Raw genomic sequence first — 115,343 nt, 5'->3', positions numbered from 1 at the left:
TACGATTTTATCTTACTTGATCTGGGATTGCCGGATAAAGACGGATTATTAGTGTTGGAAGAAGCGAAGCAAACTTGTCCCGAAGCATCATATATCATTTTAACCGCGCGTGGTAAGCTGGAAGACAGGATCAAAGGACTGGACCTTGGCGCAGATGATTATCTGCCTAAACCATTTTCCCTGCTGGAATTACAATCCCGCATGCAGGCTATAAGCAGGAGAAAATCCGGTCTGAAGAACAATATCGTGCCATTGGGCGAGTTTACAGTCAATCTGAATAACAGGACTGTCTTATATGGAAGTATAGATATTGAACTGTCAAAAAAAGAATTTGATCTGTTGGGATATATGCTGCTGAATAAGAACCGCCCGCTTACACGTATGCAGCTTAGTGAACATATCTGGGGAAGCTTTTCAGATGATGATTATGATTCTAACTACATCGATGTACATATAAAGAACATCCGGAAAAAAATGACGGAATATGCACCGGTAGATTGGTTGCAGACTATCAGGGGAGTTGGGTACAAAATAAAAATCTGATACAACTGTGAAGCTTCTGACCAAACTTACACTCACAACAACCTTCTCGAAGGTCGCAATAGTGCTGCTTTTCGTTGTATTGCTGCCATTCCTGATAGACAGGGTAGCTTTCCAGAGTACTAACAAACTGTTAAAACAACAGGCAGAGAAAGTAATAGATAATATCCGGAAGAATGGGATCGACTATTATTTGCAGGGCGATTCTTCTTATGGAAGTTATACACTGCTAAAAGAAGAATATATTTCCCTTGAAAGAAAAAAGAACATCTACACCGCAGATACTATACAAACAAGCCAAAGGATCATTGAAGGCGATACTGTAACATATCGCGTCTTAAATCAGGCTTTTCAATTCAATAACCAGCTGTATGAACTGGAAGTAGGCAGGACAATAGCCTCTATCAGCCAGTATAACAGCCCGCTGCAAAAGATCGCTTTATATGTGTTAGGTATACTGATCATTCTGACCCTACTGATCGATCTTTCCTTTACACGTATCCTGCTTCGCCCATTAAAGACAATTATACAAACTAAAATATTAAACCCCGTTTTCCCTTTCAAAGAATCTCCACCGCCTGTTAATACAACAACAGTAGATTTCCGTTACCTTGACAAGTCCCTCATTGCCTTGATGGACCGGATCAAAGAAGATTTTGACAGAGAGAGAGAATTTACTTCCAACGCTTCTCATGAGCTGATGACGCCTATTGGTATCCTGCAAACCAAGATGGAGAATCTGATGTTATTGAATGATCTTGATGAGATGGTACAGGAAAAGATCATTGAAATGATGAAGACACTGAACCGGTTGAAGAAGATAGTCCATTCTCTTTTATTGATATCAAGAATAGAGAATGATCAATACACCAGGCAGGACAACGTTCAACCGGAAAGAATGATCAGGGATATCATTACAGAACTTGAACATCGGCTGGAAGATAAGAATATCAGGGTGTCAGTTTCTGTAGATACGCAGGCTATATTGAAGCAGATGAATCATGACCTGTTGTTTCAATTGTTCTATAACCTTATCAACAATGCCATCCGTTACAATAAACAGGATGGCAGTATTAGTATAAGTGATAAGGTAACTACCGAAGGATCGTACGCTATCTCAATAACAGATACAGGGATAGGCATTCCTCTCGGAGATATTGACAGGATATTTGATCGCTTCAGGAAAAAGAATAGTCATGAAGCAGAGAGCTATGGCCTTGGACTGGCAATCGTAAAGTGCATCGCTGAATACCATGCTATGAGGCTGGAAGTAGATTCGACTGTTGGAGAAGGCACGACAATGACCGTTATCTTTGTAAGGAATCTGATGACTTTGCAATAACTTTATACCCATGACAGAATACGATAATTTTAAAGAACATATTCTCAAACGCATCTCATTCACCGACGATGAGCTGAATGTATTCTGTGACAGTTTTAAATCTATTAGGGTTAAAAAAAGACAGTACATCATACAACCCAATTTTGTAGCAACCCATAGATATTATGTAGTACAGGGCAGTTTCAGAGCTTATGTAATAGGCGATGAAGGGGAGGAGCATACCATACAGTTTGCAGTAGACGATTGGTGGATCTCTGACTATAACAGTTATATCTATCAGCAGCCGGCTTCCATGTTTGTAATGGCATTGGAAGATAGTATTGTATTACAGATAGATTATGAAGCAGAGCAGCGCCTCAAAAAAAGCCGGCATAATTTCGAAACATTCTTCAGGATACTTGCAGAAAATACTGCAGCATATATGGCCCGCCGGGTTATCACCAATCTTACCCAATCTGCTGAACAACGTTATGAAGGTTTCCTGGAACGATATCCTCACATCGTCAGTAAAGTACCTCAATATGCGCTGGCTTCCTTCCTGGGCATGACCACAGAATACTTATCCAAACTCCGCAATAAAAGAAGCTCCCGGAAAAGTTAATTTAGTTCAACATTTTTACCTGAACCAGTTCGCCCTTATTTCCTGGAATAGTTCATTGGAAAGGGTGTCCATCTGTACCAATTTTGTGTTGTCAGAATTGACGATACAATTTAAAGTAATTACGATGGCATCTCTTACAAGAACTCAGATCTTTATTATGGCCGCAACAGCGGGAATATGTGTGGCGAATGTATATTACAGCCAGCCCATCCTGAACGCTATTGCGCTCTCTTTTCATATCGACGCCGGAAAGGCCGGTATTATTTCTGTTTTATCACAGGTAGGTTATGGAATTGGCTTGTTCTTCCTTACTCCCATCGGCGATATGGTTGAGCGTAAAAAGCTGGTCCTCTATCTTCAGATCGGGCTGATCTTCTCTCTTCTGCTGGTAGAGTTTGCATCCAACCTCTGGATACTTTATGCAGGCAGTCTGTTTATAGGTATCTTCTCAGTCGTAGCACAGGTTATTTTACCTATGGCAGCAAGCCTGGTGAAAGAGAACAGGGGAAAGATAGTTGGACAGATATTTACGGGTATTTTAGCCGGTATCCTGCTGGCCAGGGTTTTCAGTGGTTATATTACTAACTGGCTGGGCTGGCAATATGTATACCTGATCTCTGTCGGCCTGGTGCTATTTACAGCTATCTTGATGCAGGCAGATTTCCCCTCCGCAACAGAGCGTTTTAATGCTACTTATGCCGGATTACTGAAATCGACGATTGCTCAGTTGGGCAGATTTCCATTACTACGGAGGACTGCATTAACGGGAATGCTCGCTTTTGGCGCTTTAAGCGCATTCTGGGTAACATTGACCTTCTACCTGAGCGGTGAGCCATTTTACTATTCGCCTTCCGTTATAGGGCTGTTTGGCCTGCTTGCAACTGCGGGTGCATTAATAGCCCCGTTTTTCGGAAAACAGGCAGATAAAGGAACTCCGTCCAGGTCTTTATTATTTTCAACAGGATTGACCCTGTTCAGCATCTTACTCCTGAAATTATTTCCCGGTTCACTTACCGTTATCTGGGTGACGGTTATCCTGCTGGATATTGGTGTACAGGCCAGCCAGGTAACTAATATCGCGATCATTTACTCACTGGACCATAAGGCTAACAGCCGTATCAATACTGTCTATATGACCAGTTATTTTATTGGCGGGGCATTAGGGGCATATGTGGCTATACAATGCTGGAATATAGGAGGATGGGGATGGGCTACTTCATTTATGGTGTTGCTGAGTATTTTATCTGTTGTGAACGTGCTGACCACTGAGTATAAAAGTAACTCCTCCCGGCGGGATTCGAACCCACATGCCCTTGCAGGCAGAGAATAAATTCTCTTTGTATACCATTCCATCACAAGGAGGAGCTCTCTTAAAAAGAGAATTGTGTTAAAAAAGTCCTCCGGGGAACCGGAGGACTTTCTTTAACACAACTAAAAAACAATCAAACGTCCGAATAGATCAATCGGGTTTTTTCCCATCTAAAAAGGTATTAATCGTATTGATTTCTGCCTGGTTATTCTGACCATCGGAAATAGTGTAGTTAGAATAGAAGTTCTCTGCAGAACCTGCGCCGTTATCCAGGTTGATGTTACGGCGTATGTAAGCAGGAACATTTTCTATTTCTGTGTTGTTATCTATACCTTTTACGTTAAAGCTGATGCTGCGCAGTTTAGCCACACGCTCAGCCTGTTTACGTTTCTGTTCTTCCAATTGTTCCTCAAATGCCTGTAACTGGATATCTGAGGGGTTTTCCGGGTTGGGCTCCTCTTCCCTGAATACCATTTTCATTTCCGGGGTATCTGCAGAAGCAGGAGTGTTATTACCCGGTTCTATGTAAATGTATGCAGGACCTGCAGGGTAACCGCCGGCTGAAGGATTAGGCTGTATCACGTTCACATTACCGTATCCGGGAACAGGTTGCGGAGCAGCAGCTACCGGCTCAATATTGAGCGTATAGTTCTGCCTTTCCGGCTGTTGCGGAGCAGGAGCGGTATATGTAGTAGCAGGCTGGGTAACCACAGGCTCTACCAGACGCGGCGCCATCAGGTCGGCTGGTTCAACGAATAACTGTTGCTGATTATTCATCTTTTTTTCATCACCATCCTGGCCCAGATGCATCACGATCTTAGGCTGTTCCTGGGAAGGATCCTGTGGAGTCATTTTTACCTGCTGGATAGGTTTCTGTTCAAAACCTGTAGCAATGATGGTAACACCCAGCTTGCGGTCCAGCGTTGCATCATAGCCCACACCAAGGATCACGTCGCAATCCTCGCCTGCCTGGCTCTGTACGTATGCCTGTATAGTATCCATTTCATCCAGGGTGTGTTCAAACTCACCTTCGGAAGATGAAATGTTGATCAGTATCCATTTAGCACCACGGATATCGTTATCATTCAGCAGCGGAGAGGTCAGCGCTTCTTCGATAGCTTTCTGTGCACGGTTTTCACCTTCAGCAGTAGCAGCACCGAGAATAGCCACACCACCGTTACGCATAACAGTGCAAACGTCGGCAAAGTCAACGTTGATCTGACCGGTTGAGTTGATCACATCAGTTATACATTTGGCGGCGGTTGCCAGTACGTTATCTGCTTTTTCAAAAGCTGCCTTGAATTTCAGATCACCGAATTTCTGGCGTAGTTTGTCGTTAGAGATGATCAGCAGTGTATCAACATAGTCTTTCAACCTGTTCACACCTTCGTCTGCCTGCGCCATCCTTTTTTTCCCTTCGTATGAGAAGGGGGTAGTAACAATACCCACCGTAAGAATACCCAGCTCCTTACAGATACGGGCAATAATAGGCGCACCACCGGTACCGGTACCACCACCCATGCCTGCCGTAATGAAGGCCATCTTGGTATTCACCTCTAAGATCTTTTTGATTTCTTCAAAGGACTCTTCCGTCGCCTGTTCACCGATACGGGGATTGGCGCCTGCACCCAGACCCTGTGTTAAGTGTGGTCCCAACTGTATTTTATTGGGCACGGGGCTGTTTGCAATAGCCTGCGCATCGGTATTGCAGATGATAAAATTCACACCCTCAATGCGCTGGTTGAACATGTGGTTCACCGCATTGCTCCCACCACCACCAATGCCTATCACCTTGATGATGGAAGATTTTTCTTTGGGAAGATCAAAATGTATCATGACTCTATCTCTTTTATGGGTTAGTTAGTATAATTAATAATTCCCACAATTCTTTCTGATGTTATTAATTATCCGCCTATTAATTATTTGATTTTTAAATCGTTTGTGGCTGCAACAATTGCGCCATATACCGATAATACCCTGTTAAAGTTTCGCATCCTCTTCTTCCGTGAACATGTCTATGATCTTTGTCTTCATTCTGTCCAGGAATGTTTTCAGCGAAGCATTCCGTTCTCTTACTTTTCTTTCCTGTATCTGTTCAACAGTCGGTTCATCGTCTGCCCATGCTTCTTCCTCTTCTTCAGCAGCGGCTTTTGCAGCCTGCTCTTTAGCGAAGTAGCTGGTGTTTATTTTAACGTAATTCTCTTCCAGGGCCCTGCGGTCATTCTCATAGTCGTTATAACCTTTGAGTATCAGACCTACGCAGGTTGCGTACATTGGTTTTGTCAGCTCATCTATATGACCGCTTGCCAGGTGCTCGTTCGGATAACCGATACGTGCACTTACACCGGTAGTATATTCTGTTAACTGTATCAGGTGTTTCAGCTGGGAACCACCACCGGTCAGGATAATACCGCCATTCAGCATTTTATTGTCCATTCCGATCTGTTTCAGATGGTACACCACGAAGTCCATGATCTCACTCATACGTGCCTGTATGATATGGGCCAGGTTCTTTACAGAGATCTCTTTAGGGCTTTGTCCACGCAGGCCGGGAATAGTGATGTAAGCGTTGTTTTTCGCTTCATCAGCCAGCGCGTAACCAAACTGCACTTTCATCTGCTCTGCCTGTGTTTTCAATACACCCAGGCCGTTCTTGATATCGTTGGTGATGTTCTCACCACCGTAAGGAATAACGGCTGTGTGTTTCAGTATGCCTTCATAGAATACAGCCAGGTCTGTAGTACCACCGCCGATGTCTACTATTGCCACACCTGCTTCAAAGTCCATATCGCACATAACAGCAGCTGCGGAGGCCAGTGGCTGAAGTACCAGGTCATGGATCTTCAGTCCTGATTTTTCAACGCTGCGGTTGATGTTACGGATGGCGTTCTTGTCGCCGGTAATGATGTGGAAGTTAGCGCCCACCTTTACACCTGACATACCGATAGGGTAGGTGATGTTCTGGAGGCTATCCACAATATACTGCTGAGGGATCACGTCAATGATCTGGTCGCTGGCGGGGATCACTGTTTTATACTGGTCATTGATCAGCTGATCAATGTCTTTCTGCGAAATTTCTGCGTCAGTATCGCTGCGAACGATATCTCCGCGTGTTTGCAGGCTCTTGATGTGATGGCCGGCAATACCTACATATACTTCGTTGATCTCGAGGTTCGGATTAGAAGCGTAGCAGTTTTCCAATGCCTGGCGGATAGCCTTGATGGTCTGGTCAATATTCAGCACCATACCGTGCTGAACACCAAAAGATGGGGCTTTTCCGAATCCCAGGATTTCCAGTTTCCCGTATTCATTCTTTCTTCCTGCGATGGCAGCAATCTTTGTAGTTCCAATATCGAGACCTACAATGATGGGAGCTTCCTGATTCATGGCGTTCTATTAGTTTTTTTTGTTGTGTTTACAGATTTCTTCACCGGTTTATACACTGCCTTCGGTTCCTTTTTTCCTGATGCCGTCGAGCCTTTCTGTACTTTCGGTTTTGCTGGTGCAGGCCTGGATGTTACCACTCTGGCAGGCACCTTAATCATTGATGTTGTTTCAGCTTGCGTTACTTCATTGTGGTGTATCAGGAATCCTGATGAAGAATCCGCTGCTCCGGCTGTACGGGCGCTATCCGCACTTGCCAGTTTTTTAGACAGTTCTTCTCCGTTCCTCCTTGTACATACTACCTCATTTTCATAAGCAACATTAATCCTCGAGTAATTGTTCCAACCCACTTTATTCAATCCCTCTTTATAAAACGCCAGCAGCTTGCTGAACTTCTTTTCCACATCCGTACCATCGCCAAAGGCAATGACATGATCGCCCAGTTTCGGGATGATCTCAAACTCGTGATTGGGAGTGATGATCACCTGCTCTACCTGCGCAGCCCAGAACGGATCTGACAGGATGTAATTACCAATATCCATGATGCCGCGGGCCAGTATGCTGTCTTCCTTTTGAAGTTTTTCAGCGTCTGTAGGGAAGTCCGTAAAAACCGGCACCCTTGCGGCATACCTGGAGGATACCGGGATCCGGTCACCGTCCTTGTCCAGGTAGAAGCTGGCTCCGGTAAGCGTAAATATTCTTGCTACCGGTTCCCGCTGCGTAACCTTTATGTTCAGTTGTCGCTGGTTGTCAATAAATATATCAGCATTCTTCACCCAGGGATCGCGGGATACGATCTCTTCCAGGCGGCCGATGTTAATATCTTTGACAGTCATGCCAACAGGATTTAATTCCTTGTTTTTTGTGACCAGCGCCCTGATATCTTTTTTCTCAATAAAGAAGCTTGTTTCATCACCTGTCAGTGTCACAACAATGCCCTTGCATTTGCCTGCATTCTTATCCTGCACGGCTGCTACAAGCAAAACCACGAACGCGGTTAACACCGCTGTCCATAACAGCGCAGTGCCGATCCGTTTAAATACTTTGCGTGTCCTGGTTTGCATTTGGGTTTGTTTGTTAACTGAACTAAATCTTAAGTATCCTTCTTCACTTCTTCATTTTCTATGAAACCTTTACCATTCAATATCTCCTGTATCGGCTCCCTGAACAGGTCTATGTCGCCAGCGCCGGCTGTAATGAACAGTGTGGCGCTATTGGCTTTTATCCAGGCAAGCACGTCTTCTTTTTGTATCACCTGCACAGGTTTGCTGATCTTTTTCGCTATCATCTCACTATGCACTCCTTCTATGGGCAATTCCCTGGCCGGGTAGATAGGAAGCAGCAACACTTCATCTGCGAGCGAAAGACTTTCTGCAAAACCGTCTGCAAAATCTCTTGTACGTGTATACAGGTGCGGCTGGAACAGGACAACACATTTCTTATCGGGAAACAGTGCCCTGGCGCTGCTGATGAGGGCGCGCAGCTCTTCGGGATGGTGCGCGTAATCATCAATGTATACCTGGTAGTTGTTCCTTATAAGATATTCAAACCTGCGCCTGATACCTTTAAAGTCTGCCACCGCCGCTTTGATCTTTTCATCGCTGATACCCAGCAGGTGAGCCACGGTGATGGCTGCTACTGTGTTCTCGATATTGTGAGTGCCACCAACAGGAAGATATACATCTGTCAGCTTCCAGTCCTGCTGCACCACATCAAAACGGTAACCGCCTTCTGACGGCTGTATGTTGGTTGCATATGCGTCTGCCTTGTTATCGTTGAGATGATACCATACCTGGTTATCACCTTTCAGATCTTTAGCGCGCTGTAAACCCAGCTTTCCCACCAGCGTACCGTTGGGCTTAATATTGCGGGTATACTGTATAAATGCTTCCTGTACTTCTGCTTCGGTACCGTAAATATCCAGGTGATCTGCATCCATTGCCGTAAGTACGGCAATATCCGGGTACAGTTTCAGGAAAGAACGGTCATATTCATCGGCTTCTATTACAGCAACATTATTGCTGCTGCTCCAGAAGTTACGGTTATAGTTGGCGCTGATGCCTCCCAGGAAAGCGTTACAGCCGTAGCCGCTATGCCTGAGCAGGTGAGCTGTCAGCGTAGATACCGTTGTTTTACCATGAGTGCCGCCTACAGTAATGGCAAACAGTTCTTTGGTGATCTCCCGGAGTACATCGCTGCGTTTTACTACTTCATAACCATTTTCCCTGAGCCACTTCAGTTCTGAATGAGTAGCAGGAATGGCTGGTGTGTAAACTACCAGCTGGGCTTTGGTATCTATCAGCTGTACATCGTCTGTGTAATGGATCTGCATGCCTTCTTCCACCAGCTGGCGGGTAAGCACTGTTTCAGTACGGTCATAACCGCTTACATGCACACCTTTTTCATTGAAAAAGCGTGCAATGGCGCTCATGCCAATACCTCCGATGCCCACGAAGTATACGCGTTGTATGTTCTTCAGATCCATGTATTCCAGTTTCTTATGTGGGATTACCCTTTTACTCTTTACCCTATTAATGACAGTACATGCCTGGCAATAACCATATCAGCATTTATATTCCCCAGTTTTCCAATATTCTGTTCCAGTTGTTCCAGCAGTGCTTTATTCTGTACCAGGCTGAATAATGTTGTTCCGAGTTGTGCTGCTGCTGCATCATTACTGATCATGAGCGCTGCTTTTTTGTCTACCAGGCTTTTTGCATTGAAGGTCTGATGATCTTCTGCTGCAAAAGGATAGGGGACAAATATCACCGGTTTCTTTACTACACATAATTCAGCGATGGCCAGTGCTCCTGCACGGGATATCACAACGTCTGCAGTTTTATAGGCGAAGTCCATCAGGTTGATGAATTCAAACACTTTTACGTGAGACGCATAAGCGGCTGCGGCTGCCCTGGCTGTTTCGTAATAAGGCTTACCTGTCTGCCAGATCAGCTGTATGTCCTTTTCTGCAAAGGTGGATAACAGCGGATGTAAGGCTTCATTGATGGCCTTGGCGCCCAGGCTGCCACCTACGGCAAACACAGTGGTTTTACCGGCCTGCAGTCCGAAATGTTTTGCTGCTTCATCCCGTGTTACAGCAGACTGGGTAATGCTTCCTCTTACAGGATTACCTGTAAATACCAGTTTGTCTGCAGGGAAGAATTTCTCCATTCCTTCATATGCCACACAGATCTTCTTTGCTTTTTTGCCTAAGAACATATTGGCTTTGCCAGCAAAGGAGTTCTGTTCCTGTATCAATGTTGGAATGCCCAGTGCCTGCGCTCTCCGCAGGATGGGGAAGCTGGCATAACCGCCTACGCCCACTACCGCATTGGGCTGAAAGCGTTTAAGGATACGGTTTGCCTCTCCCAGGCTTTTAATTATTTTGAATGGCAGTAACAGGTTCTTCAACATGTTACTACGGTTAAACCCGGCTATTTCAAGCCCTTCAATAGCGTAGCCCGCCTGCGGCACTTTCTCCATCTCCATTTTCCCTTTGGCGCCTACAAAAAGTATCTCTGTTTCCGGGTCTGACTTCTTCAACGCATTGGCAATGGCAATAGCCGGGAAGATATGTCCTCCGGTACCGCCGCCTGCTATGATAATTCTGCGTTGCATTCTGTTTGTTTTTTAATGTTTGTTATGCCGGTTGCATATTGTTCTCTTCCATCGCCCTGGCTATGCGCTCCTGTTCCAGTCTTTTCCCTTCCAGGTCTTCCACGTTACGCGATACGCTCAGTATGATCCCGATGGCCAGGCTGGTGAATATGACGGAAGATCCTCCCATACTTACCAGCGGTAGCGTAACACCCGTCACCGGAAAGAGACCAACGTTTACCGCCATGTTTGTAAGTGCCTGTATTACAAGCGTGACACTCAGACCTACTGCCAGGAAAGCGCCGAATGCGTACGGGCATTTCCTGAAGATGCGTATGCTTCTTAGCAGAAGCAGCATATAGGCCATTAGTATCAAAAAGGCGCCAAAGATACCATACTCCTCGATAATTGTAGCATATATATAGTCACTATATGCATGAGGAAGGAAATTTCTTTGTGTACTGTTGCCAGGACCCTTGCCCAGTACGCCTCCGCCGGCTATCGCAATATTTGCCTGTTGTACCTGGTAAGGTATTTCTGAGTGCTCATTACTGGTAAAACTTTCTATCCTGTTTATCCAGGTCTGTGTACGCATCTCATAACCGGTCAGTTTTGCAATAGCGAACATCAATACAACGATCAGTGCAACACCTCCTACCATTCCGGCCAGGAACCTGACAGGTACCCTGCCTATAAAGCACAATAGCATGCAGCTGGCGCCCAGCAGCAATGCAGTAGACATATTGGCCGGCATGATCAGCATACAGATGATACCAACAGGAATAATGATAGGCAGAAAACCTTTCTTAAAATCTGTGATCACCTGCTGGCGCTTTGACAACTGCCTGCTTACATACATGAAGATGGCCAGTTTTGCCACATCCGATGTCTGAAAGGTTAGATTAATAACCGGCAGCCGGATCCAGCGGCTGGCGTCATTGATATTATGTCCGAACGCCAGTGTATATATCAGCAGGGGAATAGAGATGATGAACCCTATCTGCGCCGCACGTGAGTAAATAGTATAATTCACCCTGTGTGCGAAGTAGATGATCAGCAACCCCATGCCCAATACGCTTAACTGTTTGAATAGATAGTACTCCGTATGACCTCCCTGCTCACGATAGGCCAGAGAACCTGTAGCGCTGTAAACAGCGAGCAGGCTCACAAGTGACAGGAAGATAACTATCGTCCAGATCACTTTGTCTCCTTTTGTCCTATGAAGAAAACCATCCATGTTCTTGATTTGGGCCTGATGTCATACAGACATCAGACTGGTTACAGTTCCTTGACTGCCTCCTTGAACTGCTTGCCTCTGTCCTCGTAGTTCTTGAACAGATCGAAGCTTGCACAGGCAGGCGAGAGCAACACCACATCACCTTTTGCTGCATGCTTGAAAGCTGCCTGTACGGCGTCTTTCATGTTGCTGGTGTCTACCATTGCAGGAGTATGATCAGCCAGTGCTTCCCTGATAGGAGCATTGTCAACACCCAGGCAGATGATAGCCTTTACTTTTTCTTTTACGAGGTCCTGGATAGCACTGTAGTCATTGCCTTTGTCTACACCACCCATGATAAGCACCACAGGGTTTTCCATACTTTCCAGTGCAAACCACAGTGAGTTTACGTTGGTTGCTTTACTATCATTGATAAAATCCACTCCACGCACGGTAGCTACATACTCCATGCGGTGCTCCAGGCTCTTGAAAGAGGTGAGGCTTTCGCGTATCTTCTCTTTCCTGATGTCCATGGTGCGTCCTGCAATACCCGCTGCCATTGAATTATACAAGTTATGTTTGCCTTTCAGCGCAAGATCATACATTGATACGATCATTGGCTCATCATTCACCTGGATGTTCACCTGTTCGTTTGCCATAAATCCTCCTTGCTTTAATGGTTCCATGATAGTAAAGGGTATTGTTGTTGAATAAATAGTTTGCTTCTTTAAATAGTTGCTGATCTCCGGATCATCTTTACAATAGATAAAGTAATCCTCCGGTCCCTGGTTCATCGCTATACGGAATTTTGACGCCACATAGTTCTCCATTTTGTAATCATAACGGTCCAGGTGATCTGGTGTTATGTTCAGCAGAATAGCTACGTTAGGCTTGAATTCCTTTATATCGTCCAGCTGAAAGCTGCTCACTTCCACAATGTAATAGTCAGCCGGTGCGGTAGCTACCTGCCTGGCGTAACTAAGGCCTATATTACCTACCATGGCGGCTTTCAATCCGGCTGTTTCAAAAATATTGAACGTCAGCGCCGTAGTGGTGCTCTTACCATTACTGCCGGTAATAGCGATCACTTTTTTATCGCGGCTGAAGCGCCAGGCAAGTTCTATTTCAGAAATAACAGGCACCTGTTTTTCACGCACTTTCTTCATCAGTTCACTCTTCTCAGGTATGCCCGGGCTTTTTATTATTTCATCAGCGTTCAGTATCACGTCCCAGGAATGCTGTCCTTCTTCAAAAGGAATGTGATTGACAGCCAGTTCCTGTTTGTAGATATCTTTGATAGCGCCTCCATCAGATACGAATACGTCATACCCCTGTTGCTTACCCAGGAGGGCAGCACCAATTCCGCTTTCGCCGGCACCCAGTATGACCATCTTTTTGCTCATTCCTATCTGATTTTTAAAGTTGCTATTGATACTGCTGCACACATGATAGTAACGATCCAGAACCGCACAGCTATTTTACTTTCATGGTATCCCAGTTTCTGATAATGGTGGTGAAGGGGAGACATTCTGAAAATGCGCCTTCCTTCTCCATATTTCTTCTTGGTGTATTTGAAGTAAGATACCTGCAGCACTACGCTGAGGTTCTCTACCAGGAATACGCCACAGAAGATAGGTATCAGCAGTTCCTTACGCACAATGATGGCAAGGGAAGCAATAATACCGCCCAATGCAAGGCTGCCTGTATCACCCATGAACACCTGTGCAGGATAGGCATTGTACCAGAGGAATCCGACACATGCACCTACAAAGGCGGCAATGAAGATGGACAGTTCGCCCAGATTAGGGATGTACATGATGTTCAGGTACTCCGCAAACTGAATGTTACCGGATACATAGGCAAAGATGCCCAGGCACATACCGATGACCGCAGATACGCCTGTTGCCAGTCCGTCGAGGCCGTCCGTCAGGTTGGCGCCGTTAGACACTGCTGTGATGATAACGATCACGATGAGGATGTACAGGATGAATGTGTACTTCTCAGCGCCTGTTCCCATCCAGGAAATGAGTTTGGCGTAGTTGAACTCATGGTTCTTAACGAAGGGGATAGTGGTGATAGGCGTCTTTACGTCTACAAAACGATGCCCGTCTTTTGTAACCCTTTCTTTATGATTTACCTCCCTTTCATAGGAAGCCAGCTTTGTGCCGCTGATGATCTCGCGGGAGATCACTACGTTATCATTAAAGTACAGTGTGCTGCCTATGATAATGCCAAGACCAACCTGCCCCAGCACTTTGAATTTGCCGGCAAGGCCTTCCTTGTTCTTCTTGAATACTTTGATATAATCGTCCAGGAAACCGATCAGTCCAAGCCATACTGTACACAGGAGCATCAGCCAGATGTAGACTGTTTTAACCTGTGCAAAGAGCAGGGTGGGAATAAGGATGGCGGAGAGGATGATAAGACCTCCCATGGTAGGAGTACCTTTCTTCGTGTTTTCGCCGGCCAGGCCCAGGTCCCGGATAGTTTCACCGATCTGTTTGCGCTGGAGGTATTTCACAATACGCTTACCCAACAACAGGGAGATCACCAGGGACAATAGCAGCGCCATTGTTACACGGAAGGTGATAAACTGGAACATTCCGCTTCCGCTGAAGTTCTGAGTTTTTAGATAGTTGAATAAGTAATATAGCATATCGTTAGTTAGTCTCTGTTAGTTCTACGGGGTTTCAATCCGCAGGTGCATTGTTAGTTGTTTCAGTATTCCAGGTTATTTTTCAAGCATCTCAAATGTCTCACGCAATATTTGTTTGTCGTCAAAGGGGTGTTTTACACCTTTGATATCCTGGTATTTCTCGTGTCCTTTGCCTGCCACCAGGATGATATCTTCCCCGTTTGCCAGGCTGCAGGCTGTTTTGATGGCTTCCTTCCTGTCAAGGATGCTCAGCACTTTCTTTTTCAGATGAACCGGTACACCGGCTTCCATCTGGCGGATGATCTCTGCCGGGTCTTCCGAACGGGGATTATCCGATGTGAGGATCACCTTATCACTGTGTTCTGCGGCCACTTCTGCCATAACAGGACGTTTTGCCGTGTCGCGGTCACCGCCGCATCCTACTACAGTGATCACCTGTTCATTGCCTTTACGCAGCTTTTTGATGGTAGCCAGTACGTTGAGCAGGGCGTCCGGCGTGTGGGCATAATCCACTATACCGATAATACGCTGCTGCGCAGAGGTGATATAATCGAACCTGCCTTCTGCGCCGGAAAGATTGCTTAAGGCCTGTAACACCTCATCTTTGTTCTGTCCCAGCATGATGGCCGCACCATATACTGCCAGAAGGTTGTAGGCGTTGAACTCGCCTATAAGACGGAAGTGTACTTCTTTCTCGTTCACCAGCATGATCAGGCCTGTAAGGTTGTTTTCAAGGATCTTACCCTTGAAATCTGCCACGGTACGCAGGCTGTAGGTGGTCTTCTTTGCTCTGGTGTTCTGCAGCATCACGTTGCCTCTTTTGTCGTCCAGGTTGGACAGGGCAAACGCGTTGTTGGGCAGTCCGTCAAAGAAGGCTTTTTTCACCCTGATATATTCGTCGAACGTTTTATGATAATCCAGGTGATCATGTGTGATGTTGCTGAAGATGCCTCCCATAAAACGCAGGCCGGCTATACGTTGCTGATGTATAGCGTGAGAGCTTACTTCCATGAACACATATTCACATCCTTCCTCTACCATTTCTGCCAGGAGCGCATTCAGCTGAATGGCATCCGGGGTGGTGTGGGTAGCGGGAATGATCTTGTCGCCTATCTGGTTCTGCACGGTGGACAGCAATCCACAGTGAAAACGCAGTGTGCTGAAAAGGCGGAACAGGAGAGTAGCGATGGTAGTTTTACCATTGGTACCTGTTACGCCTACCAGTTTCAGTTTCTGGGAAGGGTTGTCATAGTAGTTGCCTGCTATGATGCCTGCCGCAGCGGCGCTGTTACTGACCTGTATATAGCTGACGTTATCTGCCAGTGTTTGTGGCAGATCTTCGCAAATGACGGCTGCAGCTCCTTGTGCAAGAGCTTTGTCTATGAACAGGTGACCGTCCGCATGTACGCCTTTGATGGCAATAAAGGCATCTCCTTTGCCTATGGCGCGGGAGTCAATGCTCAGCTGGTTCACGGAGGTATCTGTGCTTCCGTGTACAGCCTGGATGCTCACGTTGTATAGTATGTCGCGCAGCGTCTTCATTTATTGTTTTAGCTCAGTTCTATTACTATTGTCTGGTTTCTTTCCAGCTGAGCGCCGCCTGGTATTGACTGGTTTGTCACCTTGCCCGCCCCTCTGATTATCACACGCAATCCCGCATTCTCAAGCAGATACAGCGCATCTTTCAATCCCATGCCCGTTACGTTGGGTACACTGCCTTTTGTTTGCTGTACCGGTGAAAAAGCGATCTTTTTATCGTCCACTTTTGCACTCACCCAACTGTTGTTGTTCACATTGCCCTGCATGGGAAGGTTCAATGTGGTCAGTATTTCTTTCCATTCGCGACCCTGTCCGGTCTTAAACGCCAGCAGCGTATCAATTGCCAGGGTGGCGCGCATGGGTTTCTGTTTCTCGAGAGCGATGGCGTACAGCTTGTCTGCAACCTCGCGGAACACCGGTCCTGCTACTGCGCCGCCATAGAATTTTACAGCATGTGGTTTATTCTTGATCACCACTACGCAGGTATACTGAGGATCGTTTGCCGGAAAATACCCTGCAAATGAAGACTGGTAGATCTTATCTGCATAACCCCGGCTGCCATTGGCTACCAGGGCGGTACCGGTTTTACCGGCAAATTTGTAGTACGGTGACCAGAGCGCTTTGGCCGTACCGTTGGTGACTACACCTTCCAGCATCAGTTTTACCTGTTTAAGGGTGCTTTGTGTACAGATACTGTCCAGTACTACTTCCGGTTCAAATTCTTTTACCGGCTGACCGTAATCCATGATGGCGTTTACCAGGTAAGGTTTCATCATGGTGCCGTTGTTGGCCACTGCATTGTATAACATACAGGTCTGCAACGGGCTTATCAGCACTTCGTAACCGAAAGCCATCCAGGGCAGGCTGGTATTGCTCCAGGTCCTGGACTTGGTGTTCTTTATCACCGGTTTGCCCTCACCAACAAGGTCTATCCCGGTGGGCTTATCCAGTCTCAGTTTTCTCAGGTGAGCCACAAAATCGTTGGGCCGTTTTGAGTAAGACTGGTAAGCCAGTTTAGCCATTCCCACATTAGAACTCAGTTCAAAGGCGTGTTTTACGGTCACGTTTGTCTGTCCCGGATGTGGTTCAGAATCGAATACTGTTCTGCGTCCTATCTGCCAGCGTCCTTCATTCAGGTTTACCTGGTCGTTCATGGTATAATATTTATCATCCAGAACGGAAATGACGGTAGCCAGTTTGAAGGTGGAGCCTGGTTCGGCTACCTGCAGGGCGTAGTTCATGTCTTCAAAGTAGCTGCCATCGGGCTGTCTGCCCAGGTTGGCGATCGCTTTTATTTTGCCGGTCTTTACTTCCATAAGGATGCAGGTGCCATGTTCTGCTTCGTTGCTGACCATCATATTCATGAGGGCTGTTTCAACGATGTCCTGCATATTTACATCCAGTGTAGTGATGATATCGCGGCCGTTTTCAGGTTCAATATCATATCCTTCCACCGGAACGAAGGTGCCTCCGGCAATACGGCGCATCAGTCTTTTACCGGTAACGCCTTTTAAATATTCGTCGTAAGTTCTTTCAAGCCCTACGTTCTGTGCATTCTGCCTTGATAATCCTATTGTACGGTTAGCCAATAGTTTGAAAGGATTGATGCGTTTGTTCTTGGTCTCAGCTATCAGCCCGCCTTTGTTTTTTCCCAGTCTGAACATGGGGAAGGTACGGAGCTGCTGGTATTGCGTAAACAGTATATCCCTTTTAAGGAGGAAATACCTGTCTTTGCTTTTGTATCCTTCACGCAGTATCTGTTTATATTCAGCTGCTGTATGATCTCCAAACAGGCGGGAAAGACAAATGGATAATGAATCAACATTATCCTTAAAGATTTTCCCATTCTTATCGCGCAGCCCATCTGCGGCGAAATCCATCCTTATATCAAAATAAGGGATGGATGTGGAAAGCATTCTGCCTTCCTCTGAGTAAATGGTGCCCCTGTCAGCGTCCAGGTTTACGTAGCGGGTATGCAGGCTGTCTGCCATGCTGCGCCAGTAGTTACCTTCCACGTTCTGTACGGTAAACACTTTTACCAGTATTGCCACACCAAACAGCACCATGCCAATAAAGCACAGATACACACGCCACAATATGTCTTTCTTTACTTCCACTGTTTGTATGTATGGTAGTAGTGGCTTTTATTCACTACTGTGTGATCATTCCTTTTTCTCCAGTTCTATTTTCTGAGGGGGAGTGTTCAGCGGTTTCAGTCCCAGGGGATTAACAGCTTTACTCACTTCACTCATCTTGCTGCGGAACATCAGTTCACTCTTCACATTGAGGTATTCCCATTTCAGTTCCTTGATCTCGCGGCCCAGTTTGTTGATGCGCCGTATCTTCTTTTCTGCCAGATGACTGTTGGCAATATATATCAGTGCAAGAACGGAGAGGAACAGGATGAAGGGCATATTCTGCGTAATGGCCCTGTAGTTAATGCGCAGGCGCCATTCCTTCTTATGTTCCGGTACTTCCGGTGTTTCTTCTGCTGGTATGTATTCTTCTTCCGGCAACACGTTCATATTGTTCTTTATGCTACTACGCCAACGTGCCTGTTGTAAAACACGCACATTGGCATAGAGAATTCATAATCAATCTTATATTTTTTCGGCTACCCGCAGTTTTGCACTTCGGGACCTTGTATTGCGTTTCAGCTCTTCGGGGCTGGCAGTGACCGGTTTCTTCGTAACCAGTTTAAAGATCTTCGGAGGTGTTTCAAAAGAGAAAACATCTTCCTGTACTTCAAACTGTCCTGTCTTCATGAAATTCTTCACCAGTCTGTCTTCCAGTGAGTGGAATGTAATGATTGCCAGTTTACCGCCGGGTTTCAGCACTTCGGCCGACTGACTTAAAAGATCTTTCAGGGCGCCCAGTTCATCATTCACAGCTATTCGCAGCGCCTGGAACACCTGTGCCAGATATTTCTGCGGATTGCCTTTTACTATTGGCTGAATTACAGATTTAAATTCATTGATGGTCCGCATAGGTCTTGCCTTACGTTGCTGCACGATTGTCTTTGCCAGTGTGCGGGCGTTGGTCACCTCGCCGTAATTCTGGAAAAGCAGGTGCAGTTCCTGTTCTGTGGCAGATTGAAGGAGCTGTGCCGCAGTTTGCGTGCTGCGCTGGTCCATTCTCATGTCCAGATCACCGTCAAACCGGGTGCTGAACCCTCTTTCTGCTGTATCAAACTGCCAGGAGGAAACCCCGAGGTCAGCCAGTATACCGTCTACCGGGACCGACTTGTACAGTTTGAGGAAACGCTGCATATGCCGGAAGTTCTGTTGAACGAAAGTGACCCTGGGGTCATCTATCCGGTTCTTGTAAGCGTCCTCGTCCTGGTCAAATACGATCAGCCGTCCGTTTTCATCCAGCTGTTCCAGTATAGCCCTGGAATGACCGCCGCCGCCAAAAGTGGCATCCACATATACACCATCGGGGCGTATCTGAAGGTTTGTGATCACTTCCTGCAGTAATACGGGCAGATGATATTGTGAAGCTTCTTCCATACCAACCGTTAAATCATAATGTTATTATCTCCGCCTCCCATTACTTGTTGGGCCAGGTCACTAAATGCTCCTGGTGAGAAATTTTCAAAGAACTCCTGGTATTTACCTTTATCCCAGATCTCTATTTTATTAGAGGCCGCCGCCAGCACAATGTCTTTTTCGAGCGATGCGTACGACATCAGGTTTTTTGGTACTAATAGCCTCCCTGCACTGTCCAGCTCCAGAATTGTAGCGCCGTTTAGAAAATAGCGGCGAAATTCTCTAACTTTCGGATCAAAATCGTTCAGTTTACTGATGCGCTCAAAAATGGGCTGCCATTCATTCATGGGATACAAGGTCAGACACTTTTCAAACCCCCGGTTCAGGACAAACTGGTCCCCGGCGCCTTCTGCCAGCTGCTTTTTAAAGCCAGCGGGTAGTAGAAAGCGTCCCTTTGCATCCAGCGTTGCCTCATATTCACCTAGAAAACCTGTCATACTTGGGGGCGAAAGTCCTTGAATTCCATTTTCTAACACAAAATAACACTTTTTCCCACTCTCTAACGAAAAAATGAAATATAAATTTTTTCCACAGTAATTATTTGCCTATAATATTGAGTTGTGTTCACTTTAATGTGAAATTGATGTGGATATCAATTTGTGAAATGTTAATAACGTGTTTATAACTGTTATTTGCTTGTTTATAAGGAGAATGTCAGGGATCAAATCCACTTTTTAAGCGCGTTTAGCCCATGTTAAGTCTACGTTTACTGTATGTTTCAAGTATGTTTAGTGCATACTTTAAGTATCATTAGTCCCTCTTTTATATAATAACAAGCGCACATTTCAACATAAAAAGTATCAGTTATTCCCCCTTCTCCCTGTTTTGTGGTAAAATGTGGTAGAAAACCCGGCTTGTGGTAAAAAGTGGAGAACCCCTTCTTTTGCAAAATTTTAACAGCTTCAATTCCAACCCTATCTTACATTTACATTTAATTCTTAACTTTGCCCTCTTTATGCGGAAAATTCTTATATACATCAGTCTTTTTGTAGGAGTAACTGCTTCAGTATCATGTAATATGGAACTGCGCAGGATCGAAAAAAGCAAGGACTACGAGGCGAAACTGGCTTATGCAGACAAGCTTTATGAAAGGAAGAAATACGTTTCTGCCCAGAGTCTGTATGAATCTTTATTCCAGATTTACAAAGGGACTGAGAAATATGAGCACATCCAGTATAATTACTGCTATTGCGCATATAAAATGAAGGATTACGTTCAGGCCGGTTACTATTTCAAGAACTACCTGGACAATTTCCCCAACAGCCCAAGGGCAGTGGAAATGGATTATATGCAGGCCTACTGCTATTATAAACAGTCTCCCAAGGTACAGCTTGACCAGACCAATACCCAGAAGGCCATTGCTGCCATGCAGACCTTTATTAACAACTATCCCACCTCCGATAAAGTGGCTGAAGCAAACCTTGTGATCGAACTGTGCCGCCGCAAACTGGAGAAAAAGGAATATAACAACGCCGAACTGTACTATAACCTGGGATATTACAAGGCCGCCGCCATCTCTTTCAAAAGCCTGATGCGCAATTATCCGGATTCTGACCTTAGCGACGGATACAAGTATATGGCTATCAAGGCTTATTACCAATATGCCAAGAACAGCATCTGGGAAAGACAGAAAGAACGCTATGACGAAGTGGTAACAGAATACCTGGATTTCGCAGATCACTACCCTTCCAGCAAATTGAAGGGAGATGCCGAAAAATATTATACCTTAGCGCAGAACAATATCAAAACGATCGATAGCTATAGCAAGCCAGAACGTAGCGTCAGGAAAAAAATTGAAAAAGCTGAGAAAAAAGCCGAAAAAGCTGGAAAAACAGCTGAACCTGAAGTAAAAAACAATTAATAAACCACAATAATTCCCTGGAGAATGAGCAAAATAAAAAGAGGTTTAACCAGCAGCATCAATCCGATGGTAGAAACAAAAAATACCACCGAGATCAAGGGCAAAACTGGTAACCTGTATGAATCTATTGCAGTGATCGCGAAACGCGCCAACCAGATCAACATATCTGTGAAGGAAGAACTGCACTCCAAGCTGGAAGAATTTGCCAGCCACACAGACAACCTGGAGGAAGTGCATGAGAATAAAGAGCAGATAGAGATCTCCCGTTTCTACGAAAGGATGGCTAACCCGGCTATCCAGGCTACACAGGAATTTCTGGAGGACAAGATCTACTTCAGAAGAAATGACGATGACTTGTATAGTTAAGTAGTTTGACTGAAAAATATCTAACTTCATGGCGGCAGAATGAACTTCTGCCGCTATTTTTTTTATATGCTTCAAGGAAAAAAGATATTACTGGGAGTATCCGGCAGCATTGCTGCCTATAAGGCGGCTACCATTGTACGCCTGCTGGTAAAAGAAGGGGCTGAAGTGAAAGTGGTAATGACGCCGGCAGCCTGTGACTTTATCGCCCCGCTAACCCTTGCCACCCTCTCCAAACATGAGGTGCCTGTAACCATCAGCGATAACCAGAGCTGGAATAACCACGTTATGCTGGGCCGCTGGGCAGATGTGATGCTGATAGCCCCCGCTTCCGCCAACACCCTGGCCAAAATGGCCAATGGCTTCTGTGATAACCTGCTGATGGCCACTTACTTATCTGCTACCTGCCCGGTACTGTTCGCCCCGGCCATGGATGAAGATATGTGGCACCATCCGGCTACCCGCAATAATATTAGTAAACTGCTGAGCTTTGGCCACCAGCAGATCCCGGTAGAAAAAGGAGAGTTGGCCAGCGGACTATTCGGTGAAGGACGCATGGCCGAGCCCGAAAATATTATCCGCTACCTCCATGAACATTTTAATGCCAATAAACCGTTGAAAGGGAAAAAAGCCCTGGTAACAGCCGGTCCTACACAAGAACCACTGGATCCCGTACGTTTTATCAGCAACCACTCCAGCGGAAAGATGGGCATTGCTATTGCAGACGCCCTGGCCAACGCAGGCGCAGAAGTAACACTGGTACTGGGCCCTACCCACCTGTCTGCCACCGCACAGGGAGTAAATACCCTGCGCGTAGTAACAGCTGCAGATATGTTCAATAGCGCTGAAGCTCATTTCAATACAGCAGATATTGTGGTAATGGCTGCCGCTGTGGCCGACTACCGTCCCAGAAACGTTGTTGACAAAAAGATCAAAAAAGGAGAAGGAGAAGAGATGGTGCTGGAACTGGAAAAAACAAAGGATATCCTGCGTACGCTGGGAAGTAAACGTCCCGAAGGACAGGTACTTGTAGGCTTCTCTCTCGAAACAAACAACGAGAAAGAGTATGCACTCAAAAAACTCCATGAAAAGAACCTGGACCTGATAGTGATGAACTCCCTCAATGATACCGGCGCCGGCTTTAACTATGATACCAATAAGGTAACATTGTTCGGCCGGAATGGAGATGTGAAAGAATTGCCCCTGAAGTCAAAAACAGAAGTGGCAAAGGATATTATTGCGGCAATTACCGGTATTGTTCACAGTCGTGAAACTCTGATTGTATAACCATATCTCCCATAACTACATACACTATGGCAAAGAGCTTATTCCCTTCTTATGTAAGACCCGGTATTCTCCGCCCTGGATTGCTGTTACTGGCATTATTGAGCCTGCATACCCTGCAGGCGCAGGAACTGCGTGTGAATGTAACTGTGAACAGTAACCAGGTAAGCGGTACAAATAAAAAGATCTTCACCACCCTGCAGAATTCCATCAAGGAATTCCTGAACGGCCGCCGCTGGTCCGCAGATGTGTACGCACCAGCTGAACGTATTGAGTGTAACATGCTGCTGAACCTGACCGGCGATGTGGGGGATAATGTATATAAAGCCACACTTACCATACAGGCCACAAGACCTGTATACAACGCAGGTTATATGAGCAGCCTGCTCAACATGCAGGATAATAATCTTGTGTTCAGGTATGTGGAGTTCCAGCCCCTGGAGTTCAGTGATAACAGGGTAGTAGGAAATGATCCGCTATCATCCAACCTGACAGCAGTACTGGCTTATTATGCTTATATCATTCTTGGACTGGACGCTGATTCCTTTGCCCCCCGCGGAGGAGATCCCTTTTTCAAAAAGGCACTGAATATTGTAAGCAATGCGCCGGATGGCAAGGACATTACCGGGTGGAAGCCGTTTGAAGGGAACAGGAACCGTTACTGGCTGCAGGATAACCTGCTGAATGTAAAGTTCAGCCGTTTTCATGATGTTATGTACCAGTACCACCGCCAGGGAATGGATGTCATGTATGATGATATGACAAAAGGAAGAGGAGCTATCATGAACTGCCTGAACATGTTATACGCAGTGTACCAGGATATTCCCAACTCTATGCTGATGTCAGTATTCTTTACATCCAAATCAGAAGAGCTGCAGAAGATCTTTTCCAAATCGCCGCCACAGGAAAAATCACGTGCTGTGCAGCTGCTGGCACAAATGGATGTGACCAATGCTTCAAAATACCAGCAGATGAAATAGCTTTGCATTTTCCAAGAAGAATGATCTTATGTATAGAATAATAACAGTTTGCCTGTTACTGATCCTGGCAGCATGTGGACAAGCAGATAGAGTGCCTGAAGGAGTTTTCCCACCGGAGAAAATGCGTGATATATTGCTGGACATGAATATGGCAGATGCCTATAGTTCCGAAATAGGAGAGGGCGCCATGCCCGTAAGTGATTCCCTGCGCAAGGAACGTGTGAAGGTGTATTACCGACAGATACTTGATCTGCATAAAGTTTCCGTAAAAGAGTTCAGGAAAAGCTATGCTTTCTACGAAGCTCATCCTGACAGGTTCAAAAAGGTGTATGATATGATGATGGAAGTGGTAACGGCAGACCGTACTTCGTTTGACCTGGAAACCCGCAGGAACGAATATAGAAATGACCCCCGCTCGCTTTTGCCGTTTGGTAAGAATACGGTAATTTCAGGCGGTAGTGATACAATTATTCCATTCGTTAAGAGAAAACCAGTCCACAGGTAATTAATAGCGCTGCGGACTATAAAACAACACCAAAACATGAATAAAGTTGTAGCAAATGCCGATGAGGCATTGCATGACGTCCATGATGGCGCAACATTGATGCTGGGCGGATTCGGATTGTGCGGTATCCCCGAAAACTGCATTGATGCACTGGTCCGCAAAGGCGTTCAGCAGCTGACCTGTATTTCCAACAATGCCGGCGTAGATGATTTTGGCCTTGGCCTGCTGTTAAAGACAAGGCAGATCAGGAAGATGATGTCTTCCTATGTTGGTGAAAATGCAGAATTTGAACGGCAGCTGCTTTCAGGAGAACTGGAAGTAGAACTGATCCCACAGGGAACACTGGCCACCCGTATACAAATGGCGGGTATGGGCATCCCTGCTTTTTTTACTCCCGCAGGTTACGGTACAGAGATTGCCGAAGGAAAGGAATCACGGGAATTCAATGGTAAACAATACCTGATGGAACTGGCGCTGCATGCAGATTTCTCTATTGTCAAAGCCTGGAAAGGCGATACAATGGGCAACCTGGTATTCCGTAAAACCACCCGCAACTTCAGTACTTCTATGGCTAAAGCCGGGACTATCACCATTGCTGAAGTAGAGCACCTGGTACAACCAGGAGAACTGGACCCCGACAATATACACGTTCCCGGCATTTATGTGCACCGCATATTCCAGGGTAGCGATTATGAAAAACGTATTGAGCGGAGAACCGTAAAAATGGGCTGATCAGCCAATCTGCAACTCCAAACCTGAATTATTATGTCTTTAGATAAATATGGTATAGCTAAAAGAATAGCGCAGGAACTGCGCGATGGCATGTATGTAAACCTGGGCATAGGTATTCCTACACTGGTAGCCAACTTCATTCCCCCGGGTATCTCTATTATGTTACAATCAGAAAATGGTATCCTTGGTATGGGACCTTATCCCGAAGCAGAAGAAATAGATGCAGACCTGATCAATGCAGGTAAGGAAACTGTCACTATTTTACCCGGTGGTTGCTTCTTTGATTCTGCCGAAAGCTTTGGTATGATCAGGGCCGGTAAGGTAGATCTTACTGTACTGGGAGCTATGGAAGTATCTGACAGGGGAGATATAGCCAACTGGAAAATACCCGGTAAAATGGTAAAAGGAATGGGAGGCGCTATGGACCTGGTAGCTGCTGCAAAGAATATTATCGTAGCCATGATGCATACCAATCCAAAAGGAGAAAGCAAATTATTACCGCAATGTACGCTGCCTCTTACCGGCGTATCCTGTGTGAAAAAAATTGTGACGGAACTGGCTGTGCTGGATGTTACTCCCGATGGTTTCCGTTTGCTGGAAAGAGCACCGGGAATTAGCGTTGAAGAGATTAAAGCTAAAACAGCAGGACGTTTAATTGCAGAAGGGAATATTCCTGAAATGAAGCTGTAAAAAAACGTGCAGAACACCCGGAAAACAGTGTTCTGCACGCTGTTAAGTGTGTTTAAGACCCTAATACGTATTCTCTCTCACATTTGCAATAGCAATAAGTGGTTATTGTATTTTAAAACAAAATCGACATCTTTGCCATACAAATACTGATAAGGTTATCCTTACAGAAAGGGGAGAAAAAATAGCATTCAAAATAAAATTTTACGAGCCAAAATCGAGAGTAAATCTTCAGCAGAAAATCCTACTTGTATAATGTAACAGTGTACAATGTAATTGATTGTCAGTGGAAATTTAAACATGAGAATTCTATGCACATGATAGAGGTAGGTAGCCACGTTCCTGCCCGGTTATCAATGTCTGGACATAATTGAATATGGAGGATTATTGAATCATATATGATGAATATATTATTTATATAATGCTTTTTGTTCCTTGGGTCCTATTTATCCTTAACTGTTATTCAGCACACATCATAAAAACAGGCGTTCATTCCTGCTATGCAGGGAAGCACCCCTGTCCTATGTTAAGAAAGCGGTTATCCTGGTCATGTGCCGGGATGACCGCTACCCATTTTAGGGATGACTTAAATCATTTTTACCCCATTAATTTTCCGTAACTTAACAGTCCTGTTCATTGTAAAAGTAAGAGTTCGAAGTGCAAGCGGGTTATTTATGCTATAATGGAAAGATTACTTCGGCATGTGAGCCTGTTTTTACAGCCGATAACCGATCATTTCGCTATGGAGATGGGTGTTTTGAGACTATGCGCGTATACCAGGGTAAGGTATTGCTGGATGATCTCCATTTTGAACGTTTAATGGCCAGCCTGCATCTCCTGCATTTTGAAGTTCCTAACAATTTCACGAAAACATATTTCACCAGGCTCATTACTGACCTTTGCGCTAGAAACAACCATGACAGCCTGGCAAGAGTGCGCCTTACCTTTTTCCGGGCAGACGGAGGATTGTATGAACCTGCTAATAACCACGCCAACTTCATTATTCAAAGCTGGGACCTAAGTAAACAGAGCCTGGAACTGAATGAGAAAGGACTGGTACTGGACATTTTTCCTGATGCCAGAAAGGTAAGTGATAAATTCTCTTCCATTAAATCCAATAATTGCCTGCCATATATCATGGCAGCCATGTATGCCCGCCAGCACCGTATCAATGAAACAATATTGCTCAATCCCAGCGGGCGCGTGGCTGATACTACCATTGCCAATCTGTTCATTGTAAGTAAAGGAAAACTGTTCACACCACCACTAACTGAAGGATGCGTATGTGGCGTAATGCGCAAACACCTGTTACGGCTGGATCTGCCTTTTCAGGCAAGTGAAAAGCCAATAACAGTGAACGACCTGGAGAATGCAGATGAGATCTTCCTGACCAATGCCATTACCGGTATCCGCTGGGTAGGCTCGTTCCGCGAAAGCAGTTATGGAAATGCTACTGCTGTGATCCTGCATGAAATATTACATGAAGGATTCTGAAGAAAATTCCAGGAATGATAATGATCTGATAAATAGTCATGTTTAGTTACAGTGTATAAATAGTTACTGAGAACGCGCAGCAGTGATACATTTTTAGTGAAATTATTTTTGATTTTTCCGGTTTATCTTGTGCTGAGATTGTTTATTCATTTACGAGAATTGCAAAATTACCAATCATATGCCCGCAACTGTAAATCTGTGCTGGCTCCGACGTGATCTGCGTTTGCTCGATCAGGCAGCTTTGTATCACGCACTCAGGTCAGCCAACCCCGTAGTCCCTGTGTTTGTCTTTGATGTTAATATCCTGAAAGATCTTGATGATAAGCATGACCGGAGGGTCACTTTCATTCATGATACCCTGCAGTCATTGCAGGAACAGCTGTCAAAGTTTGGCAGCACACTGGATGTTTATTACGGAACGCCGGAAGATGCGTTCAGACACTGGACAGAACAGTATGATGTTCACGAAGTCTTTGCCAACATTGATTATGAGCCGCATGCCCGGGACAGGGACAATGCTGTTGGCTCCTTGCTGAAAAAGAAGAATATCACGCTCCATCTGTATAAAGACCAGGTGATCTTCGACAGGGATGAAATACTGAAAGATAACGGTGAGCCATATACGGTTTATACACCGTACAGCAAAAAATGGAAAACACTGCTGACTGATTTTCATCTCCGCTCTTATCCCACAGAGAAGTACTTTCGAAATCTTCACCGGCAGAAACATAAACCTTTACCTTCCCTGCGTGCAATAGGATTTGCCGCAGGTGAAAGGAATTTCCCGTCTGCCAGGATAAAGGACAGCCTTATAGAAAATTATGATAAAACACGTGATTTTCCCGCCAGACAAGGCACCACACATGTAGGACTGCATTTGCGCTTTGGCACTCTCAGTGTACGCGAACTGGCAGAAAGGGCAGGCAGGTTAAATCAGACATTCCTGAATGAGCTTATCTGGCGGGATTTTTTCCAGATGATACTGTGGCATTTCCCTCATGTTGTACAGCACTCTTTCAGACCTGAGTATGATAAGATAAAGTGGAGGAACAATGAAGAAGAATTTAAGAGATGGTGTGAGGGAAATACCGGCTATCCCATAGTAGATGCAGGTATGCGTGAACTGAATGAAACAGGGTTTATGCATAACCGTATACGGATGATCACAGCCAGCTTTTTAACAAAGCATCTGCTGATAGACTGGAGATGGGGAGAAGCTTATTTTGCCTCCAGACTGCTGGACTATGACCTTGCCGCAAACAATGGCAACTGGCAATGGGCCGCAGGTTGCGGTTGTGATGCAGCTCCTTATTTCAGGGTATTCAATCCTGCTTTACAGACAGAAAAATTTGATGCTTCACTGGAGTATGTACGTAAGTGGGTGCCGGAGTTTGAAGAGTTAAGCTACAGACCCATGGTTATACATGAAGCTGCCCGCAAAAGGGCATTGGAAGTCTATAAGAGAGCACTCGGAAGAGTAGAGGTATAAGAGAAAAAGAGGGGTACATCCCCCCTTTTTTTTATGTATTTTTATACAGCAGCTTTCATCAGCCTGTCTACCGCAGCTCTTCCTGCTTCCCCTAATCCAAGGCTGAAATCATTTACATACAGATCAATATGCTGACGCATTACAGATTCATCCATTTCCTGCGCGTGTTCTGTTACATAAGAAGAAAGCGCAGGGTAATGTTTGTATGAATATTGCAGACTGTCATGTACCAGTTTATCTACTGCCTGTTTCACTTCATCAGGAACGTCTTTACGGATAAAGATGCCTCCCAGCGGAATTGGGCTGCCTGTAGTGCTTTCCCAGTATTCGCCAAGATCTATGATCTTCACCAGGCCTTTCTGCTGATAGGTGAACCTGTTCTCATGAATGATCACTCCTGCATCGACACGTCCGTCCAGTACCGCATTTTCGATATCTGAAAAGATCATGACCTCTTTTTGTTTTACTTCAGGAAATGCGATAGAGAAGAGCAGGTTGGCAGTAGTATTTTCGCCGGGAATAGCAATCTTACAGTCCTTTAGTTTATCCTGCGGAATGTCTTTCTTAGCTATTAATAATGGTCCGCAGCCCCTTCCAAGCGCACTTCCGCTGTTGAGCAGCTCATACTGGTCCTGTACTTTCCTGTACACACCGAAACTCAGTTTGGTAATAGCCAGTTTTCCCTGCATAGCCCATTTGTTCAATGTTTCAACGTCTTCCAGCTGGGTCTTGAATGTTAAACCGTTTGTGTTGATCTTGCCGTTCACCATGGCATCGAAAATAAACGTGTCGTTGGGACATGGTGAGAATCCTAATGTTAGTTCCATTGGTCAAAATATTTAATCAATACATCATTCAGTGATTGGATAGCGAGAGGTATTTTCCATTTGCTCTTATCTCTTACTTCCACAAAGTTGGAGATGCTGCGTAGCTGGAAGAAAGGTATTTTCTCCATCAGGCAGGCATAATGAAATGCGGCGCCTTCCATACTCTCCACTTCGGGAGCGTATTTATTGAGCAGCAGTTGCCGGGTAGGTTCACTGCCGCTTACAGTGTTGATGGTTACCCCCCCTGCTTTGGGAAGTTCCGGCAGGGCAGGAAGTCCTTCAAATGGGTTTACCAGTGATCTGTTGGAAAAAGGTGGCTGATCAGGTTGCCATAACTGTATGTCAAACAGGTCTTTATAAGCTACGCCATCCTCTACGCCCAGGTCTCCCAGTTGTTCTTTGTCTATGATAACAACTTTTCCCATTTCCCAGGAATGGTCAAAACAACCGGCAATGCCTGCCTGTATAGCCAGGTCCGGTTTATTTACTGCGAATTGACGGCCAAGCTGGTAGGCCGTATGCATCATGCCAATGCCGCCAATAAGTGTGGTTACCTGACAATCCTGGTGTCTTTTAGTGGACAAATAGTCCAAAAATGGCTGGATTTCAAAGGTAGTGGCTGCCGTAACCAATATTTTCATGAAGCAAAGGTAGGGGATTTCACTTATTGTCCCGGCTTGGCCACAGGGCCAAATCACTCCCGCATAAAGCTCTCTATTCTGATTTCAATCGACTATAATCGAATTATCGTATTTTTGCAGAAATTTAAAGCTGAATAATGATTTATTTAACGCGAGTGGAGAACTTCAATGCGGCGCATAAGTTATCCAATCCCGCCTGGAGTAAGGAGAAGAATGAGGAAGTGTTTGGCAAGTGTGCGAACGAGAACTGGCATGGCCACAACTACGAACTGCATGTAACCATAAAAGGAAATCCTGATCCCGAAACAGGATTTGTATTCAATGCCAAAACACTGGGTGTCCTTATCAAGGAGGAAGTAGTAGAAAAGATAGACCACAGGAACCTCAATATGGACGTAGATTTCATGGCAGGTAAATTCACTTCTGCCGAAAACCTGGCCATCGGTATCTGGGAGCAATTATCCCCACACCTTCCTGCAGAAGTTGAACTGCACTGCATAAAACTGTACGAAACACCCCGTATCTATGTAGAATACTACGGCGGTAAATAATAATCAGGGACGATTGGTTGACTTTAGTAAATATAGCAATGGCTTATAATAAGATTGAAACGTATGATGATAAGGTCACTTCTGAACTTATCAACAATTACCGGAGCAGTATAGAATTATTAGGAGAGGATGCTCAGCGGGAAGGATTGCTGAAAACACCCGAACGTGTAGCCAAAGCTATGCAGTACCTCACAGAGGGATACCAGATGGACGCTAAAAAGATACTGGAAGCCGCCAGGTTTACAGAAGCGTACAGCGAAATGGTAATAGTAAAAGACATTGAGCTTTATTCCCTGTGCGAACACCATATGCTGCCCTTCTTCGGAAAAGCACATATAGCATATATCCCAAATGGATATATTACCGGGCTGAGCAAGCTGGCGCGCGTGGTAGACGTATACGCCCGCAGGCTCCAGGTACAGGAGCGTATGACGCACCAGATACTGGACGCTATCCAGGAAACACTGCAACCTCTGGGGGTTGCTGTGGTAATAGAGGCCCAACACCTCTGTATGATGATGCGCGGGGTGCAGAAACAGAACTCCACTACCACCACATCTGCTTTTTCAGGGCAGTTTGAGGATGGTACCACCAGGGGAGAGTTCATGAGGCTGATCAGTATGTAATATTCCCTTTTTATATAGTAAATGGGCCGGATCCACAGATCCGGCCCGTTTTATTTTGGAGGATAGCGTCTCCTGGTGCCCTACTTTATTTTGATATATCATGAAGAGTATGAATATTTGCAATCCAATCGAGAAGATATACGTATAAACATTAATACAAGTGTATGAAACACGCTTACGTTTTTCCAGGTCAGGGATCTCAGTTCCCGGGTATGGGCAAAAATCTGTACGATACCAATCCAAAAGCAAAGGAATTATTTGAGAAAGCCAATGAGATACTGGGCTTTCGTATATCAGACATCCTGTTCACCGGTTCCGAAGAAGACCTGAAACAGACTAAAGTTACGCAGCCGGCAGTGTTCCTGCACAGTGTAATAGCTTTCCTGTGTGCTGAACAGCCTGCAACGCCGGATATGGTAGCCGGTCACTCTCTCGGAGAGTTTTCCGCGCTGGTAGCCAACGGTACGCTGACATTCGAAGATGCACTGCGACTGGTGTTTATCCGTGCTACGGCCATGCAGAAAGCCTGCGAGCTGCAGCCTTCCACAATGGCGGCAGTACTTGCACTGGATGATGCTAAGGTAGAAGAGATCTGTGCTGCCGTAAGTGCAGAAACAGGAGAAGTGGTGGTACCGGCCAACTATAACTGTCCCGGTCAGCTGGTAATATCCGGTTCTGTTAAAGGCATTGATATTGCCTGTGAAAGAATGAAGGCAGCAGGCGCTAAGAGAGCCCTGGTATTGCCTGTGGGAGGTGCTTTTCACTCTCCGCTCATGGCTCCTGCCCGCGAAGAGCTGAAAGCCGCTATCGAGAAAACAACTTTCAGCCAGCCGTCCTGCCCTGTTTATCAGAACGTTGTGGCAAAAGCAGTAAGCAATCCTGCTGAGATCAGGCAGAACCTTATAGATCAGCTTACCGGTGCTGTAAGATGGACACAGTCTGTACAGGCAATGGTAGCAGATGGCGCTACTACCTTTACAGAGGCTGGCCCCGGCAAGGTATTGCAGGGATTAGTGGTAAAGATCCAGAAAGATGCCGTGGTGAACGGCATCAGCTAAAATACAGAAGGGCTGCCAGGAGATCTTTTCCGGCAGCCCTTTTATCTGAAATATTGCAGAGTATATCAGAAATCGATCGTGGCATTCCACCACTCAGGGTCAAATTCAGCTCCGTATTTTTTATAGAAGTTGATGGCAGGCTCATTCCAGCCTAATACCTGCCAGGTCATACCGGCATACTGCTGTTTCTTACCTTCAGCGATCAGGCTTTGGAATAATTGCTGGCCTATACCTTTTCCTCTCCAGCTTTCCGTTACCACCAGGTCTTCCAGGTATAACCGGCTGCCCTTCCAGGTAGAATAACGGATATAATAGAGTGCAAACCCGATGATAGTTTCCCTGCCATTTTCAGTATGGACCGCTGCAAATGCCTTCCAGACCGGGGCCGGACCAAATCCTGCCTGCTCAAAATGTTCCTGGGTAACAGTCACCGCATTGGGAGCCTTTTCATATTCTGCCAGTTCCCTGATAAGCTCCATTAACCGGGGACAATCTTCCTTTCGTACGTCCCTTATAGTAATATTTTCCATGATCCCGTTGATTATTTCTGCGTACCTGCCCTACAGGTGCATTATTTTTGGTATTTTGGTGAAGATAGTAAACAAAAATAAGAAGATACATGAAGGATATCCTGCTCAACTATGCGGCCTATAACGTCTGGGCAAACGCCAGGATAGCGGAAGTGTTAAGGAAACTACCGGAAGAAAAGCTGGATGCGCCCACAGGATGCAGCTTTGGTAGCCTGCGCAATACGGTTTACCATATGTGGGGGGCAGAAAGCCTGTGGTATCAGCGTTTACACCTGGTGGAAAATGCGGTTTCGCCTGTTATGGGATTTGAAGGTACCTTTGAGGAGGCCAGCCGCCACTGGCAGGAACAGTCAGCTAAATTGCTGGAATGGGTTAAACAGGTTACCCCTGTAAGATTGCAGCATGTGGTGGCTTATTATAACACGCGGAAACAATATGGCAAGTTGGCCGTTATAGAGATATTAATGCAGGTCTTTAATCACGCCACATATCATCGCGGTCAGCTGGTAACAATGTTGCGGCAGGCAGGCGTCAGCAAAATTCCCGGTACTGATTACAGCGAGTTTATAAGCAATAAGAAAATATAGCATCACGAATGAGTGCACCATCTTTTTACGCAAATGTACCTCAGCATCTGGTAGCAGTAGACTGTATCATTTTTGGTTTTGAAAACAGTAAACTGAAGTTGCTGATCATGCAACGAAAAGTTGATCCCATGCAGGGTGAATGGTCGCTCATGGGCGGCTTCCTCCAGAAAGACGAGAGCGTAGACGCCGCGGCAGCCCGCGTACTTAAACAGACTACCGGTCTGGAGAACATCTACATGGATCAGCTGGCCTGTTATGGGGAAGTAAGCCGTGATACCGGCGCCAGGGTAATATCCATGGCATATTATGCGTTGATAAGGATAGGAGAGCATGAACATGTGCCTACCCAGCTTTACAGCGCCCACTGGCTGGAACTGCACCAGATCCCCGAACTGATCTTCGACCACCGGCAGATGATCGCGGATGCACTTAAGAAGCTGAGAGACAATGCACATTTCCACCCTATAGGCTTTGAACTGCTCCCCGAGAAGTTCACCCTGTCGCAGCTGCGAAGCCTGTACGAAGAGATCTTCCAGCATGAACTGGACAAACGTAACTTCAGGAAGAAGATACTGTCTATGAACATATTAGAAAAACTGGATGAGAAGGATAAGACAACTTCCAAGAAAGGCGCTCATTTATACAGGTTTGATAAACAGAAATATGAAGAATTAAAAACACGTGGACTGGTATTTGAGATATAACAGTATCTTGTGATATAAAGCAGGAACAATATGAAAAAACCGGTAGCTGACAGTGATCCCAGGCCGGCCAAAATGTGTTACAGCCACATAGGAGGTAAACTTGGGCAATTACTGGCCGAAGCATTTCTGGAAAAAGGGTGGATCGCAAAAGAAAGCCCTGACAGTAAACATTTTTATATTACACCTGCCGGAGAAAAAGAACTGACAAGAATGGGAATAGACCTTACTCAGATCAAATGAAGACTTATTATTTTCCGCTCATCGCAAGATGACGCAATACACCACTGATCATTGTATTTTTTCCGCAATAAGCGCACATTACTCTGTTTGCTGATAGTGACCGCCTGGACTCTGATCAGGTGCGGAAAACTTTATGCCACTGAAATAAACCCGGCAGACAGTATTCCTTACGTAGACAGCATGAACCGGCTGGCCCACTACTATCAACCCCGGCAGCTGGATACCTGTTATGAATACCTTTCCCGTGCCATGGAAACTGCCCGGCATATTGGCTACAGAAAAGGGATAGCCGCCGCCTTCAGGGGATTGGGAAATTATTATGGTTACCGTGACAACAGCTATCTTTCCTTTCGCTTTTACCTGGATGCACTACGTTTGTATAAAGAGTTGAAAGACAGTGCAGGTATCTGCCAGGTATCTACATTCCTGGGGGCTTACTATAAATACGAGGGCAAGGCCCGGGAAGCAGACCGGTATATACAGGATGCCATGAATATAGCCAGGGTCCTGAAGAATGATACTCTCAATGCTTCTGTACTGACTTACTATCACTTCATTTATCGTGATAATGAACAACATAAAACTGAAGCGCTGCAAGCGCTTGCAGATGCCCGGCGCTTGTCCGTGAACTGTGATGATGAACGTCTTGTATTCTATACAGGATTCCTGGAGGCTGACCGGCTACTGGATGAAGGGCAGGCCACAGCTGCCTCAAAGCTGGTAGATTCTCTTGTAAAGGCTGCAGAAGCCGAAGGACTCAACTTCCATGCTATGTATGGCTATTTCCAGCTGGCGGATTATAAAAGCAGCAGGAAAGAGGCAGATTCCCTGCAAGCCCTGAAAGAGATAGTAAGGCTAGCCATGGCTGGTGGTTACCGGGAAATAGCATTGCCTGTTGTTACGGAACTGCATGCTTACTATCAGGGCCGGAATATGAATACGGAATCTGCCGTTTACGGCTCAATGATGGCAGATATTGTAGAACAGCAGGAAGTAAGCAAGGTACAGGGAGAGCTGGACTATATTGACTATTATATGCAGGGCAGGAAGCTGCGCGCATTACAGTTGCAGAACGATTACCAGCGGCAACTGCTGGATAAAAAGTCATTGGGAAGCAGGAACAGGTATATAGTGATCATCTTCCTGGCAATACTCCTGGTTGTTACAATATTGATCCTGACAGACCTGAACAGATCTTATCGCCGCTCCCGGGAAAATGCCCGCAGACTGGGAGAGAAAAACCGTGAGATCAGTGAGAAGAATGCGCTGTTACGCTCTAACGACGATTTTAAGAATAAGCTGATCTCCCTGATAGCGCACGATTTCAGATCGCCGTTGAATAACATTATTTACGTGACCATGCTGCTGAAAGATGAGTCCCTGAGTTATGAAGAAGCAGCGGCATTGTTCCGCAAGCTGGAAGGAAATTCAAAATATACGTTACAGGTATTCGATAATATTCTCCGGTGGATAAGATCGCAGATAAGCGGCTTTGTTTATACTCCGCAGGACTGCATCCTGAAAGAATTGATCACTGATGCAATGGAAAGCCTGAAAGACAATTGTGCTGATAAACAGCTGGAGATCCGGATGCTGGTGCCGGAAGACCTTCGTTTACAGGCAGACAGGGAAATGTTGCAGTTCATCCACAGAAACCTTTTACATAATGCGGTGAAATTCAGTCCCCAGAAAGGAGTGATCACTATTACCGCCGCTTCCTCAGCGGAAGGTGTAAAGGTGACAGTAAAAGATGAAGGGCACGGCGTAGCTCCTGAAATGCTGTCATCCCTGTTTGAATACCGTAGCCGGAACAATAATAAAAAACATGGTGGCGCCGGTCTGGCGCTTATTATCTGCAAAGATTTTATGGATAAAATGGGAGGGGCTATCGAAGCAGTGAACAACCCGGAAAAGGGGAGTTCCTTCTCCTATACCCTGCCACTTTCAAAAGATCAGTATAATTAATGTGAAGCGTATAGTAACATACATAATAATCTGCTTCTTTGCCTTTACCCGTATACACGGGCAGGACAGGGTAATTCGCAGTTTGCGGGCCAGCCTGTTTATACAGAAAGACAGTATAGGCTATACGGACGTACTGAACCAGCTGGGTATGCAATATCATCTCAGCAACACAGACAGCTGTTTCTGGTATGGAGTGGAAGCCAGGGAAGTAGCCACACGCATAGGTTACAGGAAAGGTATTGCCGGCGCCTTGAACAATCTCAGCATCTTTTATATGCTGAAAGGAAATATCCGGCAGGCTATTGAGTATGGGTACAGATCTTTGTTGCTGTACAGGGAAATAGGAGATGATGAGAATATATGCCAGCTGCTGATGAACCTCAGCATCTACCATGCCTACGACAATAAAATACCGGAGGCAAACAATTTTCTGTACCAGGCGCTGGACATTGGTAAAAAATTGCCGCGGGACTCCGTCTATAGCCTGGTATTGATCAATTACGCAATTCGTTTTGAGTATGACAGCACTAAGGAAGACTCTGTTAAATGGGCGCTGGAAGGGTCTAAAGCTATCATCACCAAATATCCCGGCAGCAGGGAGAAGTACTATATCCGGGCTTTTGAGGCAGATGAATGGATGAGGAGTGGAGATGGTGCAAAAGCAGTAAAGAGGATCAATGAACTGGCAGACAGCGCGCTCAGGGAGGGGCTTATAGTTGTGGCGATAGACCTGCTTGAACATATAGACGCCTATAACAGGCTGGGTTACCCTGCAGATGCCGTACCAGCCAGGGAGAAGGCTTTTGAACTTGGACGCCGGGCAGGATATACCGACCTTATGCTGCCTACTGTCATCAGCCTGTACCGGCATTATGTCAAAACAGGTAATGAACAGGCAAGGCTCTATTATGGCAATGCACTCCGGGAACTGGTAGAACGAAGGCTGGCATTAAAAGAACGCAATCACCTGAACCACCTGGAATATTTCCTGACGGAACAGGAACTGGAAGAGCTGCAGCTGCGTAATAAGATCCAGGAAACAAGCCTGGCAAGGGCTACTTTGAGAAAGAAGACCCGTACACAGATCATCGGGTTCCTGACAGGAATGCTGCTGTTGCTGGGAGGGTTTACAATATTCCGTTACCGCGCCTATAAGAACCTGCGCAAACAGGAAGAGCTGTTAACCAATATCAACAACTCCATCTTTGAAAAGAATGAACAGCTGCGGGTGCATGATGATTTCAAGAATAAGCTGATAGCTATACTGGCAAGAGATTTCAGGCAACCGCTTAATAACATTGTCAGGGTATCCGGGCTTTTCAGGAATGAAAATGCAGACCGGCAATTTATGGAACAGGTGATAAACCAGGCAGAGGCTTCTTCCCGTAAAACGTTGCTGGTTTTTGATAATATTCTCCGGTGGATCAAGTCCCAGTTGTCAGGATTTGTATATAACCCTGCTCCCTGCGATCTGCATCAGTTATATGAAGACGCCCTGCCGGATACCGGCCGGGAAGGAATAACAATGAAGATACCGGAAGGACTGATGGTAGCCGGCGATCAGGAGATGATACGGTTTATCAACAGAAGCCTGTTGTATTGCGCAGGTATAAGGCCCGTACATATCAGTGCAATGAAAGAAGAAGAACAGGTAAAAGCGGTCCTGTCTTACGAAGATAGCTCCTGTACTGAGGAAACGGCTGCGAAATTATTTGAGTACAGGCAGGGGGATGATATGTCTATCACTTTAGTGATCTGTAAAGATTTTATGGACAAGATGGGAGGACATATATGGGCTGAGAAGGAGGGAGATACCCTGAGGTTAATATATGCGTTGCCTTCCTTTCATTAAAAAAATACCTCCTATCCGCCATGGGCGGGACAGGAGGTATCTTATCAAACAGTTATACTGAATTAATTACTTAGGATCGTAAGCCCATTTCAGGTAGCTGGCGCCCCATGTGAAACCACCGCCAAAAGCAGCCAGTACCAGGTTGTCTCCTTTTTTCAGCTGTTTCTCATAATCCCACAGGCAGAGCGGTAATGTGCCCGCAGTGGTATTACCATAGCGCTGAATGTTCATCATTATTTTCTCTTCCGGAAGGCCCATACGCTGTGCTGTAGCGTCTATAATACGCTTATTGGCCTGGTGAGGTACCAGCCAGGCAATGTCTTCAGCGCTCAGGTTATTACGTTTCATAATATCGTGAGCAGATTCTGCCATATTGGCTACAGCATATTTGAACACCATTTTACCTTCCTGGTATACGAAGTGCTCCCTGTTGGTAACAGTTTCTATGCTGGCAGGCTGTGCAGAACCACCTGCTTTCATATGCAGGTATTCACGTCCATGACCATCACTTTTCAGGATACTGTCTATTACACCCAGTCCTTCTGTATTGGGCTCCAGCAGCACGCCGGCGCCGCCATCACCAAAGATGATGCAGGTGGTACGGTCAGTATAGTCAATGATGGAGCTCATTTTATCAGCGCCAATCACCATTACTTTCTTGTAACGGCCACTTTCAATGAAACGGGCACCCGTATCCAGTGCATAAAGAAACCCGGAGCATGCAGCGCTTATATCAAAGCCAAAAGCGTTTTTGGCGCCTATTTTATCAGTTACAATGTTGGCAGTAGCCGGAAACACCATATCAGGTGTTACGGTGGCCACAATCAGCAGGTCTATTTCTTCCGGGCTGATCCCCCTTTTACGGCATATCTCCTGCGCTACAGGCACGCACAACTCGGATGTTCCCATTCTTTCCCCCTTCAGGATCCTCCTTTCGCTGATACCGGTACGGGTAATGATCCATTCGTCAGTCGTATCTACCAGTTTTTCTAATTCCTTGTTAGTGAGCACGTAATCAGGTACATAACCACCTACCGCAGTAATAGCGGCCGTTATTTTGTTCATATTAATAAAATAGATGTTTTAATCGAGGCGTAAAAATACATAAGAATTTGTAAATGTAAGTATAAGGTTACTTCCTGCCCCGTTCTTGCTAAATTTTTACTAGGTTTGCCGAACATTTTCAACATTTTAGCCTGTATGATCGCTTACCTCAACGGAAAACTGTCCTATAAATCACCTGCAATGGTACACATTGATGTACAAGGGATAGGATATGAAGTGCAGATCAGCCTGAATACCTACTCCCGTATACAGGGACTGGAAAGCTGCAAGCTGCTCACCTACCTGAGTATTAAAGAGGATGCACATACGCTTTATGGCTTTTTTGAGGAAGCAGAACGCAGCATGTTCCTCCTTCTTATAGGCGTATCGGGAATCGGCGCCAATACTGCCCGTATGATGTTGTCTTCCCTGCAGCCGGAAGACATTCAAAGGGCCATCGCTATGGAAAATGAAAAAATGCTGGAAAGCATTAAAGGGATAGGCTCCAAAACAGCCAAACGGATAATCCTGGAACTGAAAGATAAGATCAGGAAACAAAAAGATACCGGCGGGCATCAAATATCTGTAACTCCAAACAATACAACGCAGGAAGACGCGTTAAATGCTTTAGTCACGTTGGGAATAGCGAGAAATGTAGCAGAACAGGCTATTACTAAAGTACTCAAAACTGAACCACTATTGCAAGATCTTGAAGCACTTATAAAAAAAGCGCTGAAAAGTCTTTAATTTTTTTTTACCCTGACCTCTATAAACCTATTTCTCTTGTCAAGGAAGACATATTATGGTGCTATAGCTGTAGTAATAGGAGTTGTTTCTTTATTTATTGCGGACACTGCAGCAAGGAATCGTTCGGGTTATAACAACTATTCTGATACAAACTGGCAACCAGGATCTGAAAAAACGGCAAAAGATACGGCCGGGAAGGATACACTTAAATATCCTATAAAGGATAGGTATGGAACCGGCATTACAGATCCCGTCAAAAACAAAATAGATCTGAAGGACCCGGCAGGAATATCCCGTACAGTAGATTATGATCCCGTTACCCGTCAATACACCGTAACAGAAAAGATTGGAGACCACTACTACCGCAATCCTACCTATCTTAGTTTCGACGAATATTACAAACTGCAATCCAAAAAAAGCGAAGAAGATTACTGGATGAAACGCGCCAGCACCCTTGGCTCCCTTAACCAGAAGGGAGACGGGCCTGAGCTCTATAACGGCAGCAAACTGTTTGACAGGATCTTCGGCGGTAATAAAGTGGATATCAGGCCCCAGGGTAGCCTGGAACTCACTTTCGGCTATGAAGGACAGAATATCAAGAACCCCGTGCTGACAGAACAGGCGCGTAAGACAGGCGGGTTCGCATTTGATATGAATATCAACATGAACCTGACCGGCAAGATAGGAGATAAGCTGAAACTCATTACCAACTTTAATACACAATCCACCTTCGATTTTGAAAACCAGATCAAACTGGAATATACCGGCTATGATGATGAAATTGTCAAAAAGATAGAAGCCGGTAACGTAAGCTTCCCGCTCCGCAGCTCCCTGATCTCCGGGGTACAATCCCTTTTTGGTATCAAAACACAGCTGCAGTTTGGCCGGCTAACCGTTACCAGCGTACTTTCCAACCAGCGTTCCCAAAAACAGAACCTCCTGATCAAAGGAGGCACCCAGGTGCAGGACTTTACCCTGAGGGCAGACGAATATGATGACAACCGTCACTTCCTCCTCTCCCAGTTCTTCAGGGACACCTTCAACTATGCAATGAGCAACCTGCCCATTATTAACTCCCTTGCCTATATTAACCGTATTGAAGTCTGGGTGACCAATAAAACCGGGGCTACTACCAACACCCGCGATATCGTGGGCTTGATGGACCTCGCAGAATACGCTCCATATAATGGTAATATCACTGTTCAGACCGGCGATAAAAAGCCCGACAACAGGACCAATAACCTCTATGGTAATGTCTCTTCAGACCCCGCCAGCCGGTATTCAGGAACGGTAGTGAGCAGGCTCCAGGCACTGGGGCTTACCGGCGTACAGGATTACGAGAAAACATTTGCCCGTAAACTGGATTCATCTGAATATACCATTAACCGGCAGCTTGGCTTTATCTCCCTTAACCAGCAGCTCCAGGCAGATGAGGTCCTGGCCGTCGCCTTCCAGTATTCCTATAACGGAAGGATTTATACGGTAGGTGAATTTTCCCAGGATGTACCGCCAGACCAGAATAACAGCGCCAACCAGCGTATCCTCTTCCTGAAAATGCTGAAAGCTACATCCGCCCGTCCCAATCTTCCCATCTGGGACCTGATGATGAAAAACGTATACTCTACCGGAGCTTACCAGATCAACAGGGCGGACTTCAAACTGGATGTATACTATAAGGACCCGGGCACAGACACCCGCGCCCCGAGCGATAAACGTTATCTGCCTGACGCCCAGAACGAATGGACAGGAGCTCCCCTGATCTCCATCCTCAACCTGGACCGCCTGAATAACCAGAATGACCCCCAGCCGGACGGTGTGTTTGACTATGTGGAAGGCTATACCATCAACTCCATGACAGGCCGCGTCATGTTCCCGGTACTGGAACCCTTTGCTGCTGGTATTAAGAAAGCCTTTGGAGGAAACGCCGCGCTGGAAAAACAATATATGTACAAGGTGCTGTATGACTCTATCAAGGTAGTGGCCCAGCAGTTCCCGCAATTGAACCGCTATGTCCTGAAAGGGTCCTATAAATCCAGCAACTCTTCCGAAATACAGCTGGGTGGATATAATATTCCCCCGGGATCGGTAACAGTAACTGCCGGCGGACAACAACTCCGTGAAAACGTAGACTTTATTATAGATTATAACCTGGGCCGTATCAAGATCATCAACGCAGGTATCCTCAACTCCGGAATGGCTATCAATGTGCAGTTTGAGAATAATGCGGCCTTTGGCACCCAGGTAAGGAACTACTTCGGTACCCGCTTTGATTACCTGGTGAACGATAAACTCAGCCTCGGTTCTACCATTGCCAGGATGAGTGAACGGCCTTACTACCAGAAGGTAAACTACGGCGAAGATCCTATCAAGAATACTGTGGTAGGCTTTGACGTGAACTATAACTCCCAGTGGAAAGGACTGACCCGCCTGTTGAACAAACTGCCTAATTACCAGAGTAATACGCCTTCCAATATCATGTTCACCGGTGAGGTGGCCAAACTGTTTCCCGGTCATAACAAACTGGTAAACGCAGCAGGCAGCAACCAGGGGCAGATATTTATTGACGACTTTGAAGGCTCCCAGAGCGGATATGACCTGAAGTTCCCGGCTACAGCATGGGCATTGGCATCCACTCCTAAAGATGCTTCTGACAGCAGCGGCAATATACTCTTCCCCGAAGCTGATATTAACAACGGACTGGCATATGGTACCAACAGGGCAAAACTGGCCTGGTATATCCTGGAGCCTACCCTGCAGATACCTAATTCTACCGGCCTGCCCGCAGGCATCACTACCGATGATCAGTCAGATCAGCGCGTACGTTTGGTTTACCAGGCTGAGGTGTTCAAGAACAGGTCTACAGACTTTGGCCAGAGCCAGTTAAGCACCCTTGACCTGGCCTATTATCCTACAGAGAGAGGTCCGTATAACTTTACTGCAAGCCCGGACAGCATAGATGCCAATGGTAAACTGCGCCAGCCCCAAAAGAAATGGGCCGGTATCATGAGAGCTATTGATAACAGCGACTTTCAAACACAGAACGTCGAGTTCATAGAATTCTGGATCCAGGACCCTTTCACTCATCCCGATATGTTGAACAGCACCGGCGGTCAGCTGTATTTCAACCTGGGTAATGTGTCTGAAGATATCCTCAAAGATTCCCGCAAGTTCTTTGAGAACGGATTACCGGACCCCAACACAGACCTGTCTAAAACAGATTCCTCCATATGGGGCCGCATACCCAAGTTCCAGCAGCAGATTACCCAGGCATTTGACAATGACCCTGATATCCGCCGCTACCAGGACGTAGGTTATGATGGTTTACAGAGTGGTGATGAAAAGACCTTCCGCCAGACATACCTGGACAGACTGGCCACTAACTTTGGAAGAACTTCCAGGATCTACCAGGAAGCTGATGCAGACCCTTCCAACGACGATTATAAACACTACCGCGATTACACCAGCGCCCCTATCCTGGAAAGGTATAAGAAGTACAGCAACCCGGAAGGTAACTCTCCCGTGTCTACCAACTCTACCTATTCCATGGCGGCTACCAACATCCCGGAATCGGAAGACCTGAACAGGGACAACACCCTCAATGAAACAGAAGAATACTTCCAGTACCGCGTGAACCTGAAACCGAATATGCCCGTAGGTACAAACTTTATTGTGGATAAGATAGTTGCTGATGTGACATTGCCTAACGGACAGAAAAAGCAGGAAAACTGGTACCAGTTTAAAGTGCCTATAAACGGATTCGATAAGAAAGTAGGCAGCATCCCTGATTTCAAATCCATTCGTTTCATGCGTATGTACCTGACAGGATTTGAAGATTCTGTAGTGGTACGTTTTGCCAAACTGCAGCTGGTACGTAACCAATGGCGTCAGTACAATTATAAACTGCAGGCAGGCGATCCCGTTCCGAACGATGAAACCACCACTTTCAACACTTCTGCCGTAAACATTGAAGAGAACTCTTCCCGCAAACCTATTCCTTATGTACTGCCTCCGGGAGTTGTGCGTCAGAATACGGTGAGCACCAACAATACTACCCTGCAGCTGAATGAACAGGCTATGTCTATACAGGTGTGCGATCTGGCAGATGGCGATACCCGCGGCGTATCCAAGAACCTGAACATGGACCTCCGTCAGTACAAACGCTTACAGATGTACCTGCATGCTGAAGCCATGAAAGATCCGGCCTTCCTGAAAGATGGTGAGCTGCGCGCTATCATCCGTATGGGTAGTGACTTTGTAGAGAACTACTACGAATACCAGATACCGCTGAAAGTGACTAACTGGGGCTCTCACAACGCAACAGATATCTGGCCTGAGATCAATGACGTAGATCTGCTGCTCAGCAACCTGACCACAATGAAACAAAAACGTAACCAGTGCGATACCTGCTCTCCGCTACGTCCTTATACCGAACAGGATGCAAAAGGCAACTTTATGAGCGTAGTAGGTAACCCGAACCTGGGAGACGTAAGGACCATCATGCTGGGTGTTACAAACCCGAAAGATGATGGTATCCCCAAGTGTGGTGAAGTATGGTTCAACGAGCTGCGCTTGTCAGGCCTTGATGAAAAAGGTGGTTATGCCGGTATGGGCCGTGTAGATATTCAGCTGGCAGACCTGGGTACTATCAGCGTATCAGGTAATATGCACACTGCCGGTTTCGGTAATCTTGATCAGCGTGTGAATGAACGTTTCCGTGACAACTATCTCCAGTATGATGCTGCCGCCAACCTCGATCTGGGTAAGCTGCTGCCTAAAAAGACGAGCCTCTCTATCCCGGTATATGCAGGTTATTCAAGGGCTGTAAGCCGTCCCGAATATGATCCATATGATCTTGATATCAAACTGAAAGATAAACTGAGGATGGCGAAGAGTGATTATGAAAGGGATTCCATCCGTAAGGCAGCAGAAGACTTCACCTCTATCAAGAGCCTGAACTTCACTAACGTGCGCAGGCTGAACCCTAACAGGAAGAAAAACCATCTGTGGGATATTGAGAACTTTGATATCAGCTACTCCTATTCACAGACAGAAAGCCACTCACCCATCATAGAAAGCGATGTACTGACCCGTCACCGCGGCGGGCTCGGATACACCTTTACCGGTCAGAGTAAGTTCCTGACGCCCTTCAAGCGCCTGTTCAAGACCAAATCCCACTGGGTAGATCTGATCCGTGATTTCAACATCAACTATGTACCGACACTGATCAGCTTCCGCGCTGACGTAACCCGCCAGTTTGGCGCTACCCGTATCCGGAACGTAGGCGGTGACAGCGAATATAAGTTGCCTGAAACGTATAATAAGTACTTCACGTTTGACAGGTATTATGGATTGAAATGGGACCTTTCCCGCAGCCTGAGCATTGATTTCAACGCGGTGAATAATGCCCGTATAGATGAGCCGCGTGGCCGTCTTGATTCAAAAGCCAAGAAGGATTCCGTATGGACCAACTTCTTTAAGCTGGGCAGGACCACCAACTATTTCCACACAATGAATGCCACCTATACCCTGCCTACTGCCAAGTTCCCGCTGCTCAGCTGGACCAACATTGCAATAGGATACTCTGCAGAGTACAGGTGGACAGGCGCTTCCCTGCTGGCAAAATACCTGGGTAATGCTATTGAGAACTCACAACAGAAACAACTGAACGCTGAGTTTAAGTTCACTGATCTGTATAACAGATCGCCATTCCTCAGGAAACTGACAGGTGGAAAACAACCTCCTAAACGGCCGCAGACCAATAACAATAACAACCGGCCGGGTATGGCAAATAACCCGCAGAATAAACAACAGCAGAATAAACAGCAGGACAACAGTGATGAAGAGATCTCTCCCATCCTGAAAGCTGTAATGAAACCTCTGTTGTCTCTTAAACGTATCAGCGTAGATTATTCTGAAAATGGTGGTACACGCCTGCCGGGTTATATCGACAGTACCAAAATACTGGGTATGAACTGGGCCAGCTGGGCGCCGGGTATACCTTTTGTTGCCGGTAAACAGCCTGATAAAGCATGGTTGGACAACTTTGCAAAGAAAGGCCTGATCACACCGGATACATTATTCAATATTCAATACCAGCAGCAGTTTACCCAGCGACTGAATATTCAGGCGCAACTGGAACCTGCCAGCGATCTGCGTATTGACCTGAGCCTGACCAAATCCTTCACCAAAACACATACTGAACTGTTCAAGAACCTGGGAGATTCCGGGTATCAGCACCTTAGCCCGTATGACGCCGGCGGATTTGAGATCTCTTACGTGGCGGTGAAGACCATGTTTGGCGGAATTGACAACGAATCGGGAACAACCAAAACTTTCAGGGATTTTGAAAGGTACAGGACCACCATTTCCCGTCGCCTCGGAGCTGCAAACCCTTACAGCAATGATCCCGGCGTGCCGGTATACGATCCTAAAGATCCGGAATACCGCTATGGTTATGGCCGCTATGCACAGGATGTACTGGTGCCTGCATTCCTTGCCGCTTATACTGGTAAGAGCCCTGAGAAGATAGGACTGCTGAAAAACGGAGGTGGCGATAATGTAAGAAGCAATCCTTTCAGCAACTACATACCGCGTCCTAACTGGAGAGTAACTTATAATGGTCTTACAAAACTGGAACCGTTCAAGAACATCTTCACCAATTTCTCTCTGACACATGCCTATACAGGCTCTCTGAGCATGAGTTCCTACAACTCTGCCATGTTGTATGAAGATCCGCGGCTGGCGGGATATCCATACTTCATTGATTCTGTATCCGGCAACTATGTGCCTTACTTCCTGTTACCAAATATTACCATGACAGAGCAGTTTGCTCCGCTCATTGGTTTTGATATGACCTTCACCAGTAGCCTGAACCTGCGTGTGGAATTCAAGAAGAGCCGTTCACTGAGCCTGAGCCTGGTAGATTACCAGCTGACAGAGCTTCGTTCTACTGAGGTAACACTCGGGGGCAGCTACCGTCTGCGTAATGTGAAGTTTGCTTTTCTGGGGCAGCCACAGGAAGGGAAGAAGGTGCAGAATGATATGAACTTCAGGCTGGATATGAGCTTCCGTGATGACAGAACGGTGAATAACCGCCTGGATGCAGACCTTGTAATACCTACCAGCGGCCAGAAGGTAATAGGTATTTCGCCTTCTATAGATTATGTGGTGAATAACCGCTTAAACCTGCGGTTCTTCTATGACAGGAGGCAGACTATACCCGTTATTTCTACAGCATACCCGATTACAAATACAAGAGGTGGCTTGACGCTGAGGTTTATGCTGGCTCAGTAATATCTGTTTAATTTCACCCGGCGGCCGGCCGCGCAGTGTAAAAAATCTTACTCAAAACCTCCAACTGATAATTCTCAGCCGGCCGCAGGCCAAAAAAACGTCCTCAAAAAATCGCTTTTACCGAAGGTAAAAGCGATTTTTTGAGGACGTTTTTTTGCATTAAGTATGATATAAAGCTTCAAACTGATGCACTACCATGATATATATCATTTGTAATTAGCCTCTACTTCTTTTACCTTTGCGGGCGTGAGGTATATCTTCGTCATATCAGTATTAGCCGGGCTGCTGTTCCAGAACTTCAGCCAGAGCTTTATTATGCTGAAATATAAGATAGACCAGGCATACATTGCCCGTGTACTGTGTGAGAACAGGAATAAGCCTGACATGCATTGTAACGGTAAATGTTATTTGAGGAAGCAGTTGCAAAAAGATGAGCAGCAACAGAACAACGGTACAACCGGTAAAGAGAAGTACGAAGTAGTATATGCTGATGCACTGCAGACATTCAACCTGGCCCCTTTAGCCCCATATTCTTTCATTATTGCATATTATCAGGATCCTGAACTGCATACTCCTTTATTTTCATTCTTCCACCCCCCACAGGCATAAGTTCAATCAAAGTTTATTGTCGTGTTTGAATTGTGATGACGTGTTCCTGCACGGAACATTACTGTAACCGTTTCCATCTTATTACTATCTACTACTTACGGTGAGCAACCTTGCCTGACCGGGGTATGGCATTTTATTGCCTGCACCCGCATGCCGGACAGGTTGAACAACCGTACCCGAACTTATACAGGATCATGAAATATTTTATATCGTTAATAACAGGAGTATTGTTCTTTTTACAATCGCATGCGCAGATGCAGGGCCGTGTGATTGATGCACAAACCGGTGAGGTGCTGCCGGGTGTTACCATTCAGCTGTTATGCTGTAAAAACGGTTGCCATACAGACGCCCAGGGCAGGTTTACATTACCGGCTAACTGTAAGTGTGCAGAAGATTCTATACAGGCATCCTTTATAGGCTATCGTGCCAGGAAGGTGGCCATACAAAAACAATCGCCTTTCATTGTAGCACTGACCCCTGCTACGGCAAGCCTGAATGAACTGATCGTTACTTCCAGCCGCGACAGGCAGAACCGTACAGATGCGCCTGTAGCCATCAGCACTATTTCCCCGCAGGAGATCAGAGATACCAAAGCAACTTCGCTGGAACAATTGCTGAATAAAGTAAGCGGTGTATATATGGTAGACCTGGGAAATGAACAGCATACCATGGCCATCCGTCAGCCTATAGGATATAAGAGCCTGTTCCTTTATATGGAAGATGGTATTCCCATCCGTACCACAGGAGACTTTAATCACAATGCACTGATAGAGATCAACATGGCAGCATTGCGTAATGTGGAAGTGATCAGAGGGCCGGCTTCTTCACTCTATGGAAGTGAGGCTGTTGGCGGGGCTGTTAACTTTATCACTGCTGCACCTTCCTTACAACCTTTTGCTAAGGTACAGGCAGAGATCAGTGACAGAGGGTATAAACGCACTGACTTCAGTGCCTCCAATACCTTTAATAAAGTAGGTATCAGCATGGGCGGCTATTATGCTGATCAGCGCAATGGCTACATGGACCACAGCGATTTTCATAAACTGGCTTTTACACTCAGGGCAGATTACCAGGTCAGTGAACATACAAAATGGATCAATGCTGCGACACTTGTAAATTATTATACAGACCAGGTAGGCGGATTGGACAGCGCTCATTTCTTCAGAAAAGACTACCGCAATTTTCAAACCTTCTCTTACCGTAAGGTGAACGCATTCCGTTACAGGAGTACGCTGGAGCATACATGGAACAGCTCTGACCGTACTACCGCCACCTTCTTCTTCAGGAATAACAGTATAGGACAGAACCCGTTTTACGCACTTAAGAATTTATCAGATCCGCTGAAAGCTACCGGCGAGATCAATGATGACAGCTTCAGCAGCTATGGCCTGATATTACAGCACCGGAAACAGTTCAGCTGGCGGAACGCATCGCTGATAGCCGGTATCAGCGCAGATTACAGCCCTGCTAATTACTTCGCTGAATTTATTGATGTAACAAAAAATGCCCAGGGATATTATACAGGTTATACAAAAACAGATTCTGCTCTCACTGATTACCATGTAGGCTTGCTGAACACAGCTGCTTATGCACAATTTGATATGGAACTGATGCAGGGATTGAAGCTGGTAGCTGCAGTGCGTTATGACAGGATGGATTACGATTTTGATAATCACCTTACACCATCAGCATTCACAGGTGCGCCGGATGAGCGTAATCATTTTAATGCCTTCACGCCAAAGCTGGGATTGACCTATGATTTTGGCAGGACACGCGGTATGTATGCAAACTATAGTGTAGGATTTGCACCTCCCAATATCTCTGAACTGTACAGGGGCGTAAAAGTACCTGTGCTGAAACAGGCCACTTACCGTAACTATGAAGCCGGCGGCTGGTTCAGCTTTGCAAATGATAAAGGATATGTGGATGTTAGTGTATATGAGATGAAAGGTACTAATGAGATCATCAGTGTAAAACTGGATGATGGATCTTATGAGAACAGGAATACCGGCCGCACTACCCACCGTGGAATAGAGTGGAATGTTCGTTATTCACCACTGCGTTCAATCTGGCTGCGGGTAAGCGGACAATATGCAGAGCATTTCTTCAATGAGTTTGTAGAGAAAGGAACAGTGTATGACGGTAACCAGATGAGCGGTGCGCCTAAAGTGATCGCCAACAGTGAGATCACCTGGAAGCCTGCTTTCTTCAAAGGATTCAGGCTGGCGGGAGAATGGCAGCATGTAAGCCGTTATTATATGGACCCTCAGAATACACAGTATTACAAAGGCTATGACCTGTTCAATTTCCGCACAGGGTATAGCTGGCGGAATATTGACTGCTGGGTGAATTGCCGTAATGCCGCAGATGCCATCTATGCTACAACTGCAGAAAAAACAACTTACAGCACAACATACAGGCCAGGTCCGAAACGCACCTTCAATGTCGGAGTGGCATATACTTTCAGAGGTAAAAAACAATAATGATGAAGAACAGACATTGGTGGATCTTATTGTCGGCATGCCTTACAGCATGCCATCAACCTGATGATAAAGAACGGGTATTATCATTTGCTGGCAGGGATGCTTCCTGCCCTTTTATCACCACTACAACAGATGGTAAGATTGCTGTGAGCTGGATAGAAACGGAAGGAGGTACAGATACCGGCCTGATATACTATGCTGTATCTGAAGATAAAGGAAGGTCTTTCTCTGCTGCATTACCGGTGCCGGAAAGCCGGGGGGTATTACCGCATGCAGAGAATATGCCTAAAATGGTTTTTAAGCCCGATGGAGAGATCATTGCAATGTATGGGGTTGAACAGAACGATGCAAGGAATAAATACGCAGGAAGGGTGTTTTATACACGTTCCCTGGATAATGGGAAAACCTGGCTGCCTGCACAACCGCTGGTAACAGATACCGGCAGTTACGACCAGCGGTATTTCGATATGGCGCTCCTCTCCAGCGGAGAGGCTGCCGCTATATGGCTGGACAACCGCAAGGAAACGGAAAATGAAGGCTCTACTCTTTATTTTGCTGTAACAGACGGGCACAATGGTTTCAGACAGGAACGTCCTGTGGCGCAGACTGTTTGTCAATGTTGCCGTACAGACCTGTATACAGATGATAAGGGAGCTGTTCACATTGCTTTCCGGGACATTATCAACGATTCTATCAGGGATATGGTGCATACGGTATCGACAGACGGAGGTGCTTCCTTCACGCCATTAAAAAGGATCAGCGCAGATAACTGGATAGTACGCGGTTGTCCGCATACCGGCCCTGCTATGGTAAAGAACAGTGAAGGGCTCCATTTTGCCTGGTTTACCATGGGTGGCGGACAGGGTGTGTTCTACTGCCGTTCCCTGGACAATGGTGTTACCTATACCCATAAAGAACAGGTTAGTACAATGCCTATGGCTAAACATCCGCAGATAACGGTAGTAGGCAATGAACAGGTAATGATGGTATGGGATGAACCGGTGAAAGCGGGAAAGACCTTTAACAGCCGGATTGGCTTCCAGGTCAGGAAAGGCACAGGAGAGGTGCTGAAAACAGGCACGCTGACTGCCGATTCATTGTATGTGACATTTCCGGTAATAAAGGGAGTGGATAAGCATACAGCACTGATTGCATATACAAAGAGGACAGGGGAAAGCGAACAGGTATGTTACCGCCTGTTTGAATGAAAAAAGCCGTATCAGACTGATACGGCTTTTTTCGATACATTTCTCAGTAGCTAAAAGCTCCGGCCCAATCCTGGCGTGTTGCCCAGCGACCGTAGTTATTCCTTTTAGATCTGTCGGAGTAGAAGCGCCACTCTGCTTTCCACCTTGGGTAGTAGAGGCGCAACAAATACAGTGTTGCAAATGTAAGCATAGGGATATGGTTTTTTAGGATAGATAGTCAGCATCAGGACAAACGTTGTACGTTAATAGATTCATAGTTAGTTAACTCATCCCCACATTGTTACATCACAATTATTCTTCACGAACGTTAGTGCTTCAAATATATATAGAAATAATTATTCATGGAATAACATCTAAGTGTTATATTATTAATTTTTACTCTCTGTAAGTGTAATACGCATTGGCCTGCTGCGTGCAGGTGATCACCAGGTCGTTGATGCAGACATGTGCCGGGAGGCTGGCGCAATAATAGATAGTATCTGCTACATCCTCTGCGCTGAGCGCTTTAATGCCCTTATACACGTTATCTGCCTGGGAAGAATCTCCTTTAAAACGTACCATTGAAAATTCTGTTTCTGCCGCACCGGGGTGAATAGCAGTTACTTTGATATGATAAGGTAGCAGGTCTATGCGCATGCCCTGGGAAATAGAATCTACCGCAGCTTTGGATGCACAGTAAACGGCGCCTTTTGCATATACCGCTTTGGCTGCTGTTGAGCCCAGGTTTATGATATGTCCTTTGCTGCGTGCTTTCAGCCAGGGCATTACTACCCTGGATACATATAACAGGCCTTTTACGTTAGTGTCCAGCATCGTGTCCCAGTCTGACAATGCGCTTTCATCTATGGTACTCAGGCCCAGCGCCAGTCCGGCGTTATTAATAAGGATATCCACAGCTTTCCATTCTTCGGGGATACCACCCAGGATACTGCTTACCGCCTGTTCATCTCTTACATCAAAAGAGAGGGGAAGTACTTTTATCTCATATTGTTTTTCCAGCTCCTGCTGTAATTGAGAAAGTCTTTCCTGTCTGCGTCCTGTAATGATCAGGTTATAACCGTTTTCCGCAAATTTTTTAGCACATGCCTCGCCAAAGCCGGCAGTGGCGCCGGTAATAAGAACTATCGCCATAATAAAGTCCGTGATTTACTTCACCAAAGTTACAGTGCCTTTGCGTAAAATTGTCTGTCCGTTCAGATCTTTACCGGAAAGGATCCATATGTAGGTATCTACAGGAGCTGGAGAGCCTTTGATTGTACCGTCCCATCCTTTCCGGAAATCAGTAGAAGAATAAACCTCCTGCCCCCATCTGTTGAATATCCGGAAGAAATAGTAGTCAGTAATACCTACAGGTATGAAGCGGAAGCGATCGTTCTGACCATCTCCGTTAGGACTGAAAGCATTGGGCACATACATTTCAGGGCCGGTATAATACTTAACACGGATGGTATCATATCCTATACATCCCTGGGTATTCGAGACTGTCAGGGTATAGGTGATATCCTGGTCCCATTTTACGACAGGATCGGGAATACCGGTGCTATTCAAACCATCCGGTGGCGACCAGCTATAGAACTCTCCGCCGGAACCATTTAGCTGTAACAGCTGTCCTTTAGCCAGTACAGTATCATTTCCCGCAGAGGGCGAGACTTCATAGATCATGATGTCTTTGGTGATAGTTGTGCTGCACGATCGGTTGGTATAGATGGACAGGGCAACGGTATATACTCCTCCCTTAGGATATACATAGTTGATATTAGTGCCTGTAAAGGCGCCAAGAATATCTTCGCTGTCCTGTCCAATGTTCCATCGTCGTTCAGTGATATTGCCGTAGGTGTAGGTAGAAATATCGCTGAAGCGGACCACTTCTCCCTTGCAGAGTCCCTGCACGGTGAAGTCGCCCGCCAATCCGGGATAATTGTATACCAGCCCTGCAGCACTGTCTGTGCAGCTAAGGCCGGGGTTTACCACCAGCTTCACTTTATAAATCCCTGTATCAGGGAATTGATGTTTAAAGATGGTACGGTCATATGTCAGCGTATCTGTACCATCTCCGAAGTCCCAGTAATATGCTGATGTATAGCCGGCGTTACTGTAGTTGGGCATCATAACACCGAGGTCAGGAGCAGCCACACAGTTTTGCAGGACAGAAGGAAATCCTGCCTGTATATTGGTTTTACAGTTGAAAACCGTCAGCAGTATATCTTTATGATGGGTTCCCAGCAGGACTTTCGTTCGCCGGTCATATTCATTGACGCAGACAGATACAACGAATTTGCCTTCCCGGTTGGGAGTGCCCTGCAGCATACCATTATTATCTATAGATATCTGTGGAGCGCCACCCATTGGATTGGCGCCGGAATAAGGAGTGATGTAATCTACTGTGGCGTTATATGGAGGCGGATTGGTTGCCGCACCTTCATTACGGGCAGCGCCACCGGTTAGCGCATTGCAGAGATTGTAAGTGAGGCTGTCGTTATCCGGGTCGTAAGCCGCATAGCTGTAAGTGAAGGGCAGACTGTTGCAGATCACAATAGCGCCGTCCTGCCGGAAATAAGCGCTGCTGTTGGTAGCTCTTTTTTCAGACCCGGGGATCACCGTATAATAAGTAGAACCTTCATGTTCTGAATCGTAGATATTGGCAAGCTTCTCCCCACGGCAGCAACGCTGATAAGTAACATAATATCCGCCGAAATTGGGTGCCAGGGTAATGGTATCCTGGTAGTAGGCTACTTCCAGGTTTTGTGTACGTGGAGCAAGGCAGGGATTCTTAAGCGTATCCCGCAATGATTTTGTCTGTACGATCGATATCTGGATGCCGGTATAAACGCGTGAACCGGTAGATGTATAGACATTGATAGGAACGGGGTTCTCAAAATGGTCCAGGCATCCCTGGATAGCGCCACAGGTAAAATCGGCATCGCGGTAAAGTTTAAGTGTGATCACGTACCGGTTGGTGCCGTCAGCATTTGTTCCTATATAAGCATAGTAGATCTCCCCACCAATAATATGGTAACAGACTGCTCTAACGTGGAATAGTCCGCAGCAAATAGCCAGAATTAAGAACCTGTACATCTAGCGGGGTAAATAGCAAAATGAAGACTTTCCTATAGGAATTTACGGAAAAAAAAGCGTTCCTTAAAATGAAATTCTTCAGTATTCACGCTACTTTGAGAAGTAGTTGTACAATAGTTCTTTACAGTTGAAAGTATGTGATTAACTGTGTTGGATGTACTATCTGACGAGTGTAACTGTACCTTTTCTCTGCACTGTTTCGTTGTTAGTATTCTTACCCTGCACTACCCATACATAGGTGCCGATAGCAGCAGGTTGTCCGTTGAAATTGCCGTCCCATCCTTTAAGATACTGACTGGTGCTGTACATCATCTTTCCCCAGCGATCAAACACCCGGAAGTATTCCAGCTGCACAATACCTACAGGCAGCGGACGGAAAACATCATTTTTACCATCCCCGTTGGGAGAGAATCCTGTCGGGACATAAATATCCGGACCGGCAATGAAGCGCACATGAATATTGTCTGTGCCGGAACAGCCTTCTTCCGTATAGACGGTAACAGTGTAGGTTATATCGCGATTAAGAGTGGTGACAGGATTGTAGACGTTAGGATCGTCAAGCCCATCAGCAGGCGTCCATACGTATCTCACGCCACCACTGGCATTGAGCTGGAACGGCTGATTGAGGATCACGATGGTATCATTACCGGCAAAGGCCGGCACGGGAGGCACTACATTGATCACAACTGTATCTGTCACTACCTTCGGACAACCCTGAACATCTGTTACAGCTACAACATAAGCTGTAGTGTCCAATGGTTTGGCAACAGTGGTTGCCTGCCTGGGAGTGGTCAGCGTAGCAGCGGGTGTCCAGCTGTAAGTCGTACCACCGGAAGCCTGGAGGGTAACCTGTTCTCCGTAGCAAATGGTGGCATCCTCACCTGCATCTGCTACAGGAGGATCTACCACTGTCAGCCTGGTGGTATCATAGCCGCTGCAGTCCCCAAGGTCGCCCACAACTGCGTAAACAGCGTTGGGAGCCGGGGGAGTGATATACAGGTCTGCCCCGCTGCCTACCTGTGTATTGCTGGAAGCATCATACCAGGTAAGCGGATAATTGCCGTCTGCATATGCAACGAGATGCACCTCATCGCCGGTACATACCGTACTGTCTACACTGGCTTTCACCAGCAGCGTGTCTCTTATGTCTATAGCCACTCTTTTGGAGTTGGAACAGCCGGTAGCATCGGTAAAGTGTACAGTATACGCTGTATCCAGTTTTGGGCTGACTGTAGGAGTAGCTGTATTGGCATTGACAATATTGTAATTAGGTGTCCAGGCATAGGTACCTGCTACTACATTACCATCTACTACGCTTTCCGCAAAAAGGGTGAGCGAGTTGCGGATACAGAGCAGGGTATCGCTGGTGGTAGTGAGTGGCGGATTATCGTAGATCACAATATGGCTGGTATCAAACCGTTCACAGCCTCTCCTGGTCTTCAGTTGAAGTACAACGTCATAGTTGCCAGGGCCGGGATACTGGTACTGGGCAGTCTTCAAAAGGGAGGTATCTGCATTGGTACCGCTTACACCGAAGTCCCATCTGAAATAAGTGATAGCATCACCTGCGCCTGAAGTAGTAGAGTTGTTGGTGAAGCTTGTAATAGTATTACTGCACAAACCGGTGATACTGACTTTCGGATCAAGTAACGGGTATACGTAGGCAGTAGCGGTAGCACTGTCGCCACAGTTGCTGTTTTTTTCTACATATAGCTTTACTGTATACGTGCCCTGTTGTGTGTAAGTATGTTGTATAGGATCTGTACTGGTAGTTTGTGTTGTAGTGCCATCTCCGAAGTCCCAGTCGTACGTTTTACCTTCCGTACTGTTGTTAAGGAAAGTAATGGTATAACCGGAGCAGTCGTTATATGTATCAGGCATAGCGGCAACAACTTCCTTCACGCAGGTGGTAACGTTGAGATGGAAGTCTTTACGGTGAATGCCTAATAATGTGCCGTTACGGTATTCATATACGCAGACTGTCAATACATATTTACCTGCCGGAGGCGCGGTGCCTGAGATCATACCTGTGGAGGAATTGATAGTGGCGCCTGCTCCCAGAGGAGTAGAGCCTGTATAAGGGCTTTTGTATGGTACAGATGAATAAGGAGGTGCTGCTGCCGGAGGTGGGGTAGTATTACCGTTTGCTCCGTTAGTGGTCTGACCGCCGCCATAGGCATTGCAGAACACATATACAAGACTATCGCCTTCATCAGGATCGATTGCAGAAAAGTCGTATTCAAATTTCTTGTTGGCGCAAACAAGCACAGCTTCGTCTTTTGCAAAGTAAGGGCTGGAGTTATCGACAATGCCTGCGTTGGCAGGGAATTCGGTAAAGTAGGTGGCGCCATTGCCGGGATAGTTCTGTTCGTCGTTCGGGTTACGCGTATCTACCAGGTTGGCCATGGTGTTATCACGACAGCAGCTCTGGAAGGCTACGGTATAACCGGAGTTATTAATAGGTACCGTGATGGTGGTAGTATAGATGCCTATCTGGAAACAAACAGTAGGTGGATTGACAATACAGGGATCTACCTGTCCAAGGTTCCTGTTCTCAATACTGGAACGGTTTACAAGCACTGATGTATACTGACTGTTATTGTCTTTGCTGTAAACAGTGAAAAAAACAGAAGACGGCATAGCTGCTACATTCCCTCCCGCAGGGTCACATATGCGGAACAGCTTCAATGTTACCTGGTAGGTGACAGTGGTAGAGGTTTTGGAGATGTATTTATAGAACATCTCTCCTCCGATTATGTGGGAGGCCCGCGATATTAATCCGCTGGCAAGAATTAAAAGCAGTATAAGGGTTTTTTTCACGGTCAATATTGTTGGCAAAAAAGAATAAACTGCTGTAATAACAGTCTGCTGGCTTCCGGCACTTCCCACATTCCCATGTGGCCTGTATCTTCAAATATCCTGATATCACTTACGGCAGGAAGGGATACCTGTGGAAGGATGTTTTGCAGTGGTACGGCTGTATCATCTTTTCCTATCACAAACAGGGCTGGTACCTTCAGGGATGATAATACGGCAGTCCGGTCAGGGCGTAGCATCATAGCTTCATAGTAGGCTATCAGCGATGGTTGCGGGCATTGTGAGCATAACCGGATATATGCCTCTACACGTTCAGGGTGCTCTTTTCTGTATGCAGGACTGAACATATTAGGCATTGTCTGTTTAACGAAAGCATCGCTGCCATATTTCTCTATCATAGTGATAGATTTGCGCCGGGCTTCTTTTTTCTCTTCACTGTCAGGAGTGGCAGTAGAGTGAAAAAGCCCCAGGCCCTGTACTAGGGCAGGGTATTTTTCTGCAAGCGCCAGGGCTACATATCCTCCCATGGAATGGCCTATTACTACCGCTTTCTCAATTCCGTTCTCCAGTAAAAGTTCATGTACGTATTCTGCCATGCTTTCTATACTCAATGATGCTGTTAATGGCGTTTGTCCTGTACCTGGCAGGTCTGGCGCCAGCACGTAAAACTGTTCGCGCAGGAAGTCAAGTTGTTGTTCCCATATAAGCCCATTTTCAGAGAATCCATGGATCAATAGCACAGCCGGCCTGCTCATTAGATGTGTATTTTGTGCAGAAGGTTTATTGGGCATTATAAATTTATTTTGGCATTAAGAACCAGGTGGAAAAACCTTAATATATTGGAGAATATGTAATACGCATATTCTCAGGTCCTGTTTCTTAATTGATCAATCGTTTTCTACGTGTGTACTTCTGATAGAAGCTAAATGCTATTACCAAGATACAAAAAGCAATGGCTGTCCTGGAGATAAGGTCTCCGAATTTTACATAAAACGTAAAAGAAGCGGCTGGTGTTACAGTTCCCTTAATAACACCTTCTTTCCAGTAGGGAAGTGTCTGTTGTATTTTCCCCAGCGGGTCAATGATGGCAGATATACCTGTATTGGCGCTGCGTGCCACCCATCTGCGGGTCTCAATAGCGCGTAATCTTGCATATTGCAGATGCTGACGGTGACCTTCCGTATTGCCCCACCATCCGTCATTGGTAACAATGAACAGGAGGTTGGCGCCATTACGTACATGTTCTGCCACAAATTCACCATAAACGGATTCATAACATATAGCAGGTAAAACATTAATGTGTTTACGGGTATCTTCCAGCAAACGCACACCAGGCGTAATGCCATAGCCACCGCTGATACCGCCCAGGTCCAGGGCCAGTTCTTTCATGAATGAAAGGTAGCGTACATAGGGTATGATCTCAACGCCTGGCACCAGCCTGGCTTTATGATAGATCTGTACATTGCCGGAAGTATCTACCTGTATGGCAGAGTTGAAAGCATCATAATGGATAGTGCCATCTTCTGCAGTACGTGAGCCTTTGGGAATGCCGTCTGCTTCATTATATCGCTTCAGCGTAGTGGCGCCGCTTACCAGTGAGGCATGTGGGTATTGCAACAGCAATTGCCTGATCTGCTTCACTTCCCATTCATAGCTGAGCTGGTTTTCCCAGGCTCCGCGTGTAAACAGTGCTGTTTCCGGCCATATGATATAAGCTGTATTGCTGTCAGTTTTTTCTTTCGAAAGGCTGATCATTTTCTGCAGCTGCATATTGGCATTTTCGTCTGCAAATTTATCGTAAGGGTCTATGTTGGGCTGAACGATCACTACTTCTGCGGAAGGGCCCTCGGGAACTTTGAAAGTATAGGTCACCAGGCTGCTTAGCAATAAAGGGATGACAATAGCCAATGCCGGTTTCCAGGCAGTTTTCCAGAGAAAAAGCGGAAGGCTGACAGGATAGTTTTTTCGTTGTAACCATGTATGGTAGATGAGGATATTACTAAGCAATATCCATAAAGTACCACCGCTTACGCCGGTATATTCATACCATTGTACCCAGGAAGGATGCATAGCAAAGGCATTGCCCAGGCTGAGCCATGGCCAGCTGAATTCCCAGCTGAGGTGAATGTATTCAAACGTTAACCAATATACTATCAATGCAAAATAACCTGCTGTTGTTCCAAGTACTTTCCGGGTGCGGTGATAACCGGAAACAGGAACGCTCATCACTAATGTGTTGATGAGGTTCGCCGCCAGTCCGCTGGCTGGTACTGTTGTATTACCCACCCACCAGGTAGTGGCTACGTTCCAGAGAAAAAGGGTCAGGAAAATGCAACCGAAGAATTTGCCGTTATGCTGTACAAGATCTGATAACCTGAGTATAGGAATAAAGGCAATGAAAATCAGAAAGGTAAGGGGAGAGGTAGGCCATGCCGCCCAGAGCAGCAGAGCGCCGGTTATGCTTAATAGTATGGGTAGCCATCTTTGCATATATCTGTGTTTTGTGATATGGGCTGTAGAGAGCGAAATTAGGGGTAGAATGTTAATAATGGATGAATATTTCAGATTAAAGAAAACATCCCCGCATTTACTATACTAATATGAAAAAAGCCTCCCGGATTCCGGGAGGCTTTTCTATTATTCAGTTTATTTTATCTGCTGTAGTTCGGCGCTTCTTTTGTGATCACCACATCATGCGGGTGATTCTCTTTCACAGTAGCAGGAGAGATCTTAATGAACTGTGCAGCCTGCAGTGCCTTCATATCTTTAGAACCTGTCAGACCCATACCGGCGCGAAGCCCGCCAACAAACTGCTGGATCACTTCTGCAAGCATGCCTTTGTAAGGAACACGGCCCACAATACCTTCCGGCACCAGTTTCTTGATATCATCTTCTTCCTGGAAATAGCGGTCCTTGCTGCCTTCTACCATTGCTTCCAGAGATCCCATACCACGATAGGACTTGAATTTACGGCCTTCGTAAATGATAGTCTCTCCGGGGCTTTCTTCCACACCTGCAAAGATGGAACCTGCCATGATACAGGAAGCTCCTGCTGCCAGGGCTTTCACCATATCGCCGGTATAACGGATACCACCATCTGCAATAACCGGAACACCTGTCTTTTTCAGTGCTTCTGCAGCATTCAGAACGGCAGATAGCTGAGGGAAACCTGCTCCTGTTACTACACGGGTAGTACAGATAGAACCAGGGCCTACACCTACTTTCACAGCATCAGCACCTGCCTCTGCCAGTGCCAGCGCTCCTTCGCCGGTAGCAACGTTACCAGCTATCACCTGCAGTTTCGGGAATGTCTTTTTAAGTTTCTTCAGACTGTTAATAACAGCAATGGAGTGACCATGGGAGCTGTCCAGGCAAACTACGTCAACACCAACGTTGATCAGCGCCTGTGCCCTGTCAAGCACATCCGGAGTAATACCCAGTGCAGCACCTACCAGCAGGCGGCCATATTCATCTTTCACAGCGTTCGGATAGCTGGAAACCTGCAGGATGTCCCTGTAAGTGATCAGTCCTACCAGTTTGCCTCCCTTGCTTACAACAGGCAGTTTTTCGATCTTGTTCTGCTGAAGTATTTTCTCTGCTTTCTTCAGATCTGTCCCTTCAGGAGCTGTGATCAGGTTCTGCGAGGTCATTACCTCGCTTACCAGGCGCTTGAGGTTCTTCTCAAAGCGAAGGTCGCGGTTGGTAAGGATACCTACCAGTTTGGAATGATCATCAACAATAGGAATACCACCGATGCTGTTCTCTTTCATCAGCCTCAGTGCTTCACCTATAGTTGCATTGGCATGCAGGGTAACTGGATCGAGTATCAGGCCGTTTTCACTGCGCTTCACTTTTCTCACCAGTTCCGCCTGTTTTTCAATGCTCATATTTTTATGCAGAATACCAATGCCACCCTGACGAGCCAGTGAAATGGCCAGGTTGGCTTCAGTAACAGTATCCATGGCGGCAGACACCATTGGTATGTTAAGGCGTAAGTTTTTGGTAAGTTGCGTTGTGATGTTAACGTCTCTGGGCAATACTTCAGAGTAAGCTGGAACCAGGAGTACGTCATCAAAGGTAAGTCCGTCCTCTACAAATTTCGGTTTTGATTTTCCGGCAGGCATGATGCAACTATTTGTCAGTTATTAAATAATTGCACGCAAATGTACGCCTATTTAAGCAAATAGAAAAATAGTAAGCCTTGTTAACAATTTGCTAACTGGTATTTCTGACCTGGCAGGCTTTTCAGCACATGATGCATTTCCAGCTGAAAAATAAGGCTATTGACCTGGCTTACAGGCAGATAGCTTTCCCTGCGGATCTCGTCTATATGTTTATCTGCAGCGCCACAGAACAGTGACGTAATATGTTGTTCTTCATTGCTCAGCTCTACAAACAACTGTTGCTGCGGCGGAGGACTAACCCTTTGCTGTTCTTCCCACCCCATTGAAGTAATAATATCTTCCGCTCCGGTGATCAGCGCTGCGCGATGGGTCCTTATCAGGTGATGGCAGCCGGCAGCATGCGGGTCTCCTATACGGCCGGGAATTGCAAACACATCCCTGTTGTAACTGTTGGCTATATCGGCAGTAATGAGAGAACCCCCGTTTATCCCGCTTTCTACTACAATAGTAGCATCTGCCAGGCCGGCAACAATACGGTTGCGGCGGGGAAAATTCTGTCTGTCCGGCTGGGTGCCGCTCATAAACTCAGTGAGCAACCCTCCATTATCAAGCATCCTGGCAGCCGTTGCTTTATGAGACGGTGGATAAAGCCTGTCCAGCCCATGCGCCAGTACACCTATTGTAGGTGTCTCATGTTGCAATGAGGTCTGATGCGCAATAATATCAATACCATAAGCCATTCCGCTTATTACAGTCACATTATGCACTGCCAGCTGCTCTACCAGCTGCATGCATACCGTTTTGCCATATTCTCCCGGAGCACGGGTGCCTACCACACTTACAATACGCGCGGCATTCAGATCTGCATTTCCTTTATAATACAATAACACCGGGCTGTCCGGGCAATGACGCAACCGTTCAGGATAATCAGCGCCGGTATAGAATACCGGGCGTATACCATACTTTTCCATGAAAGCGATCTCTTTGTCTACGCGGCCATAACCATTGAATTTCCTGATAGCCGCAGCTCTGACTGCGCCAATCTCTGTGATGTTCTCCAGCTCATATTTTGCAGCTTTAAAAACAGCACCGGCGCTTCCAAAACGGGCAAGCAGCTTTTTTAACAAAACATCCCCGATGTGTGGTATTAATGTGAGGGCCAACTGGTGGCGTACTTCCTCCTGCATATTCGTTACTTTTGAGGTCAACAACAATTTACAAATATACATCCTACTCTTTATGCGCCTGAATAACTTTTTACTCACATGTACATTAATTGCAGGTATGGCTGCATGCAAAAGCACCAGGCCCGTTACATCCCAGGCCCCGTCAACAACCCTGGTGCCTTATGGGCCGGCCTGGGCGGCTCTGTGGCAGCAAAAGGCGGCTGAATATAAAGCGTTGTGTTTCCAGGCTTATAATATCGCAAAGGTGCGGCTGGATGAAAACCTGCAACATCCCGGTAATAAGCCGGTGGCAATAGTTACAGATATTGATGAAACCATTCTTGACAACAGTCCGTATACTGTACACACTTCTTTACGCGGACAGGCATATGCTGATAAAACATGGACTGAATGGACAGATAAAGCCGCGGCAGATACCGTTCCGGGAGCGCTGTCTTTCCTGAAATATGCTGCTTCAAAAGGTGTACGCGTTTTTTATATCACCAACAGGGCGGAAACAGAACGTACTTCCACGCTGAAGAACCTGCAGCACTGGCAGTTCCCGGATGCAGACAATGAGCACCTGCTTCTGAAAACTACCACTTCCGGTAAGGAAAGCCGCCGTCAGCAGGTAGCACAGACACATCAGATCATTTTATTGATGGGAGATAACCTGAGTGATTTTGCAGCCATTTTTGATAAACAGCCTGTTACAGAACGTGAGAAGGTAACGCAGCAATCAGCGGCCGATTTCGGTAACCGGTTCATAGTATTGCCTAATCCTATGTATGGCGACTGGCTGCCAGCTATGTTCCAGTATAATTATAAGCGTAGTCCGCAGGAATTGGATTCAATACTGAAAACACAACTGAAAGACTATTAAAAAGAAAGAGGCTGTATCACATAAGAATACAGCCTCTTTCTTTTTAAGAAAAACTTCAGTTTATAGTTTAAGTATCTTGAATTCTGTTCTCCTGTTTTGTGCCCTTCCTGCTTCAGTTGTATTTTCAGCTACCGGTACCGATTCGCCATAACCCTTAGCCTGCAGGCGTTCCGGCTGAATGCCCTTCTCTACCAGGTATTTCACTACAGCCTGTGCACGGCGTTCAGACAACAGCTGGTTGTCTTTATCATTACCTACATCATCCGTATGGCCGCCAATCTCTGTGACAAGCGTCGGATTTTCCTTCATCAGGTTTACCAGGCGGTTCAGCTCAGTAACAGATTCTATTTTAAGCGTATACTGCCTGGTATCGAAGAAGATATTATGTAATACAAGTACAGCGCTGGTATCCAGTGGCTGCAGGGCAATGTTCCTTTCAAAAGAACTGTCCTGGCTGGAGCTCTTCAATGAGAAGTTATCAGAGAAGAAGAGATAACCTTTCTTATTTACACTGAACGCATAATCTTTCCCTACCGGCAGTGGTACCAGGTAATTACCCATTTTATCACTGCGGATGGTCGCTACGTTCAGACCGGTGGCAAGGTTTATCAGCTCTACGTCAGCTACAAGACGGCGCTGTGTTTTAGCATCATATACATAACCTCTTACGTACAATGTTTTCAGCGGTCTTGCTTCAGGATAAAGCTCAAAGCTGTAGATATCCAGTTGTCCGCGGCTGTCAGCCCTGTCAGAAGCATAATAGGCGGTCTTGCCATCAGAAGCTACTACCAGGCTGGCTTCTTCATCTACAGTATTGATAGGGTATCCGAGATTGATAGCTGGTCCCCAGCTGCCATCGGCCTGACGGCGGGAATAAAAGATATCCATACCGCCAAATCCGGGATGCCCGTTAGAGGCAAAGTATAATGTCTGGTTGTCAGGATGTATGAACGGTGTGGTTTCACGGCCAGGCGTATTGATGTTTGGGCCCAGTCTTTCAGGAAATCCCCACCTTCCGTTAGGCTGTAATTTACTCATGAAGATCTCAGCGCCTGCATCTGCAGTTTCCCGGGCAAAGTAGAGGGTAGATTTATCGGCAGACAGGCAGGGCTGCGATTCCCAGTCACGCGTGTTGATAGGAGAGCCCATATTGATAGGTTCTACCCACAATCCTTCTTCTGTACGCACAGAGTAATAAATATCACAACTGCCTCTGCCCCCTGGAAAATCACAGCCGGTAAATACCAGCATGTTCCCGTCCTGGGAGATATTCTGTGCTCCTTCGTTGTTGGTGGAGGAGTTGACCGGCTGACCAATACTTACGGCCGGCATCCAGCCCAGGCTGTCGTCTTTCTCAGATACATAGAAATCTTCATTCTTACCATTTACACGCCTGGTAAAAATAAGGGTACGGTTATCTATGGTAAGCGAAGGGAAGTATTCCGGATCTTTGGTGTTGATGCTGTCTCCCAGGTTATGGGGTTTGAAAGGCACCGGTTTGGACGCTGCTTCGGCGGCAAAGGTATATTGGACTCTGAGGGCTTCTGCTTTTTCACTCTTTATTTTAGCAGTAGAGATATACAGTTCTATCTTAGCCAGCGCCTCTTTAAAGCGTCCTTCTCCTGCCAGGGCCTTGGAATAGGCCATCAGTGCTGGTCTGGTAGCGCCGCTGTCCAGTTGTTTCAGTGTTTCGAAGCTGGCAATCGCATCCTTATATTTTTTCAGTTCTACATAAGTGATGGTCATTTGTCCGAAGGCATCTGTAAAGCCGGGTTCTGTCCGTACGGCATCCTGCAGAAGATCTATCGCATCTGCCAGCCTGTATTCCCGGACGGCCATCTGGGCATTATCAAAACTTTTCTGCGCTTTCTTTTTCGCATTTTCATATGTTACCACCTGGGCACTCATATCCAGGCAAAACACAAGACAACTCAGTACTAGGAGGATCTTATTCATATCAGGAGGATTGGGCAGGCCAATATATGAAAAAATCCACAAATGTAATTTTTAAGATGATGTGTGGCAGGTGCTTACACTGATCAGGGCACATTAATGTATTTATGTACCTGCAGGGAGAGTTGCCATTGGGGATTATCTTTTACATAATCAATGATCAGCGGAGTGATCTGCTGGGCGCGGTCCCATTCCGGCTGAATATAGAGTTTACAATCAGGGTTAGCCAGTGCGGCATATTTTTCGGCCCAGGCAAAGTCAGATTTATTGAAGATCACTACCTTAAGTTCATTGGCCAGTCCGCAGATCTCAGGGAGAGGCGCTTTGAATTTTTTGGGAGAAAGGGTGATCCAGTCAAAATTGCCGCTTAGCGGGGAAGAGCCGGATGTTTCAATATGTGTACGGAAGCCTTCTTCATGCAGGGCGGCTGTAAGGGCGTCCAGGTTGTGCATAAGGGGCTCGCCGCCGGTTATAACCGCAATGCGGCCCGGGTACCTGGCCGCCTCTGTAGCCAGGTCTGCCACAGAGATAAGCGGATGTCGGGAAGCATCCCAGCTGTCTTTTACATCACACCAGTGGCAACCTACGTCGCAGCCGCCCAGGCGTATGAAATATGCAGCCCTGCCCTGGTAATTGCCCTCACCCTGTATGGTGTAGAAGCGTTCCATGACCGGCAGCTGAACGGTTGTGAATGTATCTGTTGTAATGACTGACATAATGCAAAATTAAGCAAAACGCTTAATGCAAAGCGCAGCTGCGTCTGACATTAAGCGTTTGGATTGATTGTGAATATGATTCAAACAAAAAACTGAAGTAAATCAGTTGCTATGTTTTGTTATAATGAATTGGACCCTTAGTTCATATTTACTTTCTGCCCAACGGAGGCATGATAAGTATTTTTAAGCAATGCTGCGATGGTCATCGGCCCAACGCCACCTGGAACCGGGGTAATATAGCTGCATTTGGAAGCTACGTCATTGAAGTTTACATCGCCCACCAGTTTAAATCCGCTCTTTTTGGTCGCGTCCGGTACACGGTTGATGCCCACGTCAATGATCACAGCACCTTCTTTCACCATGTCGGCAGTAACGAACTCAGGACGGCCTATAGCTGCTACAATAATATCAGCCTGCTGGCATATCTCTTTCAGGTTAGTAGTCTGTGAGTGGGTCAGCGTAACGGTACAGTTGCCCGGGTTGCTGTTACGGCTCAGCAGGATGCTCATCGGAGTACCTACAATGTGGCTGCGGCCTATCACTACGGCATGTTTGCCTTTGGTGGGAACATTGTAATGTTCCAGCATCAGCATAATACCATAAGGAGTAGCAGGAATGAAAGCGGGTAATCCGCTAACCATTTTACCCACATTAACAGGATGGAAACCATCCACGTCTTTGCTGGGATCTATGGTGTTGATCACCAGTTCTTCGCTGATATGTTTTGGAAGAGGAAGTTGAACAAGAATACCATCTATCTCTGCATTTTCATTCAGCATGGTAATGTTGTCCAGCAAATGTTTTTCAGAGATTTTTGCATCGAATCGCAGGAGAGTGGAGTGATAGCCGATTTCTGCGCAGGATTTCACCTTGGAAGCTACATATGTTTCGCTGGCGGGATTATCGCCAACCAGGATGGCTGCCAGGTGGGGTACCTTTTTGCCAAGAGCCTTCAATTCAGTTACCTTATCTGCTAATTGCGCCTTAACGGCCGCTGAAACGAGTTTACCGTCTAAAATTTGCATGCGCAAAGGTAGTCAATTCCTTTCAAGTTCTGCAAAACAAGTTCCCCGTGCTCAAATAATGTAAGAGCGGTATAGTCCGCAGGGCCATATCTGACAGGCAACTTGTTTTGCTACAGGCAAAACCTGTGTTGATCAGAACTTGTAAATAGTAGTGGAAATTTTAAAGGCAGGCTCGGAGCACTCAATATAGTTAAATTCTCGGAGACGCAGATAAAATTTCGGGGTTGGCATGTCCGGCATATTTTTCAAAGTTGCGGACAAACTGTTCTGCCAGGTCTTTTGCCTGCCTGTCGTATGCCTCTTTATCTGTCCAGGTATTGCGCGGATCAAGGATTGAGGCAGGTACGCCGGGACAGGATTCCGGAATGGAGCCGCCAAATACAGGATGGTCCTTATAGGCCAGCTTTTCCAGTTGTCCGTTCAGTGCGGCAGTCACCATAGCACGGGTATATGTCAGCCTGATACGTTGACCGGTACCTGCAGGCCCGCCTGTCCAGCCGGTGTTGATCATCCATACCTGTACATTGTTATCGCGCAGTTTTTCTCCCAGCATGGACGCATACTGAACAGGATGCAGCGGGAGGAAAGGTGCGCCAAAACAGGTGCTGAAGGTGGTGACAGGTTCTGTAACTCCTGTTTCTGTACCTGCTACACGGGCAGTATAACCTGAGATGAACTGGTACATGGCCTGTTCCGGCGTGAGCCGGGATATTGGCGGTAGTACGCCGTAGGCGTCGCAGGTAAGGAAGAAAATATTTTTAGGTATACCGGCAGTAGAAGGGATCAGCGCATTATCGATGTAATGCAGCGGATAGGACACCCTGGTATTTTCTGTAATATGCTTGTCTGAATAATTAACGCTGTTGGTACCCGGATAAAAGCCGGTATTCTCCACCAATGCGCCTTCTCTGACAGCGTGGAAGATCTGTGGTTCTTCCTCTTCACTCAGGTTGATACACTTGGCATAACAGCCGCCTTCAAAATTGAAGATGCCGTTTGCCGCCCAGCCATGTTCATCATCTCCGATCAGTTTCCTGCGCGGATCAGCGCTGAGAGTGGTTTTACCTGTACCACTCAGCCCGAAGAAAATAGCAGTATCTCCTTTTTCTCCCTGGTTGGCAGAGCAGTGCATGCTTAAAACGCCATGGTTCTGTGGTAGCACATAATTAAGGATAGTGAAGATCCCTTTTTTGATCTCCCCCGTATAAGCAGAACCGCCAATAAGGATCATCCTGCGGGAAAAGTTCACCACAGCAAAGTTTTCCTGGCGGGTGCCGTCTGTAGCCGGATCAGCCAGGCAGCCCGGTGCCTGGATAATGGTCCAGTCTGGATGTATGTCTTCCAGCTCCTCTTCAGACGGGCGTAAGAACATGTTGTAGGCAAACAGGCTGGCCCATGGAGTTTCGGTGATCACCCTGATATTGATACGATAGGCGGGATCAGCACAGGCCTGACAATCCCTTACCCATACATCTTTTCCTGTAAAATAGCGGGTAATCCTCTCATAGAGCCTGTCAAAGCTGCCGGGGCCGATAGGAATATTAAAGTCATTCCAGTTCACAGTAGAAGCGGTCAGCTCATCTTTCACAATAAATTTATCTTTGGGAGCCCGGCCTGTAAATTTGCCGGTGTTAACGGCCAGGGCGCCGCTATCTGTGAGCGTTCCCTGTCCAAGGTTCACTGTCTGGATTACCAGCTCTGCAGGATCCTGCTGGAAATAAACGTGATTAGTTTGCACAATACCTAACGCTGACAGGTCGGCAACAGGATTCCTTACGCTGCTCACTTGCATAGTAAGATTGTTTTGGTGTATAAAGCAAATCTAGTTCTTTTTTGATATTATCAAATTAAGGCCCTCAGTTTTGCTGAAATTTAGAAATTGTAGTTGCTAAATGGTTATTTGTTTGATAAATATTCAAAATGCTATGATGTGTATTGCAGAAAGCAGGTAGTAATTAAGGGCTGGATAGACGCTTATTAAAAATTTCAGTAGGTTTGGTGCGCATTAACAGACACCACTGTAAAAAAAGCATATGAAAAATTTACCACTAGACTCCCAGATATTCATTAAGAATCGCCAGCGTTTTATTGCCGAAATGCAGCCCGGCTCCATTGCTATCATTAATTCAAACGATGAAGTGCCCTCCAACGGGGACGCCCTGTACAAATTCCAGCAGAATCATGATCTGTACTGGCTTACAGGTGTGGAGCAGGAAGATACTATGCTGATCCTGTACCCGGATAACCCGGACCCGAAACACAGGGAAGTACTGGTGCTGGTACGTCCTAATGAACTGAAAGAAAAATGGGACGGGCACCGTTTACGCAAAGATGAGGCCCTGGCCATTTCAGGCATCAGCACAGTGGTATGGCTGGATGCACTGGATGCTTTATTACAGACCTGGATCCATGAAGCAGATAATGTTTACCTGAACACCAATGAGAATAACCGCAAAGCCAGCCTGGTACCGGTAAGAGATTACCGTTATGCAGAAGAGCTGCGCGAGCGTTATCCGTTACATAATTACCTGCGTGCAGCTGTTATCCTGAAAAAATTACGCGCTGTAAAAACACCTGAAGAGATCAAAGTAATGCAGGAAGCGATGGATATTACAGAGAAGGCTTTCCGCCGCCTGCTGAAATTCATTCGTCCTGGCGTATGGGAATATGAGATCCATGCCGAGATCCTGCATGAGTTCCTGATGAACAGGTCAGACGGCGAGGCTTATGGCTCTATTATTGCCAGCGGTGACAGGGCACGTACACTCCATTATGTATCCAACAACCAGGAATGTAAGGATGGAGAACTGGTGCTGATGGATTTTGGCGCTGCCTATGGCGGTTATAATGCTGATCTGACCCGTACCGTACCGGTAAATGGTAAATTTACCCCCCGTCAGCGGGAAATATATGATGCCTGCCTGCACCTGCACAATTATGCAAAATCTATTCTGAAGCCGGGACTGACCATTGCTAAGTACCATGAAATGATGGGAGTGGAGGCAGGAAAAGTGTTTGTGAAGATAGGCCTGCTTAAAGAAGAAGATATTAAGAACCAGGACCCCGAAGCGCCGGCTTACCGCAAATACCTGTATCATGGTATCTCTCACCACCTGGGTGTGGGAGTGCATGACCTCGGACCATCTTTCTTCCAGCCTATACCGGAAAATTCCGTACTTACCATAGAGCCTGGCATCTATATAGAAGAAGAGCAGATAGGGGTGCGTATTGAAAATAACGTCTGGATTACAGCCAATGGTAACATTGACCTGATGAAGAATATTCCCATCACTGCCGATGAGATTGAGGCGTTGATGAAGAAATAGTATATATATTTACGAAATATTTAATACTAAAATATGCGATCGTCTATGGAGGGTATCTTCATAGACGATCGGCTTGAATGCAATGAAACAACTACCCAATATCCTTACCCTTAGTAATCTTTTTTGTGGTGCGCTGGCGGTTATATTTATCCTGCATGCGCCACAGTATATCGCGGAATTTAACGGGGCGGAATATACTATTACCAATCCCGAGCCGGTATACTGGGCATCTGCAATGGTAGTGCTGGCCGCTCTGTTTGATTTTTTTGACGGGCTGGTGGCCCGCGGACTGAAATTGCAGTCGCCCTTTGGTAAGGAGCTGGATTCCCTGGCAGACGTGATCAGTTTCGGACTGGTACCGGCCATGATGCTGTTCCGTTTACTGCGTAGTGCCTATATGGGCATGAGGGACGTATTTGATGTGTCTTACTTCAACCTGGCGCCGGCATTGCTGGTGGCTTGCTTTGCAGCTTACAGGCTGGCCAAGTTCAACCTGGATACCCGTCAGTCAGATAATTTCATAGGAGTGCCCACTCCGGCAGTAGGATTGCTGGTGGCTTCTTTCCCGCTGATAGTACTGTATAATCCGTTCAACCTGGCCCACTGGTTGCAGAATATCTGGGTATTATATACGATCATCGCTGTGCTCTGTTACCTGATGGTGGCAGAGATGCCTATGCTGAGCCTGAAGATCAAAAATATGAGCATTGCAGACAACTGGCCACGCTTCCTGCTGGTGATACTTGCCCTGGCAGGTATTCCTGTACTGGGATTTGCCACCGTGCCTTTCGTATTTGTATGCTATGTTTTATTGTCGGTAATAACCCGTCCGGCAACGGGAAATGCCGTTAAGTAGAGAATATCCCGGTTGTTTTTTGGGATTTATGTCTTAGGTTTGCGTCAAAATTTTAAAAAAATGACGTTTACTGCACATATCAATGTGATGCCGCTGAAAGAATTACTGGACCCACAGGGTAAGGCGGTAATGAGTGGTTTAAAGAACCTGGGCATCAGCAATGTACATGACGTAAGGATTGGAAAGCATATTACACTGCAGATAGATGCTGCTACTAAAGAAGAAGCCAAACAACTGGCTGAGAACGCCTGTCAGAAACTGCTGGCTAACCAGGTAATGGAATCTTTTGAAGTAAATATTCAATAAGCTGCAGGTTGCAAGCTACAAGCTACAAGGTACGGCTTGCGGTCGTGTCTTGTAGCTTCTTGCATTTTATAACTTTTGGTAGCTTGCGGCTTGGAGCCAAATTATCACAATGTCGAAGCTATATCTTGTTCCTTCTCCTATTGGCAATCTGGCCGATATCACCTACCGCGCAGTGAAAGTGCTGGAAGAAGCCTCACTGGTGCTCGCGGAAGATACCCGTACGTCAGGTATACTGTTACGGCACTATAATATCAACAAACCCATCACACCCTACCATCAGCATAACGAACATAAAGTATTACAGCACCTTGTCCAGCAATTGCAATCAGGGAAAACAATGGCCCTTATTACAGATGCTGGTACGCCGGGTGTTTCAGATCCCGGTTTCCTCCTGGTACGGGAATGTGTGAGAGCCGGTGTTCCTGTAGAATGCCTGCCGGGAGCCACTGCTTTTGTTCCTGCATTGGTGAACAGCGGTATACCCATGAACCGGTTTGCCTTTGAAGGCTTTCTGCCACTTAAAAAAGGCCGTCATACCCTTTTTACCCAGCTGGCTACTGACCAGCGTACACTGGTGTTTTATGAATCTCCGCAGCGCCTTGTCAGGACCCTCGCAGATATGATAGAATATTTCGGCCCGGACCGCCAGTGTTGTGTAAGCCGCGAACTTACCAAGATGTTCGAAGAAAATAAACGTGGTACCTTACAGGAAGTACATGACTATTTCAGTGAAAAAGGAGTGAAAGGAGAGATCGTACTGATCGTGGAAGGTAAAGCGTAAAACAACTATAAAATCTACACTTATAAACTGATCAGGATGACGCAACAGAGCGTAAAAAAATGTCTGCTGGCATGCCTGCTTGCGGCGGGCATACAAAATGTCAGCGCGCAGTCTGACCGCTGGCAACAGAGAGTAAAATATGCGATGGACATCAACATGGATGTACCTGCCAACCGTTTCACCGGGAAACAGAAGCTTGAATACACTAATAACTCCCCGGACACCCTGTATAAGGTGTTCTATCACCTCTACTGGAATGCATTTCAGCCTAACAGCATGATGGACGTGCGTAGCCGGGAACTTGGACAGATCGTATTATACCGTGATAAGAACGGAAACCCAAAGCGTGACTGGGACGGCCGCGTTACAGATCGCATACAGAAATTACAGCCTGATCAGATAGGTTATCAGAAAATACTTTCACTGAAACGGGATGGTGCTGAACAGACATATAATGTAATAGGTACCATCCTCGAAGTACCGTTAAAGAAACCCATTCTGCCGCACAGCACTACCACCTTCGATATGGATTTTGAAGCGCAGGTGCCTGTACAGATCCGCCGCAGCGGCCGTAACAACTCCGAAGGCGTGGATTACTCCATGGCGCAGTGGTACCCTAAGATGTGCGAATATGACTACGAAGGATGGCATCCCACACCTTATGTTGCCCGGGAGTTTTATGGTATCTGGGGCGACTTTGACGTAAAGATCTCCATCGATAAAAAATTTGTTGTAGCTGCCACCGGTTACCTGCAAAACCCCAACCAGGTAGGTTATGGTTATGAAATGCCCGGCAGTAAGGTATTACGCCCTGCAGGTAATAAGCTGACATGGCACTTTGTTGCGCCTAACGTACATGATTTTGTATGGGCTGCAGATCCTGATTATAAACATATCACTCAACAGGTAGATGGTTTCACTGCGCACTTCTTCTACATAGAGAACGATATTACCAGGAATACATGGCCGGAACTGGCGAAGATGGTGCCAGACGCATACAAATATATCAAAGCGCATTACGGTCCTTATCCTTATAAGAGTTATTCTTTTATTCAGGGTGGTGATGGCGGTATGGAATATCCTATGGCTACACTGATCATGGGCAATGGCAAACTGGAGGGCTTGTATGGCCTGGCTATGCATGAGTGGATGCATACCTGGTACCAGGGAATGCTGGCTACCAACGAAGGACTGTATCCATGGATGGATGAAGGATTCACTACATTTGCAGAGAACAACGTAGTATATCACACACTGGATTCCCTGAAAGACCCTTCTCCGCAGTCCGGCGCTTACGCAGGTTACTTCATGTTGTTAAAAAGCGGTTATGAAGAACCTATGAGCACTCATGCTGATCATTTCAATACCAACTTTGGCTATAGTATAACTGCATATTCCAAAGGAGCTGTTTTCCTGGAACAGCTGAGCTATATAATCGGTACTGCCAATCGTGACAAAGGATTATTACGTTATTACTGGGAATGGCGTTTTAAACATCCCAATGTAAATGACTTTATCAGGGTGATGGAAAAACAGAGCGGTATACAACTGGACTGGTACAAACAGTATTTTGTAAACAGTACCAAGCATATTGATTATGGGATTGACAGCGTGTATGAGAATAATGGCAAAACGATAGTAAGATTGCGCCGCGTAGATTATATGCCTATGCCTGTAGATCTGTTGCTTACCACCAAAGATGGTAAGAAAGTAATGCACTATATTCCGTTATCATTGATGTATGGTGCTAAACCTGATGAAGATGAAAGCACACCAAGAATAGTGCATGATTACTGGCCGTGGACAAACAGGACCTATGAAGTGGAAATAGATACTCCGTTAAGCGAAATAACAAAACTGGAGATTGATCCGAGCCAGAGAATGGCTGATGTAGATAGAAGCAATAATGTTGTGAACAGATAAAAAAAAGCATTGCGAAAGCAATGCTTTTTTTTGCGTGTATTTGAAAGAGTTGTAGATTTGTAATCTCCCACCACAAAGCGTTCTGCTTTTAATTCCCTTTGATGAATATTTATTCACCTTTAAAATTGAATATTTATGACAACTATGACCGAAAGGGAAGCTGAAGAATTAAGTGCTTACATAAGAGAACTAAGTGAGCATGTCCAAAAAAATAATGATAAGGCATTCGCTAAACGTTTTCTGGAAAGTATTGGTATCAATACTCCTGAAGATAATGACAGGAAGCTCTATAACTATCCACAACAGGCGCTTACAGTTGCAGAATAAGCAGCGCAAACTTATCACAGAGAAAAATAACATTTACAATTATGTATTCAAGGAGAACAGGATTGGCTCTTGCTTTTCCATTTCCACTCCACTTTTAACTCCCTTTGATGATATTTATTCACCTTTAAAATTGAATATTTATGACAAGTATGACCGAAAGAGAAGCCGAAGAATTATGTGTTTACATAAGACAACTAAAAGAGCGTATACGAAAAAATAATGATAAGGCATTGGCTAAAAGTCTTCTGGAAAGAATTGGTATCATTACTCCCGAAAATAATGACAGGAAGCTCGATAGCCGTCTGCAACAGGCGCTTACAGTTACAGAATAAGCAGGCAAAATTTATTACAGCGAAAAAATAACATTTTACAATTATGTATTCAAGGAGAACAGGATTAACTCTTGCTTTTCACGGATGCGACCAGAGTTTAGTTACCCCGATTCTTAATGGCAGCACATTCCTTAAAAAAAGCACGAATAAATATGATTGGCTTGGACATGGCATTTACTTTTGGGAAAGGAGCCCATCCAGAGCTTTCGAATTTGCGGAATTTCTTAGTAGAACAAAAAAACGAATAAAACATCCGGCCGTAATTGGTGCGGTCGTTGATCTGGGATATTGTCTTGATTTGCTTGATTATCCCAGGTTATCCTTTTTAAAAGACGCTTATAACTTCCTGGTAATTTCATCCGAAGCTGCCGGAATGGCTTTACCTGTAAATAAGATGGCTGCGGATGGGAATGATTTATTGTACAGAGAGTTGGATTGCACAGTAATTGAGTCCTTACATAAATTACGGATGGAAAAAGGATTGCCGCCTTTCGATTCCATAAGAAGTGCATTCTGGGAAGGTAAAGAATTATATCCCAGTGCTGGCATCAGAGAGAAAAATCACATACAGATCTGTATCAGGAATCCAAACTGTATTAAAGGGTTTTTTAGGGAAAGACAGGGAGATGTTTCTTACGCAATGGTTTAAGAACATTACCTCAGAAAATATTTCTGAGGTAGTGTTCTCTCTCTCAACACAAAATAAAAAACCTGAAGCGTTTTACACGCCCCAGGTTTCTACATGTGGAGAACTATGGGAATAAAATATTAATCCAGTATAGCACAGTAAAACCCCTGTTGCTGCACAAAATCAATCATCTCTTTTTCTTTTACTTTCATATCTGTGATCCGTAACACCTTATCGCAATCTTCCAGGTCAATATGACACTGACCTATCTCAAAACGGCTGCGGATGGCATGTATAACATTTGTACGGTCTTCCTGTGTCACTATATTGGTTTTGAAGATACCTGTCATAGCAAATAGTGTTGTTGTATGGTTTATAGCTGAGGGTAGCATAGTGTTTCAGATATTTGTTTCCGGTTGAGATTGTGTATTTTCATCATTACGGTTGAATCCTCCTTTTGAACGGTTCCAGCGGTCCATGCCACAGCGGCGGAAACGCTCACGAAGCTCCTCCCTCTGCTCATCCGTCATATTCTCCATTTTCTCTCTCATTTTCATCCGCCATTTTTCTTTAGCCCTTTCTTTCCATGGGCCACTACCACCATGCCAGCCCAATAGCAGTTTACCAAGAACAAAAAGTCCCAATGCCTGCCAGAAACTGATCACAGGGCCTTTAAAAAGTTCCGGCACAAGCCAGTTCCAGAGATATTGAACAGCAAAGCCAATGGCGCAGCAAAATATAAAGCAAAGCAGGATGAATTTTAATACATGTACAATCTTAGGTACGCGTCTCATATAAATAATGTTTTTAAAGGTCAGAAGAGCTCCTGGTACAGGTCCGACAACCGCTCACGTAAGTACAGCACTGCATATCTTTTCCTTGACAACAGCGTGTTGACAGACAAACCGGTTTCTGCTGACATTTCCTTGAAAGATTTACCTTCTATCTCATGCTGAATGAAAACATAACGCTGTTCTTCCGGCAGTTCTGAAACAGCTTCCATAATAGCCTCTGCTATTACTTTACGGGCCATGGGCGCATCACTTTGCGCGCCCGGGTCAGCTGCAAACTCGGCAAGAAAGAATGTTTCCTCACCATCAATATCGCGTGTATGATCGCTGAAGGAAGATTCCCGTTTTTTACGGAACCAGTCGGTGATCCTGTTGCGGGTTACCTTAAACAGCCATGCAGTAATTGAATCTATCTGGCTGCCTACTCTTGAGTACTCTGTAAACTGGTAAAGAACGTCCTGTAAAATATCTTCTGCATCAGCTACATTTTTCACCCGCTTCCGGATGAAATGAAGTAAGCGCTTACGCTCCTGTTGCACCGTTTCACGGATGCGCTCATTTTGTTCAGCAGCCATAGCCAGAGGCATTTTATTTAGGAGCAGTTCTTTCATCTTAATAAGGGAGACGAAAAAACTATCTGGATATTTTACAGTTTACAAAGTTTTTATGGGATTTTTTGCAGTTTTCTTATTGAAGAGCTGGTAATCAGCTATTTATTCACAATTACAATATGCTTCTCCTGGAAAAATTCTTCCGGAAACAGCTTATAGATATTAGTCAGCCGGGGGCGGCAGCCGCTATCAGCTATTTCCTGGGTCAGGTCCCCACCTTTCAGGCAGATCAACCCCGGCTGCTGTTCATGAGCAGGCGCTTTTTTCAGTAATGGCTTGCTCCACCGCCAGAGATCTTTCAACGGAGCCACAGCCCGCGATACAACCACATCAAACTTACGGTTCTTGATATCTTCCACGCGGCTATGGGCGGTAGTGACATTTTTCAGCTCAAGGGCTTCCGCTACTCCCTCTACTACTTTTATCTTCTTACCAATAGAATCTACCAGGTGAAACTGCACATCCGGGAAGAAAATAGCCAGGGGAATGCCCGGAAAACCGCCTCCTGTACCCAGGTCAAGCACCTGGAAGCCGGCAGGGAAGTCAGCCACGGCAGCTATGCTGAGAGAGTGCAATACATGTTTTTCGTACAGCGCTTCTATATCCTTACGGGAAATAACGTTGATCTTCTCATTCCATTCCTGGTACAGGCTACTCAGGGCCTGCATCTGTTTCAGCTGTGTTTCAGAGAAGTCTGAAAAATATTTAAGTACAATGTCCATTATTATATGTAGTTGCCGGATTTGTGCAAATGTACCAATTTGGTTCTTTTAGCCGGCTGCACAAAAAAAGCTTTTGCCGTGGGCAAAAGCTTTTTGCGAAAAACTTTGTCTTTACAGACTGTTACCAGCGGTTCTTTGACTTGAAAAGCAATGCCGGCGTAAGAACGATATAATACAACGTCATAAAAAGGTCCATGAACCAGCTGATCTTAAAGAGGTCAGATTCATCCAGCTTACGCATAGCCATAAAAGAGATCACTGATTGCAGTAACAGTTTAAAACCGAAGATACCCAGTGTATATAACTGCATAGGCTGGTAAAAGATACTGGCAATGAAAGCAGGATAGAACAGGAAATGGCTAAGGGAGAAAAGCCCCAGCAGCAGCTTATGGCTGAAGCGGTAATGTTTCCCGGTAGACATATGCCTTGTTTTCTGCTGGAACCATTTCTTCCAGGTTGTTTTAGGCTCAGAATAAGTAAATGCCTGCTTATTGATCACTACGCTCACATTATCCCGGGTAGCAGCAGCATTTACAAACAGGTCATCATCGCCGGAGGCAATATGATGATGCGCTGTAAAACCTTTATGACGGGTAAACAGCTCACGCTTATACGCCAGGTTACGTCCTACCCCCATATAGGTAACACCACTGAGGGCAAAAGACAGGTATTGTAAAGCGCTGAAGTAGGTTTCATAACGGATCACTTTGTTCAGCAGCCCGGGCTTTTTCTCATAGGGACTGTATCCCAGCACTATTTCCTTCCCTTCGGTAAATCCCTGGCTCATCATAGACAGCCAATAGGTGCTGGATGGTTTACAATCAGCATCTGTCAGCAGGATATATTCATATTTAGCGCTTCTGATACCCATGGAGAGCGGGAATTTCTTTCCGGGGATGAACTTGGCGGCTTGTTTGATCTCGATGTGGCGGTAGTGAGGATATCCGGGTTCTATGGAGCGGAGGTAATATTTCGTGTCGTCTTCAGAATTGTCGTTGACGACGATCACCTCGTAAGCGGGACTTTTTTTGTCATGATACCGCTGCAGGAGGACCGAAGGAAGATTTTTCTGAAGATTCAGTTCTTCATCCTTTGCGCAGATAATGACGGAGCACTCGGCTTCGGGCGCGGAATCGGTTTCGAAGGTACGGCGATAAAATGCTACGCGGGAAAAGAAAACCAGGTAATACAAAATCTGTAAGCCTGCAACGGTAGCAAAAGTGTAAAAGGCGATTAGACCCAGATTATACAACATAGCATAGCAAATATATACGTTTTTGCTTATCTGTATGAGCCTGTGGAAAAAAAGAATCTTATTTTTGCTCCCTGAAATTTGTAAAGGGCAACGTATCAAGATGATTTTTGAACTGAAAACAACAGACAGCAACAGCAAAGCGCGCGCAGGAGTGATCACTACCGGCCATGGCGTCATTGAAACACCTATTTTTATGCCGGTAGGTACCGTAGGAAGTGTAAAAGCCGTAACGCAGGAGCAGGTGCGGGATGATGTTCAGGCTCAGATCATCCTGGGCAATACCTACCACCTGTACCTCCGTCCGGGAACAGAAGTGCTTTCCCAGGCCGGCGGGCTCCATCGTTTTAACGGCTGGGAGAAGCCCATCCTTACAGACAGCGGTGGGTACCAGGTGTTTTCCCTGGCGGCCAACCGTAAGATCAAAGAGGAAGGAGTGGTGTTCCAGTCGCATATTGACGGCTCCCGTCACCTGTTCACCCCTGAAAATGTAATGGATATCCAGCGGACCATCGGTGCAGACATCATCATGGCGTTTGACGAATGCCCGCCTTATCCTTCAGAATACCGGTATGCGAAAAAATCCATGGAGCTGACGCACCGCTGGCTGGACCGCTGTATCAAAAGACTGGCAGAAACACAGCCGGTTTACGGGCATGAACAAACCCTGTTCCCCATTGTACAGGGCAGTACCTACAAAGACCTGCGTACCATCTCTGCCACAGAGATAGCCGCCAGGGAATGCGCCGGCAACGCCATAGGAGGGTTGAGCGTAGGTGAGCCGGAAGAAGATATGTATGAGATGTGCGGCCTGGTATGCGATATCCTGCCTGCTCATAAACCCCGCTACCTGATGGGAGTGGGCACCCCATGGAACATACTGGAAAACATCGCTTTAGGTGTGGATATGTTCGATTGTGTAATGCCGACCCGCAACGGCCGTAACGGCATGCTCTTCACCTGGAACGGGGTGATCAACATCAAGAACAAGAAATGGGCAACAGATTTTACTCCTATAGAGGAAAATAGTCCCTGTTTTGCCTCCAACCGGTATACAAAAGCCTATATCCGTCACCTGTTTGCGGCCGGAGAAATCCTGGGTATGCAGCTGGCCAGCATCCACAACCTCGCTTTCTACCTGGAACTGGTGAAAGAAGCCAGGAAACAGATACTGGCAGGCACCTTTGCCGCCTGGAAAAATAGTATGGTGCCCCGGTTGAAGCAAAGACTTTAGATTTATATTATCTTGCCGCTATATGATGACTAAGATAGACTGGTATATACTACGCAAGTTCATAGGTACCTTTATTTACTCCCTCATGATCCTGCTCGTCATTTCTGTTGTGATAGACGTAACAGAGAAAATTGACGACTTCATGAACAGCAACCTGTCCTTTTACAGGATAGTGGTGGACTATTACTTCGGTTTCATTCCGCACATTGCGGCCCTGCTATTCCCGCTGTTCATCTTCATATCCGTGATCTTCTTTACTTCCAAGATGGCCTACCGCACAGAGATCGTGGCTATTCTCTGCGCCGGGGTGAGCTTCCGCAGGTTCCTGCGCCCTTACTGGATAGGAGCTTTCCTTTTCGGGACCATCCTCTGGCTGGGCAACCGGTGGACAGTTCCCATCGCCAATAAGATCAGGACCAGGTTCGAGAATGAATATGTGAACAGGAAGAAAGCGTCCGTCAGTATGTACGATAAGTCCATACGCATAGACAGCTTCACCTACGTAACCTTCGGCTCTTACGATCCCAATTATAAAAGCGGCGGTAACTTTATTTATGAAGATATCCGTAAACAGGACATGCGCTTTAAAATGAAGGCAGAAAGGGTGAACTGGGATTCCACCAGTAAAACCTGGAAACTCAACGCAGTGACCATGCGTTCCGTAAACGGGCTGAAAGAACGCTGGTGGAATAAACCGGATACAGCTATTAAGATCCCGCTGAACCCGAAAGAAATGGTGGAAGAGAAAAATATGCAGGAAGCTATGACCACCCCTGAACTGAATGCCTTTATTGCCCGCGAACAGCTGAGAGGGGCAGAGGGCCTGAATGTATTCTACGTAGAGAAATACAGGCGTACCTCTTCTTCCGCCGCAGTAGTGATCCTGACCCTGATAGGAGGGATCATTGCATCCAAAAAGGTAAGAGGAGGAAGCGGTTTGCACCTGGCTGTAGGTATCGTGATCAGCGCCAGTTACATCATTTTCCTGCAGTTTTCCACGGTATTTTCCATTAAAGCAGACCTGAACCCGTTACTGGCGGTCTGGATACCCAATTTCATCTTTGGGGCACTGGCCTTCTGGCTATATCTCAGAGCCCCTAAATAACGAGACTTGCAAAAAATTCACATTTCTTTAATAGTTTGTCAATTTAATAATATTTAATTATTTGTATATTGATTTTCAATTGTTTGAAATATGGATAATCTGTTTAATGGATTAAAACTATGATCCGGATCAGTAAAGTTCAATCAACAATCCTTACTTTTGACAATTGATCGTTTTTTTTGTTATCATTACTAATCAACAGTCTTAAAATGGGGTATATAAAAGAAAAATTCAAGGTAAAGGCCGATGAGCTCAATGCTGAAGTAAAAGACCTCGTGAAGAACCATGGCACAAGGAAGATAGAGGATGTAACACTGGCACAGGTATATCAGGGTATGCGCGGTATCACCGGTTTAGTTACAGAAACATCATTACTGGACGCAAACGAAGGGATCAGGTTCCGTGGTTATTCCATACCGGAGTTGCGTGAAAAGCTGCCGAAAGTGAAAGGAGGAGCAGAGCCCTTACCCGAAGGATTGTTTTACCTGATGTTGATTGGAGAACTGCCTTCTGACGCAGACGTACAATATTTGTCTGATCTGTGGGAAAGCCGTTCTGAAGTTCCCGCTCACGTATTTGCTGCAATCGATGCACTGCCCGTGAGCGCCCATCCCATGACCCAGTTCACGGTAGGTGTAATGGCCCTGCAGACTGAGTCCGTTTTTGCAAAAGAATATGCAGAAGGGATGAATAAAAAAGACTACTGGAGCTATATGTATGACGATGCAATAGACCTTATTGCCCGCCTGCCCCGTATAGCAGCTTACATATACCGCCGTAAATATAAAGATGGTAAGCATATTGCCCCCAACAACCAACTGGACTGGGCTGGCAACTTTGCACACATGCTGGGATATGACAATGAAGGATTTAAAGAACTGATGCGTCTTTATATGGTGATCCATGCTGACCATGAAGGTGGCAACGTAAGTGCACACACTACCCACCTGGTGGGTTCTGCGCTCAGCGATGCTTACCTCTCATTCGCCGCAGGTATGAATGGCCTGGCAGGTCCCCTGCACGGTCTGGCTAACCAGGAAGTGATCAAATGGATCCTGAGTATGCGTGAAGAGCTGGGTGGTGGCATGCCTACCAAACAGCAGATCGAAGATTACGTACGTAAAACCCTTTCCGAAGGTAAAGTTGTGCCAGGTTATGGTCACGCCGTACTGCGTAAAACAGATCCCCGTTTCACCGCACAGATGGAATTTGCTAAAAAACACCTGGCTGACGATGAACTGGTAAAGATAGTATGGCTGGTATATGAAACCGTACCTCCTATCTTACAGGACCTGGGCAAGGTGAAAAACCCATGGCCTAATGTGGATGCTCACTCCGGTGCATTACTGGTACACTATGGCCTGGTAGAATATGAATTCTACACAGTACTGTTTGGCGTATCCCGTGCATTGGGCGTACTGGCTTCCCTCACCTGGGACCGTGCCCTCGGTTTCTCCCTGGAAAGGCCTAAATCAGTGACCACAGAGTGGATGAAGCAATTTGTAGAAGGAAAGGTAGAAGCTGAATAACAAAACGAAGCAATAATATTTTGAAAGGTAAATAGTGTATGCTATTTACCTTTTATTTTTGCAGGTATTTTAAACCCGTTCAACGCTGCTTGCAGGAATACAGGAACGCCATATTATCCAATCCGATCGAATATCTGAAGGGAGTAGGACCCTCAAGAGGAGAACTCCTGCGTAAAGAAGCAGGGTTACATACCTTCAGGGACCTGCTGAACTATTTTCCTTTCAGGTATGTGGACCGTACCAAGGTTGAGAAGATCATCAGCCTGCACGGACAGATGGACTATGTGCAGATCCGCGGACGTATTACCCGCATGGAGGTAATAGGCGAGAAACGCAGTAAACGGCTGGTAGCTAATCTCCGGGATGAAACAGGAGAAATATCGCTCGTGTGGTTCCAGGGCTGGCAGTGGATAGAGAAATCGCTGCAGCTTAATACAGCTTACCTGGTATTCGGAAAGATCTCCGTTTTCAATGGCTACCTGCAGTTATCCCACCCTGAAATGGACCTCCTCACAGAGAATACTGCCGATGGGAAACAATTCCTGGAACCGGTATACTATACCACCGAGAAGCTGAAAGCCAGGGGATTAACTGCAAAGGCTATCGGAAAACTGACAAAGAACCTGCTGGAACAACTATCTCCCCAGGAGATCCCTGAAAATATTCCCCTGCCCGTTTTACAGCAATACCGGCTGATGGACAGGGCCAAAGCATTTTATAAGATCCACCTCCCGGCAGGAGAAGAAGATGCACAACAGGCAAGGCGCCGGTTGAAGTTCGAAGAGCTTTTCCTGGCCCAGATCAGGATATGCCGGCTAAAGATCCGCCGGCAGCAGCTGTCACGCGGCTTCACTTTCAACACTGTCGGAGAAACATTCAATACCTTTTATAATCATCACCTTCCTTTTTCCCTGACCGGCGCCCAGAAACGCGTACTGAAAGAGATCCGGCAGGATACCGCTACCGGCAGGCAGATGAACCGCCTCATCCAGGGAGACGTGGGCAGCGGAAAAACAATGGTGGCCCTGCTTACTATGCTGCTGGCAGTAGACAACGGTTTCCAGGCCTGCCTGATGGCGCCCACAGAAATACTCTCCCAGCAACACTATAAGAGTATTGCCGGGCTGCTGGAAAAAATGGATGTCAGGGTAGCGCTGCTGACCGGCAACGTAAAAGGAAAAGCGCGTAAACAGATATTGAAAGAGGTAGAAGAAGGAGAAATAAAACTGCTGATAGGCACCCATGCACTGCTGGAAAACCAGGTAGTGTTCCGCAACCTGGGCCTGGCCATTGTAGATGAACAGCACCGTTTCGGTGTAGCCCAGCGCGCCCGCCTCTGGCAAAAGAACGTGATGCCCCCGCATATACTGGTAATGACCGCCACCCCTATTCCCCGTACGCTGGCCATGACCGTGTACGGAGACCTGGACGTGTCTGTTATCGATGAATTGCCGCCGGGACGTAAGCCCATCACCACCGTGCACCGCACAGAATTTCAGCGCCCGCAGGTGATGGACTTCATAAAACAGGAAATAAAAAAAGGCCGGCAGGCCTATATTGTATACCCCCTGATTGAAGACTCGGAAACACTGGACTACGAGAACCTCATGAAAGGATATGAAGAAGTGAAAGCCTTTTTCCCTGAACCGCAATATTATATCAGCATGGTACACGGCCGCCAGCCCGTGGAAATGAAAGACACTAACATGCAACGGTTTGTACAGGGAGATACCCAGATCATGGTGGCCACTACCGTGATAGAAGTAGGAGTGAACGTGCCTAATGCCTCCGTTATGGTAATTGAAAGCACGGAACGCTTTGGCCTTTCCCAGCTGCACCAGCTGCGGGGTAGGGTAGGAAGAGGGGCAGAACAATCTTTCTGTATACTGATGACCGGAAATAAGATAGGAAATGAATCAAAAGAGAGGATTAATGTAATGGTCCAGACAAACGACGGATTCCTGATCTCCGAGAAAGATATGGAGCTGAGAGGCCCCGGCGACATTGAAGGCACCCGCCAGAGCGGGCTGCTGGACCTGAAACTGGCAGACATTGTAGAAGACAGGCCCATACTGGAAGCCGCAAGAGCCAGCGCAGAGAAGATATTGCAGGAAGACCCGGACCTCTCACTGCCTGAGAATCAACCCCTGCAGCACTTTCTTGCTGCCCAGCAGGGAAAATCTCAGTGGAGCAAAATTTCCTGACCCTGTTTTACGTTTATTATATATATGCGCCCCGGTTAATTGATATAGTGGACAGTATTTAAACCCCTGCAGGTTTTATAGATCATAGTTTATGTATACAATGTGGGTGGGTTGGTACCGGGCTGATGATTTGGCGCTGTTATTGCGGTAACAAATATGCCGCCGTCTGCGTTACTTGGATATATAATTGTGTAATAAGGTTCTAAGAATAAACATTTAAATCTACTCCGTTGAATTTTACTTTCCCTATAGGCTGCTTAGCTTTCTTTTTTTCGCTTTTCGCAGGCGGGACAGCCATTGCACAGGTGCAGGTACAGGAATTCTATGATAACAAGCCATTGATGTTCACACAGAACAAAGGCCAGTGGGATGGCGATTTCCTTTATAAGACCGACTTTGGAGGAGGCGCCGTTTTCCTGAAAAAGAATGGTTTCCGCTTCCTGCTGCAGAACAAGAAAGACAAAGAAATGCTGTCTGAGAAAGTGCATGGACGTCCACATGCCACCCCCGATACCATCATACACCTGGACCCTTCAGGCGGACATTCCTACAAAGGCGCAGAAACAACAACGGCAAGATCGTCATCCGCAAACCCTGATAATGGCGGCGGAGACAACGGAGGTGGCGGTACTACAGACAACCTGCCGGCCGTAAGAGGACATGCCTACGAAGTATCTTTCCTGAACGCTTCCACAAACCCGGAAATTTCAGGGGACAAGGCAGCCGATAGCTACTCCAACTACCTGATAGGTAACGATCCTTCCAAATACCAGTCAAATGTAAAATCTTACCAGCTGGTGAATTATAAGTCCCTGTATTCCGGTGTGGATATGCAGGTATATTCCGAAGCAGGCGTACTGAAATATGACCTTATCGTTCAGCCGGGAGCAGACCCTTCTGTGATCCAGCTCCAATATACGGGAGTGGATAAACTGGAAATAAAGAAAGAACAACTGATCATCTCCACCTCCGTTGGCACTGTAACAGAACAGATGCCTTTTGCCTACCAGTATATTGATAACCAGCGTGTATCCGTAAAGGTATCATATGTGGTAAGTGGTAATAAACTACGCTATAAGATATCGGGTAAGTATAACAACGAATATCCGCTGATCATTGACCCCTCTTACATTTTTTCTACCGTATCCGGCTCCGTTGCCGATAACTGGGGCTTTACAGCTACCTACGATGCTGCCGGCAACTTCTATGGCGGCGGTATTGTATTTAATGTAGGCTATCCCGTTACTACCGGCGCTGTACAAAGCACCTACGCCGGTGGTGGTTTTGATATAGGTATCAGCAAATTCACCTCCAATGGCCGTAACCTTACTTATGCCACTTATATTGGTGGTGGTGGAAAAGATCAGCCACACAGCCTCTTTGTAGATCCTGCCGGTAACCTGGTGATTTCCGGAAGGACCACTTCCGGCGATTATCCTCCCGACACCAAAACTGTGATGGGTACCCGCGGCGGATGGGATATAGCAATAACAAAGCTCAACGCTACCGGTACCGGCATCATCGGTACGCTGATAGTGGCCGGTTCCAGCGATGACGGTGTGAACATGCGTGAGGAAAGAGCCGGTGGAGCATCTGTATTACTGCGCAACTACGGAGATGACGCCCGCAGCGAAGTAGTAATAGATAATACAGGAAGCATCTATGTTGCCAGCTGTACCCGTTCTGACAAATTTCCCGTAACCCCTGGCGTATTCCAGCCTACTTTTGGCGGTGTGCAGGATGGCGTGCTGATGAAAATAGACCAGAACTGTTCTTCTCTTATCTGGGCAAGCTTTATTGGCGGCTCAAAAGAAGATGCTGCATATGTGCTTGCCCTGAATGGCACCAATAGCGTATATGTGGCCGGCGGCACAGCCAGCAGCAACTTCCCGATAAGAGGTAACGCATTGTACCCTGCCTATCGCGGCGGTGTCTGCGATGGTTTTGTAGCGCATGTTTCCCCTGATGGCACCACCCTGATGCAGAGCACCTTTATGGGAGCTGAAACCGTAGCGGCAGACCAGGTATATGGTATCCAGATGGATGCCCGCGGGTATGTGTACATCATGGGTACAACAGAAGGTACATGGCCAATAGTAAGACCAACCGGCACCTCTACTTTCTATAACGACGACTCCAGGCAGTTTATAGCCAAGCTGCAGCCGGACCTCTCAGCATTTGTGTACTCCACTACTTTCGGAAAAGCAGCAGCTACGCCAAGCATATCGCCGGTAGCTTTCCTGGTAGACCGTTGTGAGAATGTGTATGTATCCGGATGGGGCGGCGGTATAGATGCCACTTATCCTAACTCAAATACATCCGGTTTGCCGCTGAAAGATCCGTTACAGCGTACTACTGACAGCCAGGATTTCTATTTCTTCGTATTACAGCGTGATGCTACGGCTGTCCTGTTTGCCAGCTATTTCGGGGGTAACGGCACTTACGAGCATGTGGATGGTGGTACCAGCCGCTTTGACCGCAATGGTGTGATCTACCAGGGCATCTGCGCCTGGTGCCGTGCACCGGAAACCAACTTCAGGCCGCGTTATCCCACTACCCCCGGCGCCTATGCAACTTCTGCTCCGCCGGAATGTAACCTGGGAGCCCTGAAAATAGCATTCAACCTGGACGGTGTGAAAGCAGGTATCAAAACACTGGAAAGAAGGACCAACTACTGTGTGCCCGCTACCATTACATTCATAGATACGACCGGTACGCCTGCGCAGAGCTGGACATGGAATTTTGGCGATAACAGCCCTTCACAGACAGGGTCAGATACAATACAGCATACTTATCAGAACGCTGGCAACTATACAGTCACCCTGATCAAATGCGATCCTTCCAGTTGTAACAGTTGCGATACTGCTACACTGGACCTGCGTATCCGTACAGATGAAGCAATATTTGATGTAACAGCTACCCGCCTTCCGCCATGCGAATCGCTGAACTACCAGTTTGATCTTATACAGACAAGCACACCAAGACCTTACCAGAACAATTCATTTGTGCTGAACTTTGGTGATAATACACCACCTGTCACTGTAGGGCCGTCAAACTTCCCATATACGCATCAATACCAGGTGGAAGGAGTGTATAACGTAATGCTGACACTGGTAGATACAAATTATTGTAATGCACCGGATACAGATACTATTCCCCTACGTGTAGCCGCCAACGTACGTGCTTCTTTCGCCGCGCCTGACAGCACCTGTGTACCTGCTACTATTGAGTTCCAGAACACTACTATGGGAGGCGAAACATTTACATGGGACTTTGGAGATGGCAGCCCCACTTCCAATGAAGTGAATCCTGTACATGTTTATTCCACTCCGAATGTTTATACTGTAAGCCTGCATGTGGTAGATAACAATACCTGTAACATAACGGACGATACAACGATGACCGTTAATGTATTTCCTCCGCCTACTGCCGACTTCTCATATACACCAATCACTCCTGCTGAGAATACGCCAACCACATTCCAGAACCTCTCTTCTGCAGATGCAGTGAGCTTTGTATGGGAATTTGGCGATGGACAAGGCTCTACAGCGGTGAACCCGGTATATCAATACAGTAAGACCGGTGTATATGATGTATACCTGATCTCCTCCAATGCTGCCGGTTGCCGTGATACGGCCATGAAACAGGTAAGCGCTATTGTTTTACCCTTGTTTGACGTTCCGTCTGCGTTCTCGCCAAACAATGATGGTGTAAATGATGTATTCTTTGTAAGAGGGTTCGGTATACAGAAGTTCAATATAAAAATCTTCAACCGCTGGGGCCAGCTGATGTATGAATCAAACGATCCGAAAGCAGGATGGAATGGTACCTATAAAGGAACTATACAGCCTATGGACGCTTATGCTTTTGTGATCAATGTTGAGTTCAGTGATGGAACCGTGGCGAGTAAGAATGGAAGTGTAACCTTGTTAAGATGACGACATGAAGCTGATCGTAAAATTATTTGCCGGTTGTACAATGCTGCTGATAGCATTGCAGGGAAATGCCCAGGATCTGCATTTTTCGCAGTATTTCAATTCCCCGCTTACAACCAATCCTGCCAACACAGGGTTTATACCTGACGGAAACTATCGCATAGGGCTTAACTACCGTAACCAGTGGGCCAGCATTCCTGTGCCATATAAGACCATGTCTGTATTCGGTGATTTCCAGCTTTTCCGTGACAGGCTGGAATATGGCTGGTTAGGATTGGGTGGTGTAATATTAAGGGATGTGGCCGGTTCAGGTAACCTTACATCTACCAAGGCATATGCGTCCATCGCGTATCACCAGCTGCTGGGAATGAGCAGCCTGCTGTCCCTGGGCTTTAACGTGGGCTCTGCTACCAAAAGCGTGGACGTGACCAAACTTACCTTCGGCGATCAGTGGAACGGCCAGTTCTTTGATGCCAAAGTGCCTACGGCAGAACCTTTCCAGTATTCCAGGATCTCTTATTTTGATATGCAGGTAGGTATGAACTACGCCTATTTTCCTACTGATAATATCTACGTCAATGTCGGCGCATCCGTGCAGCATATCAACAAACCCCGCGAGTCTTTCTATGCGGGTAACAATGTGATTGCGCGCCGGTATATCGGTTTCCTGAACGCAAGCCTGAAAATGAGTGATAAAGTAATTCTGAACCCCTCCGCTTATTATGCAACACAGGCAGGATCGGAAGAGATCGTGTTTGGCGGCAATCTTGCCTACAACCTTTCCGGCGACGGTACCACCCAGCTTTTCGGAGGCGCTTATTACCGCCTGAAAGATGCTGCTGTATTCCTGGTAGGATACCAGCTGAAGAACGTAAAACTGAACTTCAGCTATGATATTACCACTTCCTCGCTGGCACAGACCAATAACCGTCGTGGTGCTTACGAATTAGGTCTTGTCTTTACAGGATTGTATCCCAACCGTAATTTTTCAAACGCCAGAAGAGCAGCTTTGTGCCCTACGTTTTAAGCGGGGCTGCAGGCTTTTTCCTATTTTTGTTGCATGATCAATTTTGCGAAAGTAAACACCCGGCATCTCGAAGTTTTTCGGGAGACAGTGGGAGAGGCATATGTACTGGTTGACAAAGAAAACCTGGACAATTATGCACATGACGAAACAGAAGACCTGCACTACCTGCCGGAAGTAGTGCTGAAACCGGATACTACTGAACAACTTAGCCGGATCATGGCATTGTGCCAGCAGGAAGGACTGCCCGTTACGCCCCGTGGTGGCGGTACCGGCCTGAGTGGAGGCGCCTTACCGCAATGGGGTGGTGTGCTGATCTCTATGGAACGCTTTAACCGCATCCTGGACCTGGATGAAAGGAACCTGCAGGTAACTACAGAACCCGGCGTGATCACAGAAGTATTACAGGATGCAGTGAAGGAAAAAGGCCTTTTTTATCCGCCGGACCCCAGCAGCAGGGGCTCCTGTTTTATAGGAGGCAATATTGCTGAGAACTCCGGAGGCCCTAAAGCTGTTAAATATGGAGTGGTGAAAGATTATGTGCTGAACCTGGAGATGGTGCTTCCTTCCGGACAGGTTATCTGGACAGGGGCTAATGTGCTGAAAAACGCTACCGGTTATAACCTCACACAACTGGTAGTAGGTAGTGAAGGAACGCTGGGTATTGTTACAAAGATCGTATTACGGCTCATACCATTGCCTAAATATAACCTGCTGATGCTGGTGCCCTTCCGGTCTGCCGAAAACGCCTGTGCAGCAGTAAGCGCTATTTTCAGGGCAGGATATACTCCTTCCGCCATGGAATTTATGGAAAGGGATGCGCTGGACTGGGTAACCCGGTTTGTAGATAGCAGCACTGTAAAGATAGAAGAAGATGTGCAGGCGCATCTGCTCATAGAAGTGGATGGCAACTACCAGGAAGTACTGATGCAGGAAATGGAAGGCATAGCCGGAGTAGTAATGGAATATGACTGTGGAGAGATACTCTTTGCAGAAGACCATCAGCAGAAAGAAGAATTGTGGAAGCTGCGCAGAAGGGTAGCGGAGGCTGTAAAAGCCAATTCCATTTACAAAGAGGAAGATACCGTTGTGCCCAGGGCTGAACTGCCGGTGCTGCTCAAAGGCGTAAAAGATATAGGCCGTAAATATGGTTTCCACTCTGTATGCTATGGACATGCCGGAGATGGTAACCTTCACGTGAATATCATTCGCGGAAACCTTTCCGAAGAACAATGGAATGGCACCCTTAAAGAAGGTATCCGTGAGATCTTCCTGCTGGTAAAGCAGCTGGGTGGTACCATCAGCGGAGAGCATGGAATAGGGCTTGTGCAGAAAAGTTATATGGATGTGATGTTCGATAACACCTATATGCAGCTGATGAAACAGATCAAGCAGGTGTTCGATCCGTCGAATATATTGAACAGGGGAAAGATATTTGATTAACTTCGGTTAAGTCGCTTAACATAGAAAAGATAAACCACTTAAAGGAACAAAATATGAAACGCTTATTAGTATGCTTATTGCTTGTAACAGCCGCACAGCTGGCGCATGCACAGTACTACAAGACCGATACCACCAGCAGAAAAGGATTTGATGCATCCCGTCTTATAGTGGGAGGCTCCCTCGGATTATCATTCGGTGATTATACCAACATCAACGTATCCCCGACAGTGGGTTACCGTATATCCCAGATGTTTGCAGCCGGTATAGCTATTAATGCACAGTATGGTTCAGAACGCTGGAGATTTTCAAATGGTGAAACTTCCCAGCGCAATCAATACAGTATTTTCGGTGGTGGTGTATGGGGCCGCGTTTACCCGTTGGATTTCCTGTTCATCCATATACAGCCGGAGGCAAACCATGTAAGTCTGAAAAGCACTTACTATGATACTGATCCGAAAACTGTTATCAAAGATAGCTATGGAGTGCCCAGCCTGCTGATGGGGGGCGGTTACACGCAACCTATGGGTGGCCGTGCCGCATTCAGTATCATGGCTTTGTATGATGTACTGCAGGATGACAGGTCACCTTATCAGAAAGGGTTGATACTGCGTATAGGCGCCAGTATCGGTATGTAATACAACCTCTCTCATTAAAAATCAGCCACGCGCAGCACAAAAATTTACTTAGCCGGCCGCAGGCCAGAAAAGCACCCTCAAAAAATCGCTTTTGCCGAAGGCAAAAGCGATTTTTTGAGCAATTTCTTCGCATTGAATATAACATAAAGCCCCCAACAACTACTCTCTTATAATTCCCCCCGCTTGTTTTTGACAAAGATTATCCGTATTTTAAATGAGAATTGACCAACCCTCAGATAAAAGGTCAGTAAGAACAGTAAAACCACGTTGCATGAAAGAATCTGTATTGTTTACCTACCCGGGTTCCCGGGGAAAGCATATTACCTTTTTGAAAGAATAGCATTAAACGAGATACGTTATGCCAGCTATGGATTAAAGATCTATGTGGTAAGCCAGATAACGGCAACTACATGTTCATAACGTGTTAAATGTTAAGCGGGTTTCTTTCAAGTTACCTGCTTTTTTTATTATTCTCTGTCCGTATGGTCCCTTGTAAAGGTACAAAATCAGTATTTTAGCCCTTTATTGAACAAATAATATTCTGTAAATGAACGATCGTTTAAAGCATCTGAAAGAGAGGGACTGGACAGAAACAAAGGCACATTCCAGCTGGCAGATATTCAAGATCATGGCAGAGTTCGTAGAAGGGTTTGAATCATTGGCCAAGATCGGTCCCTGTATATCTATTTTTGGTTCTGCAAGAACAAGGCAGGGCAGCAAATATTATGAACTGACACATGAAATAGCCCGCAGGCTGGCAGATGAAGGCTTCGGTATTATTTCAGGCGGAGGGCCTGGTGTAATGGAAGCCGCCAACAGAGGCGCCCAGGAAGCCAAAGGCAAATCAGTGGGCGTTAATATCACGCTGCCGCATGAACAATATCCCAACCCATATATTGACCACGATAAAAACATGCACTTTGACTACTTCTTTGTACGCAAGGTGATGTTCACAAAATACTCACAGGGCTTTGTCATGATGCCCGGCGGCTTCGGTACTATGGATGAATTCTTTGAAGTAGCTACATTGATCCAGACCAAGAAGATGACGGAAACACCACTGGTACTGGTTGGACGCGAATACTGGAGCGGCCTGCTGGACTGGATCCGCACAACTATGATGGAGAAGGAGAGCAATATTTCCCCTGAAGATCTGGGCCTGCTGCAACTGTTCGATACTGCCGAAGAAGTAGTGGAATATTTCCGTGTATTCTACACTACCAACAAGCTGCGCCCCAATTTCTGATATTCTCAGTCAGCCCGCCGCAGGCGGGCTAACTATTACTCAGACCAGCGCTACCAATTTCAAATGACCGGTTTCTGGTGTTTTTCTGTAGGTTTGCAAAAATTATACGCCCATGGATATAATTCCTGCTGCAGTAGAAGCGTTTGCAGAGAGATACACCAGCCCTGAAAGCGGGTTGTTACAGCGGCTTAACCGGGAAACACATGTTAAGGTAGAGCAACCGCATATGCTGAGCGGCCATCTGCAGGGACAATTCCTCAGTATGGTCAGCCATATGATACAGCCTGCACGCATACTTGAATTGGGTACATATACAGGATATTCTGCTATCTGCCTTGCACAGGGATTACGTGAAGGAGGGCTGCTGCACACTATCGATATCAATGAAGAACGGGAAGAAATGTGCCTGCGTTATTTCGAAGAAGCAGGACTTTTACAGCGCATAAAAATGCATATCGGCAAAGCTGCTGATATCATTGCAACACTGGATGAAGTATTTGACCTGGTATTTATTGATGCAGACAAAGCCGGGTATGAACGTTACTATGATCTTGTGTGGGAGAAGCTCCGCCCCGGAGGTTTCATACTGGCTGATAATGTGCTTTACCATGGGGAATCACTATTGGATAGCTCAAAGCAGAGCAACAATGCGAAAGCAATGGTGAGCTTCTGTGAAAAAGTAGCTGCAGACGGCAGGGCCGAACAGTTAGTGCTGACAATAAGAGATGGCCTGCTGATGATAAGAAAGACCCATTAAATTCACCATACATGCAACTGAGGAGATCTTTTTTAGTGTTATGCTTCCTGACTGGCAGTACGTTATTGCTGCAGGCGCAGAAGCTGACCACGCAGCAGTACATTGCAATGTACAAAGACGTTGCCATCACCGAGATGCAACGCAGTGGTGTGCCGGCTTCCATCAAACTGGCACAGGGTATACTTGAAACCCAGTCAGGCAATGGCTGGCTCGTACAGAATTCCAATAATCACTTTGGTATCAAATGTAAGAACAACTGGAGCGGCGAAAGCGTCAGGTATGATGACGATGCCCGCCAGGAATGTTTCCGGAAATACAATTCTGCCGCAGAGTCTTACAAAGATCATTCTGATTTTCTTCGTAATAATCCCCGGTATGCTTTCCTCTTCCAGTTCCAGGAAGAAGATTATAAGTCCTGGGCCTATGGCCTGAAACAGGCTGGCTATGCCACCAGCAACACCTACCCGCAGCAGCTTATCAAACTGATTGAAGATTATAACCTGCAGCAATACACGCTGGAAGGAGAGGGCGTGGCTAAAGCCGGTACCGGCAATGGAAAGACAGGAGATGATTTCCCGTCATCCACACAGCCTGCTAAGAACACCACAACACCCTCCACAGGGAAATCTACCGGCATTACAACAGCCAATGCCCCTAAAGGTATCTTTAAGATCAATGACCGTAAGGTGATAGTGGTACCAGCCAATAAAGCGCTGATCCAGGTGGCGAATGAACAGGATGTGAAGCTCCGTAACCTGGTACACTATAACGACCTGGAGAACGATGAACCACATGCAAAACCAATGTTTATCTTCCTGCAGAAGAAAGGTAAATCCGGCAAGAACGATTATCACGTAGTAGCAAAAGGTGAAAGCATGTATGACATTGCCCAGGCGGAAGGTATACAGTTACGCTGGCTACGCCGCCGTAACAGGATGAAGGAAGGACAGGAACCGGCTGTAGGTGAAAGGCTGGCACTGGACGGATATGCTAAATCCACGCCTAAACTGTCTAAAGAGGCGCCGGTAGAAGATCCTACTGAAGGAGATCTGAACCCCGGGCAGATAGTGGGAGATGTGAAGACAGAAATAGAAAGGCAGGAAGAGATGGCTGCACAGAATGCCCGGCAACAACAGGATAATACAGCAAAGAATAACCTGCCCCCGGGCATGCTGGAAGACCTGCAGAAAGCAGGCGCTACAGTAACCACTTCCGGTGGAGGAAGTGCACCTGCTGCCCCGGTAAAAACACAACCGGTACAGACAGCACCCACACAAACAAGGCCTGTACAAACACAGCCAGCGCCGGCACAAACGCAACCTGCAGCTCCGGCTCAGACGTATCCTGCCCAGCCGGTGCAAACACAGCCGGCACAGTCAGCGCCTGTACAAACGCAACCCGCAGCTCCGGCTCAGACGTATCCTGCCCAGCCGGTGCAAACACAGCCGGCACAGTCAGCGCCTGTACAAACGCAACCCGCAGCTCCGGCTCAGACGTATCCTGCCCAGCCGGTACAAACACAGCCGGCACAGTCAGCGCCGGCACAAACACAACCTGCAGCTCCGGCTCAGACATATCCAGCCCAGCCTCTGCCTGATGCTACAGCTCCGGCAGTCAGCAACCCGGTACGGGACGGCAACTCACTGTTTCATGTTGTTCAGACCAAAGAAACACTGTATGGCCTTTCCAAACGCTATAACGTGTCTGTAGAACAGCTGAAAGAGTGGAACAATATGGAAACTTTTGATATCAAAATAGGACAACGGCTTTTGGTCGGAAAAATGTAAATATTGTAAATCGGGAATCAAATGTCAGTTATACAGGTACACGATAAAAAATTCCAGCCGTATATCGGTGAGCAGCAACTGCAGGAGCGTATCCGGGAAATATCCGCAGCGCTCAGTAATGATCTGAAAGGTAAAAAACCCCTGTTCATTGCTATTCTTAACGGCTCATTTATGTTTGCTGCCGACGTATTCAAAAACCTTACTATTGAGGCAGAGATATCGTTCATCAAACTGGTTTCCTACAAAGGGACAAAATCAACCGGAAATGTAGTGACATCTATAGGACTGGATGAAGACCTGTATGGCCGTACCGTTGTTATACTGGAAGATATTGTGGATACAGGCAAAACCCTCAGCCAGTTCCTGCCTCAGCTGGAACACCAGCAGCCTGAAAAACTGCTGATAGCCTCCCTGCTTACCAAGCCAGAGGCAATGAAGTATCCTATCAAAATAGATTATCTCGGATTTTCCGTTCCAAATAAATTCCTGCTCGGATACGGGCTGGATTATGATGGACTGGGGCGCAACCTGCCGGAGATCTATCAGCTGGTTGAATAAACTTTTGGCTGGCCACTGGCCAGCCTTCTTTTTGCAAAATTCTTAAGCAGTTGTTATTCCCCAAAAAATTCCCTCATAATTGATTAAATTGTGATATAACTGGTGCAAACTGATGCAAAGGCTCCTTTCGCTGCTCGGCAGCTTAATAATCCTTGTACCTGCGAGTGCTCAGAAAATATGGATAACAGGGGCAGTGGAAGACAGTATTTCTCATAATCCACTGTCAGAAGTGGTCATCACCGTCATCAACGATTCCGCTAAAGCAATTACAAACCAGTATGGGCTTTTTCGCATAGCGGTGCCCTCTCAGGACGCGGTACTTACATTCCGGCATAGCAAATACCTCCCCAAACAGATGTCTGTGGGTTCGCACACCCGTATGCTTATACAGCTGGATGCAGAAGAAGATCCGCAGAATGATGTGAATAAGGCAAAGGTAATAGCCAGGATACGTTCCTCTCAGACCTCCAATCCCAACTACGGTAATTCAGGCATGGGCACCCGCGCCTTTTTCGACGAAACTTACGGCATCTTATATGAAAACAAGTTTGTTGAAACAGCCATGAGAAGCGCTTCCACCTTCGCTGTGGATGTTGACCGTGCCGCATACAGCAATATCAGGCGTTTTGTAAAGCTGAAGGAACGTATACCGGTAGATGCTGTGAGGATAGAGGAAATGATGAACTATTTCCCCTACCACTACCCATTGCCCCCACCGGGAAAGACCCTGGCGGTATACAGCCGTTATGCCACCTGCCCGTGGGAGCCTTCCCATAACCTGCTCCAGCTTGTAGTACGTGGAGCCGCCGTGAATAACGACAGCCTGCCAGCCAGTAACCTGGTATTCCTGATAGATGTTTCCGGTTCTATGGGAGTATCCAACAAACTCCCATTGTTACAGGCCGCCTTCCGCATCCTGGTCAACAACCTGCGCAGCACAGACCATGTTGCAATAGTAGCATATGCAGGTACTCCGGGCGTTATCCTTCCCAGCACCCCCGGCAATCAGAAGACTAAGATCCTGAACGCAATAGACTATCTCAGCGCAGGTGGCGCCACTGCAGGAGAAGCAGCTATCAAACTGGCCTACCAGATAGCCGAAGAAAACTTCATCAAAGACGGGAATAACCGCGTGATCATGGCCACTGACGGAGATTTCAACGTAGGTCAGACCAGCGATGCCGATATGGAACAACTGATCCTGGGTAAAAAAGAAACAGGAGTATTGCTTACCTGCCTCGGCTTCGGTATGAAGAACTATAAGGATTCCAAGCTGGAAACCCTTTCCAGTAAAGGGAATGGCAACTTCGCCTATATAGACAACCTGGAAGAGGCCAGTAAGATCTTTGCCCGTGAATTTGGCGGCACACTGTTTACCGTGGCGAAAGACGTACGGGCAGATATTGTCTTTGACCCGGCGAAAGTAAAATCTTACCGCCTCATAGGCTATGAAAATAAAGTGATCAAAGATGACATTGCCGGAGAAAAGATCTGCGGAGGCATAGTAGGAGCAGGCCATTGCGCTGTGGCCATGTATGAAATAGTTCCGGCTGACAATAACGGCGGACAATTAGGAAATATCTCCCTCAGCTACCGGGAAGCGGTAGATACCACCTTACGTTCCTTTAACTATGAAGTGCCTGCAGACCTGGTGTCTTTCAGGGAAGCGCCGGACGACTTCCGTTTTGCTGCCGGAGTAGCACTGATGGGCCTGTTACTACGAAAATCTGCCTATAAAGGCATCGGTAACGTAGGCATGGTGCTGGACATTGCCAAAAGATCACTGGCTGACGACCCAGGGAATTACCGCCAGGAATTTATCAGGCTGGTAAGGGAAATGAAGAAATCCGGACGACTGGAATGAGTATTCTCTCCGTTCAAATTACTACTGATAAAAAATCAAACTGATCCCCTCCTTAAAATAGATATATTTGCAGTATTATATATATGCGACAAATAAGGAAGTGCACGATAGACATTCCCTCAATGTGTTATTTAGTGTTAAGATTGTCCACTAAATATTAAACTTTGCATAGTTTGTGCATCTAACCTGTGTAAGATTATCAATCTGCGAACTAAAAACCATGGAACCTATGCGAGGCAAATCATTAAGAGTGCTGGAACTTAATTTTGAACGTTCCTGGCGCGGTGGGGAAAGACAAACCATGTATTGCATGTCAGGGTTCAGAGATGCGGGCATCACTGTTGAACTGTTATGTAGAAAAAATTACCCGCTTGAAGCAAAAGCAAAGGAACAGGGTTTTAAGACCGTTTCTTTTTCCAACGTGTTGGGCGCATTGTTTTACCTGATCTTTAATGGACGGAAATACGACGTGCTCCACGCACAATCCTCTCATATCCTTACTTACCTTGTACTTTCAAAGCCTTTTCACAAAGCAAAGCTCATATTTACCAGGCGTGTTGATTTTGTGCCGCATGGCCGTATGACGTTACTGAAATACAAACTGACTGATAAGGTAGTAGCTATCAGCACTGCCATCAAAAAAATCCTGGAGAATTTCGGGGCTAAAGATGTGAAACTGATCTCCAGCGCCAGCGTAGCCAGACCCCTGAATGAAACCAGGGCCAGGCAGATACTGGCAGAGCTGAACCTGCCTGCCGGTACTCATATAATAGGTACTACTGCCGCGCTTGTTCAACACAAAGATCCACTGGTAATGGTAGAGGCTATAAAAGAGCTGGCTGCTATGCGCAGGGATTTCGTATTCCTTCATTTCGGCAAAGGCAACCTGGAAGAGCAGATGAGGGCAAAGATCGAAGAATATGGTTTGCAGAATATATATCATCTGATGGGATTTTATGAGAATGTAGAAGACGTATTCTCTATCCTGGATGTATTTGCAATGAGCTCTGAACAGGAAGGACTGGGCAGCAGTGTGCTTGATGCCTTCATGTACAAAGTACCGGTCGTATCTACAGATGCCGGCGGATTGGCAGACCTGGTAGGTGGTGGCCGTGCTATAGCTTGTCAGATGAAACGGCCAGATATGCTGGCTCAGGGAATGAATACCCTTCTCAGTAACCAGGAAGTACGTGAAGCAGTGATCAGGCGTGCTTATGATTTCACAATAAATAATCATGGCCTTCACCATATTACAGACGAATACCTGCGCCTGTTTGCTGAGATGGGAGAGAATGTGCCGGTACCACCAGTTGTTCCGGGAGAAAATGCCGGTGTTGCCGCAGGTCAGAACATCTATTTATAAAGATATTTTTAGCCGGCCGCAGGCCTTCATAAAAAAACGCTTTTGCCGAAGGCAAAAGCGTTTTTTTATGTGCAGTTATCTTACTATAAAAGCCTCACTGCAAGCTCATATAAACTCTTTCCTATTACCTTATGATTATACCCTGTAACGATCTTCCTATACCCCTGCTCTGCAACAGCTGCTCTCAGAACAGGATCATTTTTCAACAGCAATATCTTTTCTGCGATAGCCGTTGCCGTATTTTCAGACAATATAATATCCCTGCCGTCTTCAAATATTTCTCTGATAGCAGGAGCATTCTTTGTGATGATAGCTTTCTGTAAAGCAGCATAATGAAAGATCTTATTTGGTATCACCGCATCTGCTTTCATTGTTTCCCCGAAAATCCCCAGGCAGATATCAAACGCATTCACTTCTTCCGCAAGCTTATTATAATTCACCCATCCCAGGAAACTCACATTATCCAACCCATAATCCTTTGCCAGCTGCTGCACTTTTTTAAACTCAAAACCATCACCTATCAGCCGGAACTGTATGTCAGTATGTGGTTGCAATACCTTAGCCGCTTCAATGATCATGCGTGTGCCCTGCAAAGGAATAAACCCACCATAAAATCCTGCAATGAAGGTATTTTGCGGATGTTGTACAGGAGCGGGTTTAAAGTCATCTGTATTAACCCCGACAGGCAGTACATGCATTTTATGCTCCGGGATATTGAAGGTATCATGGAAGTATTGCAGGTGAGCATGTGTATCGCATACCACCAGGTCAGCCATGCTCATAGAGATCTTATCTTTCAGATAGTTCTTGAATGCCCTGGGAGAGTACTTACCTACTTTTTTGTAATCAAACACTTTGGACATATAACGTGATATCAGCGGATCAAAGATCAGGGGCTTCCCTGACAGCCATTTGATCATCAGTACGTCCTGGTGGGTAAAGGAGGGAAGGAAAATAACATCTGCAGCCTTGCATGCTTTACGCAGGGCTGGAAAGTTCCATTTACTTTTTTCCTTGTAATTGTAGAATGACAATGTTACTCCGGGTTGTGCCCGGAGCCCGTCTATGATGATCTTTGTTCTGTTGTAACCAGGCTCAAAATCGCCGGCAAACAAAATATTCATGTAGGCAGTTTTCTTGTTTTTATCGGGTGATCCTGTAGCACTTCCTGATCAGCTTTTGCTGGAAGTCAAAAGGAATGGTCTGTGCAGTGATGTCTTTGATCTCTGTAGCGTTGATCTGTTCTGTTTCCAGTACAAAACGGCGGTAGTTATTGCTGAAATAGACAATACCTCCGGGTTTGGTAGCATTCAGCACTTTATTGAGGATCATAACATGGTCCCGTTGTATATCCAGGAAGTCCTTCATACGTTTGCTGTTAGAGAAGGTGGGCGGGTCCAGTACTACGATGTCATATTCATTTGCAGGAAGTGTATCCAGGTACTGGAGCACATCTGCATGTACAAACTCATATTTCGCGGGGTCAAACCCGTTCAGCTTCATGTTTTCTTCTCCCCACGCCAGGTATGTTTTAGACAGATCTACTGAGGTGATACGCGTTGCTCCGCCTGCGGCAGCATATACGGAAAAGGAGCCGGTATAGCAGAACAGGTTAAGCACTTTCTTACCTGCAGCCTCATTCTTTACCATGCCCCGTGTAATACGGTGGTCAAGGAAAAGTCCTGTATCCAGGTAGTCTGAGAGATTGACCTTAAAAGATAATCCGGCTTCATGAGCTACCATCTCATGACTTTCGAAGGATAGTTTTTCATATTGGTCCTGGCGACTTGCCTTACGCTGGCGTTGTTTCACCCATATCTTTTCCGGCGCTGTTTCCAGCACTTTCGCTATCACTTCCAGGCTGCTATCCAGCCAGCGCTCGTGTTCTTCCTCTTCCATACCATGCTGGCGGTGGTATTCAGCCACGTATACATGGTCTTCATATAATTCTATGCTGAAGGGAAATTCAGGAATATCGTCATCATATACCCTGTAACAGGTAATATTCTGGCGGCGCGCAGTTTTGCGGAGGTGTTTGAACACCTTTACCAGCCGGTTTTCCAGCATCTGTAGTTTAGAAGGATCGAACATGTAACCTGTAAAAATATGGAATTAAAAATAAAGCCGCCTGGTATAACCGGGCGGCTTTAATATTTTATAAAAGATAACTCAGCTGAAAATATCTCTTACTTTATCGAAGAAACCTTTAGCTGATTTTTCCGGGTTAGGACGGAAGTTATCTGATGCCTGTACCTTTTCCAGGAACGCTTTCTCTTCGCCATTCACCTGCTGGGGCGTCCATACATTCACCTGGATAAGCTGGTCTCCTTTTTCATAAGAGTTTACGGAAGGGAAGCCTTTTCCTTTAAGTCTGAACACCTTGCCGCTCTGCGTGCCTGGCGGGATCTTTATTTTAGCTTTCCCATCTATGGTAGGCACTTCCACGGAAGTACCAAATACTGCGTCAGGGAAGGAAATATAAAGGTCATAAGCTACATTGAGCCCGTCACGCTGCAGTTCCGGATGTGGTTCTTCTTCAATGAGGATGTTCAGATCGCCGGGGGCGCCGCCTCTTTCACCGGCATTACCTTTACCGCTGAGGCTCAGCTGCATGCCTTCCTGTACACCTGCAGGAATAGGAATGGTCACCATTTCTTCTCCGAACATACGTCCTTCTCCTTTACAGTGGCCGCATTTGCTGGTGATGGTCTGACCTTCGCCATGACAGGTAGGGCAGGTGGTAACGGTCTGCATCTGTCCCAGGAAGGTCTGGGTTACTTTTCTTACCTGGCCTGAGCCACCACAGGTGCCGCAGGTCTGGAAAGAGTTCTTATCTTTTGCTCCCAGTCCGCTACAGTGCTGACAGGGAACGTATTTCTTTACTTTTATCTTTTTCTCTACCCCTTTAGAGATCTCTTCATAGTTGAGACGGATCTTTACGCGCAGGTTGGAACCACGTGTGCCTCTGCTGCGTCTGCCGCCGCCACCGCCACGGTTGCCGCCGCCAAAGAAACTGCCGAAAATATCTTCTCCGAAAATGTCGCCAAAGTTGGAGAAAATGTCTTCCATGTTCATGCTGCCACCATAGCCTCCGCGGCCTGCACCTGCAGCTGCATGGCCAAAACGGTCATATTGCGCCCGCCTGTCGGCATCGCTCAATACTTCATAGGCTTCAGCTGCCTCTTTGAATTTTTCTTCTGCTTCTTTATTGTCGGGGTTCCGGTCAGGATGGTACTGCATCGCCACTTTGCGGTAGGCTTTTTTTATCTCATCCTGGGAAGCGGATTTGGATACACCCAGTATTTCGTAGTAATCTCTTTTGGTAGACATATATCACACTAAAGCCGGCATAATGCCGGCGTGGTTAATGAAAATCAATTCTGTCAGAACGTCACCTATTTCCCTACTATTACCCTGGCATGACGTATTAATTTGTCATTCAGGTAGTAGCCTTTCTGCATTTCGTCCAGTACTTTCCCCTTCAGCTCTTCTGTAGGAGCCGGGATCTCGGTGAGGGCGTCATGAAGGTCCGGATTAAATTCAGTGTGCAAACTTTCCATAGGTTTCAGGCCTTTGGTTTGCAGGGTGTTCTTTAATTTATTGAATACCAGGGAAATGCCATCTTTTATGGCGTTTACATCTGTTGCGGTCTCCAGTTGTTTGGCTGCACGCTCACTATCGTCCAGTACATCCAGCAGTGCTATGATCACTTCTTTATTGGCTGTCTGCATCAGCTCAATGCGTTCTTTGGCATTGCGCTTCTTAACGTTATCAAATTCAGCCACTAAACGAAGATATTTGTCCCTCATCTCGTCAAGTTCCTGCTGTTTCTTGTCCAGTTCGCTTTCATCCGCCAGGGCGTCGTTCAGGTGTGTGGTGCCGCTCAGGTTCTCATCAGCATTGATATCCGGCATAACTTTACCATTTTCGGTGTCCTGTCCGTTTGTCTGCATATCTTTTTCGTTTTCTGTCATGAAAGTAAATATTGTCTGCAAAGGTACATTTGTCAATTAACTTGCCAAGAGCGGAAGATGAGACAAATTGACATTTCTTGACCCGGCCGCGCTATGCATGCCATAGACTTTCCTTACCTTTGCGCCTTCGAAACAGCTATAATGACCAAAGTTTTTTTAAAGAAAAAAATACAGAACCGTGTCCTGCAAGGCCATCCCTGGATTTTTGGCAATGAAGTAGGGGAGATTGACGGGGCTGTGAACGCCGGAGATACGGTAGATGTATTCACCCACCAGGGCTTCTTTGTAGGCCGGGGCTACATCAATCCGCAATCTCAGATACTGGTACGCCTGCTCACCCGCGATAAGGATGAAAAGATCGATGACGAGTTCTTTTACCGCCGCCTGCTGAAAGCCTGGAAATACCGCCAGCAGCTGGGATATGTGGAAAACTGCCGCCTGGTGTTTGGCGAAGCCGACGATATGCCCGCCCTGGTAATAGACAAGTTCAACGACTATTTTGTACTCCAGACCCTGGCCCTCGGAATGGACCGCTGGAAAGGCGCTATCGTAAATGCCCTGCAAAAGATCTTCTCTCCCAAAGGCATCTATGAACGTAATGACGTTCCCGTTCGCGAACTGGAAGGCCTGACCCAGCAGAAAGGATTTCTCAGTGCTCCTTTTGATACTAATATTATTATCAATGAAAACGGGCTGAAATTCCATGTAGACATCGAAAATGGCCAGAAAACCGGCTATTTCCTTGATCAGCAGGACAATCGCCGTGCTATCCAGCATATTGTAAAAGGCGCCGATGTACTGGAAGCCTTTTGCTATACAGGTACTTTCTCCTGCCATGCCGGTTATTATGGCGCTAAAAGCGTGCTGGGACTGGATATCTCAGAGCACGCGGTCAATACGGCCCGCCGCAACGCGCAGCTCAATAACCTGGAAGACACATGTAAATTCCAGGCTGTCAATGCCTTTGATGTACTGAAACAGTGGACTAAAGAAGAGAAGAAATTCGATGTAGTGATCCTGGACCCTCCGGCCTTCACCAAAAGCCGTGAAAACATCCAGAAAGCTATTACAGGGTATAAAGAGATCAACCTCCGTGGTATGAAGCTGCTGAAACCGGGTGGCTTCCTGGTCACTGCTTCCTGCACCAACCTGGTACCACCTTCCCTCTTCCTGGAGATCATCGACATGGCTGCAAAGGATGCTAAAAAGAAATTGCGCCAGGTAACTTTCCAGACGCAGGCCCAGGACCATCCTATTTTATGGAATATTGAGAATACAACTTACCTGAAATTCCTGATTGTGGAAGTTCAATAAAAGAAAATTCCATTTTCTGGAAATACTGCCAGTAAAAGCAATAAAAAAAGGAGCGGTCACCGCTCCTTTTTTATTTATATCAGTTTCTTTAACTACTTGACGACGTTAAACTTACCCGATTCAACCAGGTTACCCTGACGGTCCCTTAACTGGAAGATATACACTCCGCTATAATAAGCGCCCAGGTCCAGTGGGGTCTTTCCACTTATGTTTTTTACCTGATCTACTCTTTTACCCAGGAAGTTAAAAACAATAAGATCATATATCTGTTCGTTATTGTTCTGTAATTCGAAATAGATCCTGGTAGTAGCCGGGTTAGGATATAACTTCACAATCTTACTCGCAGTCCCTTCAAAAGGAGACGACGTCTTGGCACTAAATTGCGCCTTCCCGGTCAGGGTAAGGAGACAAATAAAGCAAGTAAGTAAAAGTGTAAAGGTTTTCCACATATATGCAAAGATAAAATTTTTTTCAAATATAAATAGTTTATTTCATGATAGGGATCGCCTTGGCGATCCTTTTTTGTGGAAATACATCCTATGTAAAAATAACAAATGGCAAGCCAAAAAGAAAGGCTTGCCATCACTTTTTTGAAAAAATTAACGCTTCCGCTGAAATTTTATTGCAGGCTGGTTAAAGTCGATTTAATTGCCTCAAAATCAGGTAGATCGCTGGCGGTGTCAAGCACCTGCGCATATCTTATTACACCGTCCTTATCAACTACAAAGGCTGAACGCTTGGAAACGCCTTTCAGGTCCAGCACAAAAGTCTCATAAAAGGAACCGTAAGCCTGTGAAGCCTCCTTGTTAAAGTCAGACAGCAGGGGGAAATTCAGCTGCTGATCAGCCTTGAACTTACCCAGGGTAAAGGGAGAATCCACAGAAATACCAACTACCGCTGTGTTCAGTCCATTATATATGGCCAGGCTATCCCTTACACTGCACAGTTCAGTAGTGCAGGTACCGGTAAATGCCATCGGAAAAAATAAGATCACCAGGTTCTGACCCTTGAAATCTTCCAGAGCTACCTTCTGCTTTTCGGTATTTACCAGCGAAAAAGCAGGCGCTTTTGTACCAACTGTTATGCTCATCTGTTATTCTTGTTTTAATGTGAGGCATAAAGATAGAAAATGGAAGGCAGAAAAAACGCTTCCACCACAGGCGGAAGCGTTACTATTATAAGTCCGGGAAAGCCCGGGTCAGAATCTTGGACAGTGTATGCTTTCCAGTGTGCTGTTGCGGCTGTTCAGGAATCCTTTGAATACCAGCGATACTTCAAAGCCTCCAAAGGTCTGGCTGGCCGTTCTCAGCTTGGAAATATTGGCGTCGTAAGTGAAGCCTACCTCATATGTTTCCATATCCAGACGGAAAGAAGGTATAATGGCATCCTTATAACGCATGAACAAACCGCCGTAAAAAGCACGGCTGCTTTCCAGCCCGTCCTTATACAGGCTGTATCCTATCAGCGCCCCACCTATGTACTCAGAATAAGCGCCCATGTGCAGCTGGTTGTATTGACCAATTATCCTTACCCGGTCATCCATTGGTATGGTGATACCGGCATTAAAGGTAAGCTTGGGGTCCATAGTGATGGTCTTATCATTATAGAACGATATCCTGGGCCGGGTAAAGTGATACAATGCGGCGCCTATGAAGTAATTCACATCTTCTCCGATAGTGCTGTTAAAGCTGAGGCCCGCACCGGCATCCAGGTAAGTATATCCCCTCAGGGCCAGCTTGCCTTCCTCTCCGCTGGCCGTGGTAGGGTCAAAACGGCCGCCTGTATACTGGTTATTGAAAGTAAGCTTTGACGGATCAAACTGCCGCTGTACCAGGCCTCCCATGAAACCTACGGAAAGGAACATGTTCTTATCCTGGCTGAGCGATTTATGATAGTTGATAGCCGGTAATACCTGCACCGACTGAAGCTTGGCAGTACCAGCCCTGTCATATGTAAATTGAATACCTGTTGTCACAAAATCTTCGCTCCTTCCCACAGGGAACTTAAGTTCCGCACTCACCGTTCCTGTCTGGTAAGGAATGGTAACACTGTTCCACTGGTTCCTGTACACTGCCTGTACACGGTAATCTCCGTTAAAAATACCTATCAGTGCAGGGTTACGCAGAATAGGAGTTTCATAGAACTGCGACAGGTGAATATCCTGGGCGTTCAGGTTAAATGCGCTGCATACGCAAAGTGCCAATAACAAATTTCTACAATTCATTCTCATGCTGGCAGTTTTAAATAGTATATGGTCATTTTTTATGTGGTATATGGCTTAATGTTGTTAAGGTGTGACATTACCTTAACAACATTACATTTCCTTTAATAGTGAATGCTTCGTTGGTATCGCAGATCAGTTCAATTATGTAGATAAATACATCCGGGTTGACCAGCTGACCGTTCTGTTTACCATCCCAGCCATACAGCGGATCTTCTATTCCAAAGTTGGTCCTTTCAAATACCTGTTGGCCCCAGCGGTTAAATATCCTGAATGATTTAACTGATTTAACACCCTTGCCCCTGATGTAGAAGATATCATTCTGTCCGTCGCCATTCGGTGTAAATGTATTCGGCAGGAACGTTGAACCGGATTCACATATCATCGTGATGGTGATATCATCCATGTTCTTACAGCCAAAGTCATTACTTACAGTAACATGATAAGTGATAGATTGTTTTGGAGATGCCGTTGGCCTCAAACAATCTATACAGCTCAGTCCTGTTGCGGGCGACCATTCAATATCAGTAATATCGCTGCTGCCGGTGGCCGGAAGTACAATGCTGGTGCCTACACCCAGCTGCATGTCTTCACCTGCATTGATCTGAGGCAGCGCATGAACGGTTACAGTAGCGGTCTTCGTATCGGTAAAGCAGGCGTCACTGCCGCTACCTGTTACGGTATAAGTAGTAGTAGAATCCGGGAACGCCAGAGGATTGGCAGTAGTAGCGCTGCTCAGACCTGTAGCGGGCGACCACTGGTAGTTAACAGCTCCACTGGCATGCAGCTGTATCGACTGGCCGGCGCACACTTCAGCATCACTTACCTGTACAGTGAATGGTTGCGATACCCGCACTATCACATCAGCCTGAGAAGCACAACCTGCACTGTTTGTTGCCGTTACATGGTAAGTAGTATCTACTGTAGGATTCACTACCGGGCTGATACTGTTAGGGTCAGAAATGTTATAGTTGGTCCACGCTACCTGTACGCCGGCGTCTGTATTGGCCTGCAACTGCAGGGAATTGCCAAGACAGATACCTGAACTGTCAGGAGACGGATCAAGTGTCGGATAAGCCACTGCATCTGCATATTTCAGGTCCGTACTCTTACAGTTACCGCTTGCAGAAGTAATGGTGAGCTGTACAGGATAGCTGCTTGCCTGGCTGAAAGTAACAGGAGGCGGCGTTACAGTATTGTACAGCTGGTTGTTGACAGACCATAACCATTGCGTACCCGGCAGGTTCCTGTTATCACGGCCCTGTAACTGTATGGTTGAACCCGTACAGAAAGGATTGATAGCTACTATCTCTGCTGCCGGCGTGGCTTCTATTTCAATGTTCAGGGTAGTATCATGGTTACAGCCATAGTCTGTGGTAGATCTCAGCGTTACAGTGTAAGTACCTGGGGTGTTGTACACAAAGTTGGCACTGGCGCCGCTACCTACATCATCTGTACGGCCGGTTATGCCAAAGTCCCAGGTATAAGTCGGTACATTACCCAGATCATTGGAAACACCGGTGGATGTAGCAGCAAAATAAACAGTACCACCATCGCAGGCCTGTGTCAGATCGGCAGTGAACTGACCTTTTATCTTATCTGCTACCACAGTAGGTGTACCTGCAGCAGCTACACGGCAACCACGGGAATCTTCCAGCAGTACTACCGGATAGTAGGCGCCTTCACGCTGATAGGTGTAAGAAGGAGAATTAGGAGTGGTAGTGGTAACAGAGTAACCATCCCCAAAGTCCCAGATATATTTTACAACAGCATTCAGAGAGGTAGCGCTCATACTGGTTGTCAACGGCCAGCAGCCTGTTTGCGGCGTTACAGTGAAAGAACCGTCCGGACCGGCTATGAACAGGTTTTGCGGACCTGCAGGAGCACTTGGACAACCACCTTCTGAGAATACGGTCAGCGTAACAGGGAAAGTACCAGGCCTGATATAGTTATGCAGCGGATTGTCTTCTGAAGATGTGCTTCCGTCACCGAAATCCCACGCGGAACTTACAAAGTCTGTAGAGCTGTTGGTGAACTGTACTTTTATCGGCGGACAGATATCTGCTGCAATAGGCGGATAACTGAAGTTGGCCACCGGGTTAGGTACCCTTATAAAGTTTGTGATCTCTGCGTGTGAAGTACAACCGGTGCTTCCGGTAATATCCAGCGTTACAGTGTAGTTGCCGGCAGTAGTATAAGTATGTGCCGGAGACTGGTCTGTACTTGTGCCGCCATCGCCAAACGTCCAGGCATAGGTAAGAGGTTCAGTCACAGAAGTGTTATTGAACTGGAACGGCTGGTTCAGACAGGCAATGTTGCCGTTAGCGCCAAAGCTGGCTACTATATTGGCAATATGCACCACGTCTGTAAAGCTGTTTTCACAGCCCGTATTATCCCTTACGGTGAGTTTTACAGGGAAGTCATTGAAAGTGGTATAAGTATGGGTGATGCTGGCCGGAAGTGAACCATTGTACACTACCGGGGCGCTGCCATCACCAAAATCCCATGTCCAGGAAACTATAGTGTTGCCCGCACGTGTAGTGGAATTGTCTGTGAAGGTGATCTGCTCATCTTTACACTGACGTGCAGCAATGGTAAAGTTAGCGTCAGAACCGTTCACAGTTATTGTCAGCGGATCAGAAACATGCTGGCAACCATACATATCCGTTGTTGTTGCAATAGCATTGTAGATACCTGCTGTTGTATAAGTGTAAGAGGCAGAAGAGCCGGTAGCTGTATTGCCATCGCCAAATGCCCATACAAAAGACGGGTACTCTGTTGCGCTCAGCGGGTCAGAAGTAAAGGCAACAGGATTATCGCGGCATATGGTGGCTGGTGTAGCATAGATAACCGGTTTGGTATCCAGCACTCTTACTATCTGAGTAGTGGTAGAGGTACAGCTGCCATTATCTACAGTGAGCGTGACAGTATAAGTGCCTCCGGCAGTATAAGTATGTGTGGGTGATTGTTGGTTGGAGGTGACACCATCCCCGAAATTCCAATTCCACATCTGTGTAGGACTGGCCCCGAAATCAGAGTTATCTGTGAATACACGCCTGTACAAATTGGCACAATCTACAGTGCCTATTGTAAACCGGGCCTGTGGAGGGAAGGTCTCAACATAATCTGACTTGGTCAGGGTGGTGGTACATCCGTTATTGTTGATGGTCAGCGTTACATCCTGCTGACCAACTGAACCAAATGTTACTGTAGGGTTCTGCGTGGTAGCGGTAGTGGTAACGCCGGTTGGTCCGCGGAAGCTCCAGAGCCAGGTCATACCCGCCACCTGGGGAGTGGAAAGGTCTGTAAAGTTGAACGGAGTAGACTGGCATCCTGTTGTCTTGTCAACCGTGAAGTCCACACTGACCGGGGTTCCCACCCTTACAGTTTGCTGGAAAGTACGTGTACAACCTGTCCGTGTAGTAACGGTCAGGCGTACAATGAATGTTCCTGCCCTGGTAAAAGTATAAGTAGGTACCTGCTGTGTGGAGGTGCCGCCATCGCCGAAGTCCCATGCAAAAGATACGAACGGGTCGGCAGATACGCCGGAAGGCCGGTAAGTAGCAGTCATAGGCACACAACCTGCAAGCGGACCGGTAAACGCCAGTGTAGGCATTTTCACCAGGTAAACCACGGTATGTGTATCAACACAACCCTGGGCGTTGGTAGCTGTCAGGAATATATTGTAGGCACGTTCTGCAGTATACCTGTGAGTAGGATTTTGTCCGGTAGAAGTTCCGCCATCGCCAAAGTTCCATGCCCAGGACGTAGCGCCGCTGCCTGTATAAGTAACGGTGGCGTCTGTCGGGATCCGGCAGGCCGGAATGGGCTGAACGGTGAAAGTGGCAGTTGGCTTATCATTGATATGAAAGGTGCGGGTAACGGTAGCCTCACAACCATCCTGTGTAATAGACCTGAGCGTTACAGAGTAATCGCCCGCAGCCGGGAAGGATTTTACCGCATCTACCGTATTCTGTACCGTGCCATCAGAGAATGTCCAGGTGGCAGATACAGGAGCTGGCTGTGTAGTGTTCTGAAAGGTCAGGTTAGCGCCCGCACACGCACTCTGCTGTATAGTGAAGTCTGCCTGAAGAGTAGACGCGATTACTATATAATTGTTTTGTGTTACAGTATGAGTACACCCGTCTGCAGTGGTGGCTGTAAGCCGTACCGGAAAACTACCCATACTGGTATAGGTATGGGATGGATGCATATCTGAACTGGTAGTACCGTCTCCGAAATCCCACTGGTAGTTTACGGCAGTGGTAACAGAAGTGTTCAGGGTTGTGGTATTGGTAAAGTTCACTGTAAGCGGGGCCTTACATCCCCCCTGCACATTGCTGGTAAAGGAAGCTACCGGGGTAGCATTCACCCTGATGTTCTGTCCGCCGCTGCCTATACAACCAAAGCTGTTGGTTACTATGGAAGTAGCAGTGATGTTGCCTCCTGCTGTGTATGTATGGGAAGCCGTGGCGCCAGTGCTGCCGTTACCATCGCCAAAATCCCAGTTAATGCTGGTAATAGTACCATCTCCGGCAGATGACTGGTCCTGGAAGTTTACCACCAGGGGAGTACAACCCGTAATAGGGGTGGTCGAGAACCTTACATCCGGTTTGTTATATACGCGGACAGTATGTGTTACAGAACGGGACGTTCCACTGGGATAAGTAACTGTCAGTGTAACGTTAAATGTGCCCGGCCGGTTGAAAGAACGGGTGGCATTCCATAGGGTGGAATTGGCCCCGCCATCTCCGAAGTCCCATACGGCAGATCCGCCGGTGGTAGACTGGTTGGTGAACTGTACATAGGCTGTGCCGCAACCACTCCAGTTATCTGCAGTAAAGTCAACGGTTTGCGCCTGCGCGTTTGCTCCGCACAGAATAATGATCATCAGAATCCCTGGTAGAGTATACCAGTACTTAGGAAATTGGCGTAGATATCGGTGTTCCATTTTCGGATATGGCTAGGCCTGTTTTATCGGTCTAGCATAGGTTTGAGAAATATAGAATGAATAATCAAAAAGTATTTTTAATATTTGGCGTCTCGTTTACTTAACGTATTATGTTTAACAACAGTTTAGAGGTTATAGCAAAATCACACAAAAAATATTTCCAGAATGCCAATATGAAAGTACAAAAATTTAAATTATATAAGATTTTTTTCCTATTTTTTATACTGACAGGTAGCCCGTTAGCGGGATTTTCCCAGCAAATAGATGCTACTAGTTTCAGGAATGCCATTGCACAGGATAGTATACAGGTTTTCGATGTGCGTACAGCGGCTGAGTTCAATACAGGCCACCTGGACAAAGCATTACAGGCCGACTTTACCAATAAGGCCCAATTCCAGGAAAGAGTAAAATACCTGGACGCACAACGGCCGGTCTATATTTACTGCCTCAGTGGCGGACGTAGTACTGCTGCCGCCCGCTGGATGAGAGAAAACGGTTTTAAGGAAGTAGTGGAAATGAAAGGAGGGATCAATGCCTGGAAACAGGCGGGACTTCCGCTGGCCGGAGCTGTCAGCCTGCCGCAAATGAGTGTGGATACGTTCAGTCTGGCTATCAGGAAAGGACAGGTACTGGTAGATGTAGGCGCCGCCTGGTGCCCTCCCTGCCGTAAAATGGAACCCGTATTACAGGCATACCTTGATACTCATAAAGATGTAAAATTGCTGAAGGTTGATGGCGGAAGGGACCAGCAGGTCATGCAGTCCATAAAAGCCACTTCCCTGCCAACCTTCATACTCTATGAAGACGGAAGGGAAGTGTGGAGGAAAGAAGGAGTATCTGAAACCTTATAGACCATAGATCTCCCCGAACTTCTGCGTGGCATAGTCCAGGAAGTATTTGAAATCCAGTGGTTTACCGGTTATTTTTTCACACAGTTCATTTGACGTGTAGTAGCGCCCGTGGCGGTGTACCTGGTTGCGCAGCCATTCCAGGAGGGTGCGGTATTCTCCTTTGGCTATCTGTTCTGAGAGCCCCGGTACCTGCTGCTGTGCAGTGGTAAAGAACTGCGCAGCATAGAAACTGCCCAGGGAGTAGGTGGGGAAATAGCCAAAGCTGCCGTGCGACCAATGAATATCCTGCAGCACGCCCTGGGTATCAGAAGGTACCTGCACATGCAGGTATTCCCTGTAGTATTGATTCCATACCTCTCTCAGGTCTTTGGTACTATAAACGCCTTCCAGTAACCCTTTCTCTATCTCATACCGTATCATGACATGGAAGTGATAGGTCAGCTCATCGGCTTCTGTACGGATCAGGGACGGCTGTACCTGGTTAATGGCCTTATAGAAGTCATTCAGGCTCACTATTTTAAGATTGTCAGGAAACAGTTCCTGTAACCGGGGATAGTGATGCTGCCAGAAGGAAAGGCTGCGGCCTACATTGTTTTCCCAAAGGCGGGACTGTGACTCATGTATACCAAGGCTGGCGGCTTCTCCGGAAGGAAGGCCGTAGGCTTCTGCAGGCAGCCCCTGCTCATACAGCGCATGCCCGCCCTCATGTATACAGCTCCAGGTCATGTTGCCGAAGTCATTTTCGTCTATACGGGTAGTAACACGTACGTCCTGCGGACTGAAGCTCGTGGTGAAAGGATGTTCGGAAATATCCTGTCTGCCCGCGCCCATATCATATCCCATTGCTTTCAGCAGGTCAATGCCGAAAGCCCATTGTTTATCACGGTTATAGTGAAGGTGGAGGAAGTCTTTCCTGACCTGCGTTCTCTGTTCAATGCTGCGCAGCAGGGGTGTGAGGGCGTTTTTTACATCACTGAAGATAGTGTCCAGCATGGTAGTGGTGGCGCCTTTTTCATACTCGTTCAGCAATGCGTTGTAGGGATGCCCGGTATATCCCAGCAGGTCTGCCTCCTGTTTCTTCAGGTCTACCATCCTGGACAGGACCGGTTCAAAAACAGCATAATTGCCTTCCTTGCGGGCGTTGATCCAGGCATGGTAGCATTCATTGGTGGTTTTGGACAGTTCTGCCACAAAGAGGGCAGGGTATTTTTTATTTTTCTGGTAATCTTCAAGAGATAATGCAACGTTCTTTGCCGCTATCGGGTCAAGGTCTGTACGGCTGTTCAGGTCTTCCAGCAGATCGCCCAGCGCCGGGGCTATGAAAAGCTCATGTGCAATGGTGCTGAGAGTGGTGATCTGCTGCCCCCGGAAAGCAGCGCCTTTGTCAGGAAGGTAGGTTTCCTGATCCCAGCCCAGTACGGCTATCGCGTTACGTACATCGGCTATCTGCTGCATTTTGGAGGTATACTCGCGGTAAGCGTCTTTGGTGGGTAGTGTCTGGGCCATGCTGATGATTTTGTGCAAATATAGGTCTCCTCCCAGGATACTTTACAGATGCTACCTCTTTCAGGTATGTTTGAAGCATATTTCAAGCATGTCTAAAGCATGTTTAGTGTATGTATTGCGGTAGCACTTTTGCCCC

General features: G+C 46.4%; 93 protein-coding genes (1 of these 93 cut by a window edge). 51 read left to right on the top strand and 42 right to left on the bottom strand.

The annotated features are described in order from the left end of the window. The 4 genes from GO493_RS21610 to GO493_RS21595 form a co-directional block, all read left to right on the top strand. Positions 1-543 carry the 3' portion of a response regulator transcription factor gene (locus GO493_RS21610; RefSeq protein WP_157308314.1) on the top strand. It extends 132 nt beyond the left edge of the window, so the window shows 543 of its 675 coding nt (coding positions 133-675); its start codon lies beyond the left edge, outside the window; the stop codon is at positions 541-543. Positions 544-550: 7 nt separating this feature from the next. Beyond that, on the top strand, positions 551-1,882 hold the full coding sequence (locus GO493_RS21605; RefSeq protein ID WP_198315791.1) for a sensor histidine kinase: 1,332 nt from the start codon (positions 551-553) through the stop codon (positions 1,880-1,882). A 10-nt stretch (positions 1,883-1,892) separates the two neighbouring features. Further along, a complete protein-coding gene (locus tag GO493_RS21600) occupies positions 1,893-2,483 on the top strand; it encodes a Crp/Fnr family transcriptional regulator (protein ID WP_157308313.1) in 591 nt (196 codons plus the stop codon). 124 nt (positions 2,484-2,607) lie between these two features. Beyond that, on the top strand, positions 2,608-3,813 hold the full coding sequence (locus GO493_RS21595) for an MFS transporter (RefSeq protein ID WP_157308312.1): 1,206 nt from the start codon (positions 2,608-2,610) through the stop codon (positions 3,811-3,813). Positions 3,814-3,942: 129 nt separating this feature from the next. Here GO493_RS21595 and ftsZ read toward each other — a convergent pair whose 3' ends face one another. The 13 genes from ftsZ to mraZ all read right to left on the bottom strand — a co-directional run bounded on the left by ftsZ (position 3,943) and on the right by mraZ (position 20,169). After that, complete coding sequence (gene ftsZ, locus GO493_RS21590; protein WP_157308311.1) at positions 3,943-5,628, bottom strand: cell division protein FtsZ; 1,686 nt, start codon at positions 5,626-5,628, stop codon at positions 3,943-3,945. A 144-nt stretch (positions 5,629-5,772) separates the two neighbouring features. Beyond that, positions 5,773-7,179, bottom strand: coding sequence for a cell division protein FtsA (gene ftsA, locus GO493_RS21585; RefSeq protein WP_157308310.1), 1,407 nt, complete (start codon positions 7,177-7,179; stop codon positions 5,773-5,775). Beyond that, the gene (locus GO493_RS21580; RefSeq protein ID WP_157308309.1) at positions 7,176-8,240 is read right to left on the bottom strand and encodes a cell division protein FtsQ/DivIB; all 1,065 of its coding nucleotides are present in this window, start codon (positions 8,238-8,240) and stop codon (positions 7,176-7,178) included. The genes ftsA and GO493_RS21580 overlap by 4 nt, the downstream gene beginning before the upstream one ends. A 29-nt stretch (positions 8,241-8,269) precedes the next feature. Beyond that, the gene (gene murC, locus GO493_RS21575; protein WP_157308308.1) at positions 8,270-9,661 is read right to left on the bottom strand and encodes a UDP-N-acetylmuramate--L-alanine ligase; all 1,392 of its coding nucleotides are present in this window, start codon (positions 9,659-9,661) and stop codon (positions 8,270-8,272) included. A gap of 38 nt (positions 9,662-9,699) precedes the next feature. After that, positions 9,700-10,794: an undecaprenyldiphospho-muramoylpentapeptide beta-N-acetylglucosaminyltransferase gene (gene murG, locus GO493_RS21570; protein WP_157308307.1), complete on the bottom strand. Its 1,095-nt coding sequence runs from the start codon at positions 10,792-10,794 to the stop codon at positions 9,700-9,702. Positions 10,795-10,816: 22 nt separating this feature from the next. Next, on the bottom strand, positions 10,817-12,010 hold the full coding sequence (locus GO493_RS21565) for an FtsW/RodA/SpoVE family cell cycle protein (RefSeq protein ID WP_157308306.1): 1,194 nt from the start codon (positions 12,008-12,010) through the stop codon (positions 10,817-10,819). Between the two features lie 41 nt (positions 12,011-12,051). Then, a complete protein-coding gene (gene murD / locus GO493_RS21560) occupies positions 12,052-13,392 on the bottom strand; it encodes a UDP-N-acetylmuramoyl-L-alanine--D-glutamate ligase (RefSeq protein ID WP_157308305.1) in 1,341 nt (446 codons plus the stop codon). A 2-nt stretch (positions 13,393-13,394) separates the two neighbouring features. After that, positions 13,395-14,645: a phospho-N-acetylmuramoyl-pentapeptide-transferase gene (gene mraY, locus GO493_RS21555; RefSeq protein ID WP_157308304.1), complete on the bottom strand. Its 1,251-nt coding sequence runs from the start codon at positions 14,643-14,645 to the stop codon at positions 13,395-13,397. A 75-nt stretch (positions 14,646-14,720) separates the two neighbouring features. Further along, a complete protein-coding gene (locus tag GO493_RS21550) occupies positions 14,721-16,187 on the bottom strand; it encodes a UDP-N-acetylmuramoyl-L-alanyl-D-glutamate--2,6-diaminopimelate ligase (RefSeq protein WP_157308303.1) in 1,467 nt (488 codons plus the stop codon). Positions 16,188-16,195: 8 nt separating this feature from the next. After that, the gene (locus GO493_RS21545; RefSeq protein ID WP_317165453.1) at positions 16,196-18,301 is read right to left on the bottom strand and encodes a penicillin-binding protein; all 2,106 of its coding nucleotides are present in this window, start codon (positions 18,299-18,301) and stop codon (positions 16,196-16,198) included. 45 nt (positions 18,302-18,346) lie between these two features. Continuing rightward, positions 18,347-18,757, bottom strand: a complete 411-nt coding sequence (locus GO493_RS21540) for an FtsL-like putative cell division protein (protein WP_317165452.1) — start codon at positions 18,755-18,757, stop codon at positions 18,347-18,349. 27 nt (positions 18,758-18,784) lie between these two features. Beyond that, complete coding sequence (gene rsmH, locus GO493_RS21535) at positions 18,785-19,693, bottom strand: 16S rRNA (cytosine(1402)-N(4))-methyltransferase RsmH (RefSeq protein WP_157308302.1); 909 nt, start codon at positions 19,691-19,693, stop codon at positions 18,785-18,787. A gap of 8 nt (positions 19,694-19,701) precedes the next feature. Beyond that, positions 19,702-20,169 carry a division/cell wall cluster transcriptional repressor MraZ gene (mraZ, locus tag GO493_RS21530; protein ID WP_157308301.1) on the bottom strand — a complete coding sequence of 156 codons (468 nt, stop codon included), beginning with the start codon at positions 20,167-20,169 and terminating at the stop codon, positions 19,702-19,704. A gap of 518 nt (positions 20,170-20,687) precedes the next feature. On the opposite strand from mraZ, the gene GO493_RS21525 reads away from it, so the two are divergent. The 9 genes from GO493_RS21525 (at position 20,688) to GO493_RS21485 (ending at position 29,127) form a co-directional block, all read left to right on the top strand. After that, a complete protein-coding gene (locus GO493_RS21525; RefSeq protein ID WP_157308300.1) occupies positions 20,688-21,593 on the top strand; it encodes an outer membrane protein assembly factor BamD in 906 nt (301 codons plus the stop codon). A 24-nt stretch (positions 21,594-21,617) separates the two neighbouring features. Next, a complete protein-coding gene (locus GO493_RS21520) occupies positions 21,618-21,959 on the top strand; it encodes a DNA-directed RNA polymerase subunit omega (RefSeq protein ID WP_149693489.1) in 342 nt (113 codons plus the stop codon). Between the two features lie 66 nt (positions 21,960-22,025). Further along, on the top strand, positions 22,026-23,243 hold the full coding sequence (coaBC, locus tag GO493_RS21515) for a bifunctional phosphopantothenoylcysteine decarboxylase/phosphopantothenate--cysteine ligase CoaBC (protein WP_157308299.1): 1,218 nt from the start codon (positions 22,026-22,028) through the stop codon (positions 23,241-23,243). 26 nt (positions 23,244-23,269) lie between these two features. Then, a complete protein-coding gene (porD, locus tag GO493_RS21510) occupies positions 23,270-24,220 on the top strand; it encodes a type IX secretion system protein PorD (RefSeq protein WP_157308298.1) in 951 nt (316 codons plus the stop codon). Between the two features lie 28 nt (positions 24,221-24,248). After that, positions 24,249-24,725 (top strand): DUF4296 domain-containing protein, encoded by a 477-nt coding sequence (locus tag GO493_RS21505; RefSeq protein WP_157308297.1) that lies wholly within the window; start codon positions 24,249-24,251, stop codon positions 24,723-24,725. 36 nt (positions 24,726-24,761) lie between these two features. Further along, positions 24,762-25,457 (top strand): CoA transferase subunit A, encoded by a 696-nt coding sequence (locus GO493_RS21500; RefSeq protein WP_157308296.1) that lies wholly within the window; start codon positions 24,762-24,764, stop codon positions 25,455-25,457. A gap of 33 nt (positions 25,458-25,490) precedes the next feature. After that, on the top strand, positions 25,491-26,147 hold the full coding sequence (locus GO493_RS21495) for a 3-oxoacid CoA-transferase subunit B (RefSeq protein ID WP_157308295.1): 657 nt from the start codon (positions 25,491-25,493) through the stop codon (positions 26,145-26,147). A gap of 654 nt (positions 26,148-26,801) precedes the next feature. Next, positions 26,802-27,638 carry an aminotransferase class IV gene (locus tag GO493_RS21490; protein ID WP_317165451.1) on the top strand — a complete coding sequence of 279 codons (837 nt, stop codon included), beginning with the start codon at positions 26,802-26,804 and terminating at the stop codon, positions 27,636-27,638. Positions 27,639-27,816: 178 nt separating this feature from the next. Beyond that, positions 27,817-29,127 (top strand): cryptochrome/photolyase family protein, encoded by a 1,311-nt coding sequence (locus GO493_RS21485; protein WP_157308293.1) that lies wholly within the window; start codon positions 27,817-27,819, stop codon positions 29,125-29,127. Between the two features lie 41 nt (positions 29,128-29,168). Here the strand turns inward: GO493_RS21485 and GO493_RS21480 are convergent, their stop codons facing one another. Beyond that, positions 29,169-29,954, bottom strand: coding sequence for a 1,4-dihydroxy-6-naphthoate synthase (locus GO493_RS21480; protein ID WP_157308292.1), 786 nt, complete (start codon positions 29,952-29,954; stop codon positions 29,169-29,171). Further along, entirely contained in the window at positions 29,945-30,595 is a 651-nt protein-coding gene (gene mqnB / locus GO493_RS21475; RefSeq protein ID WP_157308291.1) for a futalosine hydrolase, read from the bottom strand. Before mqnB ends, GO493_RS21480 begins: the two co-directional genes overlap by 10 nt. Before the next feature lie 137 nt (positions 30,596-30,732). On the opposite strand from mqnB, the gene GO493_RS21470 reads away from it, so the two are divergent. From GO493_RS21470 to fabD, 3 genes are all read left to right on the top strand, one after another. Continuing rightward, a complete protein-coding gene (locus tag GO493_RS21470; protein WP_157308290.1) occupies positions 30,733-31,146 on the top strand; it encodes a 6-pyruvoyl trahydropterin synthase family protein in 414 nt (137 codons plus the stop codon). A 38-nt stretch (positions 31,147-31,184) separates the two neighbouring features. Next, complete coding sequence (gene folE, locus GO493_RS21465; RefSeq protein ID WP_157308289.1) at positions 31,185-31,772, top strand: GTP cyclohydrolase I FolE; 588 nt, start codon at positions 31,185-31,187, stop codon at positions 31,770-31,772. A gap of 164 nt (positions 31,773-31,936) precedes the next feature. Then, positions 31,937-32,830 (top strand): ACP S-malonyltransferase, encoded by an 894-nt coding sequence (gene fabD / locus GO493_RS21460; protein ID WP_157308288.1) that lies wholly within the window; start codon positions 31,937-31,939, stop codon positions 32,828-32,830. 65 nt (positions 32,831-32,895) lie between these two features. Here the strand turns inward: fabD and GO493_RS21455 are convergent, their stop codons facing one another. Continuing rightward, a complete protein-coding gene (locus GO493_RS21455) occupies positions 32,896-33,360 on the bottom strand; it encodes a GNAT family N-acetyltransferase (protein ID WP_157308287.1) in 465 nt (154 codons plus the stop codon). 89 nt (positions 33,361-33,449) lie between these two features. On the opposite strand from GO493_RS21455, the gene GO493_RS21450 reads away from it, so the two are divergent. From GO493_RS21450 to GO493_RS21430, 5 genes are all read left to right on the top strand, one after another. Then, positions 33,450-33,947, top strand: a complete 498-nt coding sequence (locus tag GO493_RS21450; protein ID WP_157308286.1) for a DinB family protein — start codon at positions 33,450-33,452, stop codon at positions 33,945-33,947. 8 nt (positions 33,948-33,955) lie between these two features. Further along, a complete protein-coding gene (locus GO493_RS21445) occupies positions 33,956-34,651 on the top strand; it encodes an NUDIX hydrolase (protein ID WP_157308285.1) in 696 nt (231 codons plus the stop codon). Positions 34,652-34,681: 30 nt separating this feature from the next. Beyond that, on the top strand, positions 34,682-34,891 hold the full coding sequence (locus tag GO493_RS21440; protein WP_157308284.1) for an ArsR family transcriptional regulator: 210 nt from the start codon (positions 34,682-34,684) through the stop codon (positions 34,889-34,891). A 96-nt stretch (positions 34,892-34,987) separates the two neighbouring features. Further along, positions 34,988-36,856: a sensor histidine kinase gene (locus GO493_RS31375; RefSeq protein WP_157308283.1), complete on the top strand. Its 1,869-nt coding sequence runs from the start codon at positions 34,988-34,990 to the stop codon at positions 36,854-36,856. A 1-nt stretch (position 36,857) separates the two neighbouring features. Then, entirely contained in the window at positions 36,858-38,708 is a 1,851-nt protein-coding gene (locus GO493_RS21430; RefSeq protein ID WP_157308282.1) for an ATP-binding protein, read from the top strand. Between the two features lie 66 nt (positions 38,709-38,774). On the opposite strand, the gene GO493_RS21425 is transcribed toward GO493_RS21430, so the two are convergent. After that, complete coding sequence (locus GO493_RS21425) at positions 38,775-39,773, bottom strand: beta-ketoacyl-ACP synthase III (protein ID WP_157308281.1); 999 nt, start codon at positions 39,771-39,773, stop codon at positions 38,775-38,777. Between the two features lie 135 nt (positions 39,774-39,908). Here GO493_RS21425 and ruvA point away from each other — a divergent pair, with 135 nt between their 5' ends. The 5 genes from ruvA (at position 39,909) to GO493_RS21400 (ending at position 52,092) form a co-directional block, all read left to right on the top strand. Continuing rightward, positions 39,909-40,499: a Holliday junction branch migration protein RuvA gene (ruvA, locus tag GO493_RS21420; RefSeq protein WP_157308280.1), complete on the top strand. Its 591-nt coding sequence runs from the start codon at positions 39,909-39,911 to the stop codon at positions 40,497-40,499. A gap of 36 nt (positions 40,500-40,535) precedes the next feature. Beyond that, positions 40,536-47,792, top strand: coding sequence for a T9SS outer membrane translocon Sov/SprA (gene sov, locus GO493_RS21415; protein ID WP_157308279.1), 7,257 nt, complete (start codon positions 40,536-40,538; stop codon positions 47,790-47,792). A gap of 246 nt (positions 47,793-48,038) precedes the next feature. Continuing rightward, positions 48,039-48,401: a hypothetical protein gene (locus GO493_RS21410; protein ID WP_157308278.1), complete on the top strand. Its 363-nt coding sequence runs from the start codon at positions 48,039-48,041 to the stop codon at positions 48,399-48,401. Positions 48,402-48,595: 194 nt separating this feature from the next. Further along, on the top strand, positions 48,596-50,884 hold the full coding sequence (locus tag GO493_RS21405) for a TonB-dependent receptor (RefSeq protein WP_157308277.1): 2,289 nt from the start codon (positions 48,596-48,598) through the stop codon (positions 50,882-50,884). A gap of 2 nt (positions 50,885-50,886) precedes the next feature. Beyond that, positions 50,887-52,092 (top strand): exo-alpha-sialidase, encoded by a 1,206-nt coding sequence (locus GO493_RS21400; protein ID WP_232538924.1) that lies wholly within the window; start codon positions 50,887-50,889, stop codon positions 52,090-52,092. A 375-nt stretch (positions 52,093-52,467) separates the two neighbouring features. Here GO493_RS21400 and GO493_RS21395 read toward each other — a convergent pair whose 3' ends face one another. The 7 genes from GO493_RS21395 to dprA form a co-directional block, all read right to left on the bottom strand. Further along, the gene (locus GO493_RS21395; protein WP_157308275.1) at positions 52,468-53,223 is read right to left on the bottom strand and encodes an SDR family NAD(P)-dependent oxidoreductase; all 756 of its coding nucleotides are present in this window, start codon (positions 53,221-53,223) and stop codon (positions 52,468-52,470) included. Positions 53,224-53,238: 15 nt separating this feature from the next. Further along, positions 53,239-55,167 (bottom strand): PKD domain-containing protein, encoded by a 1,929-nt coding sequence (locus GO493_RS21390; RefSeq protein ID WP_157308274.1) that lies wholly within the window; start codon positions 55,165-55,167, stop codon positions 53,239-53,241. 159 nt (positions 55,168-55,326) lie between these two features. After that, a complete protein-coding gene (locus GO493_RS21385; RefSeq protein ID WP_157308273.1) occupies positions 55,327-57,909 on the bottom strand; it encodes a gliding motility-associated C-terminal domain-containing protein in 2,583 nt (860 codons plus the stop codon). An 80-nt stretch (positions 57,910-57,989) separates the two neighbouring features. Next, positions 57,990-58,739, bottom strand: coding sequence for an alpha/beta fold hydrolase (locus GO493_RS21380; protein ID WP_157308272.1), 750 nt, complete (start codon positions 58,737-58,739; stop codon positions 57,990-57,992). Positions 58,740-58,863: 124 nt separating this feature from the next. Next, entirely contained in the window at positions 58,864-60,474 is a 1,611-nt protein-coding gene (gene lnt / locus GO493_RS21375) for an apolipoprotein N-acyltransferase (RefSeq protein ID WP_157308271.1), read from the bottom strand. A gap of 161 nt (positions 60,475-60,635) precedes the next feature. Further along, on the bottom strand, positions 60,636-62,108 hold the full coding sequence (gene guaB, locus GO493_RS21370) for an IMP dehydrogenase (RefSeq protein ID WP_157308270.1): 1,473 nt from the start codon (positions 62,106-62,108) through the stop codon (positions 60,636-60,638). Positions 62,109-62,188: 80 nt separating this feature from the next. Beyond that, complete coding sequence (gene dprA / locus GO493_RS21365; protein WP_157308269.1) at positions 62,189-63,295, bottom strand: DNA-processing protein DprA; 1,107 nt, start codon at positions 63,293-63,295, stop codon at positions 62,189-62,191. A gap of 97 nt (positions 63,296-63,392) precedes the next feature. Here dprA and GO493_RS21360 point away from each other — a divergent pair, with 97 nt between their 5' ends. After that, positions 63,393-64,157: a 5'-nucleotidase, lipoprotein e(P4) family gene (locus GO493_RS21360; protein ID WP_232538921.1), complete on the top strand. Its 765-nt coding sequence runs from the start codon at positions 63,393-63,395 to the stop codon at positions 64,155-64,157. A gap of 60 nt (positions 64,158-64,217) precedes the next feature. Here the strand turns inward: GO493_RS21360 and GO493_RS21355 are convergent, their stop codons facing one another. The 4 genes from GO493_RS21355 to pckA form a co-directional block, all read right to left on the bottom strand. Next, entirely contained in the window at positions 64,218-66,113 is a 1,896-nt protein-coding gene (locus tag GO493_RS21355) for an OmpA family protein (RefSeq protein WP_157308267.1), read from the bottom strand. Positions 66,114-66,196: 83 nt separating this feature from the next. Next, positions 66,197-66,826 (bottom strand): 7-carboxy-7-deazaguanine synthase QueE, encoded by a 630-nt coding sequence (locus GO493_RS21350; protein ID WP_157308266.1) that lies wholly within the window; start codon positions 66,824-66,826, stop codon positions 66,197-66,199. Between the two features lie 137 nt (positions 66,827-66,963). After that, positions 66,964-67,851 carry a bifunctional methylenetetrahydrofolate dehydrogenase/methenyltetrahydrofolate cyclohydrolase FolD gene (folD, locus tag GO493_RS21345; protein WP_157308265.1) on the bottom strand — a complete coding sequence of 296 codons (888 nt, stop codon included), beginning with the start codon at positions 67,849-67,851 and terminating at the stop codon, positions 66,964-66,966. Positions 67,852-68,041: 190 nt separating this feature from the next. Next, positions 68,042-69,643: a phosphoenolpyruvate carboxykinase (ATP) gene (pckA, locus tag GO493_RS21340; RefSeq protein WP_157308264.1), complete on the bottom strand. Its 1,602-nt coding sequence runs from the start codon at positions 69,641-69,643 to the stop codon at positions 68,042-68,044. A gap of 241 nt (positions 69,644-69,884) precedes the next feature. On the opposite strand from pckA, the gene GO493_RS21335 reads away from it, so the two are divergent. The 8 genes from GO493_RS21335 (at position 69,885) to GO493_RS21300 (ending at position 76,351) form a co-directional block, all read left to right on the top strand. Beyond that, complete coding sequence (locus tag GO493_RS21335) at positions 69,885-71,177, top strand: aminopeptidase P N-terminal domain-containing protein (protein ID WP_157308263.1); 1,293 nt, start codon at positions 69,885-69,887, stop codon at positions 71,175-71,177. Between the two features lie 82 nt (positions 71,178-71,259). Then, entirely contained in the window at positions 71,260-72,033 is a 774-nt protein-coding gene (locus GO493_RS21330; RefSeq protein WP_157308262.1) for a CDP-alcohol phosphatidyltransferase family protein, read from the top strand. 60 nt (positions 72,034-72,093) lie between these two features. Further along, positions 72,094-72,339: a phosphoribosylformylglycinamidine synthase subunit PurS gene (gene purS, locus GO493_RS21325; RefSeq protein ID WP_157308261.1), complete on the top strand. Its 246-nt coding sequence runs from the start codon at positions 72,094-72,096 to the stop codon at positions 72,337-72,339. Between the two features lie 109 nt (positions 72,340-72,448). After that, positions 72,449-73,120: a 16S rRNA (cytidine(1402)-2'-O)-methyltransferase gene (gene rsmI, locus GO493_RS21320; RefSeq protein ID WP_157308260.1), complete on the top strand. Its 672-nt coding sequence runs from the start codon at positions 72,449-72,451 to the stop codon at positions 73,118-73,120. 36 nt (positions 73,121-73,156) lie between these two features. Next, positions 73,157-75,043: a M1 family metallopeptidase gene (locus tag GO493_RS21315; protein WP_157308259.1), complete on the top strand. Its 1,887-nt coding sequence runs from the start codon at positions 73,157-73,159 to the stop codon at positions 75,041-75,043. A 135-nt stretch (positions 75,044-75,178) separates the two neighbouring features. Beyond that, on the top strand, positions 75,179-75,370 hold the full coding sequence (locus GO493_RS21310; RefSeq protein ID WP_157308258.1) for a hypothetical protein: 192 nt from the start codon (positions 75,179-75,181) through the stop codon (positions 75,368-75,370). Positions 75,371-75,510: 140 nt separating this feature from the next. After that, positions 75,511-75,702, top strand: coding sequence for a hypothetical protein (locus GO493_RS21305; RefSeq protein ID WP_157308257.1), 192 nt, complete (start codon positions 75,511-75,513; stop codon positions 75,700-75,702). Positions 75,703-75,745: 43 nt separating this feature from the next. Continuing rightward, on the top strand, positions 75,746-76,351 hold the full coding sequence (locus GO493_RS21300; protein WP_157308256.1) for a hypothetical protein: 606 nt from the start codon (positions 75,746-75,748) through the stop codon (positions 76,349-76,351). Positions 76,352-76,470: 119 nt separating this feature from the next. Here GO493_RS21300 and GO493_RS21295 read toward each other — a convergent pair whose 3' ends face one another. The 5 genes from GO493_RS21295 to GO493_RS21275 form a co-directional block, all read right to left on the bottom strand. Further along, positions 76,471-76,680 (bottom strand): hypothetical protein, encoded by a 210-nt coding sequence (locus GO493_RS21295; protein WP_157308255.1) that lies wholly within the window; start codon positions 76,678-76,680, stop codon positions 76,471-76,473. A 48-nt stretch (positions 76,681-76,728) separates the two neighbouring features. Then, positions 76,729-77,124, bottom strand: a complete 396-nt coding sequence (locus GO493_RS21290; protein ID WP_157308254.1) for a hypothetical protein — start codon at positions 77,122-77,124, stop codon at positions 76,729-76,731. Positions 77,125-77,144: 20 nt separating this feature from the next. Further along, complete coding sequence (locus GO493_RS21285; RefSeq protein ID WP_157308253.1) at positions 77,145-77,696, bottom strand: RNA polymerase sigma factor; 552 nt, start codon at positions 77,694-77,696, stop codon at positions 77,145-77,147. 134 nt (positions 77,697-77,830) lie between these two features. Further along, positions 77,831-78,454 carry a 16S rRNA (guanine(527)-N(7))-methyltransferase RsmG gene (gene rsmG, locus GO493_RS21280; RefSeq protein WP_157308252.1) on the bottom strand — a complete coding sequence of 208 codons (624 nt, stop codon included), beginning with the start codon at positions 78,452-78,454 and terminating at the stop codon, positions 77,831-77,833. Between the two features lie 121 nt (positions 78,455-78,575). After that, complete coding sequence (locus tag GO493_RS21275) at positions 78,576-79,709, bottom strand: glycosyltransferase (RefSeq protein ID WP_232538917.1); 1,134 nt, start codon at positions 79,707-79,709, stop codon at positions 78,576-78,578. Positions 79,710-79,809: 100 nt separating this feature from the next. Here GO493_RS21275 and tgt point away from each other — a divergent pair, with 100 nt between their 5' ends. The 14 genes from tgt (at position 79,810) to GO493_RS21205 (ending at position 100,390) form a co-directional block, all read left to right on the top strand. Then, on the top strand, positions 79,810-80,940 hold the full coding sequence (gene tgt / locus GO493_RS21270) for a tRNA guanosine(34) transglycosylase Tgt (RefSeq protein ID WP_157308250.1): 1,131 nt from the start codon (positions 79,810-79,812) through the stop codon (positions 80,938-80,940). A 22-nt stretch (positions 80,941-80,962) separates the two neighbouring features. Then, complete coding sequence (locus tag GO493_RS21265) at positions 80,963-82,045, top strand: LptF/LptG family permease (RefSeq protein ID WP_157308249.1); 1,083 nt, start codon at positions 80,963-80,965, stop codon at positions 82,043-82,045. Between the two features lie 209 nt (positions 82,046-82,254). Then, positions 82,255-83,574, top strand: coding sequence for a citrate (Si)-synthase, eukaryotic (locus GO493_RS21260; protein WP_157308248.1), 1,320 nt, complete (start codon positions 82,255-82,257; stop codon positions 83,572-83,574). 89 nt (positions 83,575-83,663) lie between these two features. Further along, positions 83,664-85,778 (top strand): ATP-dependent DNA helicase RecG, encoded by a 2,115-nt coding sequence (gene recG / locus GO493_RS21255; RefSeq protein WP_198315790.1) that lies wholly within the window; start codon positions 83,664-83,666, stop codon positions 85,776-85,778. Positions 85,779-86,008: 230 nt separating this feature from the next. After that, the gene (locus tag GO493_RS21250) at positions 86,009-89,716 is read left to right on the top strand and encodes a DUF7948 domain-containing protein (RefSeq protein ID WP_157308246.1); all 3,708 of its coding nucleotides are present in this window, start codon (positions 86,009-86,011) and stop codon (positions 89,714-89,716) included. A gap of 4 nt (positions 89,717-89,720) precedes the next feature. Next, positions 89,721-90,740, top strand: a complete 1,020-nt coding sequence (locus tag GO493_RS21245; protein WP_157308245.1) for a PorP/SprF family type IX secretion system membrane protein — start codon at positions 89,721-89,723, stop codon at positions 90,738-90,740. A gap of 33 nt (positions 90,741-90,773) precedes the next feature. Continuing rightward, positions 90,774-92,180 (top strand): FAD-binding oxidoreductase, encoded by a 1,407-nt coding sequence (locus tag GO493_RS21240; protein ID WP_157308244.1) that lies wholly within the window; start codon positions 90,774-90,776, stop codon positions 92,178-92,180. 53 nt (positions 92,181-92,233) lie between these two features. Then, a complete protein-coding gene (locus tag GO493_RS21235) occupies positions 92,234-92,815 on the top strand; it encodes a hypothetical protein (RefSeq protein ID WP_157308243.1) in 582 nt (193 codons plus the stop codon). Between the two features lie 547 nt (positions 92,816-93,362). Then, on the top strand, positions 93,363-94,061 hold the full coding sequence (locus tag GO493_RS21230; RefSeq protein WP_157308242.1) for an LOG family protein: 699 nt from the start codon (positions 93,363-93,365) through the stop codon (positions 94,059-94,061). Between the two features lie 112 nt (positions 94,062-94,173). After that, positions 94,174-94,818, top strand: coding sequence for an O-methyltransferase (locus GO493_RS21225; protein ID WP_157308241.1), 645 nt, complete (start codon positions 94,174-94,176; stop codon positions 94,816-94,818). A gap of 11 nt (positions 94,819-94,829) precedes the next feature. Then, positions 94,830-96,605 (top strand): glucosaminidase domain-containing protein, encoded by a 1,776-nt coding sequence (locus GO493_RS21220; RefSeq protein WP_157308240.1) that lies wholly within the window; start codon positions 94,830-94,832, stop codon positions 96,603-96,605. Positions 96,606-96,626: 21 nt separating this feature from the next. Continuing rightward, positions 96,627-97,163, top strand: a complete 537-nt coding sequence (gene hpt, locus GO493_RS21215) for a hypoxanthine phosphoribosyltransferase (protein WP_157308239.1) — start codon at positions 96,627-96,629, stop codon at positions 97,161-97,163. A gap of 112 nt (positions 97,164-97,275) precedes the next feature. Then, positions 97,276-99,027 (top strand): vWA domain-containing protein, encoded by a 1,752-nt coding sequence (locus GO493_RS21210; RefSeq protein WP_157308238.1) that lies wholly within the window; start codon positions 97,276-97,278, stop codon positions 99,025-99,027. Between the two features lie 229 nt (positions 99,028-99,256). Then, the gene (locus GO493_RS21205; protein ID WP_157308237.1) at positions 99,257-100,390 is read left to right on the top strand and encodes a glycosyltransferase family 4 protein; all 1,134 of its coding nucleotides are present in this window, start codon (positions 99,257-99,259) and stop codon (positions 100,388-100,390) included. 83 nt (positions 100,391-100,473) lie between these two features. Here the strand turns inward: GO493_RS21205 and GO493_RS21200 are convergent, their stop codons facing one another. The 4 genes from GO493_RS21200 to GO493_RS21185 form a co-directional block, all read right to left on the bottom strand. Then, positions 100,474-101,514, bottom strand: a complete 1,041-nt coding sequence (locus GO493_RS21200; protein WP_157308236.1) for a glycosyltransferase — start codon at positions 101,512-101,514, stop codon at positions 100,474-100,476. 19 nt (positions 101,515-101,533) lie between these two features. Next, complete coding sequence (locus GO493_RS21195) at positions 101,534-102,481, bottom strand: class I SAM-dependent methyltransferase (protein WP_157308235.1); 948 nt, start codon at positions 102,479-102,481, stop codon at positions 101,534-101,536. A gap of 78 nt (positions 102,482-102,559) precedes the next feature. Further along, complete coding sequence (gene dnaJ / locus GO493_RS21190) at positions 102,560-103,720, bottom strand: molecular chaperone DnaJ (protein ID WP_157308234.1); 1,161 nt, start codon at positions 103,718-103,720, stop codon at positions 102,560-102,562. A gap of 65 nt (positions 103,721-103,785) precedes the next feature. Then, complete coding sequence (locus GO493_RS21185; RefSeq protein WP_232538916.1) at positions 103,786-104,364, bottom strand: nucleotide exchange factor GrpE; 579 nt, start codon at positions 104,362-104,364, stop codon at positions 103,786-103,788. A 141-nt stretch (positions 104,365-104,505) separates the two neighbouring features. Here GO493_RS21185 and GO493_RS21180 point away from each other — a divergent pair, with 141 nt between their 5' ends. Continuing rightward, positions 104,506-105,678, top strand: coding sequence for a class I SAM-dependent rRNA methyltransferase (locus GO493_RS21180; RefSeq protein ID WP_157308233.1), 1,173 nt, complete (start codon positions 104,506-104,508; stop codon positions 105,676-105,678). Positions 105,679-105,770: 92 nt separating this feature from the next. Here GO493_RS21180 and GO493_RS21175 read toward each other — a convergent pair whose 3' ends face one another. The 4 genes from GO493_RS21175 to GO493_RS21160 form a co-directional block, all read right to left on the bottom strand. Then, positions 105,771-106,127 carry a T9SS type A sorting domain-containing protein gene (locus GO493_RS21175; RefSeq protein ID WP_157308232.1) on the bottom strand — a complete coding sequence of 119 codons (357 nt, stop codon included), beginning with the start codon at positions 106,125-106,127 and terminating at the stop codon, positions 105,771-105,773. A 170-nt stretch (positions 106,128-106,297) separates the two neighbouring features. Further along, a complete protein-coding gene (locus tag GO493_RS21170; RefSeq protein WP_157308231.1) occupies positions 106,298-106,768 on the bottom strand; it encodes a redoxin domain-containing protein in 471 nt (156 codons plus the stop codon). A 108-nt stretch (positions 106,769-106,876) separates the two neighbouring features. Beyond that, complete coding sequence (locus tag GO493_RS21165) at positions 106,877-107,902, bottom strand: PorP/SprF family type IX secretion system membrane protein (RefSeq protein WP_157308230.1); 1,026 nt, start codon at positions 107,900-107,902, stop codon at positions 106,877-106,879. 76 nt (positions 107,903-107,978) lie between these two features. Beyond that, positions 107,979-112,790, bottom strand: coding sequence for a PKD domain-containing protein (locus GO493_RS21160; protein WP_198315789.1), 4,812 nt, complete (start codon positions 112,788-112,790; stop codon positions 107,979-107,981). Positions 112,791-113,023: 233 nt separating this feature from the next. On the opposite strand from GO493_RS21160, the gene GO493_RS21155 reads away from it, so the two are divergent. Then, positions 113,024-113,701, top strand: coding sequence for a rhodanese-like domain-containing protein (locus tag GO493_RS21155; RefSeq protein WP_198315788.1), 678 nt, complete (start codon positions 113,024-113,026; stop codon positions 113,699-113,701). On the opposite strand, the gene GO493_RS21150 is transcribed toward GO493_RS21155, so the two are convergent. After that, complete coding sequence (locus GO493_RS21150; RefSeq protein WP_157308227.1) at positions 113,696-115,207, bottom strand: carboxypeptidase M32; 1,512 nt, start codon at positions 115,205-115,207, stop codon at positions 113,696-113,698. The two genes, GO493_RS21155 and GO493_RS21150, sit on opposite strands and share 6 nt — an antisense overlap. Positions 115,208-115,343: the final 136 nt, after the last annotated feature.

Origin of the sequence: Chitinophaga tropicalis, from assembly GCF_009758205.1 — a bacterium.
GTDB classification, from domain to species: domain Bacteria; phylum Bacteroidota; class Bacteroidia; order Chitinophagales; family Chitinophagaceae; genus Chitinophaga; species Chitinophaga tropicalis.
Note: the sequence above shows the minus strand (reverse complement) of the source record. Positions and strands in the feature narration are given on the sequence as shown.

Coding starts and splice junctions, on each gene's coding strand:
- dnaJ (WP_157308234.1), bottom strand. CDS start 103,720: ATGTCTACCAAAAGAGATTACTACGAAATACTGGGTGTATCCAAATCC.
- GO493_RS21495 (WP_157308295.1), top strand. CDS start 25,491: ATGTCTTTAGATAAATATGGTATAGCTAAAAGAATAGCGCAGGAACTG.
- GO493_RS21600 (WP_157308313.1), top strand. CDS start 1,893: ATGACAGAATACGATAATTTTAAAGAACATATTCTCAAACGCATCTCA.
- rsmH (WP_157308302.1), bottom strand. CDS start 19,693: ATGGAAGAAGCTTCACAATATCATCTGCCCGTATTACTGCAGGAAGTG.
- GO493_RS21380 (WP_157308272.1), bottom strand. CDS start 58,739: ATGAGCAGGCCGGCTGTGCTATTGATCCATGGATTCTCTGAAAATGGG.
- guaB (WP_157308270.1), bottom strand. CDS start 62,108: ATGCCTGCCGGAAAATCAAAACCGAAATTTGTAGAGGACGGACTTACC.
- pckA (WP_157308264.1), bottom strand. CDS start 69,643: ATGCAAGTGAGCAGCGTAAGGAATCCTGTTGCCGACCTGTCAGCGTTA.
- GO493_RS21160 (WP_198315789.1), bottom strand. CDS start 112,790: ATGATCATTATTCTGTGCGGAGCAAACGCGCAGGCGCAAACCGTTGAC.
- GO493_RS21390 (WP_157308274.1), bottom strand. CDS start 55,167: ATGTACAGGTTCTTAATTCTGGCTATTTGCTGCGGACTATTCCACGTT.
- GO493_RS21565 (WP_157308306.1), bottom strand. CDS start 12,010: ATGGATGGTTTTCTTCATAGGACAAAAGGAGACAAAGTGATCTGGACG.
- lnt (WP_157308271.1), bottom strand. CDS start 60,474: ATGCAAAGATGGCTACCCATACTATTAAGCATAACCGGCGCTCTGCTG.
- GO493_RS21315 (WP_157308259.1), top strand. CDS start 73,157: ATGACGCAACAGAGCGTAAAAAAATGTCTGCTGGCATGCCTGCTTGCG.
- hpt (WP_157308239.1), top strand. CDS start 96,627: ATGTCAGTTATACAGGTACACGATAAAAAATTCCAGCCGTATATCGGT.
- GO493_RS21200 (WP_157308236.1), bottom strand. CDS start 101,514: ATGAATATTTTGTTTGCCGGCGATTTTGAGCCTGGTTACAACAGAACA.
- GO493_RS21385 (WP_157308273.1), bottom strand. CDS start 57,909: ATGTTCTATAAATACATCTCCAAAACCTCTACCACTGTCACCTACCAG.
- GO493_RS21205 (WP_157308237.1), top strand. CDS start 99,257: ATGCGAGGCAAATCATTAAGAGTGCTGGAACTTAATTTTGAACGTTCC.
- GO493_RS21580 (WP_157308309.1), bottom strand. CDS start 8,240: ATGCAAACCAGGACACGCAAAGTATTTAAACGGATCGGCACTGCGCTG.
- mqnB (WP_157308291.1), bottom strand. CDS start 30,595: ATGAAAATATTGGTTACGGCAGCCACTACCTTTGAAATCCAGCCATTT.
- GO493_RS21485 (WP_157308293.1), top strand. CDS start 27,817: ATGCCCGCAACTGTAAATCTGTGCTGGCTCCGACGTGATCTGCGTTTG.
- GO493_RS21235 (WP_157308243.1), top strand. CDS start 92,234: ATGAAACGCTTATTAGTATGCTTATTGCTTGTAACAGCCGCACAGCTG.
- GO493_RS21230 (WP_157308242.1), top strand. CDS start 93,363: ATGAACGATCGTTTAAAGCATCTGAAAGAGAGGGACTGGACAGAAACA.
- GO493_RS21405 (WP_157308277.1), top strand. CDS start 48,596: ATGAAATATTTTATATCGTTAATAACAGGAGTATTGTTCTTTTTACAA.
- murC (WP_157308308.1), bottom strand. CDS start 9,661: ATGGATCTGAAGAACATACAACGCGTATACTTCGTGGGCATCGGAGGT.
- GO493_RS21175 (WP_157308232.1), bottom strand. CDS start 106,127: ATGTGGAAAACCTTTACACTTTTACTTACTTGCTTTATTTGTCTCCTT.
- mraY (WP_157308304.1), bottom strand. CDS start 14,645: ATGCTATATTACTTATTCAACTATCTAAAAACTCAGAACTTCAGCGGA.
- GO493_RS21300 (WP_157308256.1), top strand. CDS start 75,746: ATGTATTCAAGGAGAACAGGATTAACTCTTGCTTTTCACGGATGCGAC.
- porD (WP_157308298.1), top strand. CDS start 23,270: ATGGCAAAGAGCTTATTCCCTTCTTATGTAAGACCCGGTATTCTCCGC.
- GO493_RS21470 (WP_157308290.1), top strand. CDS start 30,733: ATGATTTATTTAACGCGAGTGGAGAACTTCAATGCGGCGCATAAGTTA.
- folE (WP_157308289.1), top strand. CDS start 31,185: ATGGCTTATAATAAGATTGAAACGTATGATGATAAGGTCACTTCTGAA.
- GO493_RS21290 (WP_157308254.1), bottom strand. CDS start 77,124: ATGAGACGCGTACCTAAGATTGTACATGTATTAAAATTCATCCTGCTT.
- GO493_RS21170 (WP_157308231.1), bottom strand. CDS start 106,768: ATGAGCATAACAGTTGGTACAAAAGCGCCTGCTTTTTCGCTGGTAAAT.
- GO493_RS21295 (WP_157308255.1), bottom strand. CDS start 76,680: ATGACAGGTATCTTCAAAACCAATATAGTGACACAGGAAGACCGTACA.
- ftsZ (WP_157308311.1), bottom strand. CDS start 5,628: ATGATACATTTTGATCTTCCCAAAGAAAAATCTTCCATCATCAAGGTG.
- murD (WP_157308305.1), bottom strand. CDS start 13,392: ATGAGCAAAAAGATGGTCATACTGGGTGCCGGCGAAAGCGGAATTGGT.
- GO493_RS21335 (WP_157308263.1), top strand. CDS start 69,885: ATGAAAAATTTACCACTAGACTCCCAGATATTCATTAAGAATCGCCAG.
- coaBC (WP_157308299.1), top strand. CDS start 22,026: ATGCTTCAAGGAAAAAAGATATTACTGGGAGTATCCGGCAGCATTGCT.
- GO493_RS21520 (WP_149693489.1), top strand. CDS start 21,618: ATGAGCAAAATAAAAAGAGGTTTAACCAGCAGCATCAATCCGATGGTA.
- fabD (WP_157308288.1), top strand. CDS start 31,937: ATGAAACACGCTTACGTTTTTCCAGGTCAGGGATCTCAGTTCCCGGGT.
- GO493_RS21360 (WP_232538921.1), top strand. CDS start 63,393: ATGGCTGCATGCAAAAGCACCAGGCCCGTTACATCCCAGGCCCCGTCA.
- ftsA (WP_157308310.1), bottom strand. CDS start 7,179: ATGAATCAGGAAGCTCCCATCATTGTAGGTCTCGATATTGGAACTACA.
- GO493_RS21210 (WP_157308238.1), top strand. CDS start 97,276: ATGCAAAGGCTCCTTTCGCTGCTCGGCAGCTTAATAATCCTTGTACCT.
- GO493_RS21285 (WP_157308253.1), bottom strand. CDS start 77,696: ATGGCTGCTGAACAAAATGAGCGCATCCGTGAAACGGTGCAACAGGAG.
- GO493_RS21180 (WP_157308233.1), top strand. CDS start 104,506: ATGACCAAAGTTTTTTTAAAGAAAAAAATACAGAACCGTGTCCTGCAA.
- GO493_RS21225 (WP_157308241.1), top strand. CDS start 94,174: ATGGATATAATTCCTGCTGCAGTAGAAGCGTTTGCAGAGAGATACACC.
- GO493_RS21445 (WP_157308285.1), top strand. CDS start 33,956: ATGAGTGCACCATCTTTTTACGCAAATGTACCTCAGCATCTGGTAGCA.
- GO493_RS21395 (WP_157308275.1), bottom strand. CDS start 53,223: ATGGCGATAGTTCTTATTACCGGCGCCACTGCCGGCTTTGGCGAGGCA.
- dprA (WP_157308269.1), bottom strand. CDS start 63,295: ATGCAGGAGGAAGTACGCCACCAGTTGGCCCTCACATTAATACCACAC.
- GO493_RS21500 (WP_157308296.1), top strand. CDS start 24,762: ATGAATAAAGTTGTAGCAAATGCCGATGAGGCATTGCATGACGTCCAT.
- GO493_RS21150 (WP_157308227.1), bottom strand. CDS start 115,207: ATGGCCCAGACACTACCCACCAAAGACGCTTACCGCGAGTATACCTCC.
- ruvA (WP_157308280.1), top strand. CDS start 39,909: ATGATCGCTTACCTCAACGGAAAACTGTCCTATAAATCACCTGCAATG.
- GO493_RS21220 (WP_157308240.1), top strand. CDS start 94,830: ATGCAACTGAGGAGATCTTTTTTAGTGTTATGCTTCCTGACTGGCAGT.
- GO493_RS21260 (WP_157308248.1), top strand. CDS start 82,255: ATGGGGTATATAAAAGAAAAATTCAAGGTAAAGGCCGATGAGCTCAAT.
- GO493_RS21310 (WP_157308258.1), top strand. CDS start 75,179: ATGACAACTATGACCGAAAGGGAAGCTGAAGAATTAAGTGCTTACATA.
- GO493_RS21350 (WP_157308266.1), bottom strand. CDS start 66,826: ATGTCAGTCATTACAACAGATACATTCACAACCGTTCAGCTGCCGGTC.
- GO493_RS21275 (WP_232538917.1), bottom strand. CDS start 79,709: ATGTTGTATAATCTGGGTCTAATCGCCTTTTACACTTTTGCTACCGTT.
- GO493_RS21305 (WP_157308257.1), top strand. CDS start 75,511: ATGACAAGTATGACCGAAAGAGAAGCCGAAGAATTATGTGTTTACATA.
- GO493_RS21165 (WP_157308230.1), bottom strand. CDS start 107,902: ATGAATTGTAGAAATTTGTTATTGGCACTTTGCGTATGCAGCGCATTT.
- GO493_RS21240 (WP_157308244.1), top strand. CDS start 90,774: ATGATCAATTTTGCGAAAGTAAACACCCGGCATCTCGAAGTTTTTCGG.
- tgt (WP_157308250.1), top strand. CDS start 79,810: ATGATTTTTGAACTGAAAACAACAGACAGCAACAGCAAAGCGCGCGCA.
- GO493_RS21330 (WP_157308262.1), top strand. CDS start 71,260: ATGAAACAACTACCCAATATCCTTACCCTTAGTAATCTTTTTTGTGGT.
- GO493_RS21550 (WP_157308303.1), bottom strand. CDS start 16,187: ATGAAGACGCTGCGCGACATACTATACAACGTGAGCATCCAGGCTGTA.
- GO493_RS21440 (WP_157308284.1), top strand. CDS start 34,682: ATGAAAAAACCGGTAGCTGACAGTGATCCCAGGCCGGCCAAAATGTGT.
- GO493_RS21480 (WP_157308292.1), bottom strand. CDS start 29,954: ATGGAACTAACATTAGGATTCTCACCATGTCCCAACGACACGTTTATT.
- GO493_RS21400 (WP_232538924.1), top strand. CDS start 50,887: ATGAAGAACAGACATTGGTGGATCTTATTGTCGGCATGCCTTACAGCA.
- rsmI (WP_157308260.1), top strand. CDS start 72,449: ATGTCGAAGCTATATCTTGTTCCTTCTCCTATTGGCAATCTGGCCGAT.
- GO493_RS21425 (WP_157308281.1), bottom strand. CDS start 39,773: ATGAACAAAATAACGGCCGCTATTACTGCGGTAGGTGGTTATGTACCT.
- GO493_RS21525 (WP_157308300.1), top strand. CDS start 20,688: ATGCGGAAAATTCTTATATACATCAGTCTTTTTGTAGGAGTAACTGCT.
- GO493_RS21595 (WP_157308312.1), top strand. CDS start 2,608: ATGGCATCTCTTACAAGAACTCAGATCTTTATTATGGCCGCAACAGCG.
- murG (WP_157308307.1), bottom strand. CDS start 10,794: ATGCAACGCAGAATTATCATAGCAGGCGGCGGTACCGGAGGACATATC.
- GO493_RS21155 (WP_198315788.1), top strand. CDS start 113,024: ATGAAAGTACAAAAATTTAAATTATATAAGATTTTTTTCCTATTTTTT.
- GO493_RS21245 (WP_157308245.1), top strand. CDS start 89,721: ATGAAGCTGATCGTAAAATTATTTGCCGGTTGTACAATGCTGCTGATA.
- GO493_RS21505 (WP_157308297.1), top strand. CDS start 24,249: ATGTATAGAATAATAACAGTTTGCCTGTTACTGATCCTGGCAGCATGT.
- GO493_RS21450 (WP_157308286.1), top strand. CDS start 33,450: ATGAAGGATATCCTGCTCAACTATGCGGCCTATAACGTCTGGGCAAAC.
- mraZ (WP_157308301.1), bottom strand. CDS start 20,169: ATGACAGGTTTTCTAGGTGAATATGAGGCAACGCTGGATGCAAAGGGA.
- GO493_RS21185 (WP_232538916.1), bottom strand. CDS start 104,364: ATGACAGAAAACGAAAAAGATATGCAGACAAACGGACAGGACACCGAA.
- folD (WP_157308265.1), bottom strand. CDS start 67,851: ATGCAAATTTTAGACGGTAAACTCGTTTCAGCGGCCGTTAAGGCGCAA.
- purS (WP_157308261.1), top strand. CDS start 72,094: ATGACGTTTACTGCACATATCAATGTGATGCCGCTGAAAGAATTACTG.
- GO493_RS21455 (WP_157308287.1), bottom strand. CDS start 33,360: ATGGAAAATATTACTATAAGGGACGTACGAAAGGAAGATTGTCCCCGG.
- GO493_RS21195 (WP_157308235.1), bottom strand. CDS start 102,481: ATGTTCGATCCTTCTAAACTACAGATGCTGGAAAACCGGCTGGTAAAG.
- rsmG (WP_157308252.1), bottom strand. CDS start 78,454: ATGGACATTGTACTTAAATATTTTTCAGACTTCTCTGAAACACAGCTG.
- GO493_RS21265 (WP_157308249.1), top strand. CDS start 80,963: ATGATGACTAAGATAGACTGGTATATACTACGCAAGTTCATAGGTACC.
- GO493_RS21355 (WP_157308267.1), bottom strand. CDS start 66,113: ATGAATAAGATCCTCCTAGTACTGAGTTGTCTTGTGTTTTGCCTGGAT.